Below are 110,369 nucleotides of genomic sequence, written 5' to 3'. Positions count from 1 at the left end.
GGCCACGCTGCTGGGCATGACGCTGATGTTCATCCTCGGCAACGTGCTGTGCGCACTGGCGCCGAACTACGCAACGCTGATGGCGGCGCGGGTGGTTACCGCGCTGTGCCACGGCGCGTTCTTCGGCATCGGTTCGGTGGTGGCCGCCGGGCTGGTCGCGCCGAACAAACGGGCACAGGCGATTGCGATGATGTTCACCGGTCTGACCCTGGCCAACGTTCTCGGCGTACCGCTGGGCACTGCACTCGGCCAGTACGCCGGCTGGCGCTCGACCTTCTGGGCGGTCTCGGTGATCGGTGTGATCGCCGCCCTCGCCCAATGGCTGTGGTTGCCGAAACACATCCCGATGGACAAGGCCAACCTTGCCAGCGAATTCAAGGTGCTGGGCAAGGTCAACGTGTTGCTGGCGCTGGGCATGAGCGTACTGGCCTCCACCAGCCTGTTCAGCGTGTTCACCTACATCGCGCCGATTCTGCAGGACATCACCGGCGTCAGCCCTCACGGCGTAACGGTGATGCTGTTGTTGTTCGGCGTCGGCCTGACCGGCGGCAGCATGCTCGGCGGGCGCCTGGCCGACAGCCGTCTGTTGCCGTCGCTGGTGGGTGTCGCGCTGGCGGTGGTAGTGATTCTGGCGGCGTTCAGCCAGACCAGCCGCTCGGTGGTTCCGGCGGCGATCACGCTGGTGCTATGGGGGATTTTTGCCTTCGCCCTGTGCCCGATCCTGCAACTGCTGATCATCGATCAGGCGCATGAAGCACCGAACCTCGGTTCGACCCTGAACCAGAGCGCCTTCAACCTCGGCAATGCGGCCGGCGCGTGGATCGGCGGGCTGGTGGTGGCCAGCGGCGCGGATCTGGCCGACTTGCCGTGGACCGGCGCGCTGGTGGGCGTGTTTACCGTGCTGACGGCGCTGTTTTTCATCTACCTGCAACGTCGGGGTGTCGCTGCGGTCAATGTGTCCGGCTGATTTTCCCGGGGGACACAATTGTGTCCCCACCCGGCGTCAGCCCATCCAACCCTTGCGTCCATGAATGGGCGCGCTGTCTTTCACCCCCCATCCAAAGGACCCCGGATGCTTGAACTCGTCGCCGCTTTCATCTGCCTCACCACCCTCCTCACCTTCGTCAATTTCCGCTTCATCGGCCTGCCCCCGACCATCGGCGTGATGGTTACCGCACTGATGTTTTCCCTGTTGCTGCAAGGCCTGAGCCTGCTCGGCTACCCCGGTCTTGAAGAGCGCGTGCAGCAACTGATCGGCCAGATCGACTTCGGTGATCTGCTGATGAACTGGATGCTCTCGTTCCTGCTGTTCGCCGGCGCCTTGCACGTGAACCTGAACGACCTGCGCAGCTATCGCTGGCCCATCGGCTTGCTGGCGACGTTCGGCGTACTGATCGCCACCGCTGTGATCGGCAGCCTCGCCTACTACATTTTTGCCCTGTTCGGCTGGCACGTGAGCTTCCTTTACTGCCTGTTGTTCGGCGCGCTGATTTCCCCGACCGACCCGATCGCGGTACTCGGCGTGTTGCGAACCGCCAATGCCTCGAAGCCGCTGAAGACCACCATCGTCGGCGAATCGCTGTTCAACGACGGCACCGCCGTGGTGGTGTTCACCGTGCTGCTGGGCATTGCGCAACTGGGCGAAACCCCGACCATCGGCGCCACGGCCATGCTGTTTGCCCATGAAGCCATCGGCGGCGTGTTGTTCGGCGGGCTGATCGGTTATCTGGTGTACCTGATGATCAACAGCATCGAGCAGCACCAGATCGAAGTCATGCTGACTTTGGCGCTGGTGATTGGCGGTTCGGCGATGGCCACCGAACTGCACGTATCGGCGCCGATTGCGATGGTGGTCGCCGGCCTGATCATCGGTAACCTCGGTCGCAACCTGGCGATGAACGACATGACGCGCAAATACCTGGACGGTTTCTGGGAATTGCTCGACGACATGCTCAACGCCTTGCTGTTCGCGCTGATCGGGATGGAGCTGTTGCTGCTGCCGTTCAACTGGTTGCACGTGGCGGCGGCAAGTCTGCTGGCACTGGCGATTCTGCTGTCGCGCCTGCTCACCGTGGCCCCGGCCATCGTCCTGCTGCGGCGCTGGCGCACCGTGCCGCGTGGCACCATTCGCATACTGACCTGGGGTGGTTTGCGCGGCGGTGTTTCGGTGGCACTGGCCCTGGCCCTGCCGCTGGGCCCGGAGCGCGATCTGCTGCTGAGCATCACCTACATCGTGGTGCTGTCATCGATCCTGTTGCAGGGCCTGACCATCGGCAAACTGGTCAAGCACGCAACGCGCGACGAGCCGGCAACCGCTGCCGAGCCCGTGCAGCACTGATCATTTTTTGATCTGCTGCGGATCGGGCTTTTCGGCCTGATCCGCAGACTCTTTCGGCCCGTCCGTTTCTTTTGGCGCGCCGCTCTCGCTGCGGATCTGCGCATGACTGATCAGGGCGAAGATGAAACTGCCGCCGATGATGTTCCCCGCCAGGGTCGGCCCGGCAAACACCGCCCAGAAATCACTCCACGGCAGCTCGCCGGCAAACACCAGATACGACACCTCCGCCGACCCCACCACGATGTGCGTGAAATCGCCCAGCGCCATGAAGTAGGTGATGAGGATGATGATCCACATCTTCGCGCTCTCCATGGACGGGATCATCCAGACCATGGTGGCGATCATCCAGCCGGAAACGATGCCCTTGGCGAACATCTGACTCGCGTGGTTCTCCATGACCTTGCGGCCGATTTCGAGGAAGGCCTCGTCGGTCTTGCTGTCGAAGATCGGCAGTTCGAGCATCACGTACGCCACCAGAATCGTCCCGCACAGGTTGCCGAACAGCACCACCGTCCAGAGTCGGATCAACCGGCCGAAATTGGCCAGAGTCGGTTTGGTCATCACCGGCAGCACGGCGGTCAGGGTGTTTTCGGTGAACAGTTGCTGGCGGGCGAGGATCACCGCGAGAAAACCTGCGCAGTAACCGAAGCTGGCGATCACCTTGAATTCGTCGCCCTCGGGCAGACGCGAGTTGAGCAGGCCCATGCCCATCAGCGACAGGCCCATGGTCAGCCCGGCCGCCAGTGCCGACCACCACAGCGCGGCGATGCTGCGCTCCAGTTCCTGGTCGCCCTGTTTGCGGATGATTTCATGCAGGACCGCCGCCCGGGGCGGCTGGTTTTTCTCGACTTCGTGTTGTTCCTTGGCCGAGAGGTCGGGGGTCTTGCCGTCTGTTGGCGTGGTCATGGCGGGAAACCGGTGGCGGGGTCATAAGGCTACGACACGCGCCGCTCGGCTTCCGTTCGCCAGGGTGGTGCGATTACTCGGTTACGGGTGTTTCATCCTTGAACTGGTCTTTGACGTACTTGATCTCGGTCCGCCCGTGCGGCGCCGGCAAGCCGTCTTCGCCGAGGTTGACGAAGACCATCTTCTCGACGGTCAGGATGCTCTTGCGGGTGATCTTGTTGCGCACTTCGCAGGTCAGGGTGATCGAGGTGCGGCCGAACTCGGTAGCGGTGATGCCCAGTTCGATGATGTCGCCCTGACGCGAGGCGCTGACGAAGTTGATCTCGGAAATGTACTTGGTCACCACACGCTGGTTGCCCAGTTGAACGATGGCGTAGATCGCCGCTTCCTCGTCGATCCAGCGCAGCAGGCTGCCACCGAACAGGGTGCCGTTGGGGTTGAGGTCTTCGGGTTTTACCCACTTGCGGGTGTGGAAATTCATCTTCACTCCTGAGCGTCTTGCCGAATGATGGCGCCATCTTGGCAGACTGAGCGGTCATGCTCCATGAGGCTTCTACTATGGTCGCGATTAGCGATCTTCATCTGGCCGACAGAAACCCTTTGGAAGATCAGTCTAGACGGCTATAATCGCCCCCGTTTCAAAACGGTAACGTTCACTTGATACCGTTTTCCCGCCACCTGTCCGAGGGGCGCTGCAGCAGGTTCAACCTGTCAGGCTCGGATGGGGCGTTGACTGGCCACGGCCGGACACTAAACGCACAACGGCGCCCATTCGCATACATTACGAATGGAGGCTCTTCATGAGCGCTGTTATCACGCCTGCAGATTTTAACGATTACAAAGTTGCCGACATGTCCCTGGCTGCCTGGGGCCGTCGCGAAACCATCATCGCCGAGTCGGAAATGCCGGCCCTGATGGGTCTGCGTCGCAAGTACGCTTCCGAGCAGCCGCTGAAAGGCGCAAAAATCCTCGGCTGCATCCACATGACCATTCAGACCGCCGTGCTGATCGAAACCCTGGTTGCCCTGGGTGCCGAAGTACGCTGGTCGTCCTGCAACATCTTCTCGACTCAGGATCAGGCCGCTGCTTCCATCGCCGCTGCCGGCATCCCGGTTTTCGCCTGGAAAGGCGAGACTGAAGAAGAGTACGAGTGGTGCCTGGAGCAGACCATCCTGAAGGATGGCCAGCCATGGGACGCCAACATGATCCTCGACGACGGCGGCGACCTGACCCAGCTGCTGCACGACAAGTACCCACAGGTTCTGGACCGCGTTCACGGCGTGACCGAAGAAACCACCACCGGCGTACACCGTCTGCTGGACATGCTGGCCAAAGGCGAGCTGAAAATCCCGGCCATCAATGTCAACGACTCGGTGACCAAGTCCAAGAACGACAACAAGTACGGCTGCCGTCACAGCCTGAACGACGCCATCAAGCGCGGCACCGACCACCTGCTGTCCGGCAAGCAAGCGCTGGTCATCGGTTACGGTGACGTGGGTAAGGGCTCGGCCCAGTCCCTGCGTCAGGAAGGCATGATCGTCAAGGTTTCCGAAGTCGACCCGATCTGCGCCATGCAAGCCTGCATGGACGGTTTCGAGCTGGTTTCGCCGTTCATCGACGGCATCAACGACGGCACCGAAGCAAGCATCGACAAAGCGCTGCTGGGCAAGATCGACCTGATCGTGACCACCACCGGTAACGTCAACGTTTGCGACGCAAACATGCTCAAAGCCCTGAAGAAGCGCGCCGTTGTCTGCAACATCGGTCACTTCGACAACGAAATCGACACCGCTTTCATGCGCAAGAACTGGGCATGGGAAGAAGTGAAGCCACAGGTACACAAGATCCACCGTACCGGCCCGGGTGCTTTCGACGCTCAGAACGACGACTACCTGATCCTGCTGGCCGAAGGCCGTCTGGTGAACCTGGGCAACGCCACCGGTCACCCGAGCCGCATCATGGACGGTTCGTTCGCCAACCAGGTCCTGGCGCAGATCTTCCTGTTCGGCCAGAAGTACGCCGACCTGTCGCCAGCCCAGAAAGCCGAGCGTCTGACCGTTGAAGTACTGCCGAAGAAACTCGACGAAGAAGTAGCCCTGGAAATGGTTCGCGGCTTCGGCGGCGTGGTCACTCAACTGACCAAGCAACAGGCTGACTACATCGGCGTGACCGTCGAAGGCCCGTTCAAGCCGCACGCTTACCGCTACTAAGAGCAACTGCGAGTTCCAGGCTTCACGCGGCAAGCAAGGCCAAAAGCCGAACTTGCCGCACAAGGCCCGACAGCTCTGCCCCAATTTGCCAAAACAGTGTCAGGCGAAACGCTTGAGGCACAAGAGACCGGCGCATCTCCGCTGCTCTTGTCGCTCTTAGCATGCAGCCTGTAGCTGGAGGTTTCCTCCATGTCCCAAGAACGTCGCTACAGCTTCGAGTTCTTCCCGACCAAGACCGATGCTGGGCATGAAAAACTGCTCGCCACTGCCCGTCAGCTGGCCACCTACAACCCTGACTTCTTTTCCTGCACCTACGGCGCGGGCGGTTCGACCCGTGACCGCACGCTGAACACCGTTCTGCAGCTGGAAAGCGAAGTCAAAATCCCCGCCGCCCCGCACCTGTCGTGCGTCGGCGACAGCAAGGACGACCTGCGCGGCCTGCTGAACGAATACAAGGCTGCCGGCATCAAGCGCATCGTCGCCCTGCGCGGTGACCTGCCGTCCGGCATGGGCATGACCAGCGGCGAGCTGCGTCACGCCAATGAACTGGTTGAATTCATTCGTGAAGAAACCGGCAATCATTTCCACATCGAAGTCGCCGCCTACCCGGAGATGCATCCGCAAGCGCGCAACTACGAAGACGATCTCGCCAACTTCGTGCGCAAGGCCCGTGCCGGCGCCGACAGCGCGATCACCCAGTACTTCTTCAACGCCGACAGCTACTTCTACTTTGTCGACCGGTTGCAGGCGCTGGGCGTGGACATTCCGGTCGTTCCGGGCATCATGCCAATCACCAACTACAGCAAACTTGCACGCTTCTCCGATGCCTGTGGTGCGGAAATTCCGCGCTGGATCCGCAAGCAGCTGGAAGCCTACGGCGATGACACCCAGAGCATTCAGCGCTTTGGCGAACAGGTCGTCACCGAAATGTGCGAACGCCTGCTGCAAGGCGGCGCGCCCGGCCTGCACTTCTATTCCATGAACCAGGCCGAACCGAGCCTGGCAATCTGGAACAACCTGAAGTTGCCGCGCTGAGCGATTCAAGACAGTAAAAAGTGCCCTCTTCCGAGGGCCTTTTTACAATTAAAAGTACCAATGGAATGTTGTCGTCAATGATCAGCGATTCTTTGAAATCACGCCCTCAACTCGTCTACCTGGTTTTCGGTTCCGAAACCTATCACCAGGAAGCCGTGTTCAGCATCGCCAGTGCCTTGGCCTGGCTTCGTGAATCGTCGGATGCAGCGATTGATATCCAGGTTTTCAGCGACAACCCAAAGCCTTACGAAAATCTCCCGGTGCGGGTACGTCCCCTCGACGCTGCCACCCGACAGCGCTGGAGCGAGCCTCACGGTTACCACTTCCGCATCAAACACGTCGCGCTGCGGGCAGTCCTCGAAGAATCCGAGACTGCATTGCTGATCGACACCGACACTTTTTTCCATTGCTCGCCCGTCAAACTGTTCGAACGGGTACAGCCCGGCACGTTGTTGTGCAACGACTACTACTCGCAATACGGCACCAACAAGGAAAACCTGCTCTACAGCGCACTGTCCACGACCTTGCTGGAAAGAGGCCTGGCTGACGATCAAATGATGCTGCTCAACTCCGGCGTCATAGGCCTGCATCGCCAGGACGCTCAAGTGCTTGATCGCTCGATTGCACTGATCGACGAGTTGTTCCCGCGCGCCCAAGGTGCATACACCCTGGAAGAGTTCTGCCTGTCGGTTGCGGCCTATCGCACACTCGACGTCAGGAAGTGCCCGGATCTGATTCACCATTACTGGAGCCGCAAGCAGTTGTTCAGGGCCAAGGTTCAGGCCTGGGTCGCCAAGCATGGCGACAACCCGACCAGCCAGGCTGCACTGGATGACACCCGACTCGTTTCCGCCCGACTGCCACGTCCGCCACGTACGCAGCGCATGCTCTACAAAGTCATCACCCTGATGCTGCCTGCGCACCTTCGCCAGTTCATTCGCGAAATCCTCTACGGCTGCTATCAGCACCCCAATGAGTTTGATCAAGCCTGTGCACCGGTGTGGTGGGAAAAGGCACTGAAAAACCAGCAGGAAAGGATTGGCAAGGAGGTTTGTCAGCACATGCTTGAGGACTGGTTCAGCAGAAGACTGGTCAGACTGGTTCTGGGCTCGCGCTACACGACAATCCACCAGCACCTGCTCAATTCATCCGGCAAATAGAGGCATCGCCTCGAATCTGCCCGGTTGCAGCGTTAAACATGCATGCCAGAGCTTCTCATCGGGCGATTCGCGTACTAACCTCAGGCCATGCCTGTCATTGTCCAGTTGCTGAGCGTTTTGCTGTTTACTTGCCTGAGCTTCGCAGCTCGGGGCGAGAAGCTGCGCATTGTCACCGAGCCGTGGGCACCGTACGTCTATGAACAGGGCGGCAAAAACCTCGGCCTGGACTACGAAACCACCGCCATTGTGTTCAAGCGCCTGGGCATCGAAGTCGAATGGCAGTTCCTGCCGTGGAAACGCTGCCTGTCGATGCTCGAAACCGGCCAGGCCGACGGCGCGCTGGATATCTTTCACAGCGACGAGCGCGACGCCACCCTGCTCTATCCGAGCGAACCGTTGTCGGACGTCGAGTTCGTGTTGTTTTACGCCAACGAGCGACCGCATCCTTTTCACAGCCTGGAAGACCTCAAAGGCCTGACTGTCGGCACCTCGCCGGGCTACCTGTATAGCCCCGACTTTCGCGAATCGACTTTATTCACCCGCGAGCCGGCCCCGACCCACGAAGCCAATTTCGGCAAACTGGTGCGCGGGCGCATCGACCTGCTGATCACCGACCGCCGCGTGGGTCAGCATTTGCTCGATGAACTGGGTATTCGCGACAAGATCACGGAAAACCCCACCGTCATCAGCCGTCAGAGCCAGTTTCTGGCCGTGCGGCGCAATGCCGGGATGGATTTGCTGGTGCAGCGCTTCGGTGCCGAGCTCAAGCGTTTCAAGCGCGAACCGGCCTATGCCGAGCTCAGCGCCCGCTACGGCGCGGCCCCCGCCCTGACGGCACCACTGGGCAGCGCCACCGCCAGCGGCAAAACCGTTGAGCAGCAGGAAAGCGGCGCGCAGTGATTGCTCTGTTATACTCCGGCGTTCCCGCCAGGCTCACGCCCGGACGCCCGGAACCGTAACAGGCCTCCCGACCCGCTACAGCGCAGCTTTTCAGCCCGCGCGAGCGCTCCGGACGTGCCTTCGGAACCGCAGCAGGACCGGACGGGATTGCGTCCTCTTAAACGCCATTCGCGCCAGGCAAGACTCCCATTGGGCCAAGCCCTAACTAAAACAGGATTACTCATGTCCTTTGCTTCCCTCGGTCTCTCCGAGGCTTTGGTCCGCGCTATCGAAGACGCGGGCTATACCGAGCCTACTCCGGTGCAACAGCGGGCCATTCCCGCCGTGTTGCAAGGTCGCGACCTGATGGTTGCGGCACAGACAGGTACCGGTAAAACCGGCGGTTTCGCCCTTCCGATCCTGGAGCGGCTGTTCCCCAACGGCCATCCGGACAAATCCCAGCGTCACGGCCCGCGCCAGCCGCGCGTGCTGGTCCTGACCCCGACCCGCGAACTCGCGGCCCAGGTTCACGACAGCTTCAAGATCTACGCCCGTGACCTGAAATTCGTCAGCGCCTGCATCTTCGGCGGCGTCGGCATGAACCCGCAGGTTCAGGCCATGTCCCGTGGCGTTGACGTACTGGTTGCCTGCCCGGGTCGTCTGCTCGACCTGTGCGGCCAGGGCAGCGTCGATCTGTCCCACGTTGAAATCCTCGTGCTGGACGAAGCCGACCGCATGCTCGACATGGGCTTCGTTCACGACGTGAAGAAAGTCCTCGCGCGTCTGCCGGCCAAGCGTCAGAACCTGCTGTTCTCGGCGACCTTCTCCAAAGACATCACCGACCTTGCCGGCAAGCTGCTGCACAACCCGGAACGCATCGAAGTGACGCCGCCGAACACCACGGTCGAGCGCATCGAACAACGCGTCTTCCGCCTGCCAGCCAGCCACAAGCGTGCGCTGCTGGCTCACCTGATCACTGCTGGCGCGTGGGAACAGGTGCTGGTGTTCACCCGCACCAAGCACGGCGCCAACCGTCTGGCCGAGTACCTGGACAAACACGGCCTGCCGGCTGTGGCGATCCACGGCAACAAGAGCCAGAACGCCCGCACCAAAGCCCTGGCCGACTTCAAGGCCAACCAAGTGCGCATCCTGGTAGCAACCGACATCGCGGCGCGCGGTCTGGACATCGACCAGTTGCCACACGTGGTCAACTTCGAACTGCCGAACGTCGATGAAGACTACGTGCACCGTATCGGCCGTACCGGCCGTGCCGGTCGTTCGGGCGAGGCGATCTCGCTGGTCGCGCCGGACGAAGAGAAACTGCTGAAAAGCATCGAGCGCATGACCAAGCAGAAAATCGCTGACGGCGACCTGATGGGCTTCGATGCCAGCACCATCGAGGCCGAGAAGCCGGAAGCCCGTGAACGTCCGGACATGCGCAACCCGCGCAATGCCCGCGGCCCACGCGACGACGGTCCGAATGGCGGCGGCGGTGGCGGCGGTCGTAAAGACAAGGGCAAAGACAAGGGCAAGGAAAAACCGGCCGGCGAACGCGGTGAGCGTGGCGAGCGTCCAGCCCGTCAACAAAAGCCGCGTGAAGGCACCCCGGCCCGCGAACAGCGTCAGCCAAGCCAGCCGCCACGTGCCGCTGCTGACCGCGCTCCGGACGAGTTCCTCGACGACGATATCGATAACTTCGGTAACCGCGTTGATTACGTGCCGAAGCAGGCTCCGGCCGGTGGTCGCAACCGTCGTCCAGGCGCTCCGGCGCAAGGCGCAGGTTCGGGCGCACCACGCGGCGGTCAGCCACAAGGTCGCCAGAACGGCCCGCGCAACAGCAACGGTTCGAGCACCGGCACTCCGCCAGGCAAGCGCAGCGGCCCACGCAACGGTGCCCCGCGTGACGGCCAGGGTCGTCGCGATGAGAACTCGCGCAACCGCCGCCCGGCCCGTGACGATCAGCAACGCGCTGAACCGGCCGTGCAGAACCCGCGCAGCAGCGGGCCGAAAATCATGCACAAGGAATCGAAAGCCGACCGCTTCCCGACGCCTGAGCAGCTGGATCAACTGCCAAGCCGCCCACGCGGTGAAAAACCGGCCTTGCTGACCCGCAATCGCTGAGTTTTCGACTGCAATGAAAAATGCCCCGGCCTGAAAACCGGGGCATTTTTTTGCGCGCCGCCGAGACGAGAATTACGGCAGGCAATAAAAAACGCCCCCGGTCGCAAGACCGGGGGCGTTTTTGTGTGTCAGGCGAAAATTACTTCGCTTTCACACCTTCAAACGAAACGTACAGCTCGACCGCGTCGGACTTCGGACCCAGGTCTTTCTGCTTGCCGAAATCGGAACGCTTGATGGTGGTGGTGCCTTCGAAGCCGGCACGGTAGCCGCCCCATGGATCCTTGCCTTCGCCCAGGAAGGTCGCCTTCACGACCACTGGCTTGGTGACGCCCAGGATGGTCAGGTCGCCGGTCACGTCAGCGGTGTTGGCACCGGTGGACTTGACGCTGGTGGAGACGAAGGTGGCCTTGGCAAACTTGCTGGCGTTGAGGAAGTCAGCGCTGGCGATGTGCTTGTCGCGCTCGGCGTGATTGGTGAACACGCTGGCGGTGTTCACGTTGAACTCGATCTTGCTGTCTTCAGGCTTGGCAGCGTCGAAGCTGAACTTGCCATCGATGTCCTTGAAGGTACCGGTGATGAAGCTGTAGCCCAGGTGGCTGATCTTGAAGTCGACGAAGGCGTGCTGGCCTTCTTTGTCAACCACATAGTCAGCGGCCATCACGTTGGCGGACAGGACGGCAGAGCCGATTGCCAGAGCGGCCAGAGTCTTTTTCAACATGCTTTGTTTTCCTTTGGAGTCGAGGTTGAACATCAGGCTTTGCGTCCCAGCATTCGTGTCAGGGTCGCATCACGATCGATAAAGTGGTGCTTCAATGCTGCCAACGCATGAAGGCCGGAAAAAATTACCAGCGCCCATGCCAGCCAGAGATGAATCACACCGGCGGTATCTGCCTGATCCGGTAGTCCGGAAACCAGTGCAGGAACTTCAAACAGGCCAAACACCGGGATCCCGACACCGTCTGCGGTGGAAATCAGGTAACCGGCAATCATCACGGCGAACAGCGCAAGGTACAGAAACCCATGGCCGAACTTGGCGCCGATGCGGGTCATGCGGCTGTAGCTTTGCAGCGTTGGCGGCGGTGGGCTGACAAAGCGCCACAACACCCGCAACAGCATCACACCCAGCAGCACCAGACCGATGCTCTTGTGCAGATCCGGCGCGTCTTTGCGCCAAGTGCTGTAGTAATCCAGCCCCACCATCCACAGACCCAGCGCGAACAGCCCGAAGACCACCAGCGCCACGCCCCAGTGCATGAAGATGCTGACCCAACCGTAGCGCGAAGAAGAGTTACGTAGCTGCATTGCCCAAATCCTGTGAGAACTGCGAACCAAGACTAGCGAGTTATCTATCGAATTAAAGCGGAAAATTTCGCTTTGAAATATCGAGAAATACGATCAAGAGTCTTGAACAGGGGAGTTAAGGAAAGATTAAAGACAAAAGTGTGGCGGGATGTTGTGAATCACGGGCAAAAAAAAGCGCGGCTTGAAAGCCGCGCTTTTTCATTCACCGCAAAGCCTTACTGCGCTTTGGTCTCGGTGGTTGCCGCCGGTTTGGCCGCTGGCTTCTTCGCCGGTTCAGCTTTTTTCGCCGCAGGTTTCGCTGCAGGTTTTTTCGCTTCGGTCTTGGCCGCCGGTTTCTTCGCGGCTGGTTTGGCTGCCGCTTTCTTGGTTGGCTCGGCTTTTACCGGAGCTGCTGGCTTCGGTGCTTCCACCGGGGCTGGCGCAGGGGCCGGGGTCGGTGCAGGCGCTGGAGCGGCTGGAGCTGGTGCCGGCTCTGGTGCTTTCACTGGCTCTGGCTTCTTGTCGTCGTCCGAACCGCCGAACAGGTTGGTGAAGAAGTTGCCTTTCTTCGCCGCCACGGCTGCACCCGCTGCACCTGCCGCTGCGGCGGTGGCTGCTGCCGGGCCGACTTTGGCCGGTTCGAAGGATTTGCCCGCCGCCAGGTCTTCAACCTGACTGGCTGCACGCTGACCGGTGCGCAGTGCGCCTTCCAGGGTGCCCGGGTACAAGGTGTCAGTATGTTCGCCGGCAAAGGCTACGCGTTGCAGCGGACGCTCCCACAGACGCCAGTATTTGCTGATCTGGCCAGGACCGAAGGCGAGGTAAGAACCGCCGGTCGATGGATCGGTGCTGTAGCGACGGATTTCATAGCCAGTGAACGAGCCACGGGCCTGTGGATAAAACGCGTGCAGACGAATCAGCACCTGATCGACCATCTGCTTGTCGCCGAAGGCCTGCATGACGCGGGCGTTGTCGCCGGACAGGTTGATCACCACGTTCGCGCCGCCCTTCAGGGCTGGCTCGATCCACAACATGCCAAGGCCGGTGTTGCTATAGATCTCGCCGGACATCCGCGCCTTGCTTTCCCACACAGGCGTCTTGAACTTCAGCATGATCTGGTCGCGCCAGCCGTAGTTGGTGCCTTTGATCGCGGCCAGGTGCTGAGCGTCCAACGCAGGGGTCAGCTGGATCTTGTTAAGGGCGCGCAACGGCACCGCCAGCACCACGTAATCTGCCGAATAGCCCACGCTGCCGACCTTGACGGTCACGCCGTCCTTGTCCTGGGTGATGGCGGACACCGGCGAATCGGTCTTGATGGTTTTCAGCTGTTTAACGAAGGCCTGAGCCAGCACCGGGCTGCCACCGACCAGACGCGAAGCGCGCAGGTCACGGTCGGACACGCCGCGATATACCCGGCTCTGTTGTGCGAAGTACAGCAGCGACAGGCGTGAAGGCTCGTCGTAGTGGGTGCGGATGTCCTGGTTGATCAGCTGACGTGCGGTGGCCGGCAGGTTCTGCTTGTCGAGCCAGCTCGAGACGTTGATCTGGTCGAGGGCGTGCAGGGTGTTGGTCGCCGCCGGGTTCTGCGGATCGTCGATCGAGCGCGCCAGATCGTCACGGGTTTTCTCGTAGCGCTTCAGCGCTTCGGCCGTGGCAGGCTGTTTGGTGGTCAGGTCGGCGGCGGAGAAATACTCGCCGTCGATCAGGTAACCCGGGGTCCGCACGAATTCAGGCGCTGGTGTGGTGTTCAGCTTGAAGGTCGATACGTACTTGTTCAGCACCGGTTGAGTCTTGTCGTTGCCGATCCACTCGCTGGTGGCCATGCCCGAGCGACCGCCCAGGCTCGGTTTGGCTTCGAGCAGCGTGACCTGCCAGCCCTTGTTCTGCAGTTCGTAAGCCGCCGTCAGGCCCGACAGGCCGCCGCCGATCACGATTGCGGTTTTATCCTTGGCCAGCGCCGTAACGCTAAAGAGCCCCAATACCACCAGCGCACAGGCGCGCAGCCAACCGACAGACATTCAGCGAACTCCGGAAAAACACGTAGGAAAATGCAGTTTTGCGGGTCAGACGACCCAAAGAACCGCGAAGAATACGTCAGCCATCAAAACGCCGCCAGCGACGTCTATCGGCCCATACAAAGTAGCTCAATCGACACAATGGGTTGTCCCGGCGCAACGCATTGCATAGGCTTGCGCGATTGTTTGCCCGCGCCTGACGCGAGCCGCCTCGAGGAGACTGAACATGGGCCTGAACAACCAGTGGATGCAACGCGATCTCGCGGTGCTGTGGCATCCCTGCACCCAGATGAAAGACCACGAACAGCTGCCGCTGATCCCGATCAAGCGCGGTGAAGGCGTCTGGCTGGAAGACTTCGAAGGCAAGCGTTATCTGGATGCGGTCAGCTCCTGGTGGGTCAACGTGTTCGGCCACGCCAACCCGCGCATCAACCAGCGCATCAAGGATCAGGTCGATCAGCTGGAACACGTGATTCTGGCCGGTTTTAGCCATCAGCCGGTGATCGAGCTGTCCGAGCGTCTGGTGAAGATGACGCCGGAAGGCCTGAACCGGGTGTTCTACGCCGATAACGGTTCGTCCTGCATCGAAGTCGCGCTGAAAATGAGCTTTCACTACTGGCTCAACCGCGGCCAGCCGAACAAGAAGCGCTTCGTCACGCTGACCAACAGCTACCACGGCGAAACCATGGCGGCGATGGCGGTCGGCGATGTGCCATTGTTCACCGAAACCTATAAAGCCCTGTTGATGGACACCATCAAGGTGCCGAGCCCGGATTGCTACCTGCGGCCGCAGGGCATGAGCTGGGAAGAGCATTCGCGCAACATGTTCGCCGCCATGGAGCAGACCCTGGCCGAGAACCACGACAGTGTCGCTGCCGTGATCGTCGAGCCGCTGATCCAGGGCGCCGGCGGCATGCGCATGTATCACCCGGTCTATCTCAAGCTGCTGCGTGAGGCCTGTGATCGTTACGGCGTACACCTGATCCACGACGAAATCGCCGTCGGCTTCGGCCGCACCGGGACGATGTTCGCCTGCGAACAGGCCGGCATCCGTCCGGACTTCCTGTGCCTGTCGAAAGCTCTGACTGGCGGTTACCTGCCGTTGGCGGCGTGCCTGACCACCGACGAGGTGTACAGCGCGTTCTACGACGATTACCCGACCCTGCGCGCCTTCCTGCATTCGCACAGCTACACCGGCAACCCGCTGGCGTGTGCGGCGGCATTGGCGACCCTGGATATTTTCGAGCAGGACAACGTGATCGAGAACAACCGGGCGCTGGCCCAGCGCATGGCCTCGGCGACGGCGCATCTGGTGGATCATCCGAATGTTTCGGAAGTGCGGCAGACCGGCATGGTGCTGGCGATCGAGATGGTCAAGGACAAAGCCACGAAAGAGGCTTATCCGTGGCAGGAACGTCGCGGCCTGAAGGTGTTCCAGCATGCGCTGGAGCGTGGCGCGTTGCTGCGTCCGCTGGGCAGCGTGGTGTATTTCCTGCCGCCGTACGTGATCACCCCGGAGCAGATCGACTTCCTCGCCGAAGTCGCCAGCGAAGGTATCGACATTGCCACCCGCGACAGCGTCAGTGTGGCGGTGCCGAAGGATTTCCATCCCGGGTTCCGTGATCCGGGCTGATCTAACTTACTTAAGTTGAAGGCTCGTTCCCAAGTCGAGACGTCGAACCGTCTGCGTGGGAATGCCTCACCGGACGCTCTGCGTCCGCTCTTGGGACGCAGAGCGTCCCGAGCTGCATTCCCACGCGGAGCGTGGGAACGATCTAATCAGAGAGACCCGAAATGAGACTGTCCCGCTTCTTTATCGACGCCCCGCTGAGCACCGGCGAACACGAACTGCCGGAAGCCCAGGCGCATTACATCAGCCGCGTGCTGCGCATGGCCGAGGGCGATGCGGTGCAGATGTTCGACGGTTCCGGCCATGAATTTCGCGGATCGCTGGTGGAAGTCGGCAAGAAACGCGTGGTGGTGCAGATCGACGAGCAGTTCGCAGGTCAGGTCGAGTCCCCCCTGCAAATCCACCTCGGCCAGGGCCTCTCCCGGGGCGAGCGGATGGACTGGGCGATCCAGAAAGCCACCGAGCTGGGCGTGAACAAAATCACCCCGATCTTCAGCGAACGCTGCGAAGTCCGCCTCAAGGACGAACGCGCCGACAAACGCCTGCTGCACTGGCGTCAGGTGGCGATCAGCGCTTGCGAGCAATGCGGTCGTTCGCGGGTGCCGGTGATTCATCCACCGGTGCTGCTGGCCGACTGGCTGAAGCAGACCGAAGCCGAACTGAAACTGGTGCTGCACCCGGTGGCCGAGCCTTTGGTCAGCCACGCCAAACCATCGACCCTGGCGTTCCTGATCGGCCCGGAAGGCGGTCTGTCCGACGCCGAAGTCGAGCAAGCCAAGGCCAACGGTTTCCACGCCGCCCGCCTCGGCCCGCGCGTGCTGCGCACCGAGACGGCGCCGGTTGTGGCGCTGGCAGTCGCGCAGCAACTGTGGGGTGATTTCTAAGTCATCACTGCACCGGATCACTGATCGGTCTGGCGATGATTGCCTTGAGTTCGCTGGTCATCGGGAACTCAAGGTTCAAGCCTTTCGGCGGGATCGGTTGTTCGAACCACTTGCGGTAGATCCCGTTGATCTCCCCCGAGCTGTACAGGTCGGCCAACACACCGTTGACCAGCGCGAGGAATTGCGGATCATCCTTGCGCACCATGCAGCTGTAGATTTCCCGCGATTGCTCCTCTCCCACCACGACCCAGTTGTGCGGGTCGCGCGCCTTGGCCCGCTCGCCGTAAAGCAGCGCATCGTCCATGTAGAACGCCGCCGCGCGCCCCGATTGCAGCATCTGGAACGCCTCGCCGTGATCCTTGGCGCTGATCACGAACATGTTCAGTTTGTGGTCGAGGTTGTAGTTCTTCAGATAGCGCTCGTTGGTGGTGCCGGCGGTGGTCACCACGTTCTTGCCGCGCAGGTCATCGAAGCTGTGGATGCCGCGGTCCCTGGCGGTCAGCAGTTGACCTTTGACGTAGATGAAACCGTAGGAGAACGCGACCTGCTTCTGCCGTTCCGCGGTCACGCCGGTGGAGCCGCATTCAAGGTCGACCGTGCCGTTCTGCACCAGCGGAATCCGCGTCTGCGACGTCACCAGGTTGTACTTCACCTTCAGCTCCGGCAGCGCCAGTTGCTGCCTGATGCGCTCGACGATCTTGTCCGCCAGTTCCACCGAATACCCCATCGGCTGCCCGGTGTGATCGCCCACATACGAGAACGGCACCGACGCATCGCGATACCCCAAGGTGATGCTGTTGGCGCTGGCGATCTTGCCGAGCGTACCGGTCAGCGGCACTTCATTGGCCTGCGTCTGAGCGCCGAAAACCAGCGCCAGAGTGCAGCCGAGCAACGTGATTTTTTGCATTGTTATTCTCCGTTGTGGGTGGGGTGTTTTAGCAGAAACCGTCACGCCGCACGGGGATTGAACCCGTGTAGGTCAATGGATGTGCGCTGCTCGCTAATCAGTTCGCTGAGCAACTGCCCGCTGCCGCAAGCCAGGGTGAAACCCAGCGCACCGTGGCCGAGGTTGAGCCACAGATTGCGATAGGAAGTGGCGCCCAGCAGTGGAACGCCGGTGGGGGTGGCCGGGCGCATGCCGGCCCACTCCACGGCCGCGTCGTATTGGCCGGCGTCGGGAAAGGTGTCGCGGGCCTGGCGCTTGATCAGCGCCAGCCGCTCGGGATCGACCGCCGGATCGAAACCGACGATGTCGACCATCGCCGCCACCCGCAACTGTTCGCCGATGCGCGCGTAGACGATCTTGCGGTCGTAGTCAGTGATGCTCACGTCTGGCGCCCGATGCTCGTTGCCGATCGGCACGGTCAGGCTGTAGCCCTTCAGCGGATACAGCGGCAGGCGCAGGCCGGGCAGCGCCAGCAACGGGCTGCGATGGCCGGCGGCGATCACCAGTTGTTCGACCGGCAGGGTTTCGTCGCCAAGCTCAATCGCCGTGACCGCGCCGTGGCTGTGACGAATACCGGTGACTGCCTGACCGAGGCGAAACTCGCAGCGGCCCGACGCTTCCAATCTCGCCGCCAACTGTTGGCAGAAGCCGTGACAATCGCCGACTTCTTCATCCGGCGTGTAGATCGCGCCTACAAACGGCGCATCGGTCAGTGCCGGTTCCAGCTGCGCACATTCGGCGGCGGACAACACCTGCTGTTGCTGTGGATCGGCCAAGCCCTTGCGCGCATGGTCGAAGCTGGCGGCATTGCGGAAGGTGACCAGTTTGCCGTTGCGTCGCCAGTTGAAACCGACCAGTCCGTCGTCCTCGCGCCAGCGTTTCAGCGTGCTCTGGCTGAACAGCGCCAGACGCAACAGATGCGCAGCGTTTTCACGGTTGACCGAGGTGCGGCACGCGGCGAGAAACGAGGCCATCCATCGCCACTGCGCTGGGTCCAGGCGCGGGCGCAGCTTGAGCGGTGAGTCGCCGCGCAGCATCCAGCCGATCGCCTGTAACGGCACGCCGGCATCGGCCAGTGGCGCGACGTAGCGATAGGACAACTGGCCGCCGTTGGCAAAACTGGTTTCGCTGCCCAGCGACTGTCGCGCCTCGACCACCGTCACCTCGAAACCGTCGCGCACCAGCGCCCAGGCCGTTGCCAATCCGATCACGCCGCCGCCGATGATGCACACACGCTGAGCCATGTCCGTCCTTAACCGTTCTTGAAGACGAGGCCGAGGTTAGGGCGAGGTGACAGGCGCCGAACAATGAATAAAGATGCCAAACCTATAAACAAAGGTTATGGGATCGTCATGCGCCTTCGTCATATCGAGATTTTCCAGGCCATCCGCCAGACCGGCTCGGTCAGCGCCGCTGCGCAGTTGCTGCATGTCTCGCAACCGGCGGTGACCAAGGTGTTGCAGCACGCCGAGCAGCAGCTCGGTTTTCCGTTGTTCCTGCGGGTGCGCGGCAAGTTGCAGGCGACCCCGGAAGCGCTGGAGCTGGAACGCGAAGTCGACAAGGTCACCGAAAGCCTGCAAGGCGTGCGGCGTCTGGCCCAGAGCCTGCGCCGCGAGCCCGGCCACAGCCTGCGGATCGGCGCGACTCCGGCGCTGGCGCTGTCGTTGCTGCCGCCGGCGATCCGACAGTGGACGGCGCAGTTCCCGGACATCGCCTGCGAACTGTCGAGCGCCCACAGCCGCGAGCTGATGCAGAACCTGCTGATGCGCGAAGTGGACGTGGCCCTGACGTTGCAGTTACCGGATCATCCGGGGCTGAAGGCCCAGGCATTGGCCTCGGGGGTGCTGGTGGCGCTGGCGCCGAAAGGTTACTGGCCGGAGGAAGACGCAGGTCAGCCGTTGCCGCTGATGGCGTTGGCCGGGGCGCCGCTGATCGGGCTGTCCAGCGCCGATCCACTGGCCGCGCGCCTCGATAGTTATCTGGAAGCCGTCGAGCCGCCGCCTCGTGTGCGGATTGCCGTGCAGACGTATTCGCTGGCGCGGGCGATGGTGGAGTCCGGCGCCGGGGTGGCCGTGATCGATCCATTCACCGCCCTCGGTGCCTCATCGGCCACTACCACTATCCGCCCTCTCGCCCCGCCGCTGCCGATCACGCTGTACGCGGTGACTCGCGCCACCGAACCACCGCCACATACGCTGAATGATTTGCTGCAGATCTTCAGTCAGCGTGCCGGCGAACAACTCGGCCGACTGATAGGCGCTTAAAGGACGTAAAACAGAATCGCCACAAAATGCAGCAGGCTCCCGGCGATCACAAACAGATGCCAGATCCCGTGGGCATGCCGCAACCGATGGTCGAGGGCAAAAAAGATGATCCCCACGGTGTACAGCACACCGCCCGACGCCAGCCAGGCAAACCCCGCCGTCCCCAGCGCGGCGATCAGTGGCTTGACCGCCACCAGCACGATCCAGCCCATCACCGCGTAGATCACGATCGACAGGATCCGCGCCTCGGAGCGCGGCTTGATCTCCTGCAGGATGCCGATCAGCGCCAGCCCCCAGACGATCCCGAACAGCGTCCAGCCCCACGGCCCGCGCAGGGTCACCAGGCAGAATGGCGTGTAACTGCCGGCGATCAGCAGGTAGATCGAAAAGTGATCGACCTTCTTCATGATCGCTTTCTTGCGCCCGCGCACGCTGTGGTACACGGTGGATGCGCTGTAGAGCACCAGTAACGTAAAGGCGTAAATCGCCACGCTGACGATCTTCCACGGGCTGCCGTCGAGGCTGGCGATCACCAGCATCCAGACGCCCCCGACAAACGCCGCTATAGCCCCGACCAGATGCGTCCAGGCGTTCAGTTTTTCTCCGTGATACATGTGTCGCACACCTCGATTTCATTACCGCAGCGCGCAAGGCTCGGGCCTTGAGCGTAAAAGCGCAATGTTTCCGTTCAACGCAGGCAGGCGCCTGTCCTGATATTTGGGCACAATCGACCGATACCAAGAAGAGTCCGCGCCATGCTGATCGACGAAGAATTGACCCTGAAGAAACTCGAGGTGTTCCTCGCCTTCATGCGCACCGGCAACCTCGCCCGCGCCGCCGCCGAGCTGCAGACCAGCAATGTCAGCGTGCACCGCGCGATCCATTCGCTGGAAAGTGCCCTGCGCTGCCCGTTGTTCAAACACGAAGGGCGCAACCTGACGCCACTGGAAAGCGCCTATGTACTCGAAGAGCGGGCGCAGAAGCTGATTCAGGACGTGGTCGAAAGCGTGCGCCTGACCCGCGAAGCCGCCGGATTCTCGGCCGAGCGCTTCAAGCTCGGTTCGCTGTATTCGTTGACGGTGAAAACCGTGCCGCAACTGATCATGGGCCTGAAAATCCGCCGCAGCGAACTCAACATCGACCTGATCCTCGGCTCGAACATCGACCTGCTCTACAAGCTGAAAAACATGGAAGTCGACGCGATCCTGGTGTCGCTGGACGACACCGTCAACGACCCGGACTGCGAGCAGATTCCGCTGTTTTCCGACGACATCTTCCTCGCCACCCCGGCGGACTCCCGGTTCGCCCAACGCAGCGAAGTGGATCTGGCGGAGGTGCGCGACGAAACCTTCATCACCCTCACCCAAGGCTTCGCCACCCATCAGGACGGTATTCGGGTGTTCAGGCAGGCGGGGTTCGAGCCGAAGGTGGCGATGCAGGTCAACGACATCTTCACCCTGCTGAGCATGGTCAGCTCCGGAGTCGGTTATGCATTGCTGCCGGGGAGGATTGCGGCGGTGTACGAGAACCGGGTGAAGCTGATTCCGTTGCAGGAGAAGTACCGGTTGCAGCAGCACATTGGGGTGGTGTTTTTGAAGGCCAAGGAGCGGGATCCGAATTTGCTGGCGTTGCTGGCGGAGTGTCGGATGTATGCGAATCGCCAAGGCTCACAATGATCGCGGCTGATGATCGTTCCCACGCTCCGCGTGGGAACGATCAACGATCTGTTAGCCAACGATTCCGCGAACAATGAAGAACAGCAGCGATGGCCCAAGCAGGCACCCAAGCCCGGTGTGAAACGTAGCCGTCAACGCCCCATAAGGCACCAACCGCCGATCCGTCGCCGCCAGCCCCGCCGTCACGCCGCTCACCGTCCCGGCCAGCCCGCCGAACACCATCGCCGAGCGCGGGTTATCCAGGCCCATCCAGCGCGCCGCCACCGGCGTGCCGACCATCACCAGAATCGCCTTGATCAACCCGGTGGCAATCGACAGCGCCATCACATCCGAAGTCGCGCCAATCGCCGCGCCGGTCACCGGCCCGACGATGTAAGTCACCGCACCGGCGCCGATGGTGGTCATGCTTACCGCATCGCGATAACCGAACGCGTAAGCCATGCACGCGCCGACAATGAACGGCAGGATCGTGCCCAGCAGCAGCGCAATCACCCCGATCATCCCGGCCTTCTTCGCCTCGGTCGCCTGCACTTCAAACGCCGTGGCAACGATGGCGAAATCCCGCAGCATCGCGCCGCCCATCAGGCCGATGCCGGAAAACAGTGTCAGGTCAGCGAGGCCCTTCTGCCCGCCGGTCATCGTTCCGCCGACCCAGGCAAGCACCAGACCGATGACGATGGCAATCGCCGAGCCGTGAATCCGCCCGAACGTCAGGCGCTTGGAGAGAATCACCGAGACCCACATGATCACGCCGACGAAGGCAAACGCGGTGATCAGACCGTTGTGTTCCAGACCTTTTTCAATGAGATCCCACATATCAGCGACCTCCTACCGGTGTGCCGACCGGGGAGATTTCCGCCGGTTCGTCGGGCAACGGTTCGCCCTTGTGGGTGCGGCTGATCAGGGCAATCGTGCAGCCACAGACCACCACCGAACCGATCGCCGCCAGCACCGCCACCGGGCCGCCGTGCAGGGCGGTGACGACGTTCTGTTGCGCGGCCATCGCTACCACCACGGGAATGTACATGGCGCCCCAGAAGCCGACGCCCATCTCGCAATCCTTGGTCATGCCGCCGCGTTTCTGCATCCACAACCGCGCGCAGATCAACAGGATCATGGCGATGCCGACCCCGCCGACGTTGGATTTGACCCCCAGCAGCACGCCAAGCAGGTCACCCATGATCACCCCTGCCAGCGTACAGATCGCCAGCAGCGCCACACCGTAAATAATCATTGTTGTAGTCCTCAAAGTGCATCGTCGAATGTTGTTTTTGTTGTTCGAAGCCTGAGTCGCGGCGGTCTAGAGTCGGCGGCTACCCTCCTCACGCAACAGCGCCTGCAAGGTGTCGAGCCGGGCACTGTCGAAGGCAGTGACAGTCCCCTGTTCGAACACCCGGCGCGCCAGCCCGGTCAGCACCGCACCGGGCGGCAGTTCGATCTGTAGTCGCACGCCGCGCTCGTAAGCGCTTTGCACGGTGCCGCGCCAGTCCACCACGCGGCACATGTTGAAGGCGAGATCGTCGCGCAGCGCTTCTACCTGGGTCACAGGCCTTGCGCGACTGCCGCTCAGGTAAGCGATTTTCGGTGTTTTCAGTTCTACCCTGGCGAACGCTTCGGCGAGGGTTTGCGCAGGCTGATCCAGCAACGGGCAGTGCGACGGCACGCTGACCGCCAGACGTTTCGCCAGCCCGGCGCCACGACTGCGCGCGAGCTCGGCGACCGCTTGCATCGCCTGGTCGCTGCCGGCAATCACCACCTGGTTATCGGCGTTGATGTTGGCCAGGTACACCGGTGTTTCTGCGCTGTGTACCTGCGCCAGCAGCGTTTCGACTGTGGATAATTGCAGGCCGATGATCGCGGTCATGCCGAATCCCTGTGGATAAGCCTGCTGCATCAACTCGCCGCGCAGGCTGACCAGATGCAGCGCATCGCTGAAGCTCAATGCTCCGGCAACCACCGCTGCCGGGTAGGCACCGATGGACAGACCGGCGACGTAATCCGCAGTGAGTCCGTCCCGCAATAGTTGCCGCGAGGCCGCGACTCCGGCGATCAGCAGACAGAGCTGAACCGCTCGGGTGCTGCGCAACGCTTCGCTGGAATCCAGCCGCAAGACATCTTCACCGAGGCTTTCACTGGCCTCGATCAGCGTTTCCCGAGGCAAACGCTGGAGCATGCCGGGCTGCTGCGCGCCCTGACCGGGAAACACCAGCAGGCTGCTCACGCTGCCTGCTCCTGCAGGTTCCACGGATCAGACACCAGACAGGCTTCATGGGCGTTTTTCAGCAGCACCCGCGAAGCATTTCCGGCCCATTCGCGCAGGGCGACGGCACCGAATGGTGTCTGCAATTGCAGGTCGACCCGGCAGATTGCCTGATCGAAAACTGCGACCAGCTTACGTGCCTGATTACGGGTGATGAGTTGCGGTGTACGCAGGATCAGGTCGAGATCGCTGGCCTCGTGCATGGCCGCAAACCCGCTCGCCAGTTCAAACCCGACACTGCCACTGACGCCCCAGATCCAGCCGCAATCATCAAGCACCGGCCGCAGTTGCCGCAGCGCGTGCATGACCGGCAAATCACGTTCGTTCTCGACATGACAAAGCGCTTCCGGACTGACCCGACAGGCAATCGAATCGATCGCCATGCACGCCGCCAAGCGCTGCTCGCGCAACCGACCGCGCACGCCCACCGCCACGAATCCCTCCTCACTCAACGCCCGCCGCACGACTACCGGTTGCCCGGCAGCCAGCGAATCAATTGCCCACTGCGGCGCATCCGCCGGCAACTGCGCCGGCGTCATGCCCCACAGCAAGTCGTGGGCCAAAGGCATGTTCACCACTGCGCCCTCAGCAGTTCACGCACGCGGCTGGAGGCTTCGCGATTTTTCGCGCCGAGACGATTGCTCAAATCCGTCGCGCCAATATCGCTGATGGCTTGCTTCAGGCATTCGCTGACCCGCGCCAGATCTTCCGCCGTTGGCTGCTCGATCTGCTGCACCGACAGGGTTTCCCAGAGCAATCCAAGGCTGGCGTAGCTGTCGATGTCATAGGCCATCGGCGGCACGTTGGACGCCAGGGCTTCCAGCTCTTCGACACTGCGCAAGGTCACCCGCGCCGCCGAAGCCTTGCCCATCGCATGCACCATCACCCCCGGATCACGCAGGGCGATCAAGCGATTGGCCTGATATCCGTGAGCGAGAAACGCCCCGGACATGGCCTTGCCCACCAGCAGCGCAATCACCGGATGCCCGGCCAGACGGGCGCGGGCATAAGCGTCCGCCGCACCCGCCAGGGCCTGATGAATGCCGAGGGCTTCTTCGCGGCGACCGTAGGCCTGGCTCGGCACATCGACGATGGCGATCAAGGGCCGTTTTTGCGCTTTGTCACGGTCAGCGGTGATCGCGTCATCCACAGCCTTGGCCAGGCCCCAGCCTTCGAGCAATCCGACTTCGCTGTTGCGAGCGCGAGGGAAACGGTTTTGCGGATCGGCGACCACCGCAATAAAGCGCCCGAGTGGCCCGTCGGCGACCTTCAGCGAGGGCGGCAAACCTTCAACGGTGTTCGCACCCGCGCTCAAGGCGATGAACCAGTTCAAACCGCGCACGGAATAACCACTCATGAGCGCTCTCCTTGATACAGATCGCGAACCACCGAAGGCTCGATTTGCTTGTCAGTGTCCAGGCTCGTCAGGCGTTGCAGGAACCACTCAGCTCGTTGACTGCGCGGTTGCGCTGGCAGGCCTTGTTGCAGCAACTCGCCGACCTGTTGGCGAATCTGCGCCACGTCATCGGCGACATAGCGATCCACCAAGCCACTGGCGAAACGTTGCTCGCCACCGGTCAGGCTCCAGATGAAGGGCCGGTCGCGGGAGTCGTATTCCTCGATCCCGGCTTCCTGCTCGATCACCTGCGGGCCGTTCAGGCCGAGGCGTGCTTCCTGGGTCACCAGCAAGTAGCTGCACAGCGCGGCGGCAATCGACATCCCGCCAAAGCAACCGACGCTGCCGGCCACCACGCCGACCACCGGTTGGTACTGCTGCAGATCGACAATCGCCGCGTGGATGTCGGCAATCGCCGCCAGCCCGAGGTTGGCTTCCTGCAAGCGCACGCCGCCGGTTTCCAGCAGCAGGATGGCGCGGGTAGGAATGCCTTTGCGGTTGTCCTCGGCGGCCAGCTCCAGTGCGCCGGCGGTTTTCGCGCCGCCGACTTCACCGAGACTGCCGCCCTGAAACGCACCTTCAATGGCAGCGATCACCACCGGCAAACCGTCGAGGCTGCCCTTGGCGATCACCACGCCGTCATCGGCCTGCGGCACCACGCCCTGACGTTCGAGCCACGGCGACATGACGCGTTGAAACGGGTCGAGCAGTTCGCGGAAGGTGCCGGTGTCGAGCAAGGCTTTCGCCCGTTGCCGTGCGCCGAGTTCGACGAACGAGTGTTTGTGCAGAAGCGCTGAGGTGTCAGTCATGGCCGATCTCCTCGAAGCCTTGTTCCAGACGCAGGCGCACCACGCCCGGGGTCGCGCCAAAGTCGTGGATATCGATGGCCATCGCCGGCGGCGTGGTGCCGTCGAACATCCGCGCAAACAGATGCTGCCAGCGCTGCTCGGCGCCATTGACCGAGGTCTGCACATTGATCGTCAGCTTGCCGGCCAGGCCCGGTTCGATCAGCACTTCCAGATCGCCCGAACCGACACAGCCGACCAGCGCCCGACCACGCGGCGGCTGCCCGGCGGGGAATTCAAAGGATAAGGTTTCCATCAAAACGCTCCCTGAAGGATGCCGTCGCGCTCGATTCGATCGAGCAGCAGAGTGGCGGCGAGCAAGTCGGCGGCGCCACCGGGCGAGGCATTCAATGCGATGAGTTGTTGATCCAGTTCGTGCAGGCGGCGGCGACCGGTGAGGCTGGCGCTGCCACCGGCGTCGAGCACTGCCTGGGCGCCGTGCTGCATGGCGTGCAGGCCCTGTTCGCCGGCGCGGTACAGCACGCAGGTGTCGGCCAGCTCAGTCATGATTGCGAGCAAGGCATCGAGCCGGGCGTTCTGTTCGCCATGGCCGGCGGCGCGGCTGCGTTTGAGTTGCGGGAGACCGCGTTGCACCACGGACGGAAAGCCGAGTTGCGCTTCTTCCCGGGCACCGCGAGCGCCGTAGCGTTGGGCGACTTGAGCGCCATGGCTCAGCGGGCGCGGCGCATAACGGTCATCGAGCAACGCCAGACGCGCAGCGCGCAGAGTGACGGCGCCAGCCCCGGTGGACTTCATATCCAGCGCAGCAGCCGTGACCAGCAGGCCCAGCGCCCAGATCGCCCCGCGATGGGTGTTCACGCCGTTGGTGGTGGCGAGCATCGCTTGCTCGCCTTCACGGCCGATGCGGCCAATGACTTCGCGCAGCGGCAAGCCTATCTCGCCGAACTCAAGCGCGGCTTCGGCCATTTCCTTGAACGCCGGCCACAGCGCCAGCGCCGAAGCGTGCATCAATCCCAGGTGCAGATCGGTGTGCGCACCGTTGCCACGCCGGTCCACCAGCGCCGGTTTCGGCGACAGGTCGGCTTCGTCGATCAGCGCATCCACGGCCAGATCCGCCAGCCGTTCCGCGAGGGTGATGGTTTTCGGTTGCAGGTTGAGTGCGTGCATTACCAGCTCCTGAACTTGGCGGGCGGGTTGTAGAGGCCGCCGGACCACTCGACCAGATCGGCCACGCTCTTCGCCGCGAGCAATTCGCGGGTAGCGTCGGTGCGACGGATGCCGAGGTCTTCGGGCAAGGCGATCAGGCCTTCGCGGCGCATGCGTTCGGTGTCTTTTGGGTTGTGCCGCAGGCCGATGGCGGTGACGCCAGCGACCGCAGCGATCATCGCCTGACGCTCTTCCAGCGAACGCGCCTTGTACAGGTAGGCGATGCCCTCTTCGGTGAGCAAGTGGGTGACGTCGTCGCCGTAGATCATGATCGGCGCCAGCGGCATGCCGCTTTTCTTCGCCACCTCTACCGCGTCGAGGGTTTCGACGAAGGTCGGTTTGCCGCCCTCCTGGAAGGTCTCGACCATCTGCACCACAAGTTTTTTGCCGCGTTCGAGCATCGGTTGCTGCGAATCGTCGTGGCGCATATCGAGCCAGGCCGGAGTGCCGTGACGACGACCGCGCGGGTCATGACCCATGTTCGGTGCGCCACCGAAACCGGCGAGGCGGCCTCGGGTTACAGTTGAAGAATGACCATCGCCATCGACTTGCAAGGTCGCGCCGATGAACAGGTCCACCGCGTATTGCCCGGCCAGTTGGCAGAACATCCGGTTGGAACGCAGCGAGCCGTCGCGCCCGGTGAAGAACACATCGGGCCGGGCGGCGATGTAGTTTTCCATGCCCAGTTCGGTGCCGAAGCAATGCACGCTTTCGACCCAGCCGCTTTCAATCGCCGGGATCAGCGTCGGGTGGGGATTGAGCGTCCAGTTGCGGCAGATCTTGCCCTTGAGGCCGAGGGATTCACCGTAGGTCGGCAGGATCAGTTCGATGGCGGCGGTGTTGAAACCGATGCCGTGGTTCAGCGACTGCACGTTGTGTTTTTCGTAGATCCCGCGGATCGCCATCATCGCCATCAGCACGTGCACAGGCTTGATGTGCCGAGGGTCGCGGGTGAACAGCGGTTCGATGTAGAACGGCTTGTCCGCCACCACCACGAAATCCACCCAAGACGCGGGAATGTCCACGCGAGGCAGTTCGCTGACGTCGTCCACCAGTTGATTGACCTGGACGATGACGATGCCATCGCTGAACGCGGCCGGTTCGATCAGCGCCGGGGTGTCTTCGGTGCTCGGGCCGGTATAGATGTTGCCGGCACGGTCGGCCATGAACCCGGCCGAGAGCACGACGTTGGGGATCAGGTCCACCACCAGCCGGGCGTAGAGTTCGATGTAGGTGTGGATCGCACCGACTTCCAGCAGACCGTCTTCGAGCAACTGGCTGATGCGCAGGCTCTGGGTGCCGGCGAAGGAGAAATCGAGCTTGCGGGCGATGCCGCGTTCAAACAGGTCCAGATGCTCGGAGCGACCGACGCTGGGCATGATCATGTGCAGGTCGTGGAGCTTTTCAGGATCGGCCTTGGCCAGCGCACGGGAAAGGAAATCCGCCTGCTTCTGGTTGTTGCCCTCCAGCACCACACGGTCGCCGGGCAGGATCAGCGCCTCAAGCGCCGCGACGATCCTGTCGGTGGGCAACACCGCACCGTCGGCCAGCCCGCGCACCTTGTCGAGGCGCCGCTGCTTCTCGTCACGCCGCCGCGTCCAGCGCGAGTCGGGGGAAATGGTTGTTGTCATGCTCACTCCACGGGGTTCGCTGTCGTGGAGCTACCTTAGGAGTGTGATCGAGGGGCATCAATCAAGCGCGGTGGCGAACCGTTACGGTCAGCGTAACGATCAGTGGACGAGCCCCGCATCCACCAACAACGTCTCCAGCGCCAACAAATCCGGAACCTTCGCCACCTGCTCCCCCACCTGCACCGCCGCTTGCTCCAGCGAACACAGCGGCACATCGACATAACTCAGCTGGCTGTCGAGCTTGTACGAGCGCGGAATCCCCTGAACCAGCAGCGCGATGAACTTCAATTCCGGCCGCCCGCCGAGGGCGTTTAGGATGACGATCCGGGCCCGCTCGCCGATGACGATCTTGTTGCCGCACGCCGACTCGAAACTCAGCAGCGGAATCTGCCGCTCGCGCCAGGTCACCCGACCGAGATACCACGGCGGCGTATCAAGATCGAAGGCGCTCGACTGGTAGTCGATCAGCTCGGCGACGGCGACGTTGGGCAGGATCAGGTTGCGATCCGCCAGCGGCAGCAGCAGGCCGGTGAGTTGGCTGGTGCGCTGGTTGTGCCGGCGTTCATGCATGTTTTTTGCTCCACAGGGCGATGCTTTCGAGCAGCACCGATTCCTGATACGGCTTGCCGAGGTAGTCGTTGACGCCGATGGCCATCGCGCGGTCGCGGTGTTTCTGGCCGGTGCGCGAGGTGATCATGATGATCGGCAGGTGTTGCAGGCGTTCGTCGTGACGCACCTGGGTCGCCACTTCGAAGCCGTCCATGCGCGGCATTTCGATGTCGAGCAGCATCAGGTCCGGCATGTGTTCTTCCAGCAGCAACATCGCATCGACCCCGTCCTTGGCGGTCAGCACGTTCATGCCGTGACGTTCGAGCAGACGGCTGGTGACCTTGCGCACCGTGACCGAGTCGTCGACCACCATCACCAGCAGCGGCTTCTGCGGTTCGCTCTCGATTTCGTGACTGGCCGGACGCTGCGGCAACCGCGCCTGCATCGCGCGGATCGGCGCCAGCAGGTCGAGAATCAGCACCACCCGGCCGTCGCCGAGGATCGTCGCCCCGGACACGCCCTGCACCGACGCGAACTGCGGACCGAGGCTCTTGACCACGATTTCGCGGGTGCCGGCCATCGTGTCGACCTGCACCGCGATGTGCCGGTCGTTGCACTGCACCAGCAAGACGGGCACCGGCAGGCTCTGGCCGGACAGTTTTGGCCGTGGCGCGGTTTTCAGCAGCTCGCCCAGGTAGCACAGTTCATAACGCTGGCCGCCGTACTGATAACTCGGCGGATCGAGTCGGAAATGCCCGTCCAGCTCATTCGGCAGCACGCGGACGATGCCGTCGATAGTGTTCAACGGAATCGCATACTGATCCTCACCACACTGCACCATCAGCGCACGGTTGACCGACACGGTAAACGGCAGGCGAATCCGGAAATGCACGCCCTGCCCCGGCACTGAGTCGATGCTCATGGTGCCACCCAATTGCCGGACCTCTTCGTGCACCACGTCCATGCCCACGCCGCGCCCGGAAATCTGAGTGATTTTCTCGGCCGTGGAAAAACCTGGCTGGAGGATGAACTGCAACACTTCGCGGTCGCTGATATCGGCGTCCGGCGCCAGCAAGCCACGCTTGATTGCCTTGCGCCGCACGGCGTCCAGCGGCACGCCGGCGCCATCGTCGCGGATGTCGAACACGATGTCGCCGCCCTCGCGAGACAGGTCGAGGCTGATCTGCCCTTGCGCCGGTTTGCCCGCTGCCAGCCGGACCTCCGCGGACTCCAGACCATGGTCGACGGCATTGCGCAGCATGTGTTCCAGCGGTGCGGCCATGCGTTCGAGAACGTTGCGGTCCATCTCGCCTTCGGCGTTGCCGACGCTGAACGCGACATCCTTGCCCAACTCTTCGGCGACCTGCCGGACGATGCGTTTCAGACGCGGCAACATGCGCTCGAACGGCACCATGCGCGTGCGCATCAGGCCTTCCTGCAATTCAGTGTTGATCCGGCCCTGCTGCTGCAACAGGTTCTCGGCGTCGTGGGTGCGCCGGTCGAGGGTTTCCTTCAGATCCAGCAAGTCGGAAGCGGACTCGAACAGCGCCCGTGACAGCTGCTGCAACTGCGAATGGCGGTCCATTTCCAACGGGTCGAAATCTTCGTAGCCGAGGCGTTCGGCGTCCACTTGCTGGCGGCTGAGGATCCGCCCCTGGGTTTCGGTGTCGAGTCGGCGCAACTGGTCGCGCATGCGCTCGATGGTGGTTTCCATCTCGTGCAGGGCGGTCTGCGCATCGCTGACTTGCTGCTCGATGCGCCCACGGAAAATCGAGGTTTCGCCGGCGAGGTTGACCAGCTCATCCAGCAACTCGGCGGAGACCTTGACCATGTCCGCCCCGGCCTCGGGCGCCGGGGCAGCAGGCTCGACTTTGACCGCCACCGGCGGCACGGGTGCAGGAGTCTGCACGACCAGCGGATGGCTGAAATTCTGGATCGCGCTGATCAGCCGGTCTGCCGGTGGGCACGGCTGGCCGGCGCGTACCGCGTCGAGCATCTGCGCCAAGCGGTCATGGCCGCGCTGCAACAGCGCGAACAGTTCGGCGCTGCCCTGCAGGGTGCCGGCGGACAGGCTTTCGTAAAGGTATTCCAGCTCATGGGCGAGGTCGCCGATCGGGCCGATTTCCACCATCCGCGCGCCGCCCTTGAGGGTGTGCAGGTCGCGCAACAGGGTTTCCACTTCCTGGCGATTGCCGGGTTCGGCCTGCCAGCGCAGCAGCGCGGCGCCGGAGTTTTCGATGATGTCGAAACCTTCTTCGAGGAAGATTTCCAGCAGCTCTGGATCGTGCCCCGGGCCGTCCTGCGCGACACTGGTTGGCGGCGTTTCAGGATTGGCGGCCGAGCCCTGACGGAAACGGCGGATCGCCTCGATCAGATCCTGCGCCGGATCCAGCGGCTGGTGCCGGTGCAGCTGTTCGAGGAACTGCGCCAGACGCTCGTGGCTCTGGCGCAGCAATCGATCCAGGGCTTCGCTGTGGCTGTACCGACGATCCACCAGCCCTTCGTAAAGGCCTTCCAGCTCATGGGCCAGATCGCCGACCGCCGCCACCTCGGCCATCCGCGCGCCGCCCTTCAGCGTGTGCAAATCCCGTTGCAGCGACGACAGCGGTGCGCCGTTTTCCGGATCTTTCAGCCAGCGCTGCAAGGCTTGGCCGGCGCTGTCGAGAATGTCGACCGCCTCTTCGAGGAAGATCTCGACGATCTCGTCGTCCGGCCCGCTGTCGACGCTGTGTTGTTGCAGTTCGGCGGTGGCGCTGCCCAGCTCGCGGATGCTCAGGGTGCGGCTGCCGTCGCTGCGGATCAGGCCCATGGCCGACGGATCGAGGCTCTCGTCGAGCAGTTCGTGCAAGGCGCGGATGCGTTGCGGTTGCGGGGTGATTTCCTGGCCGGCGGCCAGTTCGTCGAGCATGTTGATCAGCGCTTCGTGGGCCTGCTGCGCTTCATGGAAAAACCGCTCGCTGACCGCCAGGCTGCTCTCTTCGACGGCGCCGTACAGGTCGAGCAAGGCTTCACACAACACATCCACCGGCAGCAGATCCGCCAGGTGCGCGCCTTCGCCCAAGGTGGTCAGCTCATCCAGCAGCGCGCTGAGTTCCTGACGTTCGCCGGGGTGCTGCTGCCAGCGCTGCAAGAGGTTTTCGGCGTCGAGCAGGATGTCCATGCCCTGAGCCAGGAAGTTGTTGATCAGTTGCGGATCGCGCTTGACCCGCAGGGCACTGCTCGGGGCGTTGAGGATCGATTCCAGGCGCTCGCCGAGCAGGGTTTCTGTGCGTTTGATCAGCGACTGCGCGCCGACAATCGGCGCCAGCGGATCGTGTTTGAGCTGACGCAGACCGACGCGGAAAAGGCCCTCGGCTTCGAGCAGCAGCTCCACTTCGTCGAGGTCCAGCGCCAGTTGATGGGCCTTGAATTCCCGGGCCAGTTTGTCGAGCGGCGCCGCCAGTTCGGCAATCGGCGAAACCCCCGCCATCGAGGCGCTGCCCTTGAGCGTGTGCAGCGCCCGCTGCAACTCGTCGCTGGCCTGCAACGGCACATGCTCGGCAGCCTGATCGAGAAAACGATTGAGACTGGCTAGGTGGGTCTCGGCTTCGTTACGGAAAATCTCCAGCAACAGCGGATCGAGGGCCGCGACGTCTTCCACGTCTTCGGCCGGCAGCGGCGTGTCGCCCTTGGCCAGCGCGTGGGCGCGAGCCGCCAGTTGATCGACATCGTGGCGCTGGCGCTGACCGTTGGTAGCGAATTCGCCGATCAGATCCGGCAACAGCAGCAGCGTGTCGGCCAGCAACTGGCGCACCGCCGGGCCGGGTTCGACGCTGTGTTCCAGCACGCGGTTGAGCAGGTTTTCCACCGCCCAGGCCAGCTCGCCGAGGACCAGCGCGCGCACCATCCGGCCGCTGCCCTTGAGGGTGTGGAAAGCGCGGCGCAGTTCGCTCAGCGCGGCGCGGTCATCGGGCTCGGCAGACCAGCGCGGCAGGTATTCGCTCAGTACTTCGAGCACTTCCCCGGTCTCTTCGAGGAACACTTCGCGCAGCTCGTCATCCACCGGTTCTTCATCGGCCGGTGGCGGCAGCAGGCTGCCCGGCGTGGTCAGCGCCGGCGGATTGACCGCCGACACCGGGCTGGCGAGCACTTCGGCCAACGACTGCACGATTTCCGGATCGTCCAGCTCCTGCAAATCCTGCATCACCAGCGCTTCGCTGGGGCTGAGCACATCGTCGAGCACCGGCACATGCGGCTCGCCGGGCTGTTCGTCAGGAAAGAAACCGAGACTGGCGAGGCTTTTCTGCGCGATATCCAGCAAATGCTCGCTGGGTGCCTGCGGGTCGTCGGTCAGACGTTCGAGGTAATACTCGAGGCTGGTGATGGCGTCGGCGAGGCTGTCGAGTTGCTGCCAGCCCGGCTCGTGAGGGTCGAGCAACAGATGCTCGCGGATAAATCCGTTGCAGGCTTCGAGCAGGCTTGCCGCACGCGCCAGCGGGATCATCGCCAGTGCGCCGCGCACCTGGGTCAGCAGCGCTGGCAACGGTTGCAGTTGCTGGCGATCCCAGTCGGCGTCGATATAGTCGACGATCATATCCTTGGCCTGTTGCAGGCAGATGCGTGCTTCCTTGATGACGATCTGATGGATCTGCGTCAGGTCGGTGGTCGGCAGGCGCGAATCTTCCGGGCTCTCCGGTTCCACCGTGCCGACCATCCCCGCCAGGGTCGCTTCGACGTAGAGCAAGGCGCCGGCGACGTCCATCAGCGTGGCGTCGTTAGGTTCGCGCTGACCCTGCGCGAGGCTGAGCACCACCGCCAGTTGATCGATGATGACCTTGCGCGGCTGACCGAAACCGAGCACCGCGAGGGTGTCGGCGATCTGCCGCAGCGGCGCCAGCAGGCTGTCCAGATCCGAGGCGTGCTGACGGTCGCTGCGCACGAACAGGTCGAGGCGTTCCTTGACCCTCACCAGTTCTTCGCACAGCGCCGCGAGTACCGAGCGCATGGCATCGCGGTCAGGGCCGGCCAGGCGCGCGCGTTCTTCGTCGACCATCGCGCTGTCGGGCAGCGCGTCGTCCAGGGAGTAGCGATCTTTCATGGTCAGCATCTGCCCGGTGGGATGTTCGGCTTTGGCGATATAAAACAGCAGGCTTTTCAGCAGTTCAGGCGGTGGCGGCTGGTTGAGGCCGGGCATGCCCTGTTCGAGCAGGCGCTTGAGTTCCTTGTCGGCGTCCTTGAACAGGCTGCGCAGGGCCGGGCTGTTGGCGATCCGCCCTTCGCGCATGCCCTCGACCAGCGCCGAGGAGACTTGCCACAACGGGCTCAGCGGCGAGTTACCGCTGAGTGCTTCAAGCCGGGTAAAGACTTTGGCCAGATAAGCGAGGTGCGTCTGGTCGTCCTGTTCGCGGAGCAATCCGACCAGCGCCATTTGCAGCATCTGGCGCAATTTGCGCAGCACATTCGGCAGTTCTGCCGGTTCCAGCAGCGCCAGGGTTTCCTCGCCCAAAGGCGCAAGTTCAGGCAACTGCGGGCTGAACAGGCTGGTTTCCGACAACAGGCTTTCGCCCCGGGCGCTGCGCAAGTCGTTGATCAGCGGCAGCACCACCAGCGGCAGGTCACGGCGGGCGCCCTGCACGCGGTCGAGGTAAATCGGCAACTGACCCAGCGCCTGCAACAGCAAGTGCAGCGCTTCGTCGCGGTGGCTGACGCGCTCGTTCTGCAACGCTTCGACCAGGTGTTCCATTTCTTCGGCGAGCAGTGCCGCGCCGTAGAACTCGACCATTTGCAGACTGCCATGCACCTGATGGATGCAGGCCAGGCATTCGTCCAGCCCCGGCACCGACTGCGGATCGTCGAGCACGGCTTCGATGGCCTGATGCGCTTGCCTCAGCGTCTCGGCTATTTCACCCTTGACCCATTCGAGGGCCACGTAGTCGTGCCGGTCACCCATAACCACTCCGCTCGACATGGACTCGCCCGCAGGCCTCACGCCTTGTCCGCGACGGGCGCAGGCGCCGCCGGCAAGGTGAACCCGGACACCGAGCGACGCAACTGGCTGGCCATTTTCGCCAGGTTGCCGATGCTCTCGGCGGTGGCCGTGGAGCCGGACGAGGTCTGCGAGGTGATCTGCTGGATCACGTTCATCGTCAGGGAAATCTGCCCGGCCGAAGACGTCTGCTGCTGCGCCGCGTTGGAAATGCTCTGGATCAGCGCCGCAAGGGTCTTGGACACGCCTTCGATTTCTTCCAGAGCCACACCGGCATCCTGCGCCAGCCGTGCGCCGCGCACCACTTCGGTGGTGGTCTGCTCCATGGAAATTACGGCTTCGTTGGTGTCGGTCTGGATCGCCCGCACCAGCGTTTCGATCTGTCGGGTCGCGGCGGACGAGCGTTCGGCCAGCCGCTGCACTTCGTCGGCCACCACGGCAAAACCGCGCCCTGCATCACCGGCCATTGACGCCTGAATCGCCGCGTTGAGGGCGAGGATGTTGGTCTGGTCGGCAATGTCATCGATCAGGCTGACGATGTCGCCGATTTCCTGGGACGACTCGCCCAGACGCTTGATGCGCTTGGCGGTGTCCTGGATCTGTTCGCGGATGTTGTCCATGCCGTGGATGGTGTTGTGCACCACCTCGTTGCCCTTGTTGGCGATCTCCACCGAACGCTCGGCCACCGCCGAGGATTCGGCGGCGTTGGCCGACACCTGATCGATCGACTGGGCCATGTCGCTGATCGCGGTCGAGGCTTCGGAAATCTGCTGGGCTTGATGCTCCGAGGCCTGGGCCAGGTGCATGGCGGTGGCCTGGGTTTCCTGCACCGCAGCGGCGACCTGGCCGGCGGTGAGGTTGATGGTGGCGACCAGATCGCGCAGCTGGTCGACGGAATAGTTGATCGAGTCGGCGATGGTCCCGGTGAAGTCTTCGGTCACCGAAGCGGTCACGGTCAGGTCGCCGTCGGCAAGGTCTTCGATCTCGTCGAGCAGGCGCATGATCGCGTTCTGATTGCGTTCGTTCTTCTCGGCGGTCTCGCGCAACTGACGGTTGGTTTCCCGGACCATGACCATGCCGATCAGGATGATCGAGGCCAGCGCCAGCAGGCCCAGCACGTAGCCGCCGATGGTGTCGGTATTGCGCCCGCCGGCGAGGTTTTCGAAACCGGTGGCCAAGTGCGAGGCTTCGTCGAGCAGGGTCTGCGACAGGCTGAAGATGTTGGTGGCGGACTCGCGGACCTTGAACAGTTCCGGCGAGGTTTCGAGGATTTCATCCACCGAACCGGAGACGAACTGGAACAGTTCGGAAATCTCGCTCAAGCGAGCGCGGGCGTCGCGGTCTTCGACCTGGCTGATCTTCAGCGTCGAGTTTCCTTGCAACATGCCGTTGAGCACCTGACCGAAGCGTGCGGCATCACGACCGAAGGCATCGGCGGCCTGCTGGGAATTCTCATCACCCGAGAGCACGGTGTTGACCGCGCCGAGAATCCGTTCGGCCAGCAGCGACTGACGCTGGGCCATCGCCACCTGCGCCGCAGGAGCACCGCGTTGCAGGAGGATTTCCACGACCTTTTCGTATTCGATCTGCAATTGCGGCACGGTTTCGGCCAGGGTCGCGGCCACCTGATGCAGGGACAGTACGGTCTGTTCGCTGGACAGGATGGCGTCGGTGTTTTTCAGCAGGCGTTCCCAGTCCAGCTGCACGGCGCGCATTTCCGGGCGCACGGTGGACGGCGCCGGCGGCAGACCGGTGGACGGGTCGCCCTTCTTGAGGTAACCCCAGCGCTGGGCAAAATCGTTGCGCGCATCGCTCAACAGTTTGAACGCGGCGGCCTTGCCGGCGGCGGCTTCGGTGGCGTTCTTGGCGATCCGCTGCGACAGCACTCGCAGCTCGCCGGCGTGGCCGATGTACTGCTTGTCGTAGTTGGCCTGGGTGTTGAGGTAAGCGAAGTTGGCGAACAGCAGCATGATGAACACGATCAGTGCGATGAACAGCACGATGATCTGCGAGCGGCTGCGCGAGCCTTCTGCGGGCTTGCCTGTTTTTGCTTTGATCATCGGTCCTCGCCTGTTAAACCGCGACGTGCATGAAACTCGGTGACTGCGCCAGCGCAAACAGGCTGAACACCCGCCAGTTCTGCTCGCGCCGGAAATAGCCCTTGATGAACTCGCCCTTGGAGCCTTGCCGTTTACTGATCGAGACGGATTCGAAGCTGTCCTGCTCGAAGTGCTGCAGGCCGAAGACTTCATCGACCAGCAACCCGGCAAACACGTCCTGATGCTCTACCACCAATACCCGCCGCTGTTTGCGCATCGGTGACAGCTCATGGCCGAAAAAGCCGCACAGGTCCATGACCGGCAACAGCCGTCCGCGCAGGTTGGCCACGCCCTTGACCCACGGCTTGACGCCCGGCAACTGGGTGACGCGCAGTTCGGGCAGCACTTCGCTGACTTCGCCCATTGGCGTGACGTACCAGTGCTCGCCCAGACGAAAGCCGATGCCGCTCCAGCGATCCTGGCGCGCCGGTTGCGACGGCAGGTCCGCCGCCAGCAGGCGACAGCGCTGGTCGATCTGCCACAACAGTTCGAACGCGGTCAGCGATTCGCTCATGGCGGCGCGATCAACCGGCCAGCACGTTGTTCAGGGTCTTGATCAGCGTGTCTTCGTCGACCGGTTTGGTCAGGTAGTCCTTGGCGCCCTGGCGGGTGCCCCAGACCTTGTCGGTCTCCTGATCCTTGGTAGTGATGATGATCACCGGGATGTGGCTGGTCTCCGCATCCTTGGTCAACTGACGGGTAGCCTGAAAACCGTTGAGGCCGGGCATGACGATGTCCATCAGCACCGCGTCGGGTTTTTCCTGGCGGGCCAGGGCCACGCCGTCGGCGCCGTTTTCGGCTTTCAGCACTTCGTGCCCGTGCTTTTCCAGCATGCCGGTGAGTTTGTACATTTCGGTCGGCGAATCATCGACGATCAGGATACGTGCCATGGTCTTCCCCATTTTTCTTGTCGACACCGGGCCCGCTGGCCGAGCGTCTCTGTGCGTGTCTTACTGCGGCAAAGCGGCAGCGAAGCCCGGAACATGGGCCGAAATCGCGTCGAGCAGTTCTTCCTTGCTGAAAGGCTTGGTCAAAAATTGATCGGAACCGACAATCCGCCCCTTGGCCTTGTCGAACAGCCCGTCCCGGGACGACAGCATGATCACCGGCGTGCCCTTGAACGCATTGTTGTTCTTGATTAAAGCGCAGGTCTGATAACCATCCAGACGCGGCATCATGATGTCGACAAAGATGATCCCGGGATGGTGGTCGGCGATCTTCGCCAGGGCGTCAAATCCGTCGATCGCGGTGATGACTTCGCACCCTGCATTTTTCAACAGGGTCTCGGCGGTGCGACGAATCGTTTTCGAGTCGTCGATCACCATGACCTTCAAGGCGCTGGACTGCTGTTCCATAAGGGGGCTCTACCGTCGCCTTTGCGAATCAATTTGTCCGTTTTGCGATGCGTAATGGCTGGAAACCCTTGATGTTCAAGGGCCAGCACGACATGGCAGCCTTTTTAGCACAGTCTCCTGATCCAATCTATCGACGGGTTTTTCCTTGACCGAAAACCCGCCCGGCGCCACTCTGGCGGCACTTTTTTCATACCGATCCGGTAGCCAATTTTCGAGGAAAACCCAATGAGCGTTCGCGTCGGGATTGTCATGGACCCTATCGCCAGCATTTCCTATAAAAAGGATAGCTCGCTGGCCATGCTGCTGGCGGCGCAGAAGCGCGGCTGGGAACTGTTCTATATGGAACAGAAAGACCTTTATCAGGGTGAAGGCCAGGCCCGGGCGCGGATGAAGCCGCTGAAAGTCTTCGCCAACCCGGAAAAATGGTTCGAACTGGGCGCCGAAAAGGATTCGCTGCTGAGCGACCTGAACGTGATCCTGATGCGCAAGGATCCGCCGTTCGACATGGAGTTCGTCTACTCCACCTACCTGCTCGAACAGGCCGAAGCCGCCGGCGTACTGGTGGTCAACAAGCCGCAGAGCCTGCGCGACTGCAACGAAAAACTGTTCGCCACGCTGTTCCCGCAGTGCACGCCGCCGACCGTGGTCAGCCGCCGCGCCGACGTGCTGCGTGAATTCGCCGCCAAACACGGCGACGTGATCCTCAAGCCGCTGGACGGCATGGGCGGCACCTCGATCTTCCGTCACCGCGCCGGCGATCCGAACCTGTCGGTGATCCTGGAAACCCTGACCGCCCTTGGCGCCCAGCAGATCATGGGCCAGGCCTACCTGCCGGCGATCAAGGACGGCGACAAGCGCATCCTGATGATCGACGGCGAGCCGGTGGATTACTGCCTGGCGCGGATTCCGGCCCAGGGCGAAACCCGTGGCAACCTCGCGGCTGGCGGTCGTGGCGAAGCCCGTCCGCTGACCGACAAGGATCGCTGGATCGCCGCCCAGGTCGGCCCGACCTTACGCGAGAAAGGTCTGCTGTTCGTCGGCCTGGACGTGATCGGCGAGCACCTGACCGAAATCAACGTCACCAGCCCGACCTGCATCCGCGAAATCGACAATGCCTTCGGCACCGACATCGGCGGCCTGCTGATGGATGCCATCGAGAAAAAGCTGCAAGCTTGATGTGCATCACATGCAGCCTGTCGCTTGATGCTTGAAGCCCAAGGCGTGAAACCAACATTGCGTTATCATGCGCGGCCTGTGAAAAACGCGATGTTGGTTTTCTTGTCATGACACTTCCGTCCGATCTGCCCGCTGAACTCGCCCATAAAGGCGTGCGCCCGGTCGATCGCCTCGGATTTACCCTGTTTCTCGCGGCGCTGATCCATTTGGCGCTGCTGCTCGGCGTGGGTTTCACCATGGTCGAGCCCAAGCAGATCAGCAAAACCCTGGAAATCACCCTCGCCACCTTCAAGAGCGAAAAGAAGCCGGCGAAGGCTGACTTCCTCGCCCAGGAAAACCAGGAAGGCAGCGGCACCCTCGACAAGAAGGCGATCCCCAAGACCACCGAAGTCGCGCCGTTCCAGGACAACCAGGTCAAGAAAGTCACCCCGCCGCCGGCCGCCAAGCCGGAAGTGCAGGAAGCCGCACCCAAAGCAGCGGTGACGACCGTCGCGCCGAAACCGAAAAAGGCGCCGACCAAGAAAGAAGAAGCCAAGACCGAGACCAAACCGACGGTCGACGCCCCGACTTTCGACAGCTCGCAGCTCTCCAGCGACATCGCCAGCCTGGAAGCCGAACTGGCCAACGAACAACAACTCTACGCCAAGCGTCCGCGTATCCACCGCCTCAGCGCCGCCTCGACCATGCGCGACAAGGGCGCCTGGTACAAGGACGAGTGGCGCAAGAAGGTCGAGCGCATCGGCAACCTCAATTACCCCGACGAAGCCCGGCGCAAGCAGATCTACGGCAATCTGCGCCTGATGGTGTCGATCAACCGCGACGGCTCGCTGTATGAAGTGCTGGTGCTGGAGTCCTCCGGCCAGCCGCTGCTGGATCAGGCGGCGCAGCGGATCGTGCGTCTGGCGGCACCGTTTGCACCGTTTACCGGGGACTTGTCGGACATCGATCGACTGGAAATCATCCGCACCTGGAAATTCGCCCGGGGCGACCGGCTGTCCAGTAACTGAATACATCGCAAAAACACTGTGGGAGCGAGCTTGCTCGCGAAGAGGCCGGCACATGCGCCATTGATATTGCCTGACCTGCCCCCTTCACGAGCAAGCTCGCTCCCACTTTTGATCTGGGTTGTTCTCTGATCCTCAGCTTGTCAGCTTGTCAGTTTGCCCCTTCAACGCCACACTAGCGCACATGAAAAACGTCAGCCCCAGCTACCTCAAGCATCACTTCCTGATCGCCATGCCACACATGGCCGACCCGAACTTTGCCCACACCTTGACCTACATCGTCGAGCACACGGCCAATGGCGCCATGGGGCTGGTGGTCAACCGACCGCAAGAGCTGAATCTGGCCGACATTCTCGAACAACTGCGCCCGGACATCGATCCGCCAGCGCTGTGCCAGCATGTGCCGATCTTCATCGGCGGCCCGGTGCAGACCGATCGCGGTTTTGTCCTGCACCCGGCGGGCAAGACGTTCCAGGCTACCGTTGAGCTGGAGGGCGATCTGGCTCTGTCCACCTCGCAGGACGTGCTGTTCGCCATCGCCGACGGCGTAGGCCCGGCCAAAAGCGTCATCACCCTCGGTTATGCCGGTTGGGAAGCCGGTCAGCTGGAGGCCGAACTGGCCGACAACGCCTGGCTGACCTGCCCGTACGACGCCGACATCCTGTTCAACACCAGCAGTGAACTGCGCCTGGAAGCGGCGGCCAAGCACCTGGGGATCAACCTCAGTCTGCTGACCAGCCAGGCAGGACACGCCTGATGGCCCTGCGCCTGATCCTCGGCTTCGACTACGGCACCAAACAGATCGGCGTGGCGGTCGGCCAGGTAATTACCGGCCAGGCCCGCGAACTGTGCACCTTGAAGGCGCAAAACGGTGTGCCGGACTGGAATCAGGTCGAAGCCCTGATAAAGGAATGGAAACCCGACGCCGTGGTGGTCGGTTTGCCGCTGAACATGGACGGCACGCCCAGCGAAATGTGCGCCCGCGCCGAGAAATTCGCCCGCCGCCTCAACGGCCGCTTCAATCTGCCTTTCTATACCCACGACGAACGCCTGACGACCTTCGAAGCCAAGGGCGAGCGACTGGTGCGCGGCGGACAGAAAGGCAGCTACCGCGACAACCCGGTGGACGCCATCGCCGCCGCCCTGCTGCTGCAAGGCTGGCTCGACGAAAACACCGCACTATTTGAATCCTGACAAGCGCTACGGCGCTTTTCTTTTGGTTACAACCCGAGCCCCGGTTCGCGAGAGCCGGCTCGACCCCAAGAAGGAGCAACCATGAGCCTGCCCAATCCCGCCGATCTGATCAGCCAGATGGCGACCCGCCTCAAGGCGCACCTTGCCCAGCGTGATATCAGCGAACCGCGTTACATCGGCATCCGCACCGGCGGCGTCTGGGTCGCCCAGGCCCTGCTCGCAGAGCTGGGCAGCGATGCGCCATTGGGCACGCTGGATGTTTCCTTCTATCGCGACGACTTCAGCCAGAACGGCCTGCACCCGCAAGTGCGCCCGTCCGCCCTGCCCTTCGAAATCGAAGGCCAGCATCTGGTGCTGATCGACGACGTACTGATGAGCGGCCGGACCATCCGCGCCGCCATGAACGAACTGTTCGACTACGGCCGCCCGGCCAGCGTGACGCTGGTCTGCCTGCTGGACCTGGACGCCGGCGAACTGCCGATCCGCCCGAACGTGGTCGGCGCGACCCTGTCGCTGGCCCCCCACGAGCGGGTCAAGCTGTCCGGGCCGGAGCTGGCCCTCGAACTGCAAGACCTTGCCCTTTAATCCGCCCTATTGAGAGTCCCCCTCGCGATGACGCCTCTAGATACCAAGCGCCCGCTGCAGCTCAATGATCAGGGCCAGCTGCGCCACTTCCTCTCGCTCGACGGCCTGCGCCGCGAGTTGCTGACGGAAATCCTCGACACCGCCGACTCGTTCCTCGAAGTCGGTGCCCGGGCCGTGAAGAAGGTCCCGTTGCTGCGCGGCAAGACCGTGTGCAACGTGTTCTTCGAAAACTCGACCCGCACCCGCACCACCTTCGAACTGGCGGCCCAGCGGCTGTCGGCGGACGTGATCACCCTGAACGTGTCGACCTCGTCGGCCAGCAAGGGCGAAACCCTGCTCGACACCCTGCGCAACCTCGAAGCCATGGCCGCCGACATGTTCGTCGTGCGTCACGGTGATTCCGGCGCTGCGCACTTCATTGCCGAGCATGTCTGCCCGCAAGTGGCGATCATCAACGGCGGCGACGGCCGGCACGCGCACCCGACCCAAGGCATGCTCGACATGCTGACCATCCGCCGCCACAAGGGCGGTTTCGAGAACCTCTCGGTGGCCATCGTCGGCGACATCATGCACTCGCGGGTGGCGCGCTCGAACATGCTGGCGCTGAAGACCCTCGGTTGCCCGGACATCCGCGTGATCGCGCCGAAGACCCTGCTGCCGATCGGCATCGAGCAATACGGCGTGAAGGTCTACACCGACATGACCGAAGGCCTGAAAGACGTCGACGTGGTGATCATGCTGCGCCTGCAACGTGAGCGCATGACCGGCGGCCTGCTGCCTAGCGAAGGCGAGTTCTACCGCCTGTTCGGCCTGACCACCGCGCGCCTGGCCGGCGCCAAGCCTGAATGCATCGTCATGCACCCAGGGCCGATCAACCGTGGTGTGGAAATCGAGTCGGCGGTGGCCGACGGCCCGCACTCGGTGATCCTCAATCAAGTCACCTACGGCATCGCGATCCGTATGGCCGTGCTGTCGATGGCCATGAGCGGGCAAACGGCGCAACGTCAATTCGAGCAGGAGAACGCCCAGTGAAGCTCAGCATTCTCGGCGCCCGCGTCATCGATCCAAGCAGCGGCCTGGATCAAATCACCGATATTCACGTTGAAGCCTGCAAGATCGTCGCCCTTGGCGCGGCACCGGCCGGTTTCACCGCCGTCGAAACCATCGAGGCCACAGGCCTGGTGGCCGCTCCGGGGCTGGTCGATCTCAACGTCGCCCTGCGCGAGCCGGGCTACAGCCGCAAAGGCACCATTGCCAGCGAAACCCGCGCCGCTGCGGCCGGTGGCGTGACCAGCCTGTGCTGCCCGCCGAAGACCAAACCGGTGCTCGACACCTCCGCCGTGGCCGAATTGATCCTCGACCGCGCCCGTGAGGCCGGCAACACCAAGGTTTTCCCGATTGGCGCACTGAGCAAAGGCCTCGACGGCGAACAGCTCGCCGAGCTGGTGGCGCTGCGTGACGCCGGTTGCGTGGCGTTCGGCAACGGCCTGGAAAGCTTCCGCAACACCCGCACCCTGTGCCGGGCGCTGGAATACGCGGCGACGTTCGATCTGACGGTGATTTTCAACTCGCAGGATCACGATCTGGCCGAAGGTGGCCTGGCCCACGAAGGCGCCGTCGCCAGTTTCCTCGGCCTGCCGGGGATTCCGGAAACGGCGGAAACCGTGGCCCTGGCCCGGGATCTGCTGCTGGTCGAGCAGACCGGCGTGCGTGCGCACTTCAGCCAGCTGACCAGTGCTCGCGGCGTCGCCCTGATCGCTCAGGCGCAGGCCCGCGGTTTGAAAGTGACGGCGGATGTCGCGTTGTATCAGCTGATCCTGACCGACGAAGCGCTGATCGACTTCAGCAGCCTCTATCACGTGCAACCGCCGCTGCGCACCCGCGCCGACCGCGACGGCCTGCGTGCAGCGGTGAAGTCTGGCGTGGTCTCGGCCATTTCCAGCCATCACCAGCCCCACGAGCGCGATGCCAAACTGGCACCGTTCGGCGCGACCGAGCCCGGCATCAGCAGCGTCGAGCTGTTGCTGCCGCTGGCGATGACACTGGTCGAGGATGGTCTGCTGGATCTGCCGACCCTGCTGGCCCGCCTGAGCGCCGGCCCGGCCGAAGCCCTGCGCCTGCCGGCGGGCAAACTGGCAGTGGGCGGCGCGGCGGATATCGTGCTGTTCGATCCGAAGGCCTCGACCGTTGCCGGCGAAACCTGGCTGTCGAAGGGCGAGAACTGCCCGTTCCTCGGCCATAGCCTGCCGGGTGTGGTGCGTTACACGCTGGTGGATGGCCGCATCAGCCACCAGGCGTAAAAAAATGGCGAGGGAGCCAGCTCCCTCGCCATCACTTACTGAAAGGCACCCCGCCCTTCGGCATTACGCACCGACACCTGATCGTTCAGCGTCCAGAAGTCATACAGCACCCCCAGAAAGAACAACCCGCCGGTCAGCAGGTACAGCAAACCTGTGATCCACTTGCCCTGATACATCCGGTGCACGCCGAACGCGCCGAGGAAGGTCAACAGAATCCACGCCACGTTGTATTCAATAGGGCCCGCCACGAAACGCAGGTCGGCTTCTCGATCCATCGCCGGGATCAGGAACACGTCGATCAGCCAGCCGATCCCCAGCAACCCGAAGGTGAAAAACCAGATCGTGCCGGTCACCGGTTTGCCGTAATAGAAGCGGTGTGAGCCTGTGAAACCGAAAATCCACAACAGGTAGCCGATCACCTTGCTATGGGTGTCTTTTTCCTTCACACGGGGCAGCTGATAGCCGTTCATTAAGACCTCGATACACGCGATAGATAAATATTCTTTAATTCTTTGTGACTTTTTTACAGGTAGCCGACGTATGGCAAATGCTACCGTGTCTCCCGTCAAAGCCTTATAGCACCGGACTTCTGTCCGACAATTGCGTCTTTTTGCCGCTTATTTGGTTCCGTTGGCACCCGATTGAATCGACCAACGGCCTCGGAAGTGACAAAAAAGCTGTTATAAAGTTGCGCGCTAACACACCAAGAGCCCTGCCTAATGCGTCCATTTTTCAAGACATGGCTAACCATTTGCCTATTAATGCCACTGGCCGCCCACGCCACCAATCGTGAGCAACGTCTTCCAAACGTTAACGGTTTCACCCCTAAATCCCATGCCTCTGCTCCTTCGAACAAAGGCAAACAGGTCAAACCCACCACGCTGAGCAGCAACGGCCGCAGCAAGCTGGTGCCACCGATGGCGACCAAGGAAAGCAGCAACGTCCTGAGTCGCGCGGTAAACGTCCTCGGTACACCCTACCGTTGGGGCGGCAGCAGCCCGAGTAAAGGCTTCGACTGCAGCGGTCTGGTGAAATACGCGTTCAACGACGCCACGTTCGACCTGCCACGCACCTCGAACGCCATGGCCAGCGGTCACGGCGAGAAAGTCGAACGCAAGGACCTGAAGCCGGGCGACCTGATTTTCTTCAACATCAAGAGCCGTCGGGTCAATCACGTTGCCATCTACTTGGGCAACGACCGTTTCATCCATGCGCCACGGCGCGGCAAGTCGGTGAGCATCGACACACTGAACAAGCCGTACTGGGAAAAGCATTACGTCGTAGCCAAACGCGTATTGCCGAAAGAACAAGGGCAGATGCGCGTCGTTCAGCGCTGAGCTAGTTCGTTTGACGCTCCGCGTCTCAAAGCGGACGCAGAGCGTCCATTGAGGCATTCCCACGCAGAGCGTGGGAACGATCAAAATCGCAGCCCACGGGCTGCGATTTTTTTTGCCTAGAAGTTATCCGGCGTACGCGCCTTCTCCCGCGCATGTTCGCGGCTGATCAAACCCTTGGTCACCAGATCCTTCAGGCACATATCGAGTGTCTGCATCCCCAGCGATCCGCCGGTCTGAATCGCCGAATACATCTGCGCCACCTTGTCCTCGCGGATCAGGTTACGGATCGCCGACGTCCCCAACATGATCTCGTGCGCCGCCACCCGGCCGCCGCCGATCTTCTTGATCAGCGTCTGCGACACCACCGCCAGCAACGACTCCGAGAGCATCGAGCGCACCATGGATTTTTCGTCCCCGGGGAACACGTCCACCACCCGGTCGATGGTCTTGGCTGCCGAGGTGGTATGCAGCGTTCCGAACACAAGATGCCCGGTCTCAGCGGCGGTGAGCGCCAGGCGGATGGTTTCCAGATCGCGCATCTCGCCCACCAGGATCACGTCCGGGTCTTCGCGCAGCGCTGAACGCAATGCGGTGGCGAAACTGCGGGTATCGCGGTGGACTTCACGCTGATTGATCAAGCATTTGCGCGATTCGTGAACGAATTCGATCGGATCTTCGATGGTCAGGATGTGGTGATGACGATGGGTGTTGAGGTAATCGATCATCGCCGCCAGGGTCGTGGACTTGCCGGAGCCGGTCGGCCCGGTCACCAGCACCAGCCCGCGTGGCGCATCGGTGATCTTGCGAAAGACGTCGCCCATGGCGAGGTCTTCCATGCTCAGCACTTTCGACGGAATGGTCCGGAACACCGCGCCAGCGCCACGGTTCTGGTTGAAGGCATTGACCCGAAAACGCGCCACGCCGGGGACTTCGAAGGAAAAGTCGGTTTCCAGATGTTTCTCGAAGTCCACCCGCTGGGTGTCGTTCATGATGTCGTAGATCAGTTCGTGCACTTGCTTGTGATCCAGCGCCGGCAGATTGATCCGCCGCACATCGCCATCCACGCGGATCATCGGCGGCAGACCGGCCGACAGGTGCAGGTCGGAAGCGCCCTGTTTGGCGCTGAAGGCCAGCAGTTCAGTGATATCCATAGCGTCCCTCAATTCCAGTAGAATGCCGCGAACCTTCAGACCGCTGGCGCCTCTTGATGTCCACGATAGCAGACAACATTCAACTGGTTAGTTCGCGCATTAAGGCAGCCGTCAAAGCCGCCGGCCGCGATGAAAACAGCGTCCAGCTGCTGGCCGTGAGCAAGACCAAACCGGCACAAGCCCTGCGCGAAGCGTACGCCGCTGGCCTGCGTGATTTCGGCGAGAACTACCTGCAAGAGGCCCTGGGCAAACAGCTCAAACTGGCCGACCTGCCCTTGATCTGGCACTTCATCGGCCCCATTCAGTCGAACAAGACCCGCTCGATTGCCGAGCATTTCGCCTGGGTGCACTCCGTGGATCGTCTGAAAATCGCCCAACGCCTGTCCGAACAACGCCCGGCGGATCTGCCGCCACTGAACATTTGCATTCAGGTCAACGTCAGCGGTGAAGCCAGCAAGTCCGGCTGCACGCCGCAAGACCTGCCGGCGCTAGCCAAGGCCATCAGCGCCCTGCCACGCCTGAAGCTGCGCGGGTTGATGGCGATTCCCGAGCCGACCGAAGATCGCGCCGAGCAGGACGCGGCATTCGCCGCCGTTCAGAAGTTGCAGGCCAGCCTCGATCTGCCACTCGACACACTTTCCATGGGCATGAGCCACGACCTCGAGTCGGCCATTGCCCAAGGCGCGACCTGGGTCCGTATCGGTACGGCCCTGTTCGGCGCCCGCGACTACTCCCAATCTTGAACATTTCCAGATAAGGACCTGACATGAGCAACACACGTATTGCCTTTATCGGTGCCGGCAACATGGCCGCCAGCCTGATCGGCGGCCTGCGGGCCAAGGGTCTGGAAGCTGCACACATTCGCGCCAGCGATCCGGGCGAAGAAACCCGAAACCGGGTCAGCGCCGAACACGGCATCGAAACCTTCGCCGACAACGCCCAGGCCATCGACGGCGCCGACGTTGTCGTGCTGGCAGTCAAGCCACAGGCCATGAAAGCCGTGTGCGAAGCGATTCGCCCAAGACTGAAACCGAATCAACTGGTGGTCTCCATCGCCGCCGGCATCACCTGCGCCAGCATGACCGCATGGCTCGGCGAGCAGCCGATCGTGCGCTGCATGCCGAACACCCCGGCGCTGCTGCGTCAGGGCGTGAGCGGTTTGTACGCCACCGGCGCAGTGAGTGCCGAACAACGCCAGCAGGCTGAAGAGCTGCTGTCTGCCGTGGGCATCGCCCTGTGGCTGAACGAAGAGCAGCAACTGGACGCCGTCACTGCGGTCTCCGGTTCCGGCCCGGCGTACTTCTTCCTGCTGATCGAAGCCATGACTGCCGCCGGCGTCAAACTCGGCCTGCCGAAGGAAATCGCCGAGCAACTGACTCTGCAGACCGCGCTGGGCGCCGCGCACATGGCGGTGTCCAGTGACGTCGACGCCGCCGAACTGCGCCGCCGCGTGACCTCGCCGGCCGGCACCACGGAAGCTGCGATCAAATCGTTCCAGGCCGGCGGCTTCGAAGCCCTGGTGGAAAAAGCACTCGGCGCCGCCGCGCACCGCTCGGCCGAAATGGCCGAACAACTGGGCAAATAAGGAGCCTTACATGATTGGATTGAACACCGCAGCGGTCTACGTGCTGCAAACGCTCGGCAGCCTGTACCTGCTGATCGTGCTGCTGCGCTTTGTCCTGCAACTGGTGCGGGCAAACTTCTACAACCCGCTGTGCCAGTTCGTGGTCAAAGCCACCCAGCCGCTGCTCAAGCCACTGCGCCGGATCATCCCGAGCATGTTCGGCCTCGACATGTCGTCGCTGGTGCTGGCGATTCTCGTGCAACTGGCGCTGATGGCGCTGACCCTGCTGCTGACCTACGGCACCACCGGCAACCCGCTGCAACTGTTGATCTGGTCGTTGATCGGCGTGACGGCGCTGTTCCTGAAGATTTTCTTCTGGGCCATGATCATCAGCATCATCCTGTCGTGGGTCGCACCGGGCAGCCACAATCCTGGCGCCGAACTGGTGAACCAGATCTGTGAACCGGCCCTTGCGCCGTTCCGCCGCATCCTGCCGAACCTCGGTGGTCTGGACCTGTCGCCGATTTTCGCCTTCCTCGTGCTGAAGCTGATCGACATGTTGGTGATCAACAACCTCGCGGCGATGACGATGATGCCGGAAATCCTGCGCCTGCTGATGTGAGCTGGTTTCGCTGGGACGGTGACGACCTGATTCTGGAATGTCACCTGCAACCGGCCGCCCGCAGCGATGATTTCTGCGGGCTGCACGGTGATCGCCTGAAGATCCGCCTGACTGCGCCGCCGGTCGAGGGCAAGGCCAATGCGTACCTGATGGGGTTTCTGGCCAAGGCTTTTGGGGTTTCCAAAAGTCAGGTCAGCCTGATCGGCGGCGAGTTGAACCGGCAGAAGCGAGTGCGCATCAGCGCACCGAAAAAGCTGCCGGATCTGCCGGGGCTCTGCCGCCCCTGATCGTTGCTTGCCGCTAACCCCACCGGTCTTTAGACTTACGCCTCATTTCAACGAGAGCAGGGTCGATGCCAGCTGCCTTTCCCCCCGATTCTGTTGGTCTGGTGACGCCGCAAACGGCGCACTTCAGCGAACCGCTGGCCCTGGCCTGCGGCCGTTCGCTGGCCGCTTATGACCTGATCTACGAAACCTACGGCACGCTGAACGCGCAAGCGAGCAACGCCGTGCTGATCTGCCACGCCCTGTCCGGCCACCACCACGCTGCGGGTTATCACAGCGTCGACGACCGCAAGCCCGGTTGGTGGGACAGCTGCATCGGCCCCGGCAAACCGATCGACACCAACAAGTTCTTCGTGGTCAGCCTGAACAACCTCGGCGGTTGCAACGGCTCCACCGGCCCGAGCAGCCTCAACCCGGAAACCGGCAAGCCGTTCGGCGCCGACTTCCCGGTGCTGACCGTGGAAGACTGGGTGCACAGCCAGGCACGTCTGGCCGACCTGCTCGGCATCAGTCAGTGGGCCGCGGTGATCGGCGGCAGCCTCGGCGGCATGCAGGCGCTGCAATGGACCATCACGTATCCGGATCGCGTGCGCCACTGCCTGGCCATCGCCTCGGCCCCCAAGCTGTCGGCGCAGAACATCGCCTTCAACGAAGTGGCGCGCCAGGCGATCCTCACCGACCCGGAATTCCACGGCGGCTCGTTCCAGGAACAGGGCGTGATCCCCAAACGCGGCCTGATGCTGGCGCGGATGGTCGGGCACATCACCTACCTGTCCGATGACTCCATGGGCGAGAAATTCGGTCGCGGCCTGAAGAGCGAAAAGCTCAACTACGACTTCCACAGTGTCGAGTTCCAGGTCGAAAGCTACCTGCGCTATCAGGGCGAAGAGTTCTCCGGGCGCTTCGATGCCAACACCTACCTGTTGATGACCAAAGCGCTGGACTACTTCGATCCGGCGGCGAACTTCAACGATAACCTGGCGAAAACCTTCGAAGGTGCGAAAGCCAAGTTCTGCGTGATGTCGTTCACCACCGACTGGCGCTTCTCCCCGGCCCGCTCGCGGGAACTGGTGGATGCGCTGATGGCCGCGCGCAAGGACGTCAGCTACCTGGAAATCGACGCGCCGCAAGGCCACGACGCCTTCCTGATTCCGATCCCGCGTTATTTGCAGGCGTTCGGCAATTACATGAACCGCATTACGTTGTGAGAAAGCCATGAGAGCTGATCTGGAAATCATCCAGGAATGGATCCCCGCCGGCAGCCGCGTGCTCGACCTCGGTTGCGGTGACGGCGAGTTGCTGACCTGGCTGCGTGACCACAAGCAGGTCACCGGCTATGGCCTGGAAAACGACGCCGACAACATCGCGCAGTGCGTGGCCAAGGGCGTCAACGTCATCGAGCAGGATCTGGACAAAGGCCTGGGCAACTTCGCCAGCAACAGTTTCGACATCGTGGTGATGACGCAGGCCCTGCAAGCCGTGCATTACCCGGACAAGATCCTCGACGAAATGCTGCGGGTCGGTCGCCAGTGCATCATCACGTTCCCGAATTTCGGTCACTGGCGCTGCCGCTGGTACCTGGCGAGCAAGGGCCGGATGCCGGTGTCGGAATTCCTGCCGTACACCTGGTACAACACGCCGAACATTCACTTCTGCACCTTCGAAGACTTTGAAGAACTTTGTCGCGAACGTGAGGCGAAGGTCATTGATCGGCTTGCCGTGGATCAACAGCACCGCCACGGGTGGGCCAGTAAGCTATGGCCTAATCTGTTAGGTGAGATCGGTATCTACCGCGTCAGCAGCCCGGGGCTTGCGGATCACAAAATCGCGGTCTGAACCACGACATTGCGAGGAGAACGAACATGGGACGCTTGATTACCGCGCTATTGGCCGCCTGCCTGAGCCTGTCGGCCGTGGCCGCCGATGCCATCAAGGGCGAACGCAAGGAAGTGTTCGGTGATGTCACCGTGCATTACAACACCTTCAACTCGACCTTCCTTACGCCGGACATCGCCAAGGCTGCCGAGCTGATCCGCAGCAAGAACCAGGGCGTGATCAATGTTTCGGTGATCAAGGACGGCAAACCGCTGATCGCCCAGGTCACCGGCACCGTCAAAGACCTGACCAGCCAGAGCGTGCCGCTGACTTTCCGCCAGATCACCGAACAGGGCGCGATCTACTACATCGCCCAGTACCCGGTGGAGCAGCAGGAAACCCGCACCTTTGAAATCAAGGTGCAGACCGGCGACAAGATCAACACCATCAATTTCAACCAAGAGCTTTTCCCTGGCCAATGATCAATCTCACGCAACTCGTACTGGCCAGCCATAACGCCGGCAAACTCAAGGAACTCCAGGCCATGCTCGGCGAATCGGTGCAATTGCGCTCGATCGGTGAATTCAGCAGCGTGGAGCCGGAAGAAACCGGTCTGTCGTTCGTCGAGAACGCGATCCTCAAGGCGCGCAATGCCGCGCGCATCTCCGGGCTGCCGGCACTGGCTGACGATTCGGGTCTGGCGGTGGACTTCCTCGGCGGTGCGCCGGGCATCTACTCGGCGCGCTACGCCGACGGCAAGGGCGACGCGGCGAACAATGCCAAACTGCTCGACGCCTTGAAGGATGTGCCGGAAGCCGAGCGCGGCGCGCAGTTCGTCTGCGTGCTGGCGCTGGTGCGTCACGCCGACGATCCGCTGCCAATCCTCTGCGAAGGCCTGTGGCACGGGCGCATCCTGACCGCCGCCAGCGGTGAGCACGGTTTCGGCTACGACCCGCTGTTCTGGGTGCCGGAGCGTAACGTGTCCAGCGCCGAACTGAGCCCGAGCGACAAGAACCAGATCAGCCACCGCGCCCGTGCAATGGATCTGCTGCGCCAGCGTCTGGGCCTGAAATGACCGATAGCTCCTCCGCGTCGTCGCTGATTATCGGTGGCGCCGCCTCCTCGCCTCGGGCGCGGTTACCGACGCTGCCGCCCCTGGCGCTGTACATCCACATCCCGTGGTGTGTGCGCAAATGTCCGTATTGCGACTTCAACTCCCACACCGCCAGCCCGGTGCTGCCGGAGCAGGAATACGTTGATGCGATGCTGGCCGACCTCGATCAGGATCTGCACGCGGTGTATGGCCGTGAGTTGAGTTCGATCTTCTTTGGCGGCGGCACGCCGAGCCTGTTCAGTGCCGAAGCCCTTGGTCGCTTGCTGGAAGGCGTGAAACAGCGCATTCCGTTTGCCGATGACATCGAAATCACCCTGGAAGCCAACCCCGGGACCTTCGAGCAGGAGAAGTTCGTCGCCTACCGCAAACTGGGGATCAATCGCCTGTCGATCGGCATCCAGAGCTTCCAGCAGGAAAAGCTCAAGGCCCTCGGCCGCATCCACAACGGCGATGAAGCCGTCCGCGCCGCCGGCATGGCGCGCCAGGCCGGGTTCGATAACTTCAACCTCGATTTGATGCACGGCTTGCCGGACCAGTCGCTGGACGACGCCCTTAGCGATCTGCGTCAGGCGATCGAACTGAAACCGACGCACATTTCCTGGTATCAGCTGACGCTGGAGCCGAACACCGTGTTCTGGAACCAGCCGCCAGTGCTGCCGGAAGATGACACGCTGTGGGACATTCAAGAGGCCGGACAGGCGCTGCTGGCCGAGCACGGTTACGCGCAGTACGAAGTTTCGGCCTATGCCCAACCGGGTCGCCCGGCGCGGCATAACCTGAACTACTGGAGCTTCGGCGACTTCATCGGCATCGGCGCCGGCGCCCACGGCAAGCTCAGCCATCCGGACGGGCGCATCGTGCGCACCTGGAAAACCCGATTGCCGAAGGATTACCTCAACCCGGCCAAAAGCTTCCAGGCTGGTGAGAAGGCCCTGACCAACGACGAGATGCCGTTCGAGTTCCTGATGAACGCCCTGCGCCTGACCGCCGGCGTCGAATCGCGCCTGTACCCGGAGCGCACCGGCCTGCCGCTGGAGAGCCTCGACGAACACCGGCACGAGGCCGAACAAAGCGGTCTGTTGCAGGTCGAACCGTCACGTCTGGCGGCCACCGAACGCGGACAACTGTTCCTCAACGACTTGCTGCAGAAATTTCTGAGCTGAGCCCAACGCCCAACGGCAGCCCTAAGGAAAAAACATGGATTTGATTCTCGACCTGCTCGCCACCGTGTCCCGCTGGAGTCGCAGCAACCTCTCGGAAATCGCTTTGGCCCTGGTGGGCTGTCTGCTTGTGCTGTTCGGCGCTGACTTCAAGGCCTGGGTCGAACAACGCCTGGGCAGCATCGCCGGCGCCCTGCGCGTGCCGTTGATGGCCCTGCTGTGCCTGATCGGCAGCGGCGCAGCGCTGATTTACGCGACGCCGTGGGTGGTGAAGGGGCTGAGCCAGTTCAACAACTACAGCCTGGCGCCGGTGTTGTTGGTGGTGCTGGTGTTGATTGGCGTGGTCGCGGATCGTCGCTGATTTTCAGCTACTACCCAAAAACAACTGTGGGAGCCATTGGCTCCCACAGTTTTTTATTGCGTGATGCTTAAGCGAGCTTCTCGAACTTCAGATCCCACACGCCATGCCCAAGACGTTCGCCTCGGCGTTCGAACTTGGTGATCGGGCGTTCGGCCGGGCGAGGTACGCACTTGCCGTCTTCGGCGAGGTTGCGATAGCCCGGAGCGACGTTCATCACTTCCAGCATGTATTCGGCGTACGGCTCCCAGTCGGTGGCCATGTGCAGAATGCCGCCAACCTTCAGCTTGCTGCGCACCAGTTCAGCGAAGGACGCCTGAACGATGCGGCGCTTGTGGTGACGGCTCTTGTGCCACGGATCCGGGAAGAACAGCATCAGGCGATCGAGGCTGTTGTCGGCGATGCAACGGTTGAGCACTTCGATCGCGTCGCAGTCGTAGACCCGCAGGTTGGTCAGGCCCTGAGTCAGCACGCCGTTGAGCAGCGCGCCGACACCCGGACGGTGAACCTCGACACCGATGAAATCCTGTTCCGGCGCAGCAGCTGCCATTTCCAGCAGCGAGTGGCCCATGCCGAAACCGATCTCCAGCGAACGCGGCGCGGAACGGCCGAACACCTGATCGTAATCCACCGGCGCATCGGCCAGCGGCAGGACGAACTTCGGCGCGCCCTGATCCAGGCCGCGCTGCTGGCCTTCGGTCATGCGCCCGGCGCGCATCACGAAACTCTTGATGCGGCGGTGTTGGCGCTCGTCGCCTTCTTCCGTCTGGATTGGCGTGTCGTTCGATTCAGTCATCAATAGCTCTTACTTGATCAGACCATCCAGCGGCGAAGAGGCGCTGGCATAGAGTTTTTTCGGCATGCGGCCGGCGAGGTAGGCCAGACGGCCTGCGACGATCGCGTGTTTCATGGCTTCAGCCATCATGATCGGCTGCTGGGCGTGGGCGATGGCCGAGTTCATCAGCACGGCGTCACAGCCCAGCTCCATCGAGATGGTGGCGTCGGAAGCGGTGCCGACACCGGCATCCACCAGCACCGGGATCCTGGCTTCTTCGAGGATGATCTGCAGGTTGTATGGATTGCAGATCCCCAGGCCCGAGCCGATCAGACCGGCCAGCGGCATCACCGCAATACAGCCGATTTCGGCCAATTGACGGGCGATGATCGGGTCATCACTGGTGTAAACCATCACGTCGAAGTTTTCCTTGACCAGCACTTCGGCGGCCTTGAGGGTTTCGATCACGTTAGGGAACAGGGTTTTCTGGTCGGCCAGCACTTCCAGCTTCACCAGGTTGTGGCCGTCGAGCAGCTCACGGGCCAGGCGGCAGGTGCGCACGGCTTCGACCGCGTCGTAGCAGCCGGCGGTGTTCGGCAGGAAAGTGTAGCGATCTGGCGACAGCACTTCGAGCAGGTTCGGCTCGCCTTCGATCTGGCCCAGGTTGGTGCGGCGCACGGCGAAGGTGACGATCTCGGCACCCGAGGCTTCGATGGCCAGGCGGGTTTCTTCCATGTCACGGTACTTGCCGGTACCGACCAGCAAACGCGACTGGTAAGTACGACCGGCCAGAACGAAAGGCTTGTCGCTACGAACGATGCTCATGGGGAATCCTCTGTTGGGGTGAGGGTCTTGCAGAATTCTCGGCCCGTGCAGGCCTGGCGATCAGCCGCCGCCGATGGCGTGCACCACTTCGACGTTGTCGCCGTCGTTCAAAGTGGTGTCGGCATGCTGGCTGCGCGGGACGATATCCAGATTGAGTTCGACCGCGACGCGGCGTCCGGTCAGATCCAGACGGGTCAGCAGGGCCGCAACGGTTTCACCGTCGGGCAGTTCAAAGGATTCACCGTTCAACTGAATGCGCATTCGCAACGCCGCCATCACTTTTTAGGGGGTGGCATTCTAGCCCGATCATGACCTAAAGGTCAGCACCAAGCGTCAAGCGGTTGGCTGCAGGCGCCAGGCGGCGAGTCCGAGGCACAGCCAGCCGATCAGGAACGCCAGGCCACCGAACGGGGTGATGATGCCGAGCTTGCCGATGCCGATGGTGGTCAGCAGGTACAGGCTGCCGGAGAACAGCAGGATGCCGATGCTGAACGAGATACCGGCCCAGGCGACCAGACGTCCCTGAAGCTGGGTAGCCAGCAGCGCCACGCCGAACAGCGCCAGCGCATGCACCAGTTGATAGGTGACGCCGGTGTGGAAGATCGCCAGATACTCCGGGGTCAGGCGGTTTTTCAGGCCATGGGCGGCGAATGCGCCGAGGCCGACACCGGTGAAACCAAAGAAGGCAGCCAGCATCAGAAAGCTACGCAGCATGTAGAACTCCAGTCAGACTCGATCGGCAGGGTCTGTATAATGGCCCGCTCAACCGGTTCGGCCAAGCCATCTCTATGCTGCGTTTATTTCTCCGTCGTTTCACGAAGGCCCTGCTCTGGTTCGCGGGCGGCAGCGTATTGCTGGTGTTGGTGTTTCGCTTCGTGCCGCCACCGGGCACGGCACTGATGGTCGAGCGCAAGATCGAATCCTGGGTCGACGGCGAACCGATTGATCTGCAACGCACCTGGAAACCGTGGGACGAAATCTCCGATGACCTGAAGGTCGCGGTGATTGCCGGCGAAGACCAGAAATTCCCCGAGCACTGGGGTTTTGACCTCAGTGCGATCAAGGCCGCACTGGCCCACAACGAACTCGGTGGTTCGATCCGTGGCGCCAGCACCTTGAGTCAGCAAGTGTCGAAGAACCTGTTCTTGTGGTCCGGTCGCAGCTATCTGCGCAAAGGCCTGGAGGCCTGGTTCACCGCGCTGATCGAAGTGTTCTGGCCCAAGCAGCGGATTCTCGAGGTGTACCTGAACAGCGTCGAGTGGGATGACGGCGTGTTCGGCGCCGAAGCGGCGGCAAGGCATCACTTTGGCGTAGGCGCCAAGTCATTGTCCCGGCAGCAGGCGAGTTATCTGGCGGCTGTGCTGCCGAATCCCCGGGTCTGGAGCGCCAGTCATCCAACCGCTTATGTGTCGCGTCGGGCCGGTTGGATTCGCCAGCAGATGAGTCAGCTGGGTGGCGACAGCTACCTGCTGACACTCAATGATTCGCGCCGCGCGCCCTGGGCCCAATGACGTTCTGACAGGCAAACAAAAACGCCCCGATCATCACTGATCGGGGCGTTTTTTATTGTCGGACTACCGTTTATGCGGCAATCGACAACTTGAGCTTGTTCATCGCGCTCTTCTCGAGCTGACGGATCCGCTCGGCCGACACGTTGTACTTCTGCGCCAGGTCGTGCAGCGTGGCTTTCTCTTCTGCCAGCCAGCGCTGGTAGAGGATGTCGCGGCTGCGTTCGTCCAGCACTTCCAGCGCTTCGTGCAGGTTGTGATTGGAGTTGTCGCTCCAGTCGGCATCTTCCAGTTGACGCGCCGGGTCGTACCGGTGGTCTTCCAGGTAGTTGGCCGGCGACTGGAAAGCGCTGTCGTCGTCCGCTTCCGCGGCCGGGTCGAAGGCCATATCATGGCCGGTCAGGCGACTTTCCATCTCACGCACTTCACGCGGCTCGACGCCGAGGCTTTCCGCCACACGGTGGACTTCCTCGTTGTTCAGCCAGGCCAGACGTTTCTTCTGGCTGCGCAGGTTGAAGAACAGCTTGCGCTGGGCCTTGGTGGTCGCGACCTTCACGATCCGCCAGTTGCGCAGGATGAACTCGTGAATCTCGGCCTTGATCCAGTGCACCGCGAAGGACACCAGACGCACGCCCATTTCCGGGTTGAAACGCTTCACAGCCTTCATCAGGCCGACGTTACCTTCCTGGATCAGGTCAGCCTGAGCCAGACCGTAGCCGGAATAGCTACGGGCGATGTGTACGACAAACCGCAGGTGGGCGAGCACCATCTGCCGAGCCGCCCCCAAATCCTGCTCATAGTAGAGACTCTCGGCCAGTTCACGCTCCTGCTCCGGCGTCAGCAATGGAATGCTGTTGACGGTGTGCACGTAGGCTTCCAGGTTTGCGCCTGGAACCAAGGCATACGCAGGTTGCAAAGAATTGGACATACGGAAAAACCTCCGACTTACATACTCATGCTTTTCAGCATTGCGAAAAATTGACCGGAAACTCAAATGAAAGTTTCCTTAACCACTGAAAGGTCAATCACGCGCAAAAAAAGATTCTACTTCGGCGCCAGCTCCCTGAGATGACGTGCGACTGCAATCCATGCACCGATATAACCCAACAGCACCGCGCCAAGCAAGAGCGACAGACCGTCGGCAATTGGCACGCCGGCCAGTGCGAAATCACTGCCGTACAAGCCGGCCAGCCCGACCACCGCGTCGTTCAGCCAGTTCAGGCCGAACGCCAAAACACCCCAGGACAGCAGCCCCGCACCGAAGCCATACAGCGCGCCCATATAAAGGAAGGGACGACGCACATAGCTGTCGGTGCCGCCGACGAGTTTAATCACTTCTATCTCGGTGCGGCGGTTTTCAATATGAAGACGAATGGTATTGCCTATCACCAAAAGTAATGCGGAAACCAGCAACACCGTCAGACCGAACACAAAACGGTCGCCGAGCTTGAGGATGGCGGCCAGACGCTCGACCCAGACTAGATCAAGTTGCGCCTGTTGTACCTTGGGCAGCTCGGAAAGTTTTTGTCTTAATGCTTCCAGGGTCGATTTGTCGACCTCATTCGGCGTCACCAGCACCACGCCCGGCAGCGGGTTTTCCGGCAGCTCACGCAGGGCTTCGCCCAAGCCGGACTGCTGCTGGAACTCTTCCAGCGCCTGGTCGCGGCCGACATATTCAGCATCAGCTACGCCCGGCATGCCCTTGATCTGATCACGCAACGCTTCGCCCTGAGCAGGACTCGCTTCAAGTTCCAGATACAGCGAGATCTGCGCCGCGCGCTGCCACGAGCCGCCCAGACGTTCGACGTTGCTCAGCAACAGCGAAAGACCCATCGGCAGGCTCAGCGCAACCGCCATCACCATGCAGGTGAAGAAGCTGCCGATCGGCTGCTTGCCGAGACGGCGCAGGCTGTCGATCCAGCTGGCGCGATGGCTTTCGATCCAGGCACGGAACAACGTGGCGAAGTCCGGGCCGTCGTCATCGTCGTGCTTTTTCTTCTTTGGCGGTTGCGGATCGGCGGCCTTCGGGGCCACGCGCTCGGAAACCTTCGGACTGCGTGTTGCACTCATACGCCGGCCTCCCCGTCGCCGATCAATCGGCCGCGTTGCAGGGTCAGCATGCGATGGCGCATGCGCGCGATCAGCGCCAGATCGTGACTGGCGATCAGCACGCTGGTGCCCAGACGGTTGATGTCTTCGAACACGCCCATGATCTCGGCCGCCAGACGCGGGTCGAGGTTACCGGTCGGTTCGTCCGCCAGCAGCAGGGCCGGACGGTGAACGATGGCGCGGGCAATGCCGACGCGCTGTTGCTGACCCGTCGACAGGTCGCCCGGATACAACTCGGCCTTGTCCGACAGCGCCACGCGCTCCAGCGCCGAATCGACGCGCTTGGCGATCTCGACCTTGGACAGCCCGAGAATCTGCAACGGCAACGCGACGTTGTTGAACACCGTGCGATCGAACAGCAGTTGATGGTTCTGGAACACCACGCCGATCTGCCGACGCAGGAACGGAATCTGCGCATTGCTGATGGTGCTCAGGTCCTGCCCGGCGAGCAGCAGTTTGCCGCTGGTCGGACGTTCCATCGCCAGCAACAGGCGCAACAACGTGGATTTACCGGCACCGGAGTGGCCGGTGACAAACAGGAACTCGCCGCGACGGACTCGAAAGCTCAGCTCATGCAAGCCGACGTGACCGTTCGGGTAGCGTTTACCGACCTGTTCGAAACGAATCATGAACGCTCCCGCTCGGCAAACAGTGCCTGGACAAAGGGTTCGGCTTCAAAGGTACGCAGATCGTCGATGCCTTCACCGACGCCGATGTAGCGGATCGGCAGGCCGAATTGCTTGGCCAGGGCGAAAATCACCCCGCCCTTGGCGGTGCCGTCGAGCTTGGTCAGCGCCAGGCCGGTCAGTTCGACGGTCTGGTTGAATTGCTTGGCCTGGTTGATGGCGTTCTGGCCGGTGCCGGCGTCGAGCACCAGCAGCACTTCGTGCGGCGCATCGGCGTCGAGCTTGCCGATCACCCGGCGAACCTTCTTCAGTTCTTCCATCAGGTTGTCTTTGGTGTGCAGACGACCGGCGGTGTCGGCGATCAGCACATCGATGCCACGGGCCTTGGCGGCCTGCACGGCGTCGAAGATCACCGAAGCCGAGTCCGCGCCCGTGTGCTGGGCAATCACCGGAATCTTGTTGCGCTCGCCCCAGACCTGCAACTGCTCGACAGCCGCCGCACGGAAGGTGTCACCGGCGGCCAACATGACTTTCTTGCCTTCCAGTTGCAGTTTCTTAGCCAGTTTGCCGATGGTGGTGGTCTTGCCGGCGCCGTTGACGCCGACCACCAGAATCACGAACGGCTTGTTCTGGGAAGCGATCTTCAGCGGCTGCTCGACCGGTTTGAGCATTGCAGCCAGCTCGGCCTGCAGGGATTTGTACAGGGCGTCGGAATCGGCCAGCTCTTTACGTGCGACCTTCTGGGTCAGACGTTGAATGATCACCGAAGTCGCCTCGACGCCGACGTCGGCAGTCAGCAGGCGGGTTTCGAGATCGTCGAGCAGATCGTCATCGATGGCTTTCTTGCCGAGGAACAGGCTGGCCATGCCCTCGCCGATACTGGCGCTGGTCTTGGACAGGCCCTGCTTGAGACGGGCGAAGAAACCGGCCTTGGACTCTTCGGTGCGCGGGGCCTCGACCGGGGTTTCAACCTGGACTTCCACAGGAGCGACTGGCGCTACGGCGACCGGTGCAGGTGCAGGTGCAGGTGCAGGTGCAGGCTCGGGCGCTTCGACAATCGGGGCAACCGGAGCAATCGGAGCAACCACAGGTTCTGGAATGACAGGAGCAGCTTCCACCACCGGCGCCTGAACAGGCTCAGGCGTGAACGCAACCGGCGCAGGAATCGGCGGCGTAACGTGCGACGCAGCCTCTTCAACCAGCGCCACCGGCTCTTCCGCCACTGGCAAGGTCAGCCACGGTTCGCTGGCCGGGGTCAGCGGCAATTCGGCGGCAGCCGGCACTTCAGGCTCGGCCTCGGCCACCGGTTGCAGCACCGGCTCGGCGATCGGCAGCACAACCGGTGCCGGCGCTTCTTCTATTACGGGAGCGGGCGCAGGGGCTGGCTCAGGAATGGCAGTCGGCTGTTCGACGACGGGTTCCTGCGGTTTCTTGCGCAGCCATCCGAACAGGCTTTTCTTCTCGCCAGCCGCAGCTGGGGTCTTCTTGTCGTCGTTGGAACCAAACATGGAGGACGGCTATCTCACGGTAGCGACGCGCCACAGGGGCGCCCCGGCAAATAAATATTCGATGCAGAACAGACTGTGTTTCACCCAGCTTGTTCACGCGCAACATTTTGTCGAGGCGCCAAAAGCACCTCAAAGGTCATTAAATACGAAGGACTGGAACGGCATCGTCGGCGAAAACGCAGAGTTTAGCTGAGAAACTCAAAGCTTCTGCCGGTAACCCGTACAACCTATAGACCGATCAGTGGCCTGATAGGCGTGGCCGCCAGTAAAACGGATCAGTATCCTAGCACCCTCTCGCCCGCCGACGCTAAGACCAAGCGGGCAGCCCAACAGGTTTAAAAACGAATGAATGCTCTAGCCCGCCGCGCCGCAGGCCTGCTGCTCAGCACAGTCTGCCTGCCCCTTTCGGCCCTGGCGGCCGACCCGCAACCGACCCACGAATTCACCCTCGACAACGGTCTGAAGGTCGTCGTGCGCGAAGACCATCGCGCGCCGGTGGTGGTGTCGCAGGTCTGGTACAAGGTCGGTTCCAGCTACGAAACCCCGGGCCAGACCGGTCTGTCCCACGCCCTCGAGCACATGATGTTCAAGGGCAGCGAGAAAGTCGGCCCCGGCGAAGCCTCGCTGATCCTGCGCGACCTCGGCGCCGAAGAGAACGCGTTCACCAGCGACGACTTCACCGCTTATTACCAGGTGCTGGCCCGCGACCGTCTGGGCGTGGCCTTCGAACTGGAAGCCGACCGCATGGCCAACCTGCGCCTGCCGGCCGACGAGTTCGCCAAGGAAATCGAAGTCATCAAGGAAGAACGCCGCCTGCGCACCGACGACAAGCCGATGTCCAAGGCCTACGAGCGCTACAAGGCCATGGCCTACCCGGCCAGCGGTTATCACACGCCGACCATCGGCTGGATGGCTGACCTTGAGCGAATGAAGGTCGAAGAGCTGCGTCACTGGTACCAATCCTGGTACGTGCCGAACAACGCCACGCTGGTGGTGGTCGGCGACGTAACCCCGGACGAGGTGAAGACCCTCGCCCAGCGCTACTTCGGGCCAATCGCGAAACGCGACGTGCCGCCGGCGAAAAAGCCGCTGGAGCTGGCCGAACCCGGCGAACGCCAGATCACCCTGCACGTGCAGACCCAACTGCCGAGCCTGATGCTCGGTTTCAACGTCCCGAGCATCGCCACCGCCGAAGACAAACGCTCGGTCAACGCCTTGCGCCTGATTTCGGCGCTGCTGGACGGCGGCTACAGCGGGCGCATCCCGACCCAACTGGAGCGCGGTGAAGAACTGGTGTCCGGTGGTTCGTCGAGCTACGACGCCTACACCCGCGGCGACAGCCTGTTCACCCTGTCGGCCACACCGAACACCCAGAAGAAAAAAACCATGGCCCAGGCGGAAGCCGGCCTGTGGAAACTGCTGGAACAGCTGAAAACCACCGCACCCTCCGCCGAAGAACTGGAGCGCGTGCGTGCGCAGGTCATCGCCGGTCTGGTCTTCGAGCGTGATTCGATCACCAGCCAGGCCACCGCCATCGGCCAGCTGGAGACCGTCGGCCTGTCGTGGAAGCTGATGGACACCGAACTGGCCGATCTGGAAAGCGTCACCCCGCAAGACATCCAGAACGCCGCCAAGCTGTATTTCACCCGCGAACGTCTCAGCGTCGCCCACGTCCTGCCACTGGAGACGACTCATGAGTGAGCGCAAAACCCCACGCCTGCTGCTCGGCCTGATCGCGGTGGCCATCATCGGCTCCGCCGCGTTCTACCTGGTGCCAAGCGACAACACCAAGGCCAGCGAAGCGCTGGATAACGCCAAGTCCAGCCAGAAGCTGCAATCGCTGGCCGAACTCGACGGCAAAGCCCCGGCCAGCCGCAAGCTCGACGTGCAGACCTGGAACACCGCCGAAGGCGCCAAGGTGCTGTTCGTCGAAGCCCGCGAACTGCCGATGTTCGACATGCGCCTGATCTTCTCCGCCGGCAGCAGCCAGGACGGCAACGCGCCGGGCCTGGCCCTGCTGACCAACGCCATGCTCAACGAAGGCGTGGCGGGCAAGGATGTCGGCGCCATCGCCCAAGGTTTCGAAGGCTTGGGTGCGGATTTCGGCAACGGCGCCTACAAGGACATGGCCATCGCGTCGCTGCGCAGCCTCAGTGCTGCTGACAAACGTGAGCCGGCGCTGAAGCTGTTCTCGGAAGTGGTGGGCAAACCGACCTTCCCGGCCGACTCCTTCGCGCGCATCAAGAACCAGATGCTCGCCGGTTTCGAGTACCAGAAACAGAACCCCGGCAAACTCGCCAGCCTGGAGCTGATGAAGCGTCTGTACGGCAATCACCCGTACGCCCATTCCAGCGACGGCAACGCGCAAAGCGTGCCGAAGATCACGCTGGCGCAACTGCGTGAGTTCCACGCCAAGGCCTACGCGGCCGGCAACGTGGTGATCGCGCTGGTGGGCGATCTGTCCCGCAGCGAAGCCGAGGCGATTGCCAATCAGGTGTCCGCTGCACTGCCAAAAGGCCCGGCACTGGCGAAAGTCGAGCAACCGACCGAGCCGAAAGCCGGCATCGGCCACATCGAGTTTCCGTCGAAGCAGACCAACCTGATGATCGCGCAACTGGGCATCGACCGTGATGACCCAGACTACGCCGCGCTGTCGATGGGCAACCAGATCCTCGGCGGTGGCGGTTTCGGCACCCGTCTGATGAGCGAAGTCCGCGAAAAGCGCGGCCTGACTTACGGCGTGTATTCGGCCTTCAGCCCGATGCAGGCTCGCGGCCCGTTCATGATCAACCTGCAGACCCGCGCGGAAATGAGCGAAGGCACCCTGAAACTGGTGCAGGACGTGCTCGCCGACTACCTCAAGACCGGCCCGACCCAGAAAGAACTCGACGACGCCAAGCGCGAACTGGCCGGCAGCTTCCCGCTGTCCACCGCGAGCAATGCCGATATCGTCGGTCAACTTGGCGCCATGGGCTTCTACAACCTGCCGCTGAGTTATCTGGACGACTTCATGCGTCAGTCCCAGAGTCTGACAGTCGAGCAGGTTCGCGATGTTCTGAACAAACACTTGAGCACGGATAAACTGGTCATCGTCAGCGCTGGCCCGACCGTGCCGCAAAAGCCGTTACCGGCCCCATCTGATAAACCTGCCGAGCAGCCGCTCGGGGTTCCGGAGCATTAATGGCCAGTCCAAAGAAACCTGTACAAAAACTGCACAACGGTGTGAACCAGTTGCGCATCATCGGCGGCGAATGGCGCAGCCGAAAGCTGAGCTTTCCTGATGCGCCGGGCCTGCGTCCGACGCCGGACCGGGTGCGCGAAACCCTGTTCAACTGGCTCGCGCCGTACGTTGCCGGGGCCAAGGTGCTCGATCCGTTCGCCGGCAGCGGCGCGTTGTTTCTCGAAGCGCTGTCCCGTGGCGCGGCCATGGGTCAGGCGCTGGATGCCAGCCACGTCGCGGTCTCCAGCCTGAAAGAACACCTCGGCACGCTGCGCTGCACCAACGGTCACGTGCAGACCGCCGATGCGCTGCGCTACCTCGAAACCCAGACCGCAACCGCGTTCGACCTGGTGTTCCTCGACCCGCCGTTCAATCAGAACCTGCTGCCGACGGTGTGCTCATTGCTGGAAGAGCGCCAATGGCTGGCCGACGATTCGTGGATCTACACTGAAAGCGAAACCGCGCCATCGACCCTCGGCCTGCCGGGCAACTGGCGCCTGCACCGTGAGCAGAAATCCGGGCGGGTGTACTACGCGTTGTGGCAACGTATGGCAGTGATCGCCGATTAACCGACCGGCCTGAAAAAGCGGCGAGTCTCAGCCGAGGCTCGCTGCGCTGCATCGAGAGCAATCGTGTCCCCTTCGTCAAAACCGTTCATCCCTGCCTTCGGCCTCGGCAATCCGCACCTGCAAACCTTGTGGGGGCCGCTGTGGCGCAAAACCGTGCACCTTGATCGCCAGCGCGAACGGCTGTGGCTGGACGACGGTGACTTTCTCGACCTCGACTGGCACGGCCCGCACAGCGCCGACGCGCCTCTGGTGCTGGTGCTGCACGGGCTGACCGGTTCTTCCAATTCGCCTTACGTCGCCGGGATCCAGGCAGCGCTCGCCGCGCAAGGCTGGGCCAGTGTTGCGCTGAACTGGCGCGGCTGCTCCGGCGAGCCGAACCTGTTGCCGCGCAGCTACCATTCCGGCGCCAGCGAAGACCTCGCCGAAACCATCCGTCATCTGAAAGCCAAGCGGCCACTGGCGCCGTTGTATGCGGTCGGCTATTCACTCGGCGGCAATGTGCTGCTCAAGCATCTGGGGGAAACCGGCAGCGCCAGCGGCGTGCTTGGTGCAGTGGCGGTATCGGTGCCGTTTCGCCTCGATCAATGTGCCGACCGTATTGGCCAGGGTTTCTCGAAGGTCTATCAGGCGCACTTCATGCGCGAGATGGTCGCCTACATCAAGAACAAGCAGCGCCAGTTCCAGCACGACGGGCGCGAGGACGGTCTCGCCGCACTGGCCGCGCTCGGTTCGCTGGAAAACATGCGCACTTTCTGGGATTTCGATGGCCGGGTGACCGCGCCGCTGCATGGTTTTGCCGATGCCGAGGATTACTATCGCCGTGCGTCGAGCCGTTACTTTCTCGGCGAGATCCGCACGCCGACCCTGATCATTCAGGCGGCGGACGACCCGTTCGTGTTTCCCCACAGCCTGCCGCAGGCCAGTGAGTTGTCGGCCACGACCCAGTTCGAATTGCAGAACAAGGGCGGGCACGTCGGTTTCGTTGACGGCACGCTCCGCCAACCGGGTTATTACCTAGAACGACGGATTCCGCAGTGGCTGGCCGACGCGGGGCGCGGGTGAGCTCATGAGCGATCACGGCGAGTCGATCCGTTTCTGGCAAGCCGCGCCCCTGGCCGGGGTCGAGCTGCTGACCGCGCGCTACATCGAGCATCGTTTCGCCCCGCACGTCCACGACGGTTATGTGATCGGCATGATCATGGCCGGCGCCCAGCGCTACCGATATCGCGGCGCCGAACACCTGGCGGGCAGCGGCACGCTGGTGCTGATCAATCCGGACGAGGTGCATAACGGCCACAAAGGCACCGAGGACGGCTGGCTGTACCGGGCGTTCTATCCCGACACCGGGCAGATCGTCGCGCTGCTGAATGAGCTGGAGCTGCCGACCGCACCGATGCCGGCCTTCGGCGCGACGCTGTATCGCGATCCGGATCTGGTCAACGGTTTCTGTCAGTTGCATCGTTTGCTGGAAAGCCCCGCCACCGCGTTGCAGCAGCAAACGGTGTGGCGGGAAATGATGATGCTGCTGTTGCAGCGTCACGCGGCGGTGCAGATCAGCGGCAACCCCGGCAAGGAGCATCGCGCGGTGGCGATGGCCAAGGAGTTGCTGCACGCGCAACTGGCGGCGCCGCCCTCGCTGGAAGAACTGGCGGCGGCCGTGAATCTTTCGCCCTTCCACTTCGCCCGGGTGTTCCGCCGCGCCACCGGCATGCCGCCGCACAGCTGGCTGATGCAGCAGCGGATCGCCTGCGCGCGGGGCTTGTTGCAGAGCGGCTGCCTGCCGGTGGAAGTCGCCACGCAGCTGGGATTTGCCGACCAGAGCCATCTGAGCCGGCAATTCAAACAGGTCTATGGCGTGGGGCCGGCGGCCTATCGCAGCGCGCGGCTGGATCGCTGAGCGTTTACTCGCCGGTGGCGATACCGCGCGACGGCTCGTTGATCCACTCGCTCCACGATCCGGCATACAGCGAACCCAACGGATAACCCGCCAGGCACAGGGCGAACAGGTTGTGACACGCCGTCACCCCGGAGCCGCAGTAAGCCACCAGATCGTTTGGCGAACGCTCGCCGAGTTTCGCGGCGAAACGCTGCTTGAGCTGATCGGCCGGCAGGAAACGCCCGTCGCTGCCCAGATTGTCGGTAAACGCCGCGCATTGCGCACCGGGAATGTGCCCGGCGATCGGGTCGATCGGCTCCACTTCACCCTTGAAGCGCGGCAAGGCGCGGGCATCGAGCAGGGTCAGGGCCGGCTGGCCGAGGCGCTGCTGCAACTGCTCGGCGCTGAGCAACAGGCTCATGTCCGGCTGGCCGCTGAAGTTACCCCGGGCCGCTGACGGTGGATCAAGACTCAGCGGCAGCCCCGCCGCATGCCAGGCCTTGAGCCCGCCATCGAGAATGAACACGCCGTCGCGCTTGCCCAACCACGCCAGCAACCACCAGGCCCGCGCCGCATAGGCGCCCGGGCCGTCGTCATACAGAACCACGTCGCTGTCATTGTCGATGCCGAACGTTTGCAGGCGTTCGATCAGCGCCGCCGGCTCCGGCAGCGGATGGCGACCGGTCACGCCTTTGGTCACCGGGCCGCTGAGGTCGCGTTCAAGATCGGCGAAATGTGCCCCGGCAATATGCCCCTCGGCGTAGCTGCGCTGGCCGTAATCCGGGTCTTCGAGGGCAAAACGGCAATCGAGAATCACCAGCCCCGGCTGCGCCTTGCGGGCATCCAGTGCGGTCGGGCTGATCAGTTGCGCAATCGGCATAGCGAACGACTCCAGTGAGGAAATGGAATTACGGTCTTTCTTCGAGGGCCTGGGCCAGCGGCACGTAAAACTCTTCGAACAAGGCGTTGACCTCATCGCGGGCCTGCTCGGTAACGAACCCTGCTTCCAGCACCAGCACCTGATACACGCCACGCTTGATGGCCTGCTCGCTGAGGTGATTGGAGTTTTCCCGGGTCGTGCACAGGAAGCGCACCCACGAGGTGAGGATGATCCACGCGTTGAGGGTCAGGGATTCGATCTGCACCCGGTCCATCTTCAGGATCCCGGCGGCAACAAAGCCTTCGTAGATCGCCGCGCCCTGGATCACACAGCGCTGGGAGAAGCGCCGGTAACGCCCGGCCAGATCCGGATCGCTGTCGAGCAGATGCTCGAGATCGCGGTGCAGGAAACGGTAGCGCCACATCGCAGAAAGCAATTCCTTGAGATAGAAACGCTTGTCTTCGACCGTCGCGGCACGGCCCTGGGGCGGACGCAGGAAACTGTCCACCAGGCTTTCGTACTCACTGAACAGCACGGCGATGATCGCCTGCTTGTTGGGGAAGTGGTAGTACAGATTGCCCGGAGAAATCTCCATGTGGGCGGCGATGTGATTGGTGCTGATGCTGCGCTCGCCCTGCTGATTGAACAGCTCGAGGCTGTTCTGCACGATGCGCTCGCTGGTTTTGATCCGTGGGGCCATGGCTTGAGCTTTAATTCAGAGTGCGTTGGGGGGCATCTTACGACCTAACCGGAACGGGATAAAACCAGGATGCGCAAGGAAGCCATTTGACTTTCTAGAGCATAGACTCTAAAAAGTTCCTCACAACAACATCTCCGGAGCTGACGATGACTGCCGATATTGCCTACCTGCAAACGCTGCAACAGCCGCTGGAAGAGCTCAACCGGCTGTTCGATGCGCAGCGCGCCGCGTACGCCGCCAACCCGATGCCACCTGCGGCCCAGCGTCAGCAATGGCTCAAGGCCCTGCGCGATTTGCTGAGCAGCGAACGGCAGGCTCTGATCGACGCCATCAGCTCCGACTTCAGCCACCGCAGCGCCGATGAAACCCTGCTCGCCGAACTGATGCCGAGCCTGCACGGCATTCACTACGCCAGCCAGCACATCAGTCAGTGGATGAAACCTTCGCGGCGCAAAGTGGGTGTGGCTTTCCAGCCGGCGTCGGCGAAAGTCGTGTATCAGCCACTGGGTGTGGTCGGCGTCATCGTGCCGTGGAACTACCCGCTGTTCCTGGCCATAGGCCCGTTGACCGGCGCCCTCGCGGCCGGTAATCGGGTGATGCTGAAACTCAGCGAATCGACCCCGGCCACCGGTCTGCTGCTCAAGGAACTGCTGGCGCGGATCTTCCCCGAGGATCTGGTGTGCGTGGTCCTCGGCGAGGCCGATGTCGGCGTGGCGTTTTCAAAGATGCGCTTCGACCACCTGCTGTTCACCGGCTCCACCAGCGTCGGCAGGCATGTGATGAGCGCAGCGGCAGAAAACCTGACGCCGGTGACTCTCGAACTGGGCGGCAAATCCCCGGCCATCGTTTCCCACGACGTGCCGCTCAAGGACGCCGCCGAACGCATCGCCTTCGGCAAGACCCTCAACGCCGGCCAGACCTGCGTGGCCCCGGACTATGTGCTGGTGCCGGAAGCGCGCATTGGCGGTTTCGTCGAAGCCTATCGCCAGGCGGTGCGCGGGTTTTATCCGACGCTTGCCGACAATCCGGACTACACCGCGATCATCAACGAGCGCCAACTGGCGCGGCTCAATAGCTACCTCAGCGACGCCACCAGCAAGGGCGCGCTGCTGATTCCGCTGTTCGATCAGGGCCAGGGCCGGCGCATGCCGCACAGCCTGCTGCTGAATGTCAGCGACGAGATGACGGTGATGCAGGACGAAATCTTCGGCCCGTTGTTGCCGATCGTGCCGTATCAGGATCTGGATCAGGCATTTGCTTACATCAATCAGCGGCCACGTCCTCTGGCTCTTTACTACTTCGGCTACGACAAGCGCGAACAGAAGCGCGTGCTCAGCGAAACCCATTCCGGTGGCGTCTGCCTCAACGACACGCTGCTGCACGTGGCGCAGGACGACATGCCGTTCGGCGGCATCGGCCCGTCGGGCATGGGCCATTACCACGGGCACGAGGGTTTCCTGACGTTCAGCAAGGCCAAGGGCGTGCTGGTCAAACAGCGCTTCAACGCGGCGAAGCTGATCTACCCGCCCTACGGCAAATCCATTCAGAAACTGATCCAGAAACTGTTCATTCGCTAACGTCACCGCCGGGTAATAACAACAATGCACCCAAGCCTGACCGAAACACCTGCCCTGTCGCGCCGTGGCCTGCTGAAATTCAGCCTGGGCGCCACGGCTTTTCTCGCCACCGCTGGCCTTGGTGCCAGCCTCAGCGGCTGTTCGTCGAGCGTTTCAGCCAACGGCTTCGCCGCGTTGCGCAGCGGCGATTTGCTGTTTCTGCGTGCGTTGATTCCAGTGATGCTGGATGGCGCAGTCGCAGCGGAAAAGATGCCCGCCGCTGTCGATGGCACCCTGAAGTCGCTGGATTACAGCCTCGATCACCTGTCGCCGGAAATGCTCAAGCTCACCCGGCAACTGTTCGATGTGCTGGGCATGGCCGTGACGCGCGGGCCATTGACCGGAATCTGGGGCAGTTGGGAAAACGCCAGCCCCGAGGCGATCCGTCACTTCCTCGAACGCTGGGAAAACAGCTCGCTGAGTCTGCTGCGCATGGGCCACAGCTCGTTGCTGCAAATGGTGATGATGGCCTGGTACACCCGCGCCGAATCCTGGGCCCATTGCGGTTACCCCGGCCCGCCCGCCGTTTGAGCCTGACGACCCACGCAAAACAATAATAAGAGAACCTGATCGATGCCCGTACCCGACCCGTTTCGCGAAGGCCTTGCCCGTGGCTGGAAAACCTACAACGGCGCGCAACTCACCGATGACCTGACCCTGGAAGCCGACGTCGCCATCATCGGCAGCGGCGCCGGTGGCGGCACTACGGCGGAAATCCTCAGCGCCGCCGGCTATAAAGTGCTGCTGATCGAAGAAGGCCCGCTCAAGACCAGCAGCGATTTCAAACTGCTGGAAGACCAGGCCTACAGCAGCCTCTATCAGGAAGGTATCGGCCGCATGAGCAAGGACGGCGCGATCACCATCCTTCAGGGCCGCGCGGTCGGCGGCACCACGCTGATCAACTGGACCTCGAGCTTTCGCACGCCCGAACCAACCCTCGAACACTGGGCCAAAGAGCACAACGTCAAAGGCCACAGCCCCGCCGACATGGCGCCGTGGTTCGAAAAAATGGAGCAGCGTCTCGGCGTCGCCCCTTGGATGGTGCCGCCCAACGCGAACAACGACGTGATCCGCAAAGGCTGCGAACAGCTCGGCTACAGCTGGCACGTGATCCCGCGCAACGTGCGCGGCTGCTGGAATCTGGGCTACTGCGGCATGGGCTGCCCGACCAATGCCAAGCAATCGATGATGGTCACGACCATTCCGGCGACCCTGGAAAAGGGTGGCGAGCTGCTTTATCTGGCCCGGGCCGAAAAGCTGTTGATCAGCGGCGACAAGGTCACCGGCCTGCAATGCGTGGCGATGGACGAACGCTGCGTCGAACCGACTGGACGCACGATCACCGTCAAGGCGCGGCATTACGTGCTGGCCGGCGGCGGGATCAACAGCCCGGCGCTGCTGATGCGCTCGGACGCACCGGATCCGCACAAACGGCTGGGCAAGCGCACCTTCCTGCATCTGGTGAACATGTCCGCCGGGCGTTTCGACGAAGTCATCAACCCGTTTTACGGTGCGCCGCAGTCGATCTACTCGGATCATTTCCAGTGGAAGGACGGCACCACCGGCCCGATGGCCTACAAACTGGAAGTACCGCCGCTGCACCCCGCACTGGCCGCCACGTTGCTCGGCGGGTTCGGTCAGGAAAGCGCGCAACACATGGCGGACCTGCCGCACACCCACGCGATGCTCGCCCTGCTGCGCGACGGTTTTCATCCGGACAGTCAGGGCGGCAGCGTCGAATTGCGCGGTGACGGCTCGCCGGTGCTCGACTATCAGGTGTCGCCTTACACCTGGGAGGGTCTGCGCCGATCCTTCCATAGCATGGCGGAGATCCAGTTCGCCGGCGGCGCCAAAGCGGTGATGCCGATGCACGCCGATGCGCGCTACGTGAACAGTCTGGCCGAGGCCCGCTCGTTGATCGACAGCCTGAGTCTGGAGCTGTACCGCACCCGCCTGGGCAGCGCCCACGTCATGGGCGGTTGCGCGATGGGCGAGGATCCGAAAACCGCGGTCACCGACAGCCTCGGCCGCCATCATCAACTGCGCAATCTGTCGATTCACGACGGCTCGCTGTTCCCCACCAGCATCGGCGCCAACCCGCAGTTGTCGGTGTATGGTCTGACGGCGCAACTGGCGACATCCCTCGGCGAACGGTTGAGAAACCCGTGAAAAAGACGAAAATTCCGATCGTCTATAGTGCTTTCTTACCCAACAGGCGACTTTCCCGACCGGGACGGCTGCGATACCATCCGACTCCCCAACGGATTCCCGCCAGGACGACGCGATGAACCGAGTGTTGTACCCAGGTACCTTCGACCCTATTACCAAGGGCCATGGCGATCTGGTCGAACGCGCCTCGCGCCTGTTCGACCACGTGATCATCGCCGTCGCCGCCAGCCCCAAGAAGAATCCGCTGTTCCCGTTGGAACAACGGGTCGAGCTGGCCCGCGAGGTCACCAAACACCTGCCGAACGTGGAAGTGGTCGGTTTCTCGACGCTGCTGGCGCATTTCGCCAAAGAGCAGAACGCCAACGTGTTCCTGCGTGGCCTGCGCGCGGTGTCGGACTTCGAGTACGAATTCCAGCTCGCCAACATGAACCGCCAGTTGGCCCCGGATGTGGAGAGCCTGTTCCTCACCCCGTCCGAGCGGTATTCGTTCATTTCCTCGACCCTGGTGCGGGAAATCGCGGCCCTGGGCGGCGATATCAGCAAGTTCGTCCACCCGGCGGTGGCCGAAGCCCTGACCCTGCGCTTCAAGAAGTAACGACCGTTCAAACGGCGCCCGCGTGCACTACGGGCGCCAATGCGGCACAATTGCGCGCATTGATTCATAGCGCCCGGGCTCCCCGCCCCGGCTGGAGTTAGCATGTCCCTGATCATCACCGACGATTGCATCAACTGCGACGTCTGCGAACCCGAGTGCCCGAACGCCGCCATTTCCCAAGGCGAAGAGATCTACGTGATCGACCCGAACCTGTGCACCCAGTGCGTCGGCCACTACGACGAGCCGCAGTGCCAGCAGGTCTGCCCGGTGGATTGCATTCCACTGGACGAAGCCCATCCGGAGACTGAAGAACAGTTGATGGAGAAGTACCGCAAGATCACCGGCAAGGCTTGAGCCACTGAATCCGATCGCAGCTCCCGGCTGCGATCGCGTCATTCGCGCTGTTCGAATCCCTCCCCTGTGCAGCCCAGGCAACGCACGAACGCCGCTTTCGCCGGCGCCACCACCAGCGCCTCTCCCGCATCGCCAATTCCGCCACCCAGCGCGGTGAACGGCAACGACACGACGAACGCCCCGGCACCGATCACCGTTGCCACCACCAGCAATGGTCGGGCAATCAGCAGATCGCCGAGCATGGCGTAGGCCGGTGGATTCTGGATGGCGTAACGAGGGTCACCGCTGCCGCCTTCCGTGGCCTGAACAGTCAGGCTGAAGCACAGCAGCAGTAAGACGATGAGGGTTTGCAAGGACTTCATGGCACGATCCTTCGGGCTGAACAGTGAGACAACTCACTATAGACCGTAGGACTTTTTCGGAGGCTTTGCTCAGCTCTGGCAGCGCGGGCACCAGACGCTCGCGCGCTGGCCGAGCTTCATTTCCCGCAGGCCCGTGCCGCAGACCTTGCAGTGCTCGCCGCCGCGACCGTAGACAAACAGTTCCTGCTGGAAATACCCCGGCTGCCCGTCGCCACCGATGAAATCACGCAACGTGGTGCCGCCTCGCTCGATGGCGGCAGCGAGGATGCGTTTGATCTCGATCGCCAGCTTCAAATAACGCGCCCGGGAAATGCCTTTGGCTTCACGGCGCGGATCGATACCGGCGGCGAACAGCGCTTCGGTCGCATAGATATTGCCGACCCCCACCACCACCGCGTTGTCCATGATGAACGGCTTGACCGCCATAGAACGCCCGCGTGACAGCTGATACAAGCGCTCGCCATCGAACAGATCGGTCAACGGCTCCGGGCCCAGGCGAATCAGCAACTCGTGATTGAGCGGGTCGGTACTCCAGAGCATCGCCCCAAAACGCCGAGGATCGGTGTAGCGCAGGGCCAGTCCCGACTCCAGTTCGATATCGACATGCTCATGCTTGGCCGCCGGCATCCCGACCTCCACCAACCGCAAGTTACCCGACATGCCCAAGTGACTGATCAGCGTGCCGACCTCGGCATTGATCAGCAGATACTTGGCACGCCGCTCGACCAGCACGATGCGCTGCCCGGACAGGCGCACATCGAGGTCTTCGGGAATCGGCCAGCGCAGCCGCCGGTCACGCACGATCACCCGGCTGACGCGCTGGCCTTCCAGGTGCGGGGCGATGCCGCGGCGGGTGGTTTCGACTTCCGGCAATTCAGGCATGGGGGTCTCGGATCATTGGTCTTCTGGAATCATGAGCTGCTAAATCAGTGCGCGCCAAGCTCGCGGATGGTCTGCTTCAACGTTTCGAAGTCGTAATCCGAGAGGCCGATGTATTCCAGCACCAGCGGCCCGACGGCCTGCCATTCAAAGTCTTCGGTCTGGTTGCCCAGTACCCGGTACGACGCGCAGATGTGCTCGGCCATTTTCAGGATCGCCAGCAGGTTTTTCATCTGAGTGTTGCGCGAAGTCTCGTCGCTGAAGATCGCCAGGGCATTGTGGTGGTTGGCGATGGCCGCGCTAACGTGTTCCGGCAGGCGCCAGGACTTCGCGGTGTAGTAACCCACCACAGAATGGTTGGTGTTGTAGACGTCGTTCTCGGTGTCCACGACCCGGCGCTCGACGCTCGCGTTGGCATAAGCCAGTTCGAGTGTCTTCATGTAATCCGGAAAACGCTGAAGCATCAGCGGCACGCCGCAGTCATGGAACAGGCCCAAGGCGTAAGCCTCGTCGCTGGCCTCGGTGCCGACGCGCTTGGCCAGGGTCAGACAAGTCATGGCCACATCCTGGGCGGTATCCCAGAAACGGTTGAGGGTGACGATCGTGTCGTCGTTCATCTCGCCCTTGATCGACATCGCGTTGATCAGATTGACGATCGAACGGCTGCCCAACAGGTTCACCGCGCGCTTGATCGAAGTGATCTTGTTGCTCAAGCCGTAATACGGCGAGTTGACGATTTTCAGCAGCGAGCCGGACAGGCCGGGATCCTGGGAGATCAGCTTGGCGATCGTCTCCAGATCCGGGTCGGGCATGTATTGCTCCATTTGCAGATCCACCATGATCTGCGGCTGCGCAGGCACGCTGATGCCTTGCAGGGACTGTTGAATCTGTTCGGTGGTCAGCTCTTGGGACATAAGTACACACTCTGGGACAGGCGGCGATTCTAACCTCTAAAAACCGACGGACGACACATCGGGGGCAGATCGGCGGAAACTTTCATTCAAGACCATCCGGGAAATTCTGCCTTCATTCATTTGCAGGCCGGGCTGACGCGCCGCGTGTCCAGCGTCGAACCCGCGTGCAGCGCAACACGGTATACTCCCGCTCTTTTTTCCGGAGCGACGTCATGTCCCTGCCTAGCTTGCGCCTCAAAGCCAACGCCGACCGTCGCCTGCGCGCCGGTCACCTGTGGGTCTACAGCAACGAAATCGACGTGGCCGCCACCCCGTTGCACGGCTTCAAGGCCGGCGACCAGGCGATTCTCGAAGCCGCCGGCGGCAAGCCGCTGGGCATCGTTGCCATGAGCCCGAACAACCTGATCTGCGCACGCCTGCTGTCGCGCGACATCAAGCTGCCGCTGGACAAGTCGCTGCTGGTGCATCGCCTGAACGTGGCCCTGTCGCTGCGCGAGCGCCTGTTCGACAAACCGTTCTATCGTCTGGTCTACGGCGATTCCGACCTGCTGCCGGGTCTGGTGGTCGACCGTTTCGGCGACATCCTTGTGGTCCAGCTCGCCTCGGCGACCATGGAAGCCCATAAAGATGACGTGATCGCGGCGCTGACCCAAGTGCTCAAGCCAAGCGGCATCCTGTTCAAGAACGACTCCGCCGCGCGCGATGCCGAAGGCCTCGAGCGTTACACCGAAACCGTGTTCGGCGTGGTGCCGGAGTGGGTGGCGCTGGAAGAGAACGGCGTGAAGTTCGAAGCACCAGTGGTTCAAGGTCAGAAAACCGGCTGGTTCTACGACCACCGCATGAACCGCGCGCGCCTGGCCCCTTACGCCAAAGGCAAACGCGTGCTGGACCTGTACAGCTACATCGGTGGCTGGGGCGTGCAAGCCGCCGCATTCGGCGCCAGCGAAGTGTTCTGCGTCGACGCATCGGGCTTCGCCCTCGACGGCGTTGAGCGCAACGCCGCACTGAACGGTTTCGCCGACAAGATGACCTGCATCGAAGGCGACGTCTTCGAAGCCCTGAAGGAACTCAAGGCCAGCGAAGAGCGCTTCGACGTGATCGTTGCCGACCCGCCTGCGTTCATCAAGCGCAAGAAAGACCTGAAGAACGGTGAAGGCGCCTACCGTCGCCTGAACGAGCAAGCCATGCGCCTGCTCACCAAGGACGGCATCCTGTTCAGCGCTTCGTGCTCGATGCACCTGCCGGAAGACGACCTGCAGAACATCCTGCTGACCAGTGCCCGCCATCTGGACCGCAACATCCAGCTGCTGGAGCGCGGCGGTCAGGGCCCGGATCACCCGGTACACCCGGCCATCCCGGAAACCCGCTACATCAAGAGCATCACCTGCCGCCTGCTGCCGAACAGCTAACGGGATCGATGCGTATAAAGAAGGGGAGCCCACGGGCTCCCCTTCTTTTTGCCTTTAACTTTGCTTTCCTACATTTATTGTCCTGCCGACGTGCAGGATATTTCCGCGAATACGTTATTTACTGATATTTAACTCACACACTCACTTCCAGCCAAAGATCACTCCGACAAAATTACTGGATTATTCCTACTTAATATTTGCTTGCGATTAATCCATTACAAACTATTATTAAGTCGTCACCACGAAGGTGACACCAACTAACCACGAAGCAACAATGAACAAGGAGTTCAATCATGAAAGCAATTACTCTGGAATCCCGCACCCTCGCAAACCTGGCTTTTCTGGTCGCACCTAAAGCCCGTTAAGTAAGGTTGGCGCTGGGTATAGCCGGCTACCCAGCGCCTCTGACAAAGCACCTATCCAGAGCAGCGTGCCCCAACATGCATATAAATCCTTATTTGTTCATACTGCCGCGAACGCCCGGCCAGATAGTCTGGAACTACAAAGACCATACTCAACATGAACTTGATCTTGAATATTCTTCCCGACTGGCGCAACTTGTCCACAACCCTGACTTATATGACAACAGCAACATAATAGACACACAGCTATTGAATTCCGGAATACTGACTTCTTCAAAAATCTCAGCGCCTGCCTGGGGCTGGGATGAACTGTCCAGGATCTACCATGTCGGGACTCGGGATATTCCTTGCGAGCACACTCCCCGAAACATTCAGGAATGGTCCAGGCAATACCTCGAACACTGCAACACCGTGCTTGCCACTCCACCGCCGGCCGACATCCCTGCAGATACCTGTCCGACCCCACTCATCGCCCTGCCCGAACCGTTGGCACTGAATGACGACAGCCTGTCGAGTTCACTGACCCGGCGAAAGACCTGCCGATCCTTCACCGGCGCTGCCGTGTCGCTGGACTATGTGGGCACCTTGCTTTACCTGTCACTCGGTTACCTGCGAGAACGCGAAACCGATTGCGACGACAGCATCGCCGATGGACTGGGCGCGCGGCGCAGCAGCCCTTCCGGAGGCGGCCTCAATGCCTGCGCCGGTTACGTGTTTGTCCAGAACGTCGACGGACTGGCGCCCGGGGTTTATGTCTACCACCCCGTCGAACACGCCTTGAGCTTCATCAACCCCTTGCCCGACACCGCGCCCGGCAATCTGCTGGGTGGCCAGCATTTCATCAATAACCTGCCATTGGGGCTGTTCATCACCGCCCGCTTCGACCGGCTCTGGTGGAAATACCCGCACTCGCGCGCCTATCGAATGGCGTTCGTCGAAGCCGGGCACCTTTCGCAGACATTTCAACTGGTGGCTACAGCGCTGGGCATGAACACCTGGCTCACGGGCGCGTTTTCCGACGATCAGGTCGAAACGTTGCTGAAGCTCGAGAACAGTGCGGAGCAACCCTTGTTCTTCGTCGGTTGCGGGGAAAGCGACGGCCAGGCGATGTGTCAGGAAATGCGCGACCTGCTGCGTGAGGCACAACCATGAGCGCCCTCGCCCCGGAACCGGTCTTTCAGTTCACCTTGAGCGACTGGAACAGCCGCGCCTCGGTTCGCGCCAGCCCCCACGATTACCGCTTGCCGGAAAACGTGCAGGAACAACTGGAGACCCGGCACTGGTTTCCGCCGGCATTCCTCCCCTATCTGGCCCACCCGGCGATTGAAGCAGCGGGCCGTTCGATGCTGCATCCGCTTACGGCCCGGCATCTGGTGCATTTTCTCGACTACACCACGTTGCTCGAACACCGGATCGTCAATCGCGCCGTCGAAACCATCGTGCATAGCGAACTGCCGGTCGCAGTGCCGGCGCCGATGAAAACCGCCGCACTCCAGCTCTACACCGACGAGGGCTATCACGCCCTGTTTTCCAGTCAGGTGGCAGAGCAGATCGCCAGCCTCTACGCCATCACCGGGCGCCCGGTCATGCCCAGACGGATCACCCGGATGAACCTGCTGATTGCCCGCACCGGGCAGGAGCAACGGCCGCTGGCGTGCTTTCTTCTGGGCTTCGTCTCGGAAACCATCATTGCCCGTGAACTGCTGGATGTCTGCCGCGACAGCCTGGTGTCCGGGGTCAACGACATGTTGCGCGATCACCTCACCGACGAAGCGCGCCACAGCCGCTATTTCACCGAAGTGTTCCACTACCTCTGGCTGCACCTGAACCCGCAACAGCGAACGTTCACCGCGACGACCTTGCTCGACGTTCTGGAAATCTTCTTCGAAGTGGATGAGCACTGGCTGCAGGAAAGCCTCTGTGGCGCGGGCATTGCAAACACCACGGTGACGGACATTCTCGGCACGATGACAACGACCCAGGCCAGTCGACGGCGGGCACGCGCCGGCAGCCTCGCTACATTGAACGCATTGAAGAAAGCCGGATTTTTCGCCGAACCTCAAAACCAGACACTATTTGCTAGGGCAGGACTGATCGATGGATGACGGACAATCTGTGGTGACCCGACGACAGCGGCGCGGGGCTGTCAGTCTTTTGCTGGCAATGGTGTTGCTCGGCGTCTTTCCACTGGATGTCCTGCTGCCTTCGTTCCCGGCACTGGCCGAACACTTTCGCCGCACCCCGGCGGACATCGCCCTGTCGATCAGCCTGTTTGCGGTCGGAATTGCCTTCGCCCAGTTGCTGATCGGGCCGCTGTCGGATGTGATCGGGCGCAAGGGGCTGCTGCTCGCCGGCATGAGCGTTTCCATACTCGGCGCCCTCGGGTGCGTGATGACCTCGGACTATTCGCTGTTCCTGATGTTCCGGGTGGTGCAGGCGCTGGGCTGCGGTTGCTTCGTGCTGTCACAGGCGCTGGTGCAGGACCTGTTCGAAGGCGAAGAACGTGATCGCCTGCGGATCCTGATGGTCACCGCCGGCGGGATTTTCATCTCGATATCGCCGCTGGCTGGCACATTTCTTCAGGCGACGCTGGGCTGGCGCGGCAGCTTCTGGGTGTTCATCGCATTATCAGCCGCAGTGCTGCTCAAGGCCTGGCTGTTTCTGGAGAACTCCCGACCGACCGCCAGTGGCACACGTACGAACTTCCTCACGGCCTATCGACGGGTTCTGGGAGATTTCGACTTCGTCGGCTACTGGCTGATTTCAGCGTTTGCATTCGCCTGCCACTTTTCATTCATCGTGATCTCACCGCTGATCTTCATGGATCGGCTGCAACTGTCCGCTTACGAGTTTTCGATGATCCTGCTGATCTACGGTGCGGCTTACGTCACCGGGGGGATTCTCGCCAGCGTGCTGAGCAGGCGCATCAACAGCGGCCAGCAGATGGTCGTCGGCCTGAGCCTGATCCTGTTCGCCGGCGTGACCATGCTGTACCTGTCGTCGAACTTTGCACTGGCTCCGGCGACCGTGCTGATCCCGATGCTGATCTGTACCGCCGGCACCACCATTGCCCGGCCGGCCGCCACGTCCCGGGCCATGAGTCTGTTTCCGGAAAACGCCGGCACCTCGGCCTCGGCCGGCAGCACGATCATTTTCATCTGCGGCGGCTTGATCAGTGCCTTGATCAGCCTGAGCCCGACCAATCTGCAATCCACGCTGGGCTACAGCTTCGTGATACTCAGCGGGGTGGCACTGGCGTTGAACGCGCGGATCAGTCGGCGCAACGATCTGGTGGGGCAACCGGACAGCGATTAATCCTGCCGGTCGTCATCCCGCACGCTTCGTCAGCACTGGAACAACGCTTTGCGCCATTCCCTCCTGACGCCAGCGGTGTAGAATCGCGAGATTCATCGCCATTCATCCCCGGCGGGTTTATGAGCTCAGGCTGAGACCAGCGGCGATCCCGCAACGTCATCGGCAACATCAGGACACACGGCCATTTCTGAGTGTTCCAGACGTCAATAGAAGCTCACTCCCTTTTGATACCTGATTAGCCGCCCGGAGTGCTCCATGCCAGATTACCGCTCGAAAACATCCACCCACGGCCGCAACATGGCCGGCGCCCGCGCACTGTGGCGCGCCACCGGGATGAAAGATGACGACTTCAAGAAGCCGATCATCGCCATTGCCAACTCCTTCACCCAGTTCGTACCGGGCCACGTTCACCTGAAGGACCTGGGCCAACTGGTTGCCCGTGAGATCGAACGCGCTGGCGGCGTTGCAAAAGAATTCAACACCATCGCCGTGGACGACGGCATCGCCATGGGCCACGACGGCATGCTCTATTCGCTGCCGAGCCGCGAGATCATCGCCGACTCCGTCGAGTACATGGTCAACGCCCACTGCGCCGACGCCATCGTCTGCATCTCGAACTGCGACAAGATCACCCCCGGTATGCTGATGGCCGCCCTGCGCCTGAACATCCCGGTGATCTTCGTCTCCGGCGGCCCGATGGAAGCCGGCAAGACTAAACTGGCCAGCCACGGTCTCGACCTCGTCGACGCCATGGTGATCGCCGCCGACTCCAGCGCTTCTGACGAGAAGGTTGCCGAGTACGAGCGCAGCGCCTGCCCGACCTGCGGTTCGTGCTCCGGCATGTTCACCGCCAACTCGATGAACTGCCTGACCGAAGCCCTGGGCCTTGCACTTCCGGGCAACGGTTCGACCCTGGCCACCCACAGCGACCGCGAGCAACTGTTCCTGCAGGCCGGCCGCACCATCGTCGAGCTGTGCAAACGCTACTACGGCGAGAACGACGAATCGGTACTGCCGCGCAACATCGCCAACTTCAAGGCGTTCGAGAACGCGATGATGCTCGACATCGCCATGGGCGGTTCGACCAACACCATCCTGCACTTGCTGGCCGCTGCCCAGGAAGCCGAGATTGCGTTCGACCTGCGCGACATCGATCGCCTGTCGCGCGTCGTGCCGCAGCTGTGCAAAGTCGCGCCGAACATCCAGAAGTACCACATGGAAGACGTGCACCGCGCCGGCGGCATCTTCAGCATCCTCGGTTCGCTGGCCCGTGGCGGCCTGCTGCACACCGACCTGCCGACCGTGCACAGCCGCAGCATGGAAGAAGCCATCGCCAAGTGGGACATCACCCAGACCGACGATGAAGCCGTGCACCATTTCTTCAAGGCAGGCCCGGCCGGCATTCCGACGCAGACCGCGTTCAGCCAGTCGACCCGTTGGGAAACCCTGGACGACGACCGTGAAAACGGCTGCATCCGCAGCTTCGAACACGCCTATTCGAAAGAAGGCGGCCTGGCCGTGCTGTACGGCAACATCGCCCTTGACGGCTGCGTGGTGAAAACCGCCGGCGTCGACGAGTCGATCCACGTCTTCGAAGGCAACGCGAAGATCTTCGAAAGCCAGGACAGCGCCGTGCGCGGCATCCTCGCCGACGAAGTGAAAGAAGGCGACATCGTCATCATTCGCTACGAAGGCCCGAAAGGCGGCCCGGGCATGCAGGAAATGCTCTACCCGACTTCGTACCTGAAATCCAAAGGCCTGGGCAAAGCCTGCGCCCTGCTGACCGATGGCCGTTTCTCCGGCGGTACTTCCGGCCTGTCCATCGGTCACGCTTCGCCAGAGGCTGCGGCCGGCGGCGCGATCGGTCTGGTGCAGGACGGTGACAAGGTGCTGATCGACATTCCAAACCGCTCGATCAATCTGTTGATCAGCGATGAAGAACTGGCGGCACGCCGGGTCGAACAGGACAAGAAGGGCTGGAAACCGGTGGAAATTCGTCCACGTAAAGTGACCACCGCCCTCAAGGCCTACGCCCTGCTGGCGACCAGCGCCGACAAGGGTGCGGTGCGTAACAAGGCGATGCTCGACGGGCTGTAATGCTTAACTGTCGCGCATAAAAATGCCCCGCCAAGTGCGGGGCATTTTTTTGCCTTGAGACTTACTGAATCTCTTCCGGCTTCACGATCACCCAGTTCTTGTCCGCCGTCACCGGCAAACCTTCTTTCGCCTGGGCCGCCGCGTGTTTGGCCATCATGCCCTGGATCTGGGTCATGTATTTGTCCTTGCGGTTGACCCACAGGTGAATGCCGCCCTTGGCCACGTCCACATCGTGGAACAGCATGTAGCCGTCGCTGGTCGGCGTGTCACCACCCACCAGTACCGGTTTTTTCCACTCGTCGATGTAGGTCAGGATTGCCGCGTGCTTGCCGGCCATCCAGGTCGCCGGGGTCCACAGGTACGGGGTCAACTCGAGGCCGAGGTTGGCTTTCTCGTCATATTTGCCGGCGGTGATCTGCTTGCGCGCGGTGGTCAGCTCGCCGGTCTCGCGGTTCTTCAGCAACGTGGTCACGCCGATCACGTTCTGCGGTTTGACGTTGTAGCCGTACTTCGGATCGGCCGCGACCATGCGCACCAGTTCCTCGGAGGCGGCGGTCATCACGTAGACCTCGATGCCGTTCTCCATCAGTTTGTTGTACAGCTCTTTCTGGCCAGTGAAGATCTTCGGCGGATTCACATCCAGGTTCTTGACCACGTCACCTTCGTAATAAGTCGCCGGCACCGGCTTGCCCGAGGCCATCAGCTCATCGACGTAGCCCTTGAGTTCCTTGAGGGTGAAGCCGGAAAACACCTGCGCGACCCATGGATAGCAGACCATGTCGTCGACTTCGCAGAGGCGGTAGTAGTAGCTGAACAGGCTTTCCTTGTGGTCGGCGGTGTCCTTGAACGGCATCAGTTTCAGGGAGGGGTCGAGCTTGTCGCGGGTGATCAGGCCCTTGTTTTCCATGAACGGCAGCAACGACTCTTCGAGGTCGTAGCGGTAACTGGTGTTGTCCATGTCGAACACCGCGTAGTTACCCTTGTTGGCGTTGGCGGCAATCATCGCGTCCAGTGCCTTGGCCTGATCCGCCGGCCAGTGTTTCAGGTCGGTGGCGAATGCCTGAGTGGCCAGGCCCATCCCCACAGTCAGTGCGACAGCCAGAAATTTCGGTGCAAACTTCATTGGCGCTTCTCCCTGGGTCAAAGAAATCGACGCTAACAAATAAATGTGACAGTCCCCGTCTGTCAGCGACCGTCCACGTCCGTTTCGCGCCAGCTGCATCCCCGAGAGCGACACCCGCTTATTCCAAAAACGACGGACGACCTTTGATTTCGGTATTAAATCATTGTAGATCAAACTGTTAGGCTTGCCGGTTCGCAACAGCCCCGGAAGGTTGTTGGCACAGTCTTTTCTGGAGTCCTCATGAATCTGCCCCTGATTCTCAACTTGCTGGTGTTCCTCGCCCTGCTCTTCGGCCTGGCGCAAACCCGTCACACCTCGTGGAGCCTGGCGAAAAAAGTCCTGCTCGCGCTGGTGCTGGGCGTGGCATTCGGCGTCGCGCTGCACACGATTTACGGTGCCGGCAACCCGGTGCTGAAAGCCTCGATCGGCTGGTTCGATCTGGTCGGCAACGGTTACGTGCAACTGCTGCAAATGATCGTGATCCCGCTGGTGTTCGCCTCGATCCTCAGCGCCGTGGCCCGTCTGCACAACGCATCGTCGCTGGGCAAGATCAGCTTCCTGACCATCGGCACGCTGCTGTTCACCACAGCCATTGCCGCGCTGATCGGCATCGGCCTGACCAACCTGTTCGGCCTGACCGCCGAAGGCCTGGTCGCCGGCACTCAGGAAATGGCCCGTCTGCAAACCATTCAGACCGAATACGCCGGCAAGGTCGCCGACCTGAATGTGCCGCAACTGCTGCTGTCGTTCATCCCGCAGAACCCGTTCGCCGACCTGGCGCGGGCCAAGCCGACCTCGATCATCAGCGTGGTGATCTTCGCCGCGTTCCTGGGGGTTGCCGCGCTGCAACTGCTCAAGGATGACGTCGAGAAAGGTCAGAAAGTGATCAACGCCATCGACACCCTGCAGGCCTGGGTGATGCGTCTGGTACGTCTGGTGATGAAGCTGACCCCGTACGGCGTGCTGGCGCTGATGACCAAAGTGGTCGCCGGTTCCAACCTGCAGGACATCATCAAGCTCGGCAGTTTCGTGGTGGTGTCGTACCTCGGTCTGGGCCTGATGTTCGTGGTGCATGGTCTGCTGGTGTCGGCGGCCGGGATCAACCCGCTGCGCTTCTTCCGCAAGATCTGGCCGGTGCTGACCTTCGCGTTCACCAGCCGCTCCAGCGCCGCGAGCATTCCGCTGAGCATCGAAGCACAGACCCGTCGTCTGGGCATTCCGCAATCGGTGGCAAGCTTCGCCGCATCGTTCGGCGCGACCATCGGCCAGAACGGCTGCGCCGGTCTGTACCCGGCAATGCTGGCGGTGATGGTTGCGCCAACGGTCGGCATCAACCCGCTGGATCCGCTGTGGATCGCGACGCTGGTGGCGATTGTGACCTTGAGTTCGGCCGGTGTGGCGGGCGTGGGTGGCGGTGCGACCTTCGCCGCGCTGATCGTGCTGCCGGCCATGGGCTTGCCGGTTTCGCTGGTGGCGTTGCTGATTTCGGTCGAGCCGCTGATCGACATGGGTCGCACAGCGCTGAACGTGAGCGGTTCGATCACCGCTGGCGCGATTACCAGCCAGGCGATGCAGCAGACCGACAAGGCACTGCTGGATGCCGATGAGCATGCGGAGCTTGCTCAGGCGTAAGTCTTGATACTGATCGTTCCCACGCTCCTGCGTGGGAATGCCTCTAGGGACGCTCCGCGTCCAGTGACGCAGAGCGTCACGGGCTGCATTCCCACGCGGAGCGTGGGAACGATCACACGATCGAGCTAAACCCGCTCCCACACCTCGAAGTTGTAAGCCGGTTTGTCGCCTTCAGCCGGATTCGGCACGTTCGACACCAGTTTCCACTGGTTCAGATCGAACTCCGGAAACCACGCATCGCCTTCCGGGCTCAGCGCCACACGGGTCAGATACAGACGATCCGCCTGCGCCAGCCCTTGCGCATACAACTGCGCCCCGCCAATCAGCATCAACTCGTCGACGCCCTGCTCTTTCGCCCATTCTTCGGCGCGAACCACGGCGGCTTCCAGCGACGGATAGACTTCCGCGCCTTCCAGCACCAGGCCGGCCTGACGGCTGACCACGAGATTCAGACGGCCCGGCAACGGACGACCCAACGAATCCCAGGTCTTGCGGCCCATGATGATCGGTTTGCCGAGCGTCGTGGCCTTGAAGTATTTGAAGTCCCCCGGCAGGTGCCAGGGCATGCTGTTGTCGACGCCGATCACGCGGTTTTCACCGAGGGCTGCGATCAGGCTGAGGGGGAGTGTTTTAGTCATGCCGGCGAGGATACCAGAGCCGCGCTTACCCCGATAAGCGCCACAGCGGTTATGCTCACGGCTCAATCAAGCAACGGGATGCCGCGTGACTGAACTGACTTCACTGCAAAACCTCTGGCTCACCGAAACCGTGCGCCTGCGCGAAGAACACGCAGGCCCGCTGGACGATCTGGAAGCCAATCGCCTGGCCCGCGCGGCCGGCGGCGACCTGCCGGGACGCATTCAACGCCGCGCCCTGTGGCTGGCCGAGCGCGACGGCCTGACCTCGGCGCTCAAGCACTGGCTGCAAGGCGCGCGCCTGGCGCTGGTGTTGCTGGCGATCTTCGCCGTATTGAGCGGCGCCGGGCTGGCCTTTGCCGCATTGGGCCAAACGCCGGTCAATGTGTTCTGGGCCCTGGGCAGTCTGCTCGGGCTGAACCTGATTCTGCTGTTGAGCTGGGCGCTGGGGCTGATCTTCGCTGGTGAACACGGCGCCACCCTCGGCCGCTTGTGGCTTTGGCTCAGTGAAAAACTTGCCCGCGATGCCAAGGCTGCACAACTGGCGCCGGCCCTGCTGTTGATGCTGCAACGCCAGAAACTCAATCGCTGGGCGCTCGGCACGCTGGTCAATGGCCTGTGGCTGCTGGCGATGTTCAGCGCGCTGGTTTTGCTGCTGACGCTGATGGCGACCCGGCGCTACGGGTTCGTCTGGGAAACCACGATTCTCAGTGCCGACACGTTCATCAACATGACTCAGGCTTTCGGCGCCTTGCCGGCGCTGCTGGGCTTTAACGTGCCGACCGTGGACATGATCCGCGCCAGCGGCGACACCGCGCTGAACATCGAAAGCGCCCGACAGGCCTGGGCGACCTGGCTGGTCGGCGTGCTGGTGGTGTACGGCGTGCTGCCGCGCCTGCTGTTGGCGCTGTTTTGCTTCTGGCGCTGGAACAGCGGCAAAGCGGCGTTGCGTCTGGACCTGAACCTGCCCGGTTACGCCCAACTGCGCGAACGCCTGATGCCGACCAGCGAACGCCTCGGCATCACCGACCCGGAACCTGCGCAATTGCACCGCGTCGAAAGCACCGTCGGCGAACACGCCAGCGACGGGGCGTTGCTCGTGGCAATCGAACTCGACGATCAACACCCATGGCCGCCGACACTGCCGAAAAACGTCAGCAACGCCGGCATCCTCGACAGCCGTGAATCGCGCAACAAACTGCTCGAACAACTCAGCCGCTTCCCGCCGGCGCGCCTCGCGATTGCCTGCGACCCACGGCGTTCACCGGATCGCGGCAGCCTGGCGCTGATTGCCGAGCTGGCGCGCAATGCCGCCGCGACCCGCGTCTGGCTGTTGCAGGCGCCGCAAGGTCAGGCGCTGGACGCCGAACGCCTCGGTGACTGGCACGTGGCATTGCAACAGCTGGAGCTGCCGTTCGCTGATTGCGCCCCGTTGAACTGGCTGGAGCACGGACATGACTGATGCCTGGAAAGCGCCGCTGAAACTGGCGGTGGTCGGCCACACCAACGTCGGCAAGACTTCGTTGTTGCGCACCCTGACCCGCGACGTCGGCTTCGGCGAAGTCTCCCATCGCCCGAGCACGACGAGGCATGTCGAAGGCGCGCGGTTGTCGGTGGATGGCGAGCCGTTGCTCGACCTCTACGACACGCCGGGCCTGGAAGATGCCATCGCCCTGCTGGATTTTCTTGAGCGTCTGGAGCGCCCCGGTGAACGCCTCGATGGCCCGGCGCGGCTGGCGCGGTTTCTCGACGGCAGCGAAGCGCGCCAGCGTTTCGAACAGGAAGCCAAAGTGCTGCGGCAACTGCTCGATTCCGATGCCGGCCTGTACGTGATCGATGCACGCGAACCGGTGCTGGCCAAGTACCGCGATGAACTGGAAGTGCTGGCCAGTTGCGGCAAACCGTTGCTGCCGGTGTTGAATTTCGTCAGCAGCGCCAACCACCGCGAACCGGACTGGCGTGAAGCACTGGCGCGCCTCGGCCTGCATGCACTGGTGCGTTTCGACAGCGTCGCCCCGCCCGAAGACGGCGAACGGCGGCTGTATGAAAGCCTCGCACTGTTGCTGGAAAACGCCCGCCCACAACTTGAACGCTTGATCGCCGATCAACAGTCCCAACGCCTCGCCCGCGAGCAAAGTGCCGCGCGCCTGATCGCCGAATTGCTGATCGACTGCGCCGCCTGCCGGCGCAGTGTGGCGAGCAACGCCGAACAGGAACAACAAGCCATCAGCGAACTGCGCAAAGCCGTGCGTCAACGCGAACAGAAGTGCGTCGAGGCGCTGCTCAAACTCTACGCTTTCCGCCCGCAGGACGCCGCCGCCAGCGATCTGCCGCTGCTCGACGGGCGTTGGGGCGATGACCTGTTCAACCCGGAAACCCTCAAGCAGCTTGGCGTGCGGGTCGGCGGCGGAATCGCCGCCGGTGCCGCAGCCGGTGCGGGTGTGGACCTGCTGGTCGGCGGCATCACCCTCGGCGCCGCCGCCCTGGCCGGAGCCATTGCCGGCGGCGCCCTGCAAACCGCCCGCAGCTATGGCAACCGCCTGCTCGGCAAGATCAAAGGGCAGCGAGAGCTGACGGTCGACGACAACGTGTTGCGCCTGCTGGCCCTGCGTCAACGGCAACTGCTGCAAGCGCTGAATGACCGAGGCCATGCGGCGCTGGACAGCATTCAGGTGGCCACGCCGCAGGACAAGACCTGGCGCGAAGGCAAGCTGCCGGAGGCGCTGAACAAAGCGCGGGCGCATCCGCAATGGTCTTCGCTGAATCCGCATCCGAAACTGAATCAGGCGGAGCGGCAGGAGCAGATTGAGTTGTTGGTAGGGAAAGTGCTTGAGCTTTAGATCCGCGCCCTCACCCGGTCGACAACAAAACTTCAGCCTTGCGCTTTAGAACAGACAGATCCATCACCGGCACCGCCATTTCCTTCGCCAGCTCATCCCACTGGCGCATTCGCAAGCTGACGGCGCACAACGGATCCTGCTCGAACGCATCGGCTTCAGCCTCGGTCATCACCCCGCCCTGATACTCCAGGGTGCGGCGGCTGGCTTCGCTCAAACGGTCGTAATAGCCCGACCCCCTTAGCGTCAGATAGCGCTTGGCCTGGACGTGATATTCCACCAGCCGCGCCAGGCGTTCGCTGAAGCCGGCCTCACGCAAGTAGTCCGCGCCGAGGCGTTCGTGGCTGACCACGCCGTAACCGCCCATGTTCTCCGCGCCTTCGGCACACAAGTGGCCGATGTCATGGAAGAACGCGGCGAGCACCACTTCGTCGTCAAAGCCTTCGGCGATGGCCAGTTGCGCCGCCTGGGACATGTGTTCGATCTGCGACACCGGTTCGCCGATGTAGTCGCTGGCGCCGAAGCGCTCATAGAGGCCGAACACCCGGTCGATGACTTGTTCGTGACTCAACATCAGTGCTCTCCAAATAGCTGTGCAACATTGCGCTCGGCCATGGCCGGGCCGACGCTCATGCCGACGCCGCTGTGCATCAGCGCCACGCTCAGCCCCGGTGCCGGACGCAGGAATGAAAACGGCCCCGGCCCCCGAGAACCATAGACACCCTGCCAGCGCTCGACCACCTGCACCTTGCAGCCGAGGGTCTGTTCGGCCAGTTCGAGCATCCAGTTGTCGACCTGTTCTGCGTTGAACGGCGACGGATCGCTGCCGTAATGGTGCGAGTCGCCAATGATCAGTTCGCCATACGGCGTCGGGCTGATCAGCAGGTGAATGCCGTTTTCCTGCAAGTGCGGTTGTTCGCGCAGGATTTGCGCCTGCACCGCCGCCGCCTCCGGCAAGTCAGCGAAAGCGCCGTAATGCACGCAGCTGAGGCCGGTGAGCAAGGCGTGTTGCAAGTTCAGGTCGATCTGCGGTCGGGCGCGGAGCATTTGCAGGCGGCAGATTTGCGGGTCGAGGGCGGCAATCGGCTCGGCCAGCAAGGTCTGATAATCGTGGCCGGAGCAGACGATGATCTGCTTGGCGGAGAATGTGCCGGCAGTACTTTGCAGGCGCCCAGGCTCGACGTCGCGAACCAGCGTCGAGAAGTGAAACTCAACGTCGAGCTCGCGGCGCAGGTATTCGATCAGCGCCGGAATCGCTTCCCGGGAATACAGCTGTTGATCGTCCATGCCGTGCAGCGCGGCGCGGTGATGGCTGAACTGGCCGCCATACAGATCGCGCAACGCGTCACCACGCAGCAGTTCGACGCGGTAGTCGTGCTCCACGGCGCGCCCGGCGCAGAAAGCTTCGAGCAAGTGCTCTTCGGCCTCGGTGCGGGCGAACAGGTACGAGCCGTTGCGCTTGAGTTGCAGGCCGGCGAGCTGCGCCCACTGGCCCCAGATGTCGCGGCTGGCCTTGGCCAGTTCGAGCATCGGGCCCGGTGGCTGGCCGGTGACCAGCGCCTGGCCGAAGTTGCGTACCGAGGCGCCAATGGGCGTGGCGGTGCGCTCGAAAACAGTGACCTTGAGACCGCGCCGGGCAGCGGCATAGGCGTGGGACAGGCCCAGGATGCCGGCGCCGACGATCAACAAGTCTTTGTGTTGTGTCATGAAGCCCCCAATGATCGTTTCCGCATCCAGCCGCTTGATCGTTCCCACGCTCTGCGTGGGAATGAATACCGTGACGCTCTGCGTCACAGAGGACGCAGAGCGTCCTTGGCTGCATTCCCACGCGGAGCGTGGGAACGATCAACGCTCCGTCAGGGAACGATCGGGTAAGAAGATTTACTTGGCAGCGACTTTCTCGGACTTGCCGTCATAGCGCTTGCGCCATTCGGTCAGGATCTCGTCGCGGTTCTTCGAGGCCCAGGCGAAGTCGTTCTTGATCAGGCGCTGCTCGTAGTCGGCCGGCAGTTCGGTCTGTGGTTTGGCGATGCCCGGCTGAGCGAGGACGGCGAAGTTTTCCTTGTACAGATCCATCGCCGGGGCGCTGGCGGAGAAGTCGGCCAGTTTCTTCGCGGCTTCTTCGTGCGGCGTGCCTTTGATCACGGCAGTCGCTTCGATCTCCCAGCCCAGGCCTTCCTTCGGCAGGATGATGTCCAGCGGCGCGCCCTGACGTTTCAGCTGAACGGCCGGATATTCGAAGGAGATACCGATCGGGAATTCGCCCGCCGCCGCCAGTTTGCAAGGCTTGGAACCGGAGTGAACGTACTGGCCGATGTTCTGGTGCAGACCATCCATGTAGGCCCAGCCCTGTTTCTCGCCGAAGGTTTGCAGCCAGGCGCTGACGTCGAGGAAACCGGTGCCGGACGAGGCCGGGTTCGGCATCACGATCTTGCCTTTGTACTCAGGCTTGGTCAGGTCCTGCCAGCTCACCGGTTTGGTCAGGCCCTGCTTCTCGGCCTCGACGGTGTTGAAGCAGATGGTCGCGGCCCAGACGTCCATGCCGACCCAGGCTGGCGGGTTGGCGGCGTCGCGGTAGTTCGCACCGATCTTGCCCAGATCCTTCGGCGCATAGCTTTGCAGCATGCCTTGCTGGTCGAGGATCGCCAGGCTCGAAGCGGCCAGGCCCCATACCGCGTCAGCCTGCGGGCGGTCCTTCTCGGCCAGCAACTTGGCGGTGATGATCCCGGTGGAATCACGCACCCACTTGATCTCGACGTCCGGGTTGGCCTTTTCGAACGCAGCCTTGTAGGCGGTCAGTTGCTCGGCTTCGAGGGCGGTGTACACCGTCAACTCGGTTTTTGCCGCGAAGGCATTCAGGCTGAAAGTAGCGAGCACAGCAGCGGCCAGGGCCATAGGCTTGAACATGATCGTTTTCCTTTCTCGGATTAAAGAGATGAGTTGAGGTTGGGGATATCAGTGGCCTGGCGCCGTTTGCCGCCAGGCCTGGGAACGGCGCAGCAAGCCGCGCGAAGCCCACGCCAGCAGCAAGGACACGCCCGCCGAGGTGAACAGAATCAGGGTCGACATCGCCGCCGCACCGCCGACGTTGCCGGCGTCATCCATGTTCAGCACCGCCACCGCCGCGAGGATGGTGTCGGGGCTGTAGAGGAAGATCGCGGCGGACACTGTGGTCATGGCCGAGACGAACAGGTAGCGCACGATGTCCAGCAGCGCCGGCAGGCAGATCGGCACGGTGACCCGCAGGTAATGCCGGTACAGCGGCGCCTTGAGCGACAGCGCGGCGGCTTCGAACTCGGCGTCGAGCTGACGCAGTGCGGTGGTGGCGGTCATCTGCGCAGTGGTCAGATAGTGAGCGATGGTGCAGACGATCAGCAGGGTCATGGTCCCGTACAGCACATGCAGCGGGTTGCCGGTGAGGTTGAAGAAGAAGACATAACCCAGACCCAGCACCAGCCCCGGCACCGCCATCGGTACGAAACTGAGCATGCGCAGGGTCAGATTGAGGCCGCGCTGGCTGCGGGTCTTTTCCATCAGGTAGGCGCCGGTGAAGATCAGCACGCTGCCGATCAACGCCGTGCCCAGCGCCATCTTCAGACTGTTGCCGTAGGCCAGCCAGCCACCGCCGGCGGTCTCGTTGAACTGATAGTGGTTGAGCGACAGCGACAGGTTGTACGGCCAGAACTTCACCAGCGACGAGAACACCGCCATGCCGAACACCAGCAGCAACGCCGCGCTGATCAGCAGGACGATGGCCAGATAACAGGCGTCGCGCTTCTTCGACGGCGCCGGTTTGAACACCTGGGCACGGCCGCTCATGGAGTCGCCGTGACGACGACGCAGCCAGGCATCGACGCCGAAGCTGAACAGCGCCGGCAGCAGCAGAACCATGCCGATCAATGCACCGCGACCGAATTGCTGCTGGCCGACCACCGCTTTGTAGGCTTCCAGCGCCAGCACTTGGTAGTCGCCACCGACCACCACCGGCACACCGAAATCGGTGATGGTCAGGGTGAACACCAGACAGAATGCGGCGAATACGGCCTGACGGGTCGCCGGCCAAGTGATGCTACGGAAAGCTTTCGCCGGACTGGCGCCCATGCTCGACGCGGCGTCGAACAGTCGTGCATCCGCCAGCGACAGGGCTGACAGCAAAATCATCAAGGCGTGTGGGAAGGTGTAGATCACCTCACCCAGAACAATCCCCCAGAAACCGTAGATGTTGTCCGACAGCAGCCCGCGCAACATGCCCTGATTGCCGAACAGATAGACCAGCGCAATCCCCGGCAGCATCGACGGCGCCATCAACGGCAGCAGCGAAATCCCGCGCCAGATGCCTTTTGCCGGAATCAATGTGCGTTGCAAGGCGTAGGCAAACAGGTAGGCCAGCGGTACGACGATAGCCGCGACGCTGAGGGAAACTTTCAGGCTGTTACCGAGCAGCCAATGGAAATTGTCGCTGGTCACCAGCTCCTTGGCGGCGAGCCAGCCACCGCCCTGCCCGGCTTCGCTGCTGAAACCGCGCCAGAAGATCGCCAGCAATGGCAACAGCACCGCCACACCGAGCAACACCAGCAGCAGAAGTTTGCCGCCGAGGACGAAGATCCGGTCACCGACCTCGGCCCCGGACACCTGCCGCGCCTGCTTTTGCGGTAGCGGCAGTGCGAGGTTGCTGTTCATCAGGCAAACACCTGCAGGCTGCGTGGCGGCAAGGCGACCATGATCTGCTGGGCGCCGAGGCGCGGCATGGCTTCCGGTGCCAGTTCGGCGAGCAAGGCATGGCCGGGCAATTGATCGAGTTCGAAGCTCATGCGGCAACGGTTGCCGAGGAAAGTGATCTCGCGGACCTTGGCCGGGAACAGGTTTTCTTCGTGCACCAGCGGATTGACGTTGATCGCTTCCGGGCGGCAGAACAGCCGGCCCGACGGGCTGTGGACGCTGCCGTCAGCCAGGCGCAGGTTCATCCCGCCGACCTTGGCGTGGCTGTCGCTGCTGCGCTGGAACGGCAGCCAGTTGCCCTGACCGACAAACTCGGCCACGAACGGCGTGGCCGGGCGGTTGTAGATTTCCTGCGGTGTGGCGTACTGCTCGACCTTACCGTTGTTCATCACGGCGATGCGGTCGGCCATCAGCATGGCTTCGTCCTGATTGTGGGTGACCATCAGGGTGGTGATGCCGAGGTTGCGTTGCAGCTGGCGCAGCTCGGTGCACAGATGCTCGCGGACCCGGGCGTCGAGGGCCGACATCGGTTCGTCGAGCAGCAACAGCGACGGCGCGGGGGCCAGAGCGCGGGCCAGTGCCACCCGTTGTTGCTGGCCGCCGGACAACTGGCCCGGGTACTTTTTCTCACTGCCGGTGAGGCCGACCAGTTCCAGCATCTGACCGACGCGACGGCGCACTTCATCGCGACCACTGCCGGCGAGGCCGTAGGCAATGTTCGCTTCGACGGTCAGATTGGGGAACAGCGCGTAGGACTGGAACAGGATGCCGTAGTCCCGAGCCTGGGGCGCGAGGTGGGAAACGTCGCGCTCGCCAAGGTACAACTCGCCGCTGTCCTGCTTTTCCAGACCGGCGATGCAACGCAGCAGCGTGGTCTTGCCACAGCCCGACGGGCCGAGCAGGCACACCAGCTCACCGGCCGCGACATCGAGGGAGACGTTATCCAGCGCCGTGAAAGCGCCGAAGCGCTTCTGCACGCCGCGCACTTTCATCGGTGCGCCGGGGTTGGTCAGGGCAGTTGCGATTGCAGGGTTCATGGACAGGCCTCATCAAGCAGATGAGACGAATCCTAGAGTTGTAATGCGTCGGTCATATGGCAACAAGGCAAAATCGACCGATAGTGGTATTCAGGGATTTTGGTTCAACCTGTAAGTCGTGTGCTGCCTGATTTGACGCCTTCGCGAGCAAGCTCGCTCCCACATTGAAATGCACTCTTCCTGTGAGAGCGAGCTTGCTCGCGAAGGCATCGGCATGGCCGATGTAAATCTTTCAGGCCGGGGACATTTCCTGCGCCAGTCCGAGAAACGCTGCCGGCAAGCGCGCATTCTTGCGCTCCTTGAGGCAGTAAAGGTATTCGGGAATCTGCGGCGCATTTTCGAGCGTCAACACCCGCAACTGCGGATCGTGCGGCACTTCCTGGCGGGCAATGATGCTGATGCCGATGTTGCGCAGCACCGCTTCGCGGATCGATTCGCGGCTGCCGATCTCCAGCAACGGGCCGAAACTGACCCCGGCGCTGGCCAGCAATTCTTCGGTGAGGCGACGGGTGGTCGAGCCGGATTCGCGCATCAGCAAGGTATGCCCGGCCAATGCACTCAGCGTCACATGGTCGTGCGCCGCCAGCGGATGATTGCGATGCACCGCCAGCACCAGCGGATCGCTGCCCAGCACCCGACGGATCAGCCGTGCATCGTCTAGCAACTGCGACGACGCCGCGACATCCACCCGGTAATCCTCCAGCGCTTCGAGCACCTGCTGTGAATTACCGATTTCCACCGACACTTCTACCTGCGGCAAGCGCTCGCGGAAGGTCTTCACCAGATCGAGGATGTAATACGGCGCGGTCGCGGCGATGCGCAGCGTGCCCTGCACCTGGCCGCTGTTGCGCAGGAAGAACTCGATATCGGCTTCCTGCTGCAACAACGCCTTGACCATCGGCAACAGCCGCGCACCTTCGTCGCTGACACTCAGACGCCGGCCGCCACGGTAGAACAGCTCCACCGAATACTGGCTTTCCAGATTGCGGATCTGGGTGGTTACGGTCGGTTGGCTGAGGCCGAGCTTTTTCGCCGCCAGCGTGATGCTGCCCAGGCGGGCCACCATGTAAAACGCTTTCAGCTCGGCACTCAGCACAACTGTCCCTCTTCCTCTATTTGCGCAGCAGGCGCAAACCGTTGAACACCACCAGCAGGCTTACGCCCATGTCGGCAAACACCGCCATCCACATGGTGGCGAGCCCGGCGAAGGTTACCCCAAGAAAGATCGCTTTGATCACCAGCGCCAGCGCGATGTTCTGTTTGAGGATAGCGGCGGTATGGCGCGATAGGCTGATGAAGGCCGGAATCTTGCGCAGATCGTCGTCCATCAGGGCGACATCGGCGGTTTCAATCGCCGTATCGGTGCCGGCCGCGGCCATGGCGAAACCGATCTCGGCCCGAGCCAATGCCGGCGCATCGTTGATGCCGTCGCCGACCATGCCGACCCGACGACCCTGCACATACAGTTCTTCGATGGCTTGCAGTTTGTCGGTCGGCAGCAGGTCGCCCTTGGCCTGATCGATCCCGACCTGCGCCGCAATCGCCTGCGCGGTGTGGACGTTGTCGCCGGTGAGCATCAGGGTTTTCACGCCCAGTTCGTGCAGTTGGCGGATCGCCTCGCGGCTGGTTTCCTTGACCGTGTCGGCCACGGCGAACAATGCCAGCGGGCCGGAGCGGTCGAGCAGCAGCACCACGGACTTGCCCTGCTTCTCCAGCGCGAACAGTTTTTCTTCCAGTTGCGGCGAGCACAGGCCCAGTTCTTCCACCAGACGATGGTTGCCCAAGTGGTAGACCTGACCGTTGACCTCGCCTTTTACCCCACGGCCGGCCAACGCTTCGAAGTTATCCACAACCAGCGCCGCGAACCCTTTATCCGCAGCCGCATTGGCGATGGCCAGCGACACCGGGTGATCGGAACGCCCGGCCAGCGCGGCAGCAATCGCCGGGGCCGTAGCGTCAGCGGTCGGGTCGAGAGAAAGGTAATCGGTCTGCACCGGTTTGCCGTGGGTGATGGTGCCCGTCTTGTCGAGGGCCAGATAGTCGAGCTTGAAACCGCCCTCCAGGTACACGCCGCCCTTGACCAGAATGCCTTTGCGCGCCGCTGCGGCGAGGCCGCTGACGATGGTCACCGGGGTGGAAATCACCAGCGCACACGGGCAAGCGACCACCAGCAGCACCAGCGCGCGATAGATCCAGTCGAACCACGCGGCGCCCATGAACAGCGGCGGGATGATCGCCACGGCCAGCGCCAGGACGAAGACCACCGGGGTGTAGATTTTCGAGAATTGATCGACGAAGCGCTGGGTCGGCGCCCGTGCGCCTTGCGCCTGTTCCACGGCGTGGATGATCCGCGCCAGGGTGGAATTGTTCGCCGCGGCGGTCACTGTGTATTCCAGCGAACCGGCCTGGTTGATGGTGCCCGCAAAAACCTTGTCGCCGACGGTTTTCTCCACCGGCAGGCTTTCGCCAGTGATCGGCGCCTGATCGATGGTCGAACTGCCGCTGACTACTTCACCGTCCAGCGCGATGCGCTCACCGGGCTTCACTCGCACTCGGGTTCCAAGATCGACGCTTTTGACGTCGAGTTCGACCCAGTTGCCGTCCGCCTGCAGCACCGTCGCTTGCTCCGGCGTCATCTGCATCAGACCGCTGATGGCGTTGCGCGCGCGGTCCAGCGAGCGCGCTTCGATCAGCTCGGCCACGGTGAACAGGAACATCACCATCGCCGCTTCCGGCCATTGGCCGATCAACACGGCGCCGGTCACGGCGATGCTCATCAGGGCGTTGATGTTGAGATTACGGTTCTTCAGGGCAATCCAGCCCTTCTTGTAGGTGGTCAGGCCGCCGCTGAGGATCGAGATCAGCGCGATGATCGCGACCACCCAGGTCGGGGCGGCGCTGGTGAAGTGGATCACTTCAGCGGCCAGCGCACCGACGCCGGACAGTGCCAGCGGCCACCAGTGTTTTTTCACCGGCGCTGGCGTTGGCGCTTCGACGCCCGCCTCCAGCGGCTCGGCCTGCATGCCCAGGGATTTGATCGCGTCGATGATCGGCGCGGTGTCCGGCAGGTTGTGGGTCACGCCGAGCACGCGGTTGATCAGGTTGAATTCCAGTTGCTGGATCCCGGCCAGTTTGCCGAGCTTGTTCTGGATCAGCGTCTGTTCGGTCGGGCAGTCCATTGCCTCGATACGGAAGCTGCTCAGCCGGGCATCGGCGCTTTTTGCCTCGCTCAGTTGCACCAGTGACGGCGCGGCGGCTTTCGATGAGCAGCAGGAATCGCCGCCGTGGGCATGTTTATGCACAGGCTGCAGTTTTTGACTGTGATCGTGCCCGTCGCCGGGCTTGTGGGTGTGCAGGGAATCGCTCATTGGTCGCGTCCATGAAGGTGCCTGTTGCCAAGTAAAGACCCTGTAGCCACTATAGGGTCAAGCACCCTTTTGGAGATTGCCGTCATGAAGATCGGAGAACTGGCGAAACAGACCGATTGCGCCGTGGAAACCATCCGCTACTACGAACGCGAAAACCTGCTGCCGGAACCGGCCCGCAGCGACGGCAACTACCGCGTCTACACCCAGGCCCACGCCGAGCGCCTGACCTTCATCCGCAACTGCCGCACCCTCGACATGACCCTCGAAGAAATCCGCAGCCTGCTCGCCTTGCGCGACAGCCCGCAGGATCAATGCGAAAGCGTGAATGCGCTGATCGACGAGCACATCCAGCACGTCAAGGCGCGGATCGACGGGCTACTGGCATTGCAGACGCAACTGCTCGACCTGCGCCAGCGGTGTGGCGAAGGGCCGGAGGCGGATCAATGCGGGATTTTGCAGCGGCTGGAAGTGAGTGGCGGGGTTGTGGCGGCGGAGGTTGAGCATTCGCATGTGGGCCGTAGTCACGGCCACTGAGCACACCACATAACACTGTGGGAGCGAGCTTGCTCGCGAAGGCGGAGTGTCAGTTGGTAAAAATATCGACTGACCCGACGCTTTCGCGAGCAAGCTCGCTCCCACAGTTTTTTACATTGCCTGTCAGACCGCCATCGGCGCAGTCATCGGCGCATGGTGCTCGTAGCCTTCCAGCGAGAAGTCGCTCGGCTCCACCAGCTCCAGCCATTCCGGCTGGTACACACCCGTCTTGGCAAACTCCGGCACGCGGTCCGAAATCTTCAGCTTCGGCATGGCGAACGGCTCGCGCTTGAGCTGTTCGTTGAGCATGTCCAGGTGGTTTTCGTAGACGTGGGCGTCACCGATGAAATAGGTGAACCAGCGCGGCGTGTAGCCGGTCAGGCGACCGATCAGGCTCAGCAGCGCGGCGCCTTCGGTGAGGTTGAACGGCGTGCCCAGGCCCAGGTCGTTGGAGCGGATGTAGAGGGTCAGAGAGATCTCTTTGGTCTCGACATTCGGGTGGAACTGGTACAGCAGATGGCACGGCGGCAAGGCCATTTCATCGAGCTGGGCGCAGTTCCAGCCGTGGAACAGGATGCGGCGGCTACCCGGATCCTTGATGATCGTGTCGACGCACTGGCGCACCTGATCGATGGCTTTGTACAAGACCACGTAGGCCTGGCCGTCTTCTTCGCCCTGGGCAATCTGCTTGTAGCCGTTGCTCAGGGTTTGTTCGATGGCGGCTGTGTTGCTCAGCGGGATCTGCTTGTACGCCGGCCACTTGCGCCATTGCACACCGTAGATTTCGCCGAGGTCGTCTTCGCCCTGGCGGAACGGGTTGGCCAGCCACTGGGCGTTTTCGTTGGCGTTCTGATCCCAGACCTTGCAGCCCAGCGCACGGAATTCGGCGGCGTTGTTCACGCCACGCAGAAAGCCGCACATCTCGCCGATGGCCGATTTGAAGGCCATCTTGCGGGTGGTGATCGCCGGGAAACCTTCCTGCAGATCGAAGCGCAGCATGGCGCCCGGAAAGCTGATGGTGTTCACGCCGGTACGGTTGGCCTGTTTGGTGCCGTTGTTGATGACGTGCGACACCAGATCGAGATATTGCTTCATGAGTTACCTGTGTCCTTGAGCCCCGGCAAACGGCGCCGGGGTTCGAATATTTAAGCTGTCGGTGCAACCGGCGCCGCCGGGGCGCGGTGGTAGGCCAGCCAGATCAGGAACAGCCCGCCGATGATCATCGGTACGCAGAGTACCTGACCCATGGTCAGCCAGTTCCAGGCCAGATAGCCCAGTTGCGCGTCCGGCACGCGGACGAATTCGACGATGAAACGGAAGATGCCATAGAACAGCGCGAACATGCCCGAGACCGCCATGGTTGGTCGCGGCTTGCGCGAGAACAGCCAGAGGATCAGGAACAGCGCCACGCCTTCGAGCGCGAACTGATACAGCTGCGACGGGTGACGCGGCAGTTGCGCCGGGTCGCTGAACGGCGGGAACACCATGGCCCACGGCACGTCAGTGGCCTTGCCCCACAGCTCGGCGTTGATGAAGTTGCCGATGCGCCCGGCGCCCAGGCCGATCGGCACCATCGGCGCGACGAAGTCCATCAGCTGGAAGAACGACTTGCCATTACGCTTGCCGAACCACAGCGCGGCCAGCATCACGCCGATGAAACCGCCGTGGAACGACATGCCGCCCTTCCACACTTCGAAAATCAGCGTCGGGTTGGCGATGTAGGCGCTCAGGTCGTAGAACAGCACATAGCCCAGACGCCCGCCGACAATCACCCCCATCGACAGCCAGAACACCAGGTCGGAGAGTTTTTCCTTGGTCCAGGTCGGGTCGAAACGGTTGAGCCGGCGCGATGCCAGCAGCCACGCGCCGCCGATGCCGACCAGGTACATCAGGCCGTACCAGTGGATTTTCAGCGGACCGATGGCCAAAGCCACCGGATCGATCTGCGGGTAAGGCAGCATTGCGACTCCTCGTTAGCATTCAAATCTTCAAAAATTCCCGGGCGACGCTGTCACCTCAGGATTAAGCCAGGATTGCGACCTGCCAAAACAGACGGCTCAGAACAGAAAGCTCAGGCCCACGCAAAACAGCAAAGTCGCGAACAGCCGTTTCAGCAACTTCGGCGACAACCTGTGCGCCAGCCGCGCGCCGAGACGGGCGAACACCATGCTGGTCAGCGCAATGCCAAGCAGTGCCGGCAAATACACAAAACCGAGACTATGGGCCGGCAGCAACGGATCATGCCAGCCCAGAATCATGAAACTTATTGCACTTGCGACAGCGATTGGCAGGCCACAGGCCGACGATGTCGCCACGGCCTGCTGCATCGGCACGCTGCGCCAGGTCAGGAACGGCACGGTCAGCGAGCCGCCGCCAATCCCGAAAATCGCCGAGGCCCAGCCGATCACACTGCCGGCCATGGTCAGACCGAGCTTGCCGGGCACCGTTCGGCTGGCCTTGGGTTTGACGTCCAGCGCCAGCTGCGCGGCGATCACCAGGGCGAACACACCGATGATCTTTTGCAGGTTGGGCCCGGAGATCGCCTCGGCGGTCAGCGCACCGAAACCGGCGCCGAGCAGGATGCCGACGGTCATCCACTTGAAGATCGGCCAGCGCACGGCGCCGCGTCGATGATGCTCGCGCACGGCATTGACCGACGTGAAGATGATCGTCGCCAGGGACGTGCCGACCGCCAGATGGGTCAGGATCGACGGGTCGAAGCCCTGTAAGGTGAAACTGAACACCAGCACCGGCACGATGATGATCCCGCCGCCCACCCCGAACAGCCCGGCCAGTACGCCCGCACAGGCGCCCAGCGCCAGATAGAGCAGAAATTCCATGACTGCCTCCCAAGGCGCGTCCCCAAAACCGGAGCGGCATGGTAACGGATGGATACCCTTCGGCTCCACTGGCGATGGATGCACGGACGATGTCTGCGTAGAGTGGGCAAAAAACACACAAGGACCACCTTATGTGCCTGATTGTTTTCGCCTGGCGACCGGGGCATGCCCAGCCGCTGATCGTCGCGGCCAACCGTGACGAATTCTACGCCCGGCCCAGCCTGCCGTTGGCCCAGTGGCCCGAGTCGCCGCATGTTCATGCCGGCCGGGATCTTGAGGCCGGTGGAACCTGGCTCGGTCTTGGCGCCAACGGTCGCTTTGCGGCGCTGACCAACATTCGCGATCCGCATCAGCCGCCGGCGCGACGCTCTCGGGGCGAGCTGGTGGCTGGGTTTCTGACCGGAACGCTGTCGATCGATGACTATTTGTCCGACGTTGTCGCCCGTTCGCCGGACTATGCCGGGTTCAATCTGCTGCTGGGCAATGCCAACGAGCTGTGGCATTTCAATGCGCGGTCTTCGGAACCGGTAATGCTGCAGCCCGGCGTCTACGGACTTTCAAACGCGGGACTGGATACGCCGTGGCCGAAACTGCTCAAGGCGAAGGCGGCATTGAGTGCGGTGCTGGATGATCCGCAGCCCGAGCGTTTGTTGGCGTTGTTGGGGGATGCGCAAACGGCGCCGTTTGCTGATCTGCCGGATACCGGCGTGGGGCTGGCGACCGAGTCGTTGTTGTCGAGTGTGTTTATTGCCAGCCAAAGTTACGGGACGCGGGCGAGTACGGCGTTGATTGTGCAGGCGGACGGGACGCGGCGGATGGTGGAGCGCAGTTTCGGGCCGTATGGCGGGCATCTGGGGGAAGTGGAGGTCAATATATAAAGATCGCAGCCCGAAGGCTGCGATCTTGTCTTTCTAGAGCGGTTTGACCGCCGCCGGATTGACCATCTTCGCCAGTCCGAGGTTCTTCAGCGCCAGTTGCAGCGAGCTGTGGATAACCTGCGGGTTATCGATGGTCATCAATTCCGCCAGCAGATCCTTGGCCTTGCTCAGGTTGATCTGACGCAGCATCCATTTCACCTTCGGCAGGTTGGTGGCGTTCATCGACAGACTGTCGAAACCCATCGCCATCAACAGCACCGCTGCTGCCGGGTCACCGGCCATCTCGCCGCAGATGCTCACCGGCTTGCCTTCGGCATGGGCGTCGCGCACTACGGTTTGCAGGGCTTGCAGCACCGCCGGGTGCAGGTAGTCGTAAAGATCGGCCACCCGTGGGTTGTTGCGGTCCACCGCCAGCAGATACTGGGTCAAGTCGTTGGAGCCGACCGACAGGAAGTCCACCATCCGCGCCAGCTCTTTGGTCTGGTAAACCGCCGCAGGAATTTCGATCATCACGCCCACCGGCGGCATCGGCACGTCGGTGCCTTCGTCGCGCACTTCGCCCCAGGCCCGGTGGATCAGGTGCAGCGCCTCTTCGAGCTCGTGGATGCCGGAGATCATCGGCAGCAGGATCCGCAGGTTGTTCAGGCCTTCGCTGGCCTTGAGCATCGCGCGGGTCTGCACCAGGAAGATTTCCGGGTGGTCGAGGGTGACGCGAATCCCGCGCCAGCCGAGAAACGGGTTGTCTTCCTTGATCGGGAAGTACGACAGCGACTTGTCACCGCCGATGTCCAGGCTGCGCATGGTCACCGGTTGCGGGTGGAACGCGGCAAGCTGCTCGCGGTAAATCGCCAGTTGTTCCTTCTCGCTCGGGAAGCGCTGGTTGATCATGAACGGCACTTCGGTGCGGTACAGACCAACGCCTTCGGCGCCGCGCTTCTGCGCCCGCGCCACATCGGCCAACAGGCCGGTGTTGACCCACAGCGGCATGCGGTGGCCATCGAGGGTCACGCACGGCAGATCGCGCAGGGAGTCGAGGCCCAGCGCCAGTTGTTTCTCTTCTTCCACCACCTCGGCGAACTGCTTGATCAGCACTTCGCTCGGGTTGGTATAGATTTCACCCTTGAGCCCGTCGACGATCATCGGAATGCCATCGACCTTGGCGTATGGCAAGTCGACTACACCCATCACCGTCGGGATACCCATGGCCCGTGCCAGGATCGCGACGTGGGAGTTACCCGAACCGAGCACCGATACCAGACCGACCAGCGTGCCTTCCGGCACCTCGCCGAGCATCGCCGGCGTCAGTTCTTCGCTGACCAGAATGGTCTTTTCCGGGTAGACCAGGTTCTGCTGACGCTCTTCCTGCAGGTAGGCGAGCAGGCGGCGGCCCAGGTCCTTGACGTCCGACGCCCGCTCACGCAGGTACTCGTCGTCCATCAAATCGAAACGGTTGACGTGATCGGTCACGACCTGACGCAACGCGCCCTGGGCCCACTGGCCGGTCTTGATCACGTTGGTGATTTCGCTGCCCAGCGAGGCATCGTCGAGCATCATCAGGTAGACGTCGAACAGCGCGCGCTCTTCCGGACGCAGCTGGGTCGCCAGTTTGGCCGACAACGCACGCATGTCGGCGCGCACGCCTTCGATGGCGGTCTTGAACAGCGCCAGTTCCGCGTCGATGTCGGTGATGGTCTTGTCCGGCACCACGTCCAGATCCGCTGGTGGCAGCATGACCACCGCGGTACCGACCGCCGCACCCGGCGAACCCGGCACGCCGACGAACTTGGCTTCCTGGATGCCCTTGCCCTGACGGCCCAGGCCACGGATCGAGCCGGTGGCCTCGGCGTGGGCGATTACGCCCGCGAGCTGCGCGCTCATGGTCACGAGGAAGGCTTCTTCACCTTCATCGAACTGGCGGCGTTCTTTTTGCTGGATGACCAACACGCCGACGACGCGGCGGTGGTGAATGATCGGCGCCCCGAGGAACGAGGCGTAGCGCTCCTCGCCGGTTTCGGCGAAGTAGCGGTAGCGCGGGTGATCCGCGGCGTTTTCGAGGTTCAGGGGTTCTTCACGCGTGCCGACCAGGCCGACCAGACCTTCGTTGGGTGCCATGCTGACCTTGCCGATCGAGCGCTTGTTCAAGCCCTCGGTGGCCATCAGCACGAAGCGGTTGGTCTCTGGATCAAGCAGGTAGACCGAGCAGACCTGGCTGCCCATGGCCTCTTTGACGCGCAACACAATAATCCCCAACGCCGCCTTGAGATCCTTGGCGGAGTTAACTTCCTGGACGATCTTGCGCAGCGTATTGAGCATGGCTCGGGGTCGAACTCCGTCGTCAGTCGCGCGCTAAAAGGCGCGGGGCAAGCTCTTTGAGAGCGCGGCGATACACTTCGCGCTTGAATGTCACCACCTGGCCCAACGGATACCAATAACTGACCCAGCGCCAGCCATCGAACTCCGGTTTACCGGTCAAATCCATCCGCACCCGCTGCTCGTTGGAGATCAGGCGCAGGAGAAACCATTTCTGTTTCTGGCCGATGCACAGCGGTTGGCTATGGGTTCGCACCAGACGTTGCGGCAAACGATAGCGCAACCAGCCCCGGGTACAGGCGAGAATTTCAACATCTTCGCGTTCCAGGCCAACTTCTTCGTTCAGCTCGCGGTACAAGGCGTCTTCCGGCGTCTCCTCGGGATTGATTCCCCCCTGCGGAAACTGCCAGGCATCTTGATTGATACGGCGAGCCCATAGCACCTGGCCGGCGTCATTCGTCAGAATGATCCCGACATTAGGGCGGAAACCATCGGGGTCGATCACGGCAACAACCTCGCAAACGCATGTCGCCGCATTGTTCCACAAAGGTTGTGAAGGCGGCAACGAAGGTTCCGAGCTTATGTGCACTCTTGTGAAAAGACCGTATTCTTGTGGCCTTTTTACTGACTTTTCAGCGGGTAACTGCAATGCGCCTGGCTTTATTCGATTTGGACAACACCCTTCTGGGCGGCGACAGCGATCACGCTTGGGGCGATTATCTGTGCGAACGCGGCTTCCTCGACCCGATCGCCTACAAGACGCGCAACGACGAGTTCTATCAGGATTACCTGGCCGGCAAACTGGATAACGCGGCCTACCTGAACTTCTGCCTGGAGATCCTCGGCCGCACCGAAATGGCCGTGCTTGACCAGTGGCACAACGATTACATGCGCGACTGCATCGAGCCGATCGTGCTGCCGAAGGCACTCGATTTGCTGAAAAAGCACCGTGATGCCGGCGACAAACTGGTGATCATCACCGCCACCAACCGCTTCGTCACCGCGCCAATTGCGGTGCGCCTGGGCGTCGAAACCCTGATCGCCACCGAGTGCGAGATGCAGGATGGCCGCTACACCGGGCGCAGCACCGACGTGCCGTGCTTCCGCGAAGGCAAGGTGACACGCCTGAACCGCTGGCTGGAAGAGACCGGGCATTCGCTGGAAGGCAGCTATTTCTACAGCGACTCGATGAACGACCTGCCGCTGCTGGAGCAGGTGGCGAATCCGGTGGCAGTCGACCCGGATCCGAACCTGCGGGCCGAAGCCGAGAAGCGCGGCTGGCCGGTGATTTCGCTGCGCGACTGAAACCGCAGCAGGCGCCTGGCCTTAAACCGGCTTGGCGCCCATCAACCCGGCAATCGCGATAAAGCAGACCAGCCCGAACAACGCCAGCCCCAGGCTGAACCGACCCACGCCGCCCGGCGCCTTGCGCAACCGGTTCAAACGCACCAGCAGCCAGAACCACGCCAGCGCCGCCACGGTGTAGAGCACGCTCGACGCCAGAATCCACGTCTGCCCCAGCGGCCAGCCCACCAGATGCACCATCCACCAGCCAGTGAACGGCATGCTCACCAGCGCCAGCACGATCAGCAGCCAGACAAACAGCCATGGCCGTTGCAACGTACGGCTGCCCGCCGTCGCGTCGCCGTTGCGTCGTGCGCGCCAGACCCGGATTCCCAGGCCCAACGCACCGAGCAAGAGCACCGCAGTCGCCAGCATGTGCGCCGCTTTCAGGGCGGTTAACGTTTCCATGATCCGATTTCCTTATGGCCTGCCCATCAGCGTAGCCGTTCAGCCAAGAAACAGCTGATAGGCCGGGTTGTCGCTTTCGTCCCAGTACGGGTAGCCGATTTCCTCAAGGGCTGCGGGCACCAGATGACGTTCGTCGTGGGGCACTTGCAGGCCCGCGACCACGCGGCCGTCCGCTGCACCGTGGTTTCGGTAGTGGAACATCGAGATGTTCCAGCGACCGCCGAGCTTGTTGAGGAAGTTGAACAGCGCGCCCGGACGCTCCGGGAACTCGAATCGCAGCACCACTTCATCGACCACATGCGCCGCACGACCACCGACCATGTGACGGATGTGCAGCTTGGCCAGTTCGTTGTCGGTCAGGTCGAGCACCGGGAAACCCTGCTCGGTCAGGCTCGCCAGCAGCGCACTGCGCGGGTCGTTGTCCGGGTGGGTCTGCACGCCGACGAAGATGTGCGCTTCGCTGCCATTGTTGTAGCGGTAGTTGAATTCGGTGATCTGGCGCTTGCCGATGGCCTCGCAGAACGCCTTGAAGCTGCCGGCCTTCTCCGGGATGGTCACGGCGATGATCGCTTCGCGGCCTTCACCCAGTTCGGCGCGCTCGGCGACGTGACGCAAGCGGTCGAAGTTGACGTTGGCCCCCGAGTCGATGGCCACGAAGGTCTGGCCGCTGACGCCGCGCTGCTCGACGTACTTCTTGATCCCGGCCACGCCCAGCGCGCCGGCCGGTTCGGTGATCGAGCGGGTATCGTCGTAGATGTCCTTGATCGCCGCGCAGATTTCGTCGGTGCTGACGGTGATCACTTCGTCGACGTAATCCTTGCAGATGTCGAAGGTGTGCTGGCCGATCTGCGCCACCGCCACGCCGTCGGCGAAGATACCCACGGCCGGCAGTACCACGCGCTCGCCCGCGGCCATCGCCGCTTGCAGGCAGTTGGAGTCGTCGGGCTCGACGCCGATGACCTTGATGTCCGGACGCAGGTATTTCACGTACGCCGCGATGCCGGCGATCAGACCGCCGCCGCCCACCGGAACGAAGATCGCGTCCAGTGGCTGCGGGTGCTGACGCAGGATTTCCATCGCCACGGTGCCCTGCCCGGCAATGGTGTGCGGATCGTCGTACGGGTGGATGTAGACGTAGCCTTTTTCATCGACCAGTTTCAGCGAGTAGGCCAGGGCTTCCGGGAAGGAATCGCCGTGCAGCACCACCTTGCCGCCACGGGAGCGCACGCCTTCGACCTTGATCTCCGGGGTGGTCTTGGGCATCACGATGGTCGCTTTCACGCCCAGCACTTTCGCCGCCAGGGCCAGGCCCTGCGCATGGTTGCCCGCCGACGCGGTGACCACGCCGCGAGCGCGCTCTTCGTCGCTCAACTGGGTCAGCTTGTTGTAGGCGCCGCGAATCTTGAACGAGAACACCGGCTGCAAGTCTTCGCGCTTGAGCCAGATGTCGTTACCCAGCCGCTCGGAGAGCTGGCGGGCGTTCTGCAGCGGGGTTTCTACGGCAACGTCATAAACGCGCGAGGTGAGGATCTTTTTGACGTACTGTTCGAGCATCGGAAAGCATCACTGGCGATTGGGCGGGACCAACGAGTCTAACCCGGCTTTTGGGCGCACGACCACACGAATCCAGAGGTTTTAGCCCGGCTTGAGGCTATAATGCCGGCCTTTCCGTTCTTACCTTGCCCGCTTCCGGAGCCCGCATGACCCAGGATCAACTCAAACAGGCCGTGGCCCAGGCCGCCGTCGACTTCATCCTTCCGAAACTCGACGACAAGAGCATCGTCGGCGTCGGCACCGGCTCCACCGCCAACTGCTTCATCGACGCCCTGGCCCAGCACAAGGGCGCGTTCGATGGCGCGGTCGCGAGCTCCGAAGCCACCGCCGCGCGCCTCAAGGGTCACGGGATTCCGGTGTACGAACTGAACACCGTGAGCAACCTGGAGTTCTACGTCGACGGCGCCGATGAAAGCGACGAACACCTGAACCTGATCAAGGGCGGCGGCGCAGCCCTGACCCGCGAGAAGATCGTCGCGGCCGTGGCCCAGACCTTCATCTGCATCGCTGACGCCAGCAAGCTGGTGCCGGTGCTGGGCGCGTTCCCGCTGCCGGTGGAAGTGATCCCGATGGCTCGCAGCCACGTGGCCCGCCAGCTGGTGAAGCTGGGCGGCGACCCGGTCTACCGCGAAGGCGTGCTGACCGACAACGGCAACATCATCCTCGACGTGCACAACCTGCAGATCAACAATCCGGTGGAGCTGGAAGCGCAGATCAACGCGATCGTCGGCGTGGTCACCAACGGCCTGTTCGCGGCGCGCCCGGCGGATCTGTTGTTGCTGGGCACCAGCGAAGGTGTGAAAACCCTGAAGGCTGAGTAACTCAAATCTGCCCACATTTTTCTGGGCAGATGAAAAACCTGTGGGAGCTGGCTTGCCAGCGATAGCGGTGTATCAGTCGACATGTTTAGTGACTGAACTTCCCTCATCGCGAGCAAGCTCGCTCCCACAGTGTTTTGTGAAGCGGATTAGTTCTGCACAGGCTTCCTGAAGACATAAAACAGATTCGGTTCGCTCACCAGATACAACGTCCCGTCGTCATCCATCGCGATACCTTCCGCCTGCGGCACGGTTTTCTTCAGGCCCTGCCGGCCACCGCTCAATGACATGGTGCTCAACGGGCGCCCGTCCACATCCAGTTCCAGAATCAGCCGTGACTCGTCGGACAGCGCCAACAAATGGCCGCTACGCTCGTCGTATTGCAGGCTCGACAGATCGCGCACGAACATCCCGGCATCGCGCTTGGGATTGTTGATCACGTGTACTGCGTAGGATTTTTCCGGATTGAAGTGCGGGAAACCGTGCACTTCATAGATCAGCATCGGATCCCGCTCCTTGGCCACGAACAGGCGCTTGCCCACCGAGTCGTACGCCAGGCCTTCAAAGCCCTTGTTGCCGCTCATGTGTACACCGAGGGTCATCTGCTCGGCGTCCGCTGCATCGAGGAACGTGGTGTCGTGTTCCAGATGGATCTTGATCAGCCGTTGCTGGCGTTCATCGGTGATCACGTAGGTGTCGGCGCTGATGAACTCCACCGCCTCCGGATCGCCGAAGCCGATCAAGGCAACACGACGCAGGATCGCGCCGTCCAGCGACAGCTCGATCAGTTCGGCATTCTTGTTGGTCACGGTGAACAGGCTCTTGCGCACCGGATCGTAGGTCAGCGCCGAGACATCGTCGTTCAGCCCGTCGATGACCTTCGCTTCGATCTCCACTCGATACTGATCGAGCCCGATGGCCTCGCTGCTCATCGGCTGCCAGAGCGTATGCAGGTTGAACCAGGCACGCTCGAACAGTCGCATGTATTGGCCGATCGCAATCAACGCGATCAGGGCAATCACCGACAAGATGATGAATAGAGGCTTGGGACGGGCAAGTCGACGCATTCGGGCAGGCTCGGAGTCAAAACAGGCGGATGAAATATCACGCCTGTCTGAACTGAAGCTTAATGGCCACTTGCCTTGGGCGACAACTGCACAGATCGGCAATTGCTGAAGGAGAGATTACTTCTGCTTTTCGAAGCGGTAGAACAGGTTCGGCTCGCTGACCATGTACAGCGTACCCGCCTCGTCCATGGTCACGCCTTCGGCGCGGGGAATGGTTTTCTTCAAGCCGTTGAAACCGCCGAGCAGGGTCATGAAGCTGACTTGCTCGCCCTTCTCGTCCAGCTCCAGCAACAGGTGCGAATCAGCGGACAGCACCAGGGT

General features: G+C 62.3%; 108 protein-coding genes and 1 riboswitch (2 of these 109 cut by a window edge). Of the genes, 52 read left to right on the top strand and 56 right to left on the bottom strand.

Going from position 1 to position 110,369, the window contains the following annotated elements:
• Both AC1Q9F_RS21995 and AC1Q9F_RS21990 read left to right on the top strand, forming a co-directional pair.
• A protein-coding gene (locus tag AC1Q9F_RS21995; protein ID WP_492620967.1) for an MFS transporter crosses the window boundary here: on the top strand, window positions 1-967 show its 3' portion. It extends 203 nt beyond the left edge of the window; 967 of the gene's 1,170 nt are visible here — the last part of the coding sequence; its start codon lies beyond the left edge, outside the window; its stop codon occupies window positions 965-967.
• Window positions 968-1,072: 105 nt separating this feature from the next.
• The gene (locus AC1Q9F_RS21990; RefSeq protein ID WP_492620966.1) at window positions 1,073-2,338 is read left to right on the top strand and encodes a cation:proton antiporter; all 1,266 of its coding nucleotides are present in this window, start codon (window positions 1,073-1,075) and stop codon (window positions 2,336-2,338) included.
• On the opposite strand, the gene AC1Q9F_RS21985 is transcribed toward AC1Q9F_RS21990, so the two are convergent.
• Window positions 2,339-3,244 carry a formate/nitrite transporter family protein gene (locus AC1Q9F_RS21985; protein ID WP_207984202.1) on the bottom strand — a complete coding sequence of 302 codons (906 nt, stop codon included), beginning with the start codon at window positions 3,242-3,244 and terminating at the stop codon, window positions 2,339-2,341.
• A 73-nt stretch (window positions 3,245-3,317) separates the two neighbouring features.
• Window positions 3,318-3,725: an acyl-CoA thioesterase gene (locus AC1Q9F_RS21980; RefSeq protein ID WP_007959686.1), complete on the bottom strand. Its 408-nt coding sequence runs from the start codon at window positions 3,723-3,725 to the stop codon at window positions 3,318-3,320.
• Between the two features lie 197 nt (window positions 3,726-3,922).
• Window positions 3,923-4,021: riboswitch (S-adenosyl-L-homocysteine riboswitch) on the top strand.
• A 23-nt stretch (window positions 4,022-4,044) separates the two neighbouring features.
• On the opposite strand from AC1Q9F_RS21980, the gene ahcY reads away from it, so the two are divergent.
• The 5 genes from ahcY (at window position 4,045) to rhlE2 (ending at window position 10,649) form a co-directional block, all read left to right on the top strand.
• Window positions 4,045-5,454: an adenosylhomocysteinase gene (gene ahcY, locus AC1Q9F_RS21975; RefSeq protein ID WP_007959684.1), complete on the top strand. Its 1,410-nt coding sequence runs from the start codon at window positions 4,045-4,047 to the stop codon at window positions 5,452-5,454.
• 189 nt (window positions 5,455-5,643) lie between these two features.
• A complete protein-coding gene (gene metF, locus AC1Q9F_RS21970; RefSeq protein WP_179693414.1) occupies window positions 5,644-6,489 on the top strand; it encodes a methylenetetrahydrofolate reductase [NAD(P)H] in 846 nt (281 codons plus the stop codon).
• Window positions 6,490-6,566: 77 nt separating this feature from the next.
• Window positions 6,567-7,649: a hypothetical protein gene (locus AC1Q9F_RS21965; protein ID WP_492620965.1), complete on the top strand. Its 1,083-nt coding sequence runs from the start codon at window positions 6,567-6,569 to the stop codon at window positions 7,647-7,649.
• Window positions 7,650-7,736: 87 nt separating this feature from the next.
• A complete protein-coding gene (locus AC1Q9F_RS21960; protein WP_207984205.1) occupies window positions 7,737-8,549 on the top strand; it encodes a substrate-binding periplasmic protein in 813 nt (270 codons plus the stop codon).
• A gap of 222 nt (window positions 8,550-8,771) precedes the next feature.
• The gene (gene rhlE2, locus AC1Q9F_RS21955) at window positions 8,772-10,649 is read left to right on the top strand and encodes an RNA helicase RhlE2 (RefSeq protein WP_492620964.1); all 1,878 of its coding nucleotides are present in this window, start codon (window positions 8,772-8,774) and stop codon (window positions 10,647-10,649) included.
• A gap of 139 nt (window positions 10,650-10,788) precedes the next feature.
• Here the strand turns inward: rhlE2 and AC1Q9F_RS21950 are convergent, their stop codons facing one another.
• The 3 genes from AC1Q9F_RS21950 to AC1Q9F_RS21940 form a co-directional block, all read right to left on the bottom strand.
• Window positions 10,789-11,367, bottom strand: coding sequence for a YceI family protein (locus AC1Q9F_RS21950; RefSeq protein ID WP_045121911.1), 579 nt, complete (start codon window positions 11,365-11,367; stop codon window positions 10,789-10,791).
• Between the two features lie 32 nt (window positions 11,368-11,399).
• A complete protein-coding gene (locus tag AC1Q9F_RS21945; protein ID WP_492620963.1) occupies window positions 11,400-11,951 on the bottom strand; it encodes a cytochrome b in 552 nt (183 codons plus the stop codon).
• Between the two features lie 215 nt (window positions 11,952-12,166).
• Complete coding sequence (locus AC1Q9F_RS21940; protein ID WP_492620962.1) at window positions 12,167-13,948, bottom strand: flavin monoamine oxidase family protein; 1,782 nt, start codon at window positions 13,946-13,948, stop codon at window positions 12,167-12,169.
• Window positions 13,949-14,171: 223 nt separating this feature from the next.
• On the opposite strand from AC1Q9F_RS21940, the gene AC1Q9F_RS21935 reads away from it, so the two are divergent.
• Both AC1Q9F_RS21935 and AC1Q9F_RS21930 read left to right on the top strand, forming a co-directional pair.
• A complete protein-coding gene (locus AC1Q9F_RS21935) occupies window positions 14,172-15,578 on the top strand; it encodes an adenosylmethionine--8-amino-7-oxononanoate transaminase (protein ID WP_007953301.1) in 1,407 nt (468 codons plus the stop codon).
• A gap of 161 nt (window positions 15,579-15,739) precedes the next feature.
• Window positions 15,740-16,459 (top strand): 16S rRNA (uracil(1498)-N(3))-methyltransferase, encoded by a 720-nt coding sequence (locus tag AC1Q9F_RS21930; RefSeq protein WP_492620961.1) that lies wholly within the window; start codon window positions 15,740-15,742, stop codon window positions 16,457-16,459.
• A gap of 4 nt (window positions 16,460-16,463) precedes the next feature.
• Here AC1Q9F_RS21930 and AC1Q9F_RS21925 read toward each other — a convergent pair whose 3' ends face one another.
• Window positions 16,464-17,366 carry a transporter substrate-binding domain-containing protein gene (locus AC1Q9F_RS21925; RefSeq protein ID WP_492620960.1) on the bottom strand — a complete coding sequence of 301 codons (903 nt, stop codon included), beginning with the start codon at window positions 17,364-17,366 and terminating at the stop codon, window positions 16,464-16,466.
• Window positions 17,367-17,407: 41 nt separating this feature from the next.
• Window positions 17,408-18,649, bottom strand: coding sequence for a D-amino acid dehydrogenase (locus AC1Q9F_RS21920; protein WP_492620959.1), 1,242 nt, complete (start codon window positions 18,647-18,649; stop codon window positions 17,408-17,410).
• 108 nt (window positions 18,650-18,757) lie between these two features.
• On the opposite strand from AC1Q9F_RS21920, the gene AC1Q9F_RS21915 reads away from it, so the two are divergent.
• Window positions 18,758-19,669: a LysR family transcriptional regulator gene (locus AC1Q9F_RS21915; protein WP_492620958.1), complete on the top strand. Its 912-nt coding sequence runs from the start codon at window positions 18,758-18,760 to the stop codon at window positions 19,667-19,669.
• Here AC1Q9F_RS21915 and trhA read toward each other — a convergent pair.
• Complete coding sequence (gene trhA / locus AC1Q9F_RS21910; RefSeq protein WP_007953311.1) at window positions 19,666-20,283, bottom strand: PAQR family membrane homeostasis protein TrhA; 618 nt, start codon at window positions 20,281-20,283, stop codon at window positions 19,666-19,668. The two genes, AC1Q9F_RS21915 and trhA, sit on opposite strands and share 4 nt — an antisense overlap.
• Before the next feature lie 141 nt (window positions 20,284-20,424).
• Here trhA and AC1Q9F_RS21905 point away from each other — a divergent pair, with 141 nt between their 5' ends.
• Complete coding sequence (locus tag AC1Q9F_RS21905; RefSeq protein ID WP_064380129.1) at window positions 20,425-21,345, top strand: LysR family transcriptional regulator; 921 nt, start codon at window positions 20,425-20,427, stop codon at window positions 21,343-21,345.
• 51 nt (window positions 21,346-21,396) lie between these two features.
• On the opposite strand, the gene madM is transcribed toward AC1Q9F_RS21905, so the two are convergent.
• From madM to pilG, 15 genes are all read right to left on the bottom strand, one after another.
• Window positions 21,397-22,161 carry a malonate transporter subunit MadM gene (gene madM / locus AC1Q9F_RS21900; RefSeq protein WP_007953314.1) on the bottom strand — a complete coding sequence of 255 codons (765 nt, stop codon included), beginning with the start codon at window positions 22,159-22,161 and terminating at the stop codon, window positions 21,397-21,399.
• 1 nt (window position 22,162) lies between these two features.
• A complete protein-coding gene (gene madL / locus AC1Q9F_RS21895; RefSeq protein ID WP_007953315.1) occupies window positions 22,163-22,579 on the bottom strand; it encodes a malonate transporter subunit MadL in 417 nt (138 codons plus the stop codon).
• A gap of 66 nt (window positions 22,580-22,645) precedes the next feature.
• Window positions 22,646-23,566: a malonate decarboxylase subunit epsilon gene (gene mdcH / locus AC1Q9F_RS21890; RefSeq protein WP_492620957.1), complete on the bottom strand. Its 921-nt coding sequence runs from the start codon at window positions 23,564-23,566 to the stop codon at window positions 22,646-22,648.
• The gene (locus AC1Q9F_RS21885; RefSeq protein WP_492620956.1) at window positions 23,563-24,183 is read right to left on the bottom strand and encodes a malonate decarboxylase holo-ACP synthase; all 621 of its coding nucleotides are present in this window, start codon (window positions 24,181-24,183) and stop codon (window positions 23,563-23,565) included. Before AC1Q9F_RS21885 ends, mdcH begins: the two co-directional genes overlap by 4 nt.
• Window positions 24,177-24,962, bottom strand: coding sequence for a biotin-independent malonate decarboxylase subunit gamma (gene mdcE / locus AC1Q9F_RS21880; RefSeq protein ID WP_492620955.1), 786 nt, complete (start codon window positions 24,960-24,962; stop codon window positions 24,177-24,179). The genes AC1Q9F_RS21885 and mdcE overlap by 7 nt, the downstream gene beginning before the upstream one ends.
• On the bottom strand, window positions 24,959-25,810 hold the full coding sequence (locus AC1Q9F_RS21875) for a biotin-independent malonate decarboxylase subunit beta (RefSeq protein ID WP_492620954.1): 852 nt from the start codon (window positions 25,808-25,810) through the stop codon (window positions 24,959-24,961). The genes mdcE and AC1Q9F_RS21875 overlap by 4 nt, the downstream gene beginning before the upstream one ends.
• Window positions 25,803-26,102 (bottom strand): malonate decarboxylase subunit delta, encoded by a 300-nt coding sequence (locus AC1Q9F_RS21870; protein WP_039767948.1) that lies wholly within the window; start codon window positions 26,100-26,102, stop codon window positions 25,803-25,805. The genes AC1Q9F_RS21875 and AC1Q9F_RS21870 overlap by 8 nt, the downstream gene beginning before the upstream one ends.
• Window positions 26,102-26,974 carry a triphosphoribosyl-dephospho-CoA synthase gene (locus tag AC1Q9F_RS21865; RefSeq protein ID WP_492620953.1) on the bottom strand — a complete coding sequence of 291 codons (873 nt, stop codon included), beginning with the start codon at window positions 26,972-26,974 and terminating at the stop codon, window positions 26,102-26,104. The genes AC1Q9F_RS21870 and AC1Q9F_RS21865 overlap by 1 nt, the downstream gene beginning before the upstream one ends.
• The gene (gene mdcA, locus AC1Q9F_RS21860; RefSeq protein WP_085689631.1) at window positions 26,974-28,644 is read right to left on the bottom strand and encodes a malonate decarboxylase subunit alpha; all 1,671 of its coding nucleotides are present in this window, start codon (window positions 28,642-28,644) and stop codon (window positions 26,974-26,976) included. Before mdcA ends, AC1Q9F_RS21865 begins: the two co-directional genes overlap by 1 nt.
• A 99-nt stretch (window positions 28,645-28,743) precedes the next feature.
• Window positions 28,744-29,214 (bottom strand): chemotaxis protein CheW, encoded by a 471-nt coding sequence (locus tag AC1Q9F_RS21855; RefSeq protein ID WP_207984218.1) that lies wholly within the window; start codon window positions 29,212-29,214, stop codon window positions 28,744-28,746.
• A complete protein-coding gene (locus tag AC1Q9F_RS21850) occupies window positions 29,207-35,122 on the bottom strand; it encodes an Hpt domain-containing protein (RefSeq protein ID WP_492620952.1) in 5,916 nt (1,971 codons plus the stop codon). The genes AC1Q9F_RS21855 and AC1Q9F_RS21850 overlap by 8 nt, the downstream gene beginning before the upstream one ends.
• A gap of 35 nt (window positions 35,123-35,157) precedes the next feature.
• Window positions 35,158-37,218, bottom strand: a complete 2,061-nt coding sequence (locus AC1Q9F_RS21845) for a methyl-accepting chemotaxis protein (protein WP_492620951.1) — start codon at window positions 37,216-37,218, stop codon at window positions 35,158-35,160.
• Window positions 37,219-37,231: 13 nt separating this feature from the next.
• A complete protein-coding gene (locus AC1Q9F_RS21840) occupies window positions 37,232-37,771 on the bottom strand; it encodes a chemotaxis protein CheW (RefSeq protein WP_007953327.1) in 540 nt (179 codons plus the stop codon).
• Window positions 37,772-37,781: 10 nt separating this feature from the next.
• Window positions 37,782-38,147 carry a twitching motility response regulator PilH gene (gene pilH, locus AC1Q9F_RS21835; protein WP_007953328.1) on the bottom strand — a complete coding sequence of 122 codons (366 nt, stop codon included), beginning with the start codon at window positions 38,145-38,147 and terminating at the stop codon, window positions 37,782-37,784.
• Window positions 38,148-38,207: 60 nt separating this feature from the next.
• The gene (pilG, locus tag AC1Q9F_RS21830; protein WP_007953330.1) at window positions 38,208-38,612 is read right to left on the bottom strand and encodes a twitching motility response regulator PilG; all 405 of its coding nucleotides are present in this window, start codon (window positions 38,610-38,612) and stop codon (window positions 38,208-38,210) included.
• A 225-nt stretch (window positions 38,613-38,837) separates the two neighbouring features.
• On the opposite strand from pilG, the gene gshB reads away from it, so the two are divergent.
• The 7 genes from gshB to AC1Q9F_RS21795 all read left to right on the top strand — a co-directional run bounded on the left by gshB (window position 38,838) and on the right by AC1Q9F_RS21795 (window position 44,871).
• On the top strand, window positions 38,838-39,788 hold the full coding sequence (gene gshB / locus AC1Q9F_RS21825; RefSeq protein WP_492620950.1) for a glutathione synthase: 951 nt from the start codon (window positions 38,838-38,840) through the stop codon (window positions 39,786-39,788).
• A 107-nt stretch (window positions 39,789-39,895) separates the two neighbouring features.
• A complete protein-coding gene (locus AC1Q9F_RS21820; RefSeq protein WP_007953332.1) occupies window positions 39,896-40,795 on the top strand; it encodes an energy transducer TonB in 900 nt (299 codons plus the stop codon).
• A gap of 181 nt (window positions 40,796-40,976) precedes the next feature.
• The gene (locus tag AC1Q9F_RS21815) at window positions 40,977-41,549 is read left to right on the top strand and encodes a YqgE/AlgH family protein (protein ID WP_039767938.1); all 573 of its coding nucleotides are present in this window, start codon (window positions 40,977-40,979) and stop codon (window positions 41,547-41,549) included.
• A complete protein-coding gene (gene ruvX / locus AC1Q9F_RS21810) occupies window positions 41,549-41,986 on the top strand; it encodes a Holliday junction resolvase RuvX (protein WP_007953334.1) in 438 nt (145 codons plus the stop codon). The genes AC1Q9F_RS21815 and ruvX overlap by 1 nt, the downstream gene beginning before the upstream one ends.
• A gap of 81 nt (window positions 41,987-42,067) precedes the next feature.
• On the top strand, window positions 42,068-42,571 hold the full coding sequence (gene pyrR / locus AC1Q9F_RS21805) for a bifunctional pyr operon transcriptional regulator/uracil phosphoribosyltransferase PyrR (protein WP_492620949.1): 504 nt from the start codon (window positions 42,068-42,070) through the stop codon (window positions 42,569-42,571).
• A gap of 27 nt (window positions 42,572-42,598) precedes the next feature.
• The gene (locus AC1Q9F_RS21800) at window positions 42,599-43,603 is read left to right on the top strand and encodes an aspartate carbamoyltransferase catalytic subunit (RefSeq protein ID WP_492620948.1); all 1,005 of its coding nucleotides are present in this window, start codon (window positions 42,599-42,601) and stop codon (window positions 43,601-43,603) included.
• Window positions 43,600-44,871, top strand: coding sequence for a dihydroorotase (locus AC1Q9F_RS21795; RefSeq protein WP_492620947.1), 1,272 nt, complete (start codon window positions 43,600-43,602; stop codon window positions 44,869-44,871). Before AC1Q9F_RS21800 ends, AC1Q9F_RS21795 begins: the two co-directional genes overlap by 4 nt.
• A 35-nt stretch (window positions 44,872-44,906) precedes the next feature.
• Here AC1Q9F_RS21795 and AC1Q9F_RS21790 read toward each other — a convergent pair whose 3' ends face one another.
• Window positions 44,907-45,341 (bottom strand): NINE protein, encoded by a 435-nt coding sequence (locus tag AC1Q9F_RS21790; protein WP_102716719.1) that lies wholly within the window; start codon window positions 45,339-45,341, stop codon window positions 44,907-44,909.
• Window positions 45,342-45,590: 249 nt separating this feature from the next.
• On the opposite strand from AC1Q9F_RS21790, the gene AC1Q9F_RS21785 reads away from it, so the two are divergent.
• A complete protein-coding gene (locus tag AC1Q9F_RS21785) occupies window positions 45,591-46,208 on the top strand; it encodes a C40 family peptidase (RefSeq protein ID WP_492620946.1) in 618 nt (205 codons plus the stop codon).
• Between the two features lie 116 nt (window positions 46,209-46,324).
• On the opposite strand, the gene AC1Q9F_RS21780 is transcribed toward AC1Q9F_RS21785, so the two are convergent.
• Window positions 46,325-47,359: a type IV pilus twitching motility protein PilT gene (locus AC1Q9F_RS21780; RefSeq protein WP_007953348.1), complete on the bottom strand. Its 1,035-nt coding sequence runs from the start codon at window positions 47,357-47,359 to the stop codon at window positions 46,325-46,327.
• A gap of 56 nt (window positions 47,360-47,415) precedes the next feature.
• On the opposite strand from AC1Q9F_RS21780, the gene AC1Q9F_RS21775 reads away from it, so the two are divergent.
• From AC1Q9F_RS21775 to AC1Q9F_RS21730, 10 genes are all read left to right on the top strand, one after another.
• Entirely contained in the window at window positions 47,416-48,102 is a 687-nt protein-coding gene (locus AC1Q9F_RS21775) for a YggS family pyridoxal phosphate-dependent enzyme (RefSeq protein WP_492620945.1), read from the top strand.
• Window positions 48,103-48,125: 23 nt separating this feature from the next.
• Complete coding sequence (gene proC / locus AC1Q9F_RS21770; protein WP_492620944.1) at window positions 48,126-48,944, top strand: pyrroline-5-carboxylate reductase; 819 nt, start codon at window positions 48,126-48,128, stop codon at window positions 48,942-48,944.
• 10 nt (window positions 48,945-48,954) lie between these two features.
• Complete coding sequence (locus AC1Q9F_RS21765) at window positions 48,955-49,545, top strand: YggT family protein (RefSeq protein WP_007953355.1); 591 nt, start codon at window positions 48,955-48,957, stop codon at window positions 49,543-49,545.
• On the top strand, window positions 49,542-49,832 hold the full coding sequence (locus AC1Q9F_RS21760; RefSeq protein ID WP_207984225.1) for a DUF167 domain-containing protein: 291 nt from the start codon (window positions 49,542-49,544) through the stop codon (window positions 49,830-49,832). The genes AC1Q9F_RS21765 and AC1Q9F_RS21760 overlap by 4 nt, the downstream gene beginning before the upstream one ends.
• 65 nt (window positions 49,833-49,897) lie before the next feature.
• Window positions 49,898-51,037, top strand: coding sequence for a homoserine O-succinyltransferase MetX (metX, locus tag AC1Q9F_RS21755; protein ID WP_207984226.1), 1,140 nt, complete (start codon window positions 49,898-49,900; stop codon window positions 51,035-51,037).
• A 7-nt stretch (window positions 51,038-51,044) separates the two neighbouring features.
• A complete protein-coding gene (gene metW / locus AC1Q9F_RS21750) occupies window positions 51,045-51,665 on the top strand; it encodes a methionine biosynthesis protein MetW (RefSeq protein ID WP_492620943.1) in 621 nt (206 codons plus the stop codon).
• A 26-nt stretch (window positions 51,666-51,691) separates the two neighbouring features.
• Window positions 51,692-52,126, top strand: a complete 435-nt coding sequence (locus tag AC1Q9F_RS21745) for a DUF4426 domain-containing protein (protein ID WP_007953365.1) — start codon at window positions 51,692-51,694, stop codon at window positions 52,124-52,126.
• Complete coding sequence (rdgB, locus tag AC1Q9F_RS21740) at window positions 52,123-52,719, top strand: RdgB/HAM1 family non-canonical purine NTP pyrophosphatase (RefSeq protein WP_115079511.1); 597 nt, start codon at window positions 52,123-52,125, stop codon at window positions 52,717-52,719. Before AC1Q9F_RS21745 ends, rdgB begins: the two co-directional genes overlap by 4 nt.
• Entirely contained in the window at window positions 52,716-53,921 is a 1,206-nt protein-coding gene (gene hemW, locus AC1Q9F_RS21735; RefSeq protein WP_492620942.1) for a radical SAM family heme chaperone HemW, read from the top strand. The genes rdgB and hemW overlap by 4 nt, the downstream gene beginning before the upstream one ends.
• 34 nt (window positions 53,922-53,955) lie before the next feature.
• Window positions 53,956-54,279, top strand: a complete 324-nt coding sequence (locus AC1Q9F_RS21730; RefSeq protein WP_007953368.1) for a DUF3392 domain-containing protein — start codon at window positions 53,956-53,958, stop codon at window positions 54,277-54,279.
• Window positions 54,280-54,346: 67 nt separating this feature from the next.
• Here the strand turns inward: AC1Q9F_RS21730 and trmB are convergent, their stop codons facing one another.
• The 4 genes from trmB to AC1Q9F_RS21710 form a co-directional block, all read right to left on the bottom strand.
• Window positions 54,347-55,072, bottom strand: a complete 726-nt coding sequence (trmB, locus tag AC1Q9F_RS21725) for a tRNA (guanosine(46)-N7)-methyltransferase TrmB (protein ID WP_085646976.1) — start codon at window positions 55,070-55,072, stop codon at window positions 54,347-54,349.
• Between the two features lie 9 nt (window positions 55,073-55,081).
• Window positions 55,082-55,876: a thiazole synthase gene (locus AC1Q9F_RS21720; protein WP_492620941.1), complete on the bottom strand. Its 795-nt coding sequence runs from the start codon at window positions 55,874-55,876 to the stop codon at window positions 55,082-55,084.
• Window positions 55,877-55,936: 60 nt separating this feature from the next.
• Window positions 55,937-56,137 (bottom strand): sulfur carrier protein ThiS, encoded by a 201-nt coding sequence (gene thiS / locus AC1Q9F_RS21715; protein ID WP_007953386.1) that lies wholly within the window; start codon window positions 56,135-56,137, stop codon window positions 55,937-55,939.
• A gap of 72 nt (window positions 56,138-56,209) precedes the next feature.
• Window positions 56,210-56,590, bottom strand: coding sequence for a DUF423 domain-containing protein (locus AC1Q9F_RS21710; protein ID WP_119427533.1), 381 nt, complete (start codon window positions 56,588-56,590; stop codon window positions 56,210-56,212).
• A gap of 74 nt (window positions 56,591-56,664) precedes the next feature.
• On the opposite strand from AC1Q9F_RS21710, the gene mtgA reads away from it, so the two are divergent.
• A complete protein-coding gene (mtgA, locus tag AC1Q9F_RS21705; protein ID WP_085689595.1) occupies window positions 56,665-57,387 on the top strand; it encodes a monofunctional biosynthetic peptidoglycan transglycosylase in 723 nt (240 codons plus the stop codon).
• A gap of 70 nt (window positions 57,388-57,457) precedes the next feature.
• On the opposite strand, the gene rpoH is transcribed toward mtgA, so the two are convergent.
• The 4 genes from rpoH to ftsY form a co-directional block, all read right to left on the bottom strand.
• Entirely contained in the window at window positions 57,458-58,312 is an 855-nt protein-coding gene (rpoH, locus tag AC1Q9F_RS21700; RefSeq protein ID WP_007953393.1) for an RNA polymerase sigma factor RpoH, read from the bottom strand.
• Between the two features lie 116 nt (window positions 58,313-58,428).
• Window positions 58,429-59,454 carry a permease-like cell division protein FtsX gene (gene ftsX, locus AC1Q9F_RS21695; protein WP_492620940.1) on the bottom strand — a complete coding sequence of 342 codons (1,026 nt, stop codon included), beginning with the start codon at window positions 59,452-59,454 and terminating at the stop codon, window positions 58,429-58,431.
• Window positions 59,451-60,122: a cell division ATP-binding protein FtsE gene (gene ftsE / locus AC1Q9F_RS21690; protein ID WP_007953396.1), complete on the bottom strand. Its 672-nt coding sequence runs from the start codon at window positions 60,120-60,122 to the stop codon at window positions 59,451-59,453. Before ftsE ends, ftsX begins: the two co-directional genes overlap by 4 nt.
• Window positions 60,119-61,627, bottom strand: coding sequence for a signal recognition particle-docking protein FtsY (ftsY, locus tag AC1Q9F_RS21685; RefSeq protein ID WP_492620939.1), 1,509 nt, complete (start codon window positions 61,625-61,627; stop codon window positions 60,119-60,121). Before ftsY ends, ftsE begins: the two co-directional genes overlap by 4 nt.
• A gap of 345 nt (window positions 61,628-61,972) precedes the next feature.
• On the opposite strand from ftsY, the gene AC1Q9F_RS21680 reads away from it, so the two are divergent.
• From AC1Q9F_RS21680 to AC1Q9F_RS21660, 5 genes are all read left to right on the top strand, one after another.
• Window positions 61,973-63,328, top strand: coding sequence for a M16 family metallopeptidase (locus AC1Q9F_RS21680; protein ID WP_150793210.1), 1,356 nt, complete (start codon window positions 61,973-61,975; stop codon window positions 63,326-63,328).
• Window positions 63,321-64,808 carry a M16 family metallopeptidase gene (locus tag AC1Q9F_RS21675; protein WP_192562732.1) on the top strand — a complete coding sequence of 496 codons (1,488 nt, stop codon included), beginning with the start codon at window positions 63,321-63,323 and terminating at the stop codon, window positions 64,806-64,808. The genes AC1Q9F_RS21680 and AC1Q9F_RS21675 overlap by 8 nt, the downstream gene beginning before the upstream one ends.
• A complete protein-coding gene (gene rsmD / locus AC1Q9F_RS21670) occupies window positions 64,808-65,416 on the top strand; it encodes a 16S rRNA (guanine(966)-N(2))-methyltransferase RsmD (RefSeq protein WP_492620938.1) in 609 nt (202 codons plus the stop codon). Before AC1Q9F_RS21675 ends, rsmD begins: the two co-directional genes overlap by 1 nt.
• Window positions 65,417-65,479: 63 nt before the next feature.
• A complete protein-coding gene (locus AC1Q9F_RS21665; protein ID WP_492620937.1) occupies window positions 65,480-66,478 on the top strand; it encodes a hydrolase in 999 nt (332 codons plus the stop codon).
• 4 nt (window positions 66,479-66,482) lie between these two features.
• A complete protein-coding gene (locus AC1Q9F_RS21660) occupies window positions 66,483-67,313 on the top strand; it encodes an AraC family transcriptional regulator (RefSeq protein WP_492620936.1) in 831 nt (276 codons plus the stop codon).
• Window positions 67,314-67,317: 4 nt separating this feature from the next.
• Here AC1Q9F_RS21660 and AC1Q9F_RS21655 read toward each other — a convergent pair whose 3' ends face one another.
• Together AC1Q9F_RS21655 and AC1Q9F_RS21650 are read right to left on the bottom strand one after the other, a co-directional pair.
• Entirely contained in the window at window positions 67,318-68,172 is an 855-nt protein-coding gene (locus AC1Q9F_RS21655) for a sulfurtransferase (RefSeq protein WP_207984235.1), read from the bottom strand.
• A gap of 28 nt (window positions 68,173-68,200) precedes the next feature.
• Complete coding sequence (locus tag AC1Q9F_RS21650; RefSeq protein WP_007953407.1) at window positions 68,201-68,872, bottom strand: TetR/AcrR family transcriptional regulator; 672 nt, start codon at window positions 68,870-68,872, stop codon at window positions 68,201-68,203.
• A gap of 146 nt (window positions 68,873-69,018) precedes the next feature.
• Here AC1Q9F_RS21650 and AC1Q9F_RS21645 point away from each other — a divergent pair, with 146 nt between their 5' ends.
• The 5 genes from AC1Q9F_RS21645 to AC1Q9F_RS21625 all read left to right on the top strand — a co-directional run bounded on the left by AC1Q9F_RS21645 (window position 69,019) and on the right by AC1Q9F_RS21625 (window position 73,606).
• Entirely contained in the window at window positions 69,019-70,449 is a 1,431-nt protein-coding gene (locus tag AC1Q9F_RS21645) for a coniferyl aldehyde dehydrogenase (RefSeq protein WP_492620935.1), read from the top strand.
• 24 nt (window positions 70,450-70,473) lie between these two features.
• The gene (locus AC1Q9F_RS21640; protein ID WP_492620934.1) at window positions 70,474-71,019 is read left to right on the top strand and encodes a twin-arginine translocation pathway signal protein; all 546 of its coding nucleotides are present in this window, start codon (window positions 70,474-70,476) and stop codon (window positions 71,017-71,019) included.
• Window positions 71,020-71,061: 42 nt separating this feature from the next.
• Window positions 71,062-72,657 (top strand): GMC family oxidoreductase, encoded by a 1,596-nt coding sequence (locus AC1Q9F_RS21635; RefSeq protein WP_207984237.1) that lies wholly within the window; start codon window positions 71,062-71,064, stop codon window positions 72,655-72,657.
• Window positions 72,658-72,772: 115 nt separating this feature from the next.
• Entirely contained in the window at window positions 72,773-73,252 is a 480-nt protein-coding gene (coaD, locus tag AC1Q9F_RS21630) for a pantetheine-phosphate adenylyltransferase (protein WP_007953414.1), read from the top strand.
• A 102-nt stretch (window positions 73,253-73,354) separates the two neighbouring features.
• Complete coding sequence (locus AC1Q9F_RS21625; RefSeq protein WP_003195146.1) at window positions 73,355-73,606, top strand: YfhL family 4Fe-4S dicluster ferredoxin; 252 nt, start codon at window positions 73,355-73,357, stop codon at window positions 73,604-73,606.
• A 38-nt stretch (window positions 73,607-73,644) separates the two neighbouring features.
• Here AC1Q9F_RS21625 and AC1Q9F_RS21620 read toward each other — a convergent pair whose 3' ends face one another.
• The 3 genes from AC1Q9F_RS21620 to AC1Q9F_RS21610 all read right to left on the bottom strand — a co-directional run bounded on the left by AC1Q9F_RS21620 (window position 73,645) and on the right by AC1Q9F_RS21610 (window position 75,707).
• On the bottom strand, window positions 73,645-73,968 hold the full coding sequence (locus tag AC1Q9F_RS21620; RefSeq protein WP_207984238.1) for a multidrug transporter: 324 nt from the start codon (window positions 73,966-73,968) through the stop codon (window positions 73,645-73,647).
• 69 nt (window positions 73,969-74,037) lie between these two features.
• Window positions 74,038-74,850, bottom strand: coding sequence for a bifunctional DNA-formamidopyrimidine glycosylase/DNA-(apurinic or apyrimidinic site) lyase (mutM, locus tag AC1Q9F_RS21615; protein WP_007953423.1), 813 nt, complete (start codon window positions 74,848-74,850; stop codon window positions 74,038-74,040).
• A 44-nt stretch (window positions 74,851-74,894) separates the two neighbouring features.
• Window positions 74,895-75,707, bottom strand: a complete 813-nt coding sequence (locus AC1Q9F_RS21610; protein ID WP_207986269.1) for an HDOD domain-containing protein — start codon at window positions 75,705-75,707, stop codon at window positions 74,895-74,897.
• A 266-nt stretch (window positions 75,708-75,973) separates the two neighbouring features.
• On the opposite strand from AC1Q9F_RS21610, the gene AC1Q9F_RS21605 reads away from it, so the two are divergent.
• The 5 genes from AC1Q9F_RS21605 to ilvD all read left to right on the top strand — a co-directional run bounded on the left by AC1Q9F_RS21605 (window position 75,974) and on the right by ilvD (window position 82,944).
• Window positions 75,974-77,170, top strand: a complete 1,197-nt coding sequence (locus AC1Q9F_RS21605) for a class I SAM-dependent rRNA methyltransferase (RefSeq protein WP_085605910.1) — start codon at window positions 75,974-75,976, stop codon at window positions 77,168-77,170.
• Between the two features lie 440 nt (window positions 77,171-77,610).
• Window positions 77,611-78,684, top strand: a complete 1,074-nt coding sequence (locus AC1Q9F_RS21600; RefSeq protein WP_492620933.1) for a SagB family peptide dehydrogenase — start codon at window positions 77,611-77,613, stop codon at window positions 78,682-78,684.
• Window positions 78,681-79,637: a diiron oxygenase gene (locus AC1Q9F_RS21595; RefSeq protein ID WP_492620932.1), complete on the top strand. Its 957-nt coding sequence runs from the start codon at window positions 78,681-78,683 to the stop codon at window positions 79,635-79,637. The genes AC1Q9F_RS21600 and AC1Q9F_RS21595 overlap by 4 nt, the downstream gene beginning before the upstream one ends.
• Complete coding sequence (locus tag AC1Q9F_RS21590; protein ID WP_492620931.1) at window positions 79,630-80,847, top strand: multidrug effflux MFS transporter; 1,218 nt, start codon at window positions 79,630-79,632, stop codon at window positions 80,845-80,847. Before AC1Q9F_RS21595 ends, AC1Q9F_RS21590 begins: the two co-directional genes overlap by 8 nt.
• A 255-nt stretch (window positions 80,848-81,102) precedes the next feature.
• A complete protein-coding gene (ilvD, locus tag AC1Q9F_RS21585; protein ID WP_096817537.1) occupies window positions 81,103-82,944 on the top strand; it encodes a dihydroxy-acid dehydratase in 1,842 nt (613 codons plus the stop codon).
• Between the two features lie 61 nt (window positions 82,945-83,005).
• On the opposite strand, the gene AC1Q9F_RS21580 is transcribed toward ilvD, so the two are convergent.
• On the bottom strand, window positions 83,006-84,067 hold the full coding sequence (locus AC1Q9F_RS21580; protein ID WP_085605918.1) for an HAD family hydrolase: 1,062 nt from the start codon (window positions 84,065-84,067) through the stop codon (window positions 83,006-83,008).
• 240 nt (window positions 84,068-84,307) lie between these two features.
• Between AC1Q9F_RS21580 and AC1Q9F_RS21575 the strand changes: the two genes are divergently transcribed.
• Entirely contained in the window at window positions 84,308-85,699 is a 1,392-nt protein-coding gene (locus tag AC1Q9F_RS21575; protein WP_492620930.1) for an L-cystine transporter, read from the top strand.
• Window positions 85,700-85,824: 125 nt separating this feature from the next.
• On the opposite strand, the gene AC1Q9F_RS21570 is transcribed toward AC1Q9F_RS21575, so the two are convergent.
• Window positions 85,825-86,337 (bottom strand): dihydrofolate reductase, encoded by a 513-nt coding sequence (locus tag AC1Q9F_RS21570; RefSeq protein ID WP_492620929.1) that lies wholly within the window; start codon window positions 86,335-86,337, stop codon window positions 85,825-85,827.
• 85 nt (window positions 86,338-86,422) lie between these two features.
• On the opposite strand from AC1Q9F_RS21570, the gene AC1Q9F_RS21565 reads away from it, so the two are divergent.
• Together AC1Q9F_RS21565 and AC1Q9F_RS21560 are read left to right on the top strand one after the other, a co-directional pair.
• A complete protein-coding gene (locus AC1Q9F_RS21565) occupies window positions 86,423-87,796 on the top strand; it encodes a DUF2868 domain-containing protein (RefSeq protein WP_492620928.1) in 1,374 nt (457 codons plus the stop codon).
• Entirely contained in the window at window positions 87,789-89,174 is a 1,386-nt protein-coding gene (locus tag AC1Q9F_RS21560; protein WP_492620927.1) for a GTPase/DUF3482 domain-containing protein, read from the top strand. The genes AC1Q9F_RS21565 and AC1Q9F_RS21560 overlap by 8 nt, the downstream gene beginning before the upstream one ends.
• A 10-nt stretch (window positions 89,175-89,184) precedes the next feature.
• Here AC1Q9F_RS21560 and AC1Q9F_RS21555 read toward each other — a convergent pair whose 3' ends face one another.
• The 7 genes from AC1Q9F_RS21555 to AC1Q9F_RS21525 all read right to left on the bottom strand — a co-directional run bounded on the left by AC1Q9F_RS21555 (window position 89,185) and on the right by AC1Q9F_RS21525 (window position 98,295).
• Entirely contained in the window at window positions 89,185-89,745 is a 561-nt protein-coding gene (locus tag AC1Q9F_RS21555) for a phosphonate degradation HD-domain oxygenase (RefSeq protein WP_492620926.1), read from the bottom strand.
• Window positions 89,745-90,878, bottom strand: coding sequence for a TIGR03364 family FAD-dependent oxidoreductase (locus tag AC1Q9F_RS21550; protein ID WP_492620925.1), 1,134 nt, complete (start codon window positions 90,876-90,878; stop codon window positions 89,745-89,747). The genes AC1Q9F_RS21555 and AC1Q9F_RS21550 overlap by 1 nt, the downstream gene beginning before the upstream one ends.
• Window positions 90,879-91,052: 174 nt before the next feature.
• Window positions 91,053-92,078: a putative 2-aminoethylphosphonate ABC transporter substrate-binding protein gene (locus AC1Q9F_RS21545; RefSeq protein ID WP_085709032.1), complete on the bottom strand. Its 1,026-nt coding sequence runs from the start codon at window positions 92,076-92,078 to the stop codon at window positions 91,053-91,055.
• Window positions 92,079-92,126: 48 nt separating this feature from the next.
• Window positions 92,127-93,851, bottom strand: coding sequence for a putative 2-aminoethylphosphonate ABC transporter permease subunit (locus tag AC1Q9F_RS21540; protein WP_119427510.1), 1,725 nt, complete (start codon window positions 93,849-93,851; stop codon window positions 92,127-92,129).
• Entirely contained in the window at window positions 93,851-94,927 is a 1,077-nt protein-coding gene (locus AC1Q9F_RS21535; RefSeq protein ID WP_007953451.1) for a putative 2-aminoethylphosphonate ABC transporter ATP-binding protein, read from the bottom strand. Before AC1Q9F_RS21535 ends, AC1Q9F_RS21540 begins: the two co-directional genes overlap by 1 nt.
• 232 nt (window positions 94,928-95,159) lie before the next feature.
• On the bottom strand, window positions 95,160-96,023 hold the full coding sequence (locus AC1Q9F_RS21530; RefSeq protein ID WP_007953452.1) for a LysR family transcriptional regulator: 864 nt from the start codon (window positions 96,021-96,023) through the stop codon (window positions 95,160-95,162).
• A 16-nt stretch (window positions 96,024-96,039) separates the two neighbouring features.
• Complete coding sequence (locus AC1Q9F_RS21525) at window positions 96,040-98,295, bottom strand: heavy metal translocating P-type ATPase (RefSeq protein ID WP_492620924.1); 2,256 nt, start codon at window positions 98,293-98,295, stop codon at window positions 96,040-96,042.
• 84 nt (window positions 98,296-98,379) lie between these two features.
• Between AC1Q9F_RS21525 and cadR the strand changes: the two genes are divergently transcribed.
• Window positions 98,380-98,829 (top strand): Cd(II)/Pb(II)-responsive transcriptional regulator, encoded by a 450-nt coding sequence (gene cadR / locus AC1Q9F_RS21520; RefSeq protein ID WP_007953454.1) that lies wholly within the window; start codon window positions 98,380-98,382, stop codon window positions 98,827-98,829.
• Between the two features lie 123 nt (window positions 98,830-98,952).
• Here the strand turns inward: cadR and AC1Q9F_RS21515 are convergent, their stop codons facing one another.
• The 3 genes from AC1Q9F_RS21515 to AC1Q9F_RS21505 form a co-directional block, all read right to left on the bottom strand.
• Window positions 98,953-99,924, bottom strand: a complete 972-nt coding sequence (locus AC1Q9F_RS21515; RefSeq protein WP_011336420.1) for a thymidylate synthase — start codon at window positions 99,922-99,924, stop codon at window positions 98,953-98,955.
• 50 nt (window positions 99,925-99,974) lie between these two features.
• Window positions 99,975-100,790 carry a prolipoprotein diacylglyceryl transferase gene (gene lgt, locus AC1Q9F_RS21510; protein ID WP_007953463.1) on the bottom strand — a complete coding sequence of 272 codons (816 nt, stop codon included), beginning with the start codon at window positions 100,788-100,790 and terminating at the stop codon, window positions 99,975-99,977.
• A 96-nt stretch (window positions 100,791-100,886) separates the two neighbouring features.
• A complete protein-coding gene (locus tag AC1Q9F_RS21505) occupies window positions 100,887-101,669 on the bottom strand; it encodes a sulfite exporter TauE/SafE family protein (protein ID WP_492620923.1) in 783 nt (260 codons plus the stop codon).
• A gap of 131 nt (window positions 101,670-101,800) precedes the next feature.
• On the opposite strand from AC1Q9F_RS21505, the gene AC1Q9F_RS21500 reads away from it, so the two are divergent.
• Window positions 101,801-102,547, top strand: coding sequence for an NRDE family protein (locus tag AC1Q9F_RS21500; RefSeq protein WP_492620922.1), 747 nt, complete (start codon window positions 101,801-101,803; stop codon window positions 102,545-102,547).
• 33 nt (window positions 102,548-102,580) lie between these two features.
• On the opposite strand, the gene ptsP is transcribed toward AC1Q9F_RS21500, so the two are convergent.
• Both ptsP and AC1Q9F_RS21490 read right to left on the bottom strand, forming a co-directional pair.
• Window positions 102,581-104,860: a phosphoenolpyruvate--protein phosphotransferase gene (gene ptsP, locus AC1Q9F_RS21495; protein ID WP_007953470.1), complete on the bottom strand. Its 2,280-nt coding sequence runs from the start codon at window positions 104,858-104,860 to the stop codon at window positions 102,581-102,583.
• A 22-nt stretch (window positions 104,861-104,882) separates the two neighbouring features.
• Window positions 104,883-105,362 (bottom strand): RNA pyrophosphohydrolase, encoded by a 480-nt coding sequence (locus AC1Q9F_RS21490; protein ID WP_003229203.1) that lies wholly within the window; start codon window positions 105,360-105,362, stop codon window positions 104,883-104,885.
• Window positions 105,363-105,505: 143 nt separating this feature from the next.
• On the opposite strand from AC1Q9F_RS21490, the gene AC1Q9F_RS21485 reads away from it, so the two are divergent.
• The gene (locus tag AC1Q9F_RS21485) at window positions 105,506-106,162 is read left to right on the top strand and encodes a histidinol-phosphatase (protein WP_492620921.1); all 657 of its coding nucleotides are present in this window, start codon (window positions 105,506-105,508) and stop codon (window positions 106,160-106,162) included.
• 21 nt (window positions 106,163-106,183) lie between these two features.
• Here AC1Q9F_RS21485 and AC1Q9F_RS21480 read toward each other — a convergent pair whose 3' ends face one another.
• Window positions 106,184-106,609, bottom strand: coding sequence for a DUF2269 family protein (locus tag AC1Q9F_RS21480; protein WP_273896150.1), 426 nt, complete (start codon window positions 106,607-106,609; stop codon window positions 106,184-106,186).
• Between the two features lie 39 nt (window positions 106,610-106,648).
• On the bottom strand, window positions 106,649-108,163 hold the full coding sequence (ilvA, locus tag AC1Q9F_RS21475; RefSeq protein ID WP_085605949.1) for a threonine ammonia-lyase, biosynthetic: 1,515 nt from the start codon (window positions 108,161-108,163) through the stop codon (window positions 106,649-106,651).
• A 146-nt stretch (window positions 108,164-108,309) separates the two neighbouring features.
• On the opposite strand from ilvA, the gene rpiA reads away from it, so the two are divergent.
• Entirely contained in the window at window positions 108,310-108,984 is a 675-nt protein-coding gene (gene rpiA / locus AC1Q9F_RS21470) for a ribose-5-phosphate isomerase RpiA (RefSeq protein WP_492620920.1), read from the top strand.
• A 146-nt stretch (window positions 108,985-109,130) separates the two neighbouring features.
• Here the strand turns inward: rpiA and AC1Q9F_RS21465 are convergent, their stop codons facing one another.
• Complete coding sequence (locus AC1Q9F_RS21465) at window positions 109,131-110,048, bottom strand: SdiA-regulated domain-containing protein (protein ID WP_492620919.1); 918 nt, start codon at window positions 110,046-110,048, stop codon at window positions 109,131-109,133.
• Between the two features lie 117 nt (window positions 110,049-110,165).
• Window positions 110,166-110,369, bottom strand: partial view of an SdiA-regulated domain-containing protein gene (locus AC1Q9F_RS21460; RefSeq protein WP_492620918.1) — the final stretch only. 720 nt of this gene lie beyond the right edge of the window; the window shows 204 of its 924 coding nt (coding positions 721-924); its start codon lies beyond the right edge, outside the window; the stop codon is at window positions 110,166-110,168.

It is taken from the genome of Pseudomonas sp. GW823-FHT04A03 (assembly GCF_058796615.1).
Note: the sequence above shows the minus strand (reverse complement) of the source record. Positions and strands in the feature narration are given on the sequence as shown.

What these genes read in the sequence shown, in the direction of transcription:
- AC1Q9F_RS21990 (WP_492620966.1), top strand. Translation starts at nt 1,073, where the DNA reads ATGCTTGAACTCGTCGCCGCTTTCATCTGCCTCACCACCCTCCTCACC.
- AC1Q9F_RS21985 (WP_207984202.1), bottom strand. Translation starts at nt 3,244, where the DNA reads ATGACCACGCCAACAGACGGCAAGACCCCCGACCTCTCGGCCAAGGAA.
- AC1Q9F_RS21980 (WP_007959686.1), bottom strand. Translation starts at nt 3,725, where the DNA reads ATGAATTTCCACACCCGCAAGTGGGTAAAACCCGAAGACCTCAACCCC.
- ahcY (WP_007959684.1), top strand. Translation starts at nt 4,045, where the DNA reads ATGAGCGCTGTTATCACGCCTGCAGATTTTAACGATTACAAAGTTGCC.
- metF (WP_179693414.1), top strand. Translation starts at nt 5,644, where the DNA reads ATGTCCCAAGAACGTCGCTACAGCTTCGAGTTCTTCCCGACCAAGACC.
- AC1Q9F_RS21965 (WP_492620965.1), top strand. Translation starts at nt 6,567, where the DNA reads ATGATCAGCGATTCTTTGAAATCACGCCCTCAACTCGTCTACCTGGTT.
- AC1Q9F_RS21960 (WP_207984205.1), top strand. Translation starts at nt 7,737, where the DNA reads ATGCCTGTCATTGTCCAGTTGCTGAGCGTTTTGCTGTTTACTTGCCTG.
- rhlE2 (WP_492620964.1), top strand. Translation starts at nt 8,772, where the DNA reads ATGTCCTTTGCTTCCCTCGGTCTCTCCGAGGCTTTGGTCCGCGCTATC.
- AC1Q9F_RS21950 (WP_045121911.1), bottom strand. Translation starts at nt 11,367, where the DNA reads ATGTTGAAAAAGACTCTGGCCGCTCTGGCAATCGGCTCTGCCGTCCTG.
- AC1Q9F_RS21945 (WP_492620963.1), bottom strand. Translation starts at nt 11,951, where the DNA reads ATGCAGCTACGTAACTCTTCTTCGCGCTACGGTTGGGTCAGCATCTTC.
- AC1Q9F_RS21940 (WP_492620962.1), bottom strand. Translation starts at nt 13,948, where the DNA reads ATGTCTGTCGGTTGGCTGCGCGCCTGTGCGCTGGTGGTATTGGGGCTC.
- AC1Q9F_RS21935 (WP_007953301.1), top strand. Translation starts at nt 14,172, where the DNA reads ATGGGCCTGAACAACCAGTGGATGCAACGCGATCTCGCGGTGCTGTGG.
- AC1Q9F_RS21930 (WP_492620961.1), top strand. Translation starts at nt 15,740, where the DNA reads ATGAGACTGTCCCGCTTCTTTATCGACGCCCCGCTGAGCACCGGCGAA.
- AC1Q9F_RS21925 (WP_492620960.1), bottom strand. Translation starts at nt 17,366, where the DNA reads ATGCAAAAAATCACGTTGCTCGGCTGCACTCTGGCGCTGGTTTTCGGC.
- AC1Q9F_RS21920 (WP_492620959.1), bottom strand. Translation starts at nt 18,649, where the DNA reads ATGGCTCAGCGTGTGTGCATCATCGGCGGCGGCGTGATCGGATTGGCA.
- AC1Q9F_RS21915 (WP_492620958.1), top strand. Translation starts at nt 18,758, where the DNA reads ATGCGCCTTCGTCATATCGAGATTTTCCAGGCCATCCGCCAGACCGGC.
- trhA (WP_007953311.1), bottom strand. Translation starts at nt 20,283, where the DNA reads ATGTATCACGGAGAAAAACTGAACGCCTGGACGCATCTGGTCGGGGCT.
- AC1Q9F_RS21905 (WP_064380129.1), top strand. Translation starts at nt 20,425, where the DNA reads ATGCTGATCGACGAAGAATTGACCCTGAAGAAACTCGAGGTGTTCCTC.
- madM (WP_007953314.1), bottom strand. Translation starts at nt 22,161, where the DNA reads ATGTGGGATCTCATTGAAAAAGGTCTGGAACACAACGGTCTGATCACC.
- madL (WP_007953315.1), bottom strand. Translation starts at nt 22,579, where the DNA reads ATGATTATTTACGGTGTGGCGCTGCTGGCGATCTGTACGCTGGCAGGG.
- mdcE (WP_492620955.1), bottom strand. Translation starts at nt 24,962, where the DNA reads ATGAGTGGTTATTCCGTGCGCGGTTTGAACTGGTTCATCGCCTTGAGC.
- AC1Q9F_RS21875 (WP_492620954.1), bottom strand. Translation starts at nt 25,810, where the DNA reads ATGACTGACACCTCAGCGCTTCTGCACAAACACTCGTTCGTCGAACTC.
- AC1Q9F_RS21870 (WP_039767948.1), bottom strand. Translation starts at nt 26,102, where the DNA reads ATGGAAACCTTATCCTTTGAATTCCCCGCCGGGCAGCCGCCGCGTGGT.
- AC1Q9F_RS21865 (WP_492620953.1), bottom strand. Translation starts at nt 26,974, where the DNA reads ATGCACGCACTCAACCTGCAACCGAAAACCATCACCCTCGCGGAACGG.
- mdcA (WP_085689631.1), bottom strand. Translation starts at nt 28,644, where the DNA reads ATGACAACAACCATTTCCCCCGACTCGCGCTGGACGCGGCGGCGTGAC.
- AC1Q9F_RS21855 (WP_207984218.1), bottom strand. Translation starts at nt 29,214, where the DNA reads ATGCATGAACGCCGGCACAACCAGCGCACCAGCCAACTCACCGGCCTG.
- AC1Q9F_RS21850 (WP_492620952.1), bottom strand. Translation starts at nt 35,122, where the DNA reads ATGGGTGACCGGCACGACTACGTGGCCCTCGAATGGGTCAAGGGTGAA.
- AC1Q9F_RS21845 (WP_492620951.1), bottom strand. Translation starts at nt 37,218, where the DNA reads ATGATCAAAGCAAAAACAGGCAAGCCCGCAGAAGGCTCGCGCAGCCGC.
- AC1Q9F_RS21840 (WP_007953327.1), bottom strand. Translation starts at nt 37,771, where the DNA reads ATGAGCGAATCGCTGACCGCGTTCGAACTGTTGTGGCAGATCGACCAG.
- pilH (WP_007953328.1), bottom strand. Translation starts at nt 38,147, where the DNA reads ATGGCACGTATCCTGATCGTCGATGATTCGCCGACCGAAATGTACAAA.
- pilG (WP_007953330.1), bottom strand. Translation starts at nt 38,612, where the DNA reads ATGGAACAGCAGTCCAGCGCCTTGAAGGTCATGGTGATCGACGACTCG.
- gshB (WP_492620950.1), top strand. Translation starts at nt 38,838, where the DNA reads ATGAGCGTTCGCGTCGGGATTGTCATGGACCCTATCGCCAGCATTTCC.
- AC1Q9F_RS21820 (WP_007953332.1), top strand. Translation starts at nt 39,896, where the DNA reads ATGACACTTCCGTCCGATCTGCCCGCTGAACTCGCCCATAAAGGCGTG.
- AC1Q9F_RS21815 (WP_039767938.1), top strand. Translation starts at nt 40,977, where the DNA reads ATGAAAAACGTCAGCCCCAGCTACCTCAAGCATCACTTCCTGATCGCC.
- ruvX (WP_007953334.1), top strand. Translation starts at nt 41,549, where the DNA reads ATGGCCCTGCGCCTGATCCTCGGCTTCGACTACGGCACCAAACAGATC.
- pyrR (WP_492620949.1), top strand. Translation starts at nt 42,068, where the DNA reads ATGAGCCTGCCCAATCCCGCCGATCTGATCAGCCAGATGGCGACCCGC.
- AC1Q9F_RS21800 (WP_492620948.1), top strand. Translation starts at nt 42,599, where the DNA reads ATGACGCCTCTAGATACCAAGCGCCCGCTGCAGCTCAATGATCAGGGC.
- AC1Q9F_RS21790 (WP_102716719.1), bottom strand. Translation starts at nt 45,341, where the DNA reads ATGAACGGCTATCAGCTGCCCCGTGTGAAGGAAAAAGACACCCATAGC.
- AC1Q9F_RS21785 (WP_492620946.1), top strand. Translation starts at nt 45,591, where the DNA reads ATGCGTCCATTTTTCAAGACATGGCTAACCATTTGCCTATTAATGCCA.
- AC1Q9F_RS21780 (WP_007953348.1), bottom strand. Translation starts at nt 47,359, where the DNA reads ATGGATATCACTGAACTGCTGGCCTTCAGCGCCAAACAGGGCGCTTCC.
- AC1Q9F_RS21775 (WP_492620945.1), top strand. Translation starts at nt 47,416, where the DNA reads ATGTCCACGATAGCAGACAACATTCAACTGGTTAGTTCGCGCATTAAG.
- proC (WP_492620944.1), top strand. Translation starts at nt 48,126, where the DNA reads ATGAGCAACACACGTATTGCCTTTATCGGTGCCGGCAACATGGCCGCC.
- AC1Q9F_RS21765 (WP_007953355.1), top strand. Translation starts at nt 48,955, where the DNA reads ATGATTGGATTGAACACCGCAGCGGTCTACGTGCTGCAAACGCTCGGC.
- metX (WP_207984226.1), top strand. Translation starts at nt 49,898, where the DNA reads ATGCCAGCTGCCTTTCCCCCCGATTCTGTTGGTCTGGTGACGCCGCAA.
- metW (WP_492620943.1), top strand. Translation starts at nt 51,045, where the DNA reads ATGAGAGCTGATCTGGAAATCATCCAGGAATGGATCCCCGCCGGCAGC.
- AC1Q9F_RS21745 (WP_007953365.1), top strand. Translation starts at nt 51,692, where the DNA reads ATGGGACGCTTGATTACCGCGCTATTGGCCGCCTGCCTGAGCCTGTCG.
- rdgB (WP_115079511.1), top strand. Translation starts at nt 52,123, where the DNA reads ATGATCAATCTCACGCAACTCGTACTGGCCAGCCATAACGCCGGCAAA.
- hemW (WP_492620942.1), top strand. Translation starts at nt 52,716, where the DNA reads ATGACCGATAGCTCCTCCGCGTCGTCGCTGATTATCGGTGGCGCCGCC.
- AC1Q9F_RS21730 (WP_007953368.1), top strand. Translation starts at nt 53,956, where the DNA reads ATGGATTTGATTCTCGACCTGCTCGCCACCGTGTCCCGCTGGAGTCGC.
- trmB (WP_085646976.1), bottom strand. Translation starts at nt 55,072, where the DNA reads ATGACTGAATCGAACGACACGCCAATCCAGACGGAAGAAGGCGACGAG.
- AC1Q9F_RS21720 (WP_492620941.1), bottom strand. Translation starts at nt 55,876, where the DNA reads ATGAGCATCGTTCGTAGCGACAAGCCTTTCGTTCTGGCCGGTCGTACT.
- thiS (WP_007953386.1), bottom strand. Translation starts at nt 56,137, where the DNA reads ATGCGCATTCAGTTGAACGGTGAATCCTTTGAACTGCCCGACGGTGAA.
- AC1Q9F_RS21710 (WP_119427533.1), bottom strand. Translation starts at nt 56,590, where the DNA reads ATGCTGCGTAGCTTTCTGATGCTGGCTGCCTTCTTTGGTTTCACCGGT.
- mtgA (WP_085689595.1), top strand. Translation starts at nt 56,665, where the DNA reads ATGCTGCGTTTATTTCTCCGTCGTTTCACGAAGGCCCTGCTCTGGTTC.
- rpoH (WP_007953393.1), bottom strand. Translation starts at nt 58,312, where the DNA reads ATGTCCAATTCTTTGCAACCTGCGTATGCCTTGGTTCCAGGCGCAAAC.
- ftsX (WP_492620940.1), bottom strand. Translation starts at nt 59,454, where the DNA reads ATGAGTGCAACACGCAGTCCGAAGGTTTCCGAGCGCGTGGCCCCGAAG.
- ftsE (WP_007953396.1), bottom strand. Translation starts at nt 60,122, where the DNA reads ATGATTCGTTTCGAACAGGTCGGTAAACGCTACCCGAACGGTCACGTC.
- ftsY (WP_492620939.1), bottom strand. Translation starts at nt 61,627, where the DNA reads ATGTTTGGTTCCAACGACGACAAGAAGACCCCAGCTGCGGCTGGCGAG.
- AC1Q9F_RS21680 (WP_150793210.1), top strand. Translation starts at nt 61,973, where the DNA reads ATGAATGCTCTAGCCCGCCGCGCCGCAGGCCTGCTGCTCAGCACAGTC.
- AC1Q9F_RS21675 (WP_192562732.1), top strand. Translation starts at nt 63,321, where the DNA reads ATGAGTGAGCGCAAAACCCCACGCCTGCTGCTCGGCCTGATCGCGGTG.
- rsmD (WP_492620938.1), top strand. Translation starts at nt 64,808, where the DNA reads ATGGCCAGTCCAAAGAAACCTGTACAAAAACTGCACAACGGTGTGAAC.
- AC1Q9F_RS21660 (WP_492620936.1), top strand. Translation starts at nt 66,483, where the DNA reads ATGAGCGATCACGGCGAGTCGATCCGTTTCTGGCAAGCCGCGCCCCTG.
- AC1Q9F_RS21655 (WP_207984235.1), bottom strand. Translation starts at nt 68,172, where the DNA reads ATGCCGATTGCGCAACTGATCAGCCCGACCGCACTGGATGCCCGCAAG.
- AC1Q9F_RS21650 (WP_007953407.1), bottom strand. Translation starts at nt 68,872, where the DNA reads ATGGCCCCACGGATCAAAACCAGCGAGCGCATCGTGCAGAACAGCCTC.
- AC1Q9F_RS21645 (WP_492620935.1), top strand. Translation starts at nt 69,019, where the DNA reads ATGACTGCCGATATTGCCTACCTGCAAACGCTGCAACAGCCGCTGGAA.
- AC1Q9F_RS21640 (WP_492620934.1), top strand. Translation starts at nt 70,474, where the DNA reads ATGCACCCAAGCCTGACCGAAACACCTGCCCTGTCGCGCCGTGGCCTG.
- AC1Q9F_RS21635 (WP_207984237.1), top strand. Translation starts at nt 71,062, where the DNA reads ATGCCCGTACCCGACCCGTTTCGCGAAGGCCTTGCCCGTGGCTGGAAA.
- coaD (WP_007953414.1), top strand. Translation starts at nt 72,773, where the DNA reads ATGAACCGAGTGTTGTACCCAGGTACCTTCGACCCTATTACCAAGGGC.
- AC1Q9F_RS21625 (WP_003195146.1), top strand. Translation starts at nt 73,355, where the DNA reads ATGTCCCTGATCATCACCGACGATTGCATCAACTGCGACGTCTGCGAA.
- AC1Q9F_RS21620 (WP_207984238.1), bottom strand. Translation starts at nt 73,968, where the DNA reads ATGAAGTCCTTGCAAACCCTCATCGTCTTACTGCTGCTGTGCTTCAGC.
- mutM (WP_007953423.1), bottom strand. Translation starts at nt 74,850, where the DNA reads ATGCCTGAATTGCCGGAAGTCGAAACCACCCGCCGCGGCATCGCCCCG.
- AC1Q9F_RS21605 (WP_085605910.1), top strand. Translation starts at nt 75,974, where the DNA reads ATGTCCCTGCCTAGCTTGCGCCTCAAAGCCAACGCCGACCGTCGCCTG.
- AC1Q9F_RS21600 (WP_492620933.1), top strand. Translation starts at nt 77,611, where the DNA reads ATGCATATAAATCCTTATTTGTTCATACTGCCGCGAACGCCCGGCCAG.
- AC1Q9F_RS21595 (WP_492620932.1), top strand. Translation starts at nt 78,681, where the DNA reads ATGAGCGCCCTCGCCCCGGAACCGGTCTTTCAGTTCACCTTGAGCGAC.
- AC1Q9F_RS21590 (WP_492620931.1), top strand. Translation starts at nt 79,630, where the DNA reads ATGGATGACGGACAATCTGTGGTGACCCGACGACAGCGGCGCGGGGCT.
- ilvD (WP_096817537.1), top strand. Translation starts at nt 81,103, where the DNA reads ATGCCAGATTACCGCTCGAAAACATCCACCCACGGCCGCAACATGGCC.
- AC1Q9F_RS21580 (WP_085605918.1), bottom strand. Translation starts at nt 84,067, where the DNA reads ATGAAGTTTGCACCGAAATTTCTGGCTGTCGCACTGACTGTGGGGATG.
- AC1Q9F_RS21575 (WP_492620930.1), top strand. Translation starts at nt 84,308, where the DNA reads ATGAATCTGCCCCTGATTCTCAACTTGCTGGTGTTCCTCGCCCTGCTC.
- AC1Q9F_RS21570 (WP_492620929.1), bottom strand. Translation starts at nt 86,337, where the DNA reads ATGACTAAAACACTCCCCCTCAGCCTGATCGCAGCCCTCGGTGAAAAC.
- AC1Q9F_RS21560 (WP_492620927.1), top strand. Translation starts at nt 87,789, where the DNA reads ATGACTGATGCCTGGAAAGCGCCGCTGAAACTGGCGGTGGTCGGCCAC.
- AC1Q9F_RS21555 (WP_492620926.1), bottom strand. Translation starts at nt 89,745, where the DNA reads ATGTTGAGTCACGAACAAGTCATCGACCGGGTGTTCGGCCTCTATGAG.
- AC1Q9F_RS21550 (WP_492620925.1), bottom strand. Translation starts at nt 90,878, where the DNA reads ATGACACAACACAAAGACTTGTTGATCGTCGGCGCCGGCATCCTGGGC.
- AC1Q9F_RS21545 (WP_085709032.1), bottom strand. Translation starts at nt 92,078, where the DNA reads ATGTTCAAGCCTATGGCCCTGGCCGCTGCTGTGCTCGCTACTTTCAGC.
- AC1Q9F_RS21540 (WP_119427510.1), bottom strand. Translation starts at nt 93,851, where the DNA reads ATGAACAGCAACCTCGCACTGCCGCTACCGCAAAAGCAGGCGCGGCAG.
- AC1Q9F_RS21535 (WP_007953451.1), bottom strand. Translation starts at nt 94,927, where the DNA reads ATGAACCCTGCAATCGCAACTGCCCTGACCAACCCCGGCGCACCGATG.
- AC1Q9F_RS21525 (WP_492620924.1), bottom strand. Translation starts at nt 98,295, where the DNA reads ATGAGCGATTCCCTGCACACCCACAAGCCCGGCGACGGGCACGATCAC.
- cadR (WP_007953454.1), top strand. Translation starts at nt 98,380, where the DNA reads ATGAAGATCGGAGAACTGGCGAAACAGACCGATTGCGCCGTGGAAACC.
- AC1Q9F_RS21515 (WP_011336420.1), bottom strand. Translation starts at nt 99,924, where the DNA reads ATGAAGCAATATCTCGATCTGGTGTCGCACGTCATCAACAACGGCACC.
- lgt (WP_007953463.1), bottom strand. Translation starts at nt 100,790, where the DNA reads ATGCTGCCTTACCCGCAGATCGATCCGGTGGCTTTGGCCATCGGTCCG.
- AC1Q9F_RS21505 (WP_492620923.1), bottom strand. Translation starts at nt 101,669, where the DNA reads ATGGAATTTCTGCTCTATCTGGCGCTGGGCGCCTGTGCGGGCGTACTG.
- AC1Q9F_RS21500 (WP_492620922.1), top strand. Translation starts at nt 101,801, where the DNA reads ATGTGCCTGATTGTTTTCGCCTGGCGACCGGGGCATGCCCAGCCGCTG.
- ptsP (WP_007953470.1), bottom strand. Translation starts at nt 104,860, where the DNA reads ATGCTCAATACGCTGCGCAAGATCGTCCAGGAAGTTAACTCCGCCAAG.
- AC1Q9F_RS21485 (WP_492620921.1), top strand. Translation starts at nt 105,506, where the DNA reads ATGCGCCTGGCTTTATTCGATTTGGACAACACCCTTCTGGGCGGCGAC.
- AC1Q9F_RS21480 (WP_273896150.1), bottom strand. Translation starts at nt 106,609, where the DNA reads ATGGAAACGTTAACCGCCCTGAAAGCGGCGCACATGCTGGCGACTGCG.
- ilvA (WP_085605949.1), bottom strand. Translation starts at nt 108,163, where the DNA reads ATGCTCGAACAGTACGTCAAAAAGATCCTCACCTCGCGCGTTTATGAC.
- rpiA (WP_492620920.1), top strand. Translation starts at nt 108,310, where the DNA reads ATGACCCAGGATCAACTCAAACAGGCCGTGGCCCAGGCCGCCGTCGAC.
- AC1Q9F_RS21465 (WP_492620919.1), bottom strand. Translation starts at nt 110,048, where the DNA reads ATGCGTCGACTTGCCCGTCCCAAGCCTCTATTCATCATCTTGTCGGTG.